Here is a 115343-nt window from a genome sequence, read left to right on the forward strand (position 1 = left end):
CGGAACGCGAAATGTTCAAGACTATGACCCTTGTGAAGATCGTCGGAGGCCTGTGCGGCACCGCTGCTCTTTTTGTGATCGCCTATCTGGCGAGCGATTCGATCTACGCAATGAAGGCCACAAGCCATGACGGAGAAGTCGTTCAGGCCTATGTCGTCTCCACCGGCGAAGACGACGGCGCTGCCGAAGAGGTGGTCGAAGTAAGCTTTGACGAGCTTCTTGCCTCCGCCGATCCGGCCAAGGGCGAAAAAGTCTTCGCCAAGTGCAAGGCCTGCCACAAGGTGGACGGGTCCAACAGCACCGGGCCGCATCTTGACGGCGTGTTCGGCCGGGCGGTCGGTACCGTGGGCGATTTCTCCTATTCCGACGCGATGGGCGCGCATGGCGGCGAATGGACCGCGGAAGCGCTCAACGTCTATCTGACCAGCCCGAAAGACGCGATTCCGGGCAACAAGATGTCCTTTGCCGGTCTGAAGAAAGACACCGACCGCGCCAATATCATCGCCTATCTTCAGTCGATCTCCGGCTGATTTTTCCAAGATCGGTTCGCGCGTCGTCCGCACGCGACGCATTGAGACCCCCATCGGCCGCACCGGTGGGGGTTTTGTTCTGCGCCGCTGGACGGGAGAGAGCGGGGCGATCACGCATTTTCGAGCGCATGTAACTTGCATGTCATGATGCCTGCACATTACCGTCAGGGGAAGTACAGCCATCCCTTCGGAGGACGACCATGACCGCACGCCCCCTGTTCCTGAGATCCCTTTCCGTTCTGGCCGCATTGGCTTTGGGAAGTGGCGGGGCCTCTGCCGAGGAAATCATCACCTCGACCTGGTATTCGGAATGGGACGAGGCGAAATATGCCGAGCCCTTCGAACATCTCGATTACGTCAACCCGGACGCGCCGAAAGGTGGCGAGATCATTCTGGGCACCGTGGGCACGTTTGACAGTCTGAATCCCTTTGCCACGCTGTCGGGGACGCCCGCCTCTTTGTCGTCTTCGATGTATGAGCGTCTGATGACCTCGACGGCGGATGAGTATAAATCGGTGAGCTATTGTGTGCTCTGCGAGACCATCGAGTATCCCGAGAGCAAGGAGTGGGTGATTTTCCACCTGCGCGACGATGTGACCTTTTCCGACGGCACACCGATGACCGCCGAGGATGTGGTGTTTACCCATAACAAGATGATCGCGGAAGCGACGCCGTCGTGGCGCGCGGGTGTGTCTGCGATGATCAAGACCGTCGAGGCGCTCGATGCGCATACGGTGAAGTTCACTTTCCAGCCGGACATTCCGCGCAATGGCTTAATTGATCAGGCGGCGGCGTCGATCGTCATGAAGAAAGCGTGGTTCGAGGAAACCGGCGCGCGGCTCGACGAGAAACGCTATGAGACCTCGCCGGGGACCGGGGCCTATATGCTGGCGGGATACGATGCCGGTCAATGGGTCGAGTACAAGCGCAACCCGGACTATTGGGGGGCGGAACACCCGCTGAACGTGGGGCGCAACAACCTCGACACCATTCGGGTGACCTATTTCGGCGACACCATCGCCGCTTTCGAGGCCTTCAAAGCGGGCGACATCACCTTCCGTCAGGAAAACTCCTCGCTGGTCTGGGCTACGGGATACGATTTTCCGGCGCTTGAAAAAGGCTGGGTGAAGAAAGAGACCCTGCACGACGGCAGCATTCCGGGCGCGACCGGGTTCCTGTTCAACCTGCGCCGCGAGAAGTTTCAGGACCGCAATGTGCGCTTGGCCCTGGGGTTGATGTATAACTTCACCTGGACCAACGAGACGCTGCAATACGGGTTGTTTTCCCAGCGCGAGAGCTTTTGGCAGACGCCGGAACTGATGGCGACCGGCCTGCCGGAGGGCAAGGAACTTGCTGTGCTCGAAGAGGTCAGGGGCGATCTGCCCGAGGCGATCTTTAGCGAAGACCCGCTTTTGCCGCACACGTCCGGCGACCGCTCTCTGGACCGCCGGAACATGCGTCGGGCGACGGCTCTGCTCGCCGAAGCCGGCTACACCCCCGGCGATGATGGCAAGATGCGCAATGCGGACGGAGAGGTTCTGTCCGTCGAATTCTTGCACTACAGCCCGGCCTGGGACCGGATCATCAAGCCCTATGTCGAGAACCTGACCGCGCTGGGCGTCGACGCCACCTACAACCGGATCGACCCGAACCAATATCAGGCCCGTCGCCAGAGCTTTGATTATGACATGATCTTCGATGGCTATTCGAACGGTTTCGAAGAGGGCTCGTCCTTCCTCCAGAAATACGGTTGCGAGGAGCGCGACGATGTTTTCAACCCGGCGGGCTATTGCAACCCGGCGATTGATCATATCGGCAAGGAGCTTTTGAAGGCGGAGACTTATGAGGACATGGTGGCGATGGTCAAAGCCGCCGACCGCATCATGCGCTACGACTATTTCATCGTACCCGCGCATATGAACGACAGCTATTGGGTCGCCTATTACGACATGTATGAGCATCCCGATGAGGATACGATGCCGCCGCTCGATCTGGGCTATCTGGATTTCTGGTGGGTGAATGCCGACCGCGAAGCGGAATTGCGTGCGGCTGGCGCATTGAAGTAAAAGGCCCCGAACGGGCAAGAGCAGATATAACAATCCGGTAAGGACGCTTCATGGGAGCCTATATTCTACGGCGCTTGCTGTTGATCATTCCGACGTTGATCGGGGTCATGGTGGTCAATTTCGCGCTGACGCAATTCGTGCCGGGCGGTCCGGTCGAACAGGTGCTCGCCAATTTGCAGGGCGAGGGCGATGTGTTCGAGACGATCACCGGCACGCAGGCCGATGCGGGCAGTTCCAATCTGGCCGAAAACACCGCCTATCAAAGCGAATACGCCGGCGCGCGGGGTCTTCCGCCCGAGTTCATCGCCGATCTGGAACGTCAGTTCGGTCTCGACAAGCCGCCGCTCGAGCGCTTCCTCTCGATGATGTGGAACTACATGCGCTTCGATTTCGGCGAGAGCTATTTCAAATCCGAGGGCGTGCTCGATCTTGTCTGGGACAAGTTGCCGGTGTCGATCTCTCTGGGGCTGTGGGCGACCTTGATTTCCTATATGGTCTCGATCCCTCTGGGCATCCGCAAGGCTGTGCGTGATGGATCGAGCTTTGACACATGGACCTCGGGCATCATCATCGCCGCTTATGCGATCCCCGGCTTTCTCTTCGCGATCCTGCTTTTGGTGCTTTTGGCGGGGGGCTCGTATTGGCAGATTTTCCCGCTGCGTGGCCTGACCTCGCCCGATTGGGACCAGATGTCCTGGCTGGGCAAGATCGGCGATTATTTCTGGCACATCACCCTGCCGGTTCTGGCCTCCGTGATCTCGTCCTTCGCGACGCTCACGCTTTTGACCAAGAACTCTTTCCTCGATGAGATCCGCAAACAATATGTGGTCACCGCCAAGGCCAAGGGCCTGCCCGAGAGCCGTGTCCTCTATGGTCACGTCTTCCGCAACGCCATGCTGATCGTGATCGCGGGGTTTCCGGGGCTGTTCCTCAGCGTGTTCTTTGGCGGCTCCGTCATTATCGAAACGCTGTTCTCCCTCGATGGGCTTGGCCGTCTGGGTTATGAGGCCGCTCTCGCACGCGACTATCCGGTGATTTTCGGCACGTTGTTCTTCTTTGGTCTCATCGGTCTGCTGATCGGCATCCTGTCGGATCTGATGTATGTCTTCGTCGACCCGCGCATTGATTTCGAGCGGAGGGACACATGATGAAGATGTCCGAGCTGAACCGCCGTCGCTGGCGGAATTTCAAATCGAACCGCCGCGCATACTGGTCGCTGATCATTTTCTCTATCCTCTTCGGCCTGTCGCTCTTTGCCGAGTTTCTGGCCAATGATAAACCGATCCTCGTGCAATATCGCGGCGGCTATTACATGCCGATCTTCAAATTCTACCCGGAAACCGAGTTCGGCGGCGATTTCAGGACCGAAGCGGTCTATCGCTATCCCGAGGTGCAATGTCTGATCGAGACCGGCGGCATGGTCGACTGCTTCGACGATCCGGAGGCCTATCTCGAAGACGCTCAGGACGGGGAAATCAATGGCGAAGAGATCGAGAAGGGCTGGATGATCTGGCCGCCCATTCGCTATTCCTACAACACGCAGGTCGAGGGGCCGGGCGCCGCGCCTTCGCCGCCGACGCGCCAAAACTGGCTGGGCACGGATGACACCAAACGCGATGTGGTCGCGCGGGTGATCTACGGTTTCCGCCTGTCGATTTTCTTCACTCTCGTGGTGTCGCTGGCCTCCTCGCTCATTGGCATTGTCGCGGGCGCCATTCAGGGTTTCTTCGGCGGACGCACCGATCTTATCTTCCAGCGTGTCTTGGAAATATGGGGCGCGATGCCCGCGCTCTATGTGATCATCATCTTGTTTGCCATTCTGGGACGAAGTTTCTGGCTCTTGGTCTTTGTCACCATCCTTTTCGGCTGGACCGCGCTTGTGGGCGTCGTGCGAGCCGAATTCCTGCGGGCGCGGAATTTCGAATATATCCGGGCGGCGCGGGCCTTGGGCGTCGGCAACTGGACGATCATGTTCCGCCATATGTTGCCCAATGCGATGGTGGCGACCTTGACCATGCTGCCCTTCATCGTGACCGGCAACATCGGGATGCTGGCCTCTCTCGACTTTCTGGGCTTTGGCCTGCCGTCCTCGGCGCCCTCTCTCGGCGAGTTGACGCTTCAGGCAAAACAGAACCTTCAGGCGCCCTGGCTCGCTTTCACCGCCTTTTTCACCTACGCCATCATGCTCTCGCTTCTGGTCTTCATTTTCGAAGGCGTGCGGGATGCGTTTGACCCGAGGAAGACCTTTCGATGAGCCTTTTGCACTATAAAGACCTGCGGGTCGGCTTTCGTCAGGATGGTCAGGTGGTCGAGGCCGTCAAAGGCGTGTCTTTCTCGGTGGAGAAGGGGGAAACCGTGGCGCTGGTCGGGGAATCCGGCTCCGGTAAATCGGTGACGGCACTGTCGTGCGTGAACCTTTTGCCGGACACGGCGGTGACCAGCGGCTCGATCACCTATCAGGGTCAGGAACTTGTCGGCGCCTCTGAGAAGGAGCTGCGAAAACTCCGCGGCAATGACATCAGCTTTATCTTCCAGGAGCCGATGACCTCTCTCAACCCGCTGCACACGTTGGAAAAACAGCTCGCCGAAGTGCTGCTCATTCACCATGGTATGACGGGTGTGGCGGCGCGGGAGCGGGTGATCGAGCTTTTGAATCAGGTAGGCATCCACGAACCGGAAAGCCGTCTCAAGGATTATCCGCACCAGCTTTCGGGCGGGCAGCGGCAGCGGATCATGATCGCCATGGCGCTCGCGAACCGCCCCGAATTGCTGATCGCGGATGAGCCGACAACCGCGCTCGATGTGACCATTCAGGCGCAGATCCTCGAACTTCTGGCCGAGCTGAAACAGAGCCTCGGTATGTCGATGCTTTTCATCACCCATGACCTGAACATCGTGCGCAAATTCGCCGATCGGGTCTGTGTCATGAAAAATGGCGAGATCGTCGAGACCGGCGTGACGACAGAGATTTTTGACAATCCGCAGCACCCCTACACGCAGATGCTTCTGGCCGCCGAGGCAACCGGCCATCCCGATCCGGTGCCCGCAGAGGCGGAGGTGGTGGCCGAGACCAAAGACCTGCGCATCTGGTTCCCGATCCAGCGCGGGTTCCTGCGCAAGACGGTGGGCTATGTGAAGGCGGTGAATGCCGCAACGTTTTCGGTCCGGGCCGGTGAAACCGTGGGCATCGTGGGCGAATCCGGGTCGGGAAAAACGACGCTGGCGCTGGCCATCATGCGGCTGATTTCCTCGCAAGGGCCGGTGGTGGTTCTGGGGCAGGACATCCAGGGCTGGTCCAACCGCAAACTCCGTCCGCTGCGCGCCGATATGCAGATCGTGTTCCAAGACCCCTACGGCTCGCTGTCACCCCGCATGACGGTGGAACAGATCATCGCGGAGGGGCTGGGCGTGCATCGGGTCGAGGGCTATGCCTCCGTCGAGGAAGCGGTGATCGACATCATGCGTGAGGTCGGCCTCGATCCCGAGACCCGGCACCGCTATCCGCATGAATTCTCCGGCGGTCAGCGTCAGCGCATCGCCATCGCCCGCGCCATGATCCTGCGCCCGCGTCTGGTGGTGCTGGACGAGCCGACCTCCGCACTCGATATGACGGTGCAGGTGCAGATCGTGGAGCTTCTGCGTCGTCTTCAGGTGAAACACAAGCTGGCTTACCTGTTTATCTCGCACGACCTGCGCGTGGTGCGTGCGCTGTCGCATCAGGTTCTGGTGATGAAGCGTGGCGATGTGGTCGAGATGGGCACGGCGGAGGAGATTTTCGAGACGCCGAAAGAGGCCTACACCAAGGCGCTGGTCAGTGCTGCGCTCGATCTCAAGGTGGAAGAGGGCGCGGGCGTCTGAATGACGACTGTTCCGCAGACATGAAAAAGGCGACCTGTGAAGGTCGCCTTTTGCGTTTGGACAAGGGGCCGTTCAGGACGGCCCGATCGTGTTGCAATCGGTGCCGCGCGCTTCGAGGCGACGGCAGGTGAGCGCCGCCATGTCCTCGGTCATGCCGAGGAAATTGGCGTCGAAGCCACGCTTGGTGCGAACCACCTTGCGCAGCGCGCCGTCGAGCATTTCCACCTCGGTCAGTGCGGTCCGGAGCAAATTCTTGCGCGCCTCGTACTCGCTGCCATAAGTGCCGATGTTGATGCCCCAGTAGCGGTTGCCGGAGGTCGAGAGCCGGGTGACGACTTCGGGCGTGCTGACGGCGGGTTCGGCGGCAATGGCGGAGGCCGGTTCGATGGAAGCGAGCTGTAGCGTGGCGGGGCGCGGCAGCGGGGCGACCGTCGGGACGACCGCCTGGGCGACGACGGGAGCGGTTGCCGGTGCAAGTGTCGGCGTCACCTCGGGCATCTCGCTGGCCTGAGCGCGCGCGGTTTCAGCCAGCAGCGTAGCGGCCTCTGCGGCAGCGTCATTGGCCGCGGCGAGAAGCGCTGCGTCCTGTTCGGCCTTCGCGAGCGCAGACATCACGTCATCAGACGCGGCCAGCAGGAGCTCTTCGGTCTCCGGCGCAAGAGCTTGCGTCGGGCGCATTTTGGGCCAGGGGCTCGTACTCATCCTTGTGCTCACGCGGATGATTTTCGAGGCGGTCGCAGGCGCATCCTGATTGCCGGCCACCATGACCGTATCGCCGCCGACCTTGCCGAGATAGGGCGGTTTTCCGGGTTTCACTACGGCAACGCGGCTCGGTGCGCGTTTGAAGCCCAGGTCCATCAGTTCCGCAACCTTGGCGTTGCGCGCCGCGCCGGAGCGACCGCCGAAGACGGTGGTGATGATCCGCTCGCTGCCGCGATGCGCCGAGGCCGTGAGGTTGTAACCCGAGGCGGAGGTGTAGCCGGTCTTGATCCCGTCCGCGCCCTCGTAGGAGGTCAGGAAGCGGGTGTTGGTATGGGAGACCATGCGCACGCCGGCATCGGCCGTGGTGCGCGAGAACAGGTTGTAATAGTCGGGATAGTCGTAAAACAGATGGCGCCCGAGGACGCTCATGTCCCGGGCGGTCGACAGGTGACCCTCTTCGGTCAGGCCGTTGGCGTTCTTGAAGGTGGTGCGCGACATGCCGAGAGCCTTGGCGGTGCGGTTCATCCGGCGGGCAAAGGCGGCCTCCGAGCCTTCGATGGCCTCGCCGATGGCGGTGGCGGCATCGTTGGCGGATTTCACCGCGGCGGCACGGATCAGGTAGCGCAGCTTGATCTTCTGACCGGGCTTGAGACCGAGCTTCGAAGGCGGCTCCGCTGCGGCATTTCGGGAGATCGTCACCTCATCGTCGAGCGAAATCTCGCCGTGTTCGATCGCCTCGAAGGCGATGTAGAGCGTCATCATCTTGGTGAGAGAGGCCGGGTGCAATCGCGTGTCGGCATTGGTGGCGTGAAGCACCTTGCCGTTGCGTGCATCCATCACCAGGGCGGCGTATTCCGCAGCCACGGCGCGGGCCGACATCGCGATCATCATCGCGAAGGCGATCAGAAAGAGTGGAAAAATACGGCCGGAAACTGCACGCGGGATACCCCGTGCCTGCACGTTGCTCTTCATGATAACTCTGCCTCGTCTTGTCGGATCATGTCGCCCGACTTGTGTTTGGGGGTGAGGCTAGCACAGGCTTTGCCGTGAGAAAACCACCAATTTTCAAGGGTTTTCAAGACGTGCATTGATGCAACGCCATATTTGGTGGTGGCGTGGCGCCGCTCCACCAGATCGGGGGGCGCCCCCTGTGCGATTTTCTCAGAGGGAGCCGATCAGCTCCGGCAGATCGCGCAGCGACGCGAGGCTGCGGTAGCGCGGATGCCCCTCCGGTGCCTCGGCATGTTCGATGGCCCAGGTGATGTTATGCGGCACATGAACGCCCCAGGCCCCGACCTCAATCGGCGGCAGGACATCGGATTTCACCGAATTGCCGACCATCATCGCGCGTTCGGGCGCGACACCATGGCGGGCGAAGAGGGTGCGGTAAACCTCGGGCGTCTTGGCCGAGACCACCTCGACCCCGTCGAACAGTTCGCCCAGACCGGACTGGGCGAGTTTGCGTTCCTGATCGAGCAAATCCCCCTTGGTCACCAAGAGGATCTTATGGGTTTCGGCCAGGGCGCCCACGGTTTCCTCGACCCCGTCGAGCAGATGGATCGGATGGTGCAACATCTCCTGACCGGCGGCGATCAATTCACTGATGACGGCGGCGGGGACGCGCTCCTCGGTCACTTCGATGGCGGTTTCGATCATCGAGAGGACGAAGCCCTTGATGCCGAACCCGTAATGCCCGAGATTGCGTCGCTCGGCGGCCAGCAGGCGCTCGGCGAGATGATCGGCTTCTGTGAAATCGGCCAGCAGCTCGGCGAATCTGTCCTGAGTGATGCGGAAGAACTCTTCGTTTTCCCACAGGGTGTCGTCGGCATCGAAGGCGATTGTAGCGAGTTTATCGGGCATGTGATCGGCGCTCCTTTACCGGTTTCGGCATAACCCTCTTTATTGATGTGAAAAAGGGGCTATATATCGGCAAATGATCCCGCCAAGATGCTGCAACATGGAACCGGAGACGACAGAGTGATCCTCGCGCCTCAGATGATGTCAGACAATGACGACCGTTCGAATGACGACGGCGATGTCGGTCTTGCGCTCAAAACTCGGCCGAAGACCAAACGCCCGCCGCTCTACAAGGTGATGTTGCTGAATGACGATTACACGCCGATGGAATTCGTCGTTCTGGTGCTGGAGCGCTTCTTCGGCATTGGCCATGCGCATGCCACTGAAATCATGCTGACCGTGCATAAAAAGGGGCTTGCCGTTGTCGGTGTGTTTCCTTTCGAGATTGCGGAGACCAAGGTGCAGCAGGTGATGGAATTCGCCCGCCGGCACCAGCACCCGCTGCAATGCACGATGGAAAAGGAATAGGCGTTTCCCCGCCATGCTGTCCGCACGTCTCCCCCTGATCCTTGAGGGCTCTGCGCCCGTGACGACCGCCGTGGTCTATCGTCCGCATGGCGACACGGATCTGTCCGCGCTGGACGGTGCGACGGTGCAAATCGTGCAGGGGTTCAAACCCGATGTCGATGCTTTGGTGGCACGTGGGTATGACGTCAGAACCGAGGCTGAAGGCCGGTTCGACCTTGCCGTGGTCTTGCTGCCCCGCTCCAAGGCGGAAGCGCATGCGCTGATCGCCGATGCCGCGTCGCGGGCGGATCGGGTGATCGTCGACGGCCAGAAGACCGACGGCATCGACAGTATCCTGAAAGAGCTGAAGAAACGTGCGGTGGTGGGGCAGGTGGTCTCCAAGGCGCATGGCAAGGCGGTGGGGATCACCGGCGGCGGGTTTGCCGATTGGACCGATCCGGGGCCGCTGCACCTGATCGAGGGGTTCACCACCCGTCTCGGCGTATTTTCCGTCGACCGAATTGACAGGGCCTCCGAGGCGCTGGTTGCCGCTTTGCCCGCGAAACTCCCGGCGAAAATTGCCGATCTCGGCGCGGGCTGGGGTTATCTCTCCCGCGCGATCCTGGACCGCGAAGGGGTGAAGGAATTGCATGTGGTCGAGGCGGAAGCGGCGGCGCTTGCCTGCGCACGCGACAATCTCGACGATCCGCGTGTGAGCTTTCACTGGGAAGACGCCACGCGTTTTACCCCGCCCAGACCGCTCGATGCGGTGATCATGAACCCGCCGTTTCACACCAGCCGCGCCGCCGATCCGGCGCTTGGGCAGGCCTTTATAGAGGCGGCCAGCCGGATGCTTGCCCCCCATGGCGAGCTCTGGCTCGTGGCGAACCGGCAATTGCCCTATGAGGCGACGCTGGCCGCCTGTTTCGGTACATATGCCGAGATCGGCGCCACGGGGGGCTTCAAACTGCTGCATGCGGCGAAACCTCTTCGCAAAGCGGCCAAGACGACCTAGGGTCTGAGCAAACACACAGGAGCCAGCATGAGCTTTTCCATCGAAGGCAAGACCGCGATCGTGACGGGGGCTGCCAATGGCGTCGGTCTCGCCATCGCCCGGCATTTTCTGGCCCAGGGGGCACGCGTGATGTGTGCGGATATGGACGAAGCCAGCCTGACGGCGGAATATGGCGATCTTGTTGGCGGTGAAAACCCGCAGGTGGCCTATTTTGCCGGAGATCTGCGGGAGAAACTGACCATTGCGAATCTGCTCTCGGCGACGATCGACGCGTTTGACGGGGTCGATATCCTGGTCAACGCCTCGCGTCAGGTGGCAATGAGCGATCCGCTTTCGGTCGAGGACGACAATGTCTCCCAGCTCATCGAGCAGAACCTCATGACCTCGCTGCGGCTGATTCAGCAGGTGGCGAAATGGATGATCCGGAATGCGGAGAAATCCGAGGAGAGCGATGCCAGTGTCGGGGCCATCGTCAACCTGTCCTCGATTGCCGCGCGACGCTGTCAGCCGGAGCTGCTGGCCTTCTCGATTTCCTCCGGTGCGGTGGACCAGATGACGCGCGCCATGGCGGTGGCCCTCGCGCCGCATCGCATCCGGGTCAATGCGGTGGCGTTCGGCTCCGTGATGAGTTCGAGCCTGCAGGGCATGCTGTCGGACAATCCCGATTACCGGGGCGAGATCATCGCCAAGACCCCGATGGGGCGGGTGGCGCCGGCCACCGATGTGGCGGAAACGGTGCAATATCTCGTTTCCGAAGGCTCGGGCTTCATGACCGGACAGATCCTGACCGTGGATGGCGGGCGCACGCTGGTCGATCCGGTGCTTGCGCCCACGCATTGACGATCACTCGGGGTACTGCACCTTGCAGGCCTCGACCGCTGCATTCGCCTCGATCTGAAGCTGGGCCTCTTTCTTCTTGAGAGCGGCGAGCTTCGCGGCTTCGGCATCCAGGTCGATGGATTTCGGCACCATGCGGGTGTGGACATCCGGCACACGACAGAAGATCGGCTTGCCTTCGTCATTGGTGCCGCAGCGCTCGATGTCGTAGTCGATATATTCTTTCTCGACGAGCGCGTAACCGCGGCCGAGATTGCCTTCGGCCTCTTTGATAAAGCTCTGAACCTGACGCAAATCCTTGGTCGCACGGGAAATGCACATCTGTTGTTCGGAACAGGCGACGAGCAGCGGCAGCACCGCCAGTGGAATGAGCCAACGCATCGGAAATCTCCTTTCCTCATATACACGCGATCATAGCGCGTTTCCGTCGCAGGGGAAGGGTGCTTGCCCCCGATGCCATCTTGTTGTTACCTCTCGCGGACGGCAAAGAGGAGGCCCCATGACGCATGAGATGACCCATGAGAAGGCGCGCGCAAGTGCATGGTTCCGCCAGTTGCGCGATCAGATCGTGTCGGCTTTCGAAGCCTTGGAGGACACCCAGCTCAGCGGTCCCTTAGCGGGGCATTCGGCCGGACGTTTCGAAGTGAAGGAAACCACGCGCGACGCCGAGGACGGATCGGACGCGGGCGGTGGTCTCATGTCGGTGATGCGCGGCGGGCGGGTGTTCGAGAAGGTCGGGGTCAATGTCTCCACCGTTTACGGCACGTTGGGCGAGCGGGCCCAGATGGCCATGGCGGCACGCAAGGGTCTTCCGGGGATGAAGGACGATCCGCGTTTCTGGGCGGCGGGAATCTCCCTTGTCGCGCATATGCAGAACCCCCATACGCCTGCGGTCCACATGAACACCCGGATGTTCTGGACCCCGCATGGCTGGTGGTTCGGGGGCGGCTCGGATCTCAATCCCTGCATCGAATATGCCGAAGACACGGCGGCGTTCCACGCGATTCAGAAAGAGCACTGCGATCGCCACGATCCCGAGTATTACCCACGCTTTAAAGCCTGGGCGGACGAGTATTTCTATATCCCGCACCGGGGGCGGGCGCGTGGCGTGGGCGGCATTTTCTATGACGATCTCAACACCGGCGACTGGGAAAAGGACTTTGCCTTCACTCAGGACGTGGGCCGCGCCTTCCTTCCGGCTTTCCTCGGCGTGACGGAAAAACGCCGTGATACGCCGTGGAACGAGGCCGACAAGGATCGCCAACTCGTCCATCGCGGGCTCTATGCCGAATACAACCTCGTCTATGACCGGGGCACGAAATTCGGGTTGGAGACGGGGCACAACCCTGACGCCGTACTGATGTCCCTGCCGCCGATGGCGAAATGGGTATGAGGAATTTTTAAATTATTTAAGGACTTAAATTGTTTATGAAAAAATATAGGTTTGCGTTTCTGGTATTGGCGTTTGTCGTCATCTTGTTTGTCATCAATGTCTGGAGCGTTCTGTCTTTGGAACGTCCGACAAATCTGGCTTGGAACGAGCTTGGCGATTCCATGGGGGTGCTGAACGCGCTGTTCAGCGGGTTGGCCTTTGCGGGATTTCTCGTTTCATTGACCTGGCAGCGTCAGGAATTGTCCCTGACGCGGCAAAGTGTTGAGGAACAGACACGGGAATTGTCCCGCGCGGCGGATGCGCATAATCAGCAGGTGGCTCAGTTTCAGGCTCAGCAATCCTTGCAAATGCAAAGTCAATTCCATGCGCAATTCATGTTTTGGCATGATCTTTGGCTGCACGAGCATAACGGAGTGAATGCCGATGAAAGTGCGCGGGACCAATGCGTGACCTTGTGTGGGGAGGTGCACGAAAGAGACGGCCAGAGCCTTGGCAAGGACGCACGCGATGTTTTCCCGGGCGGGTACTACAATTTCCTTAGGTATTGCCTCGAAGAGCTTGAGGCCCTGCCTGTTGCGGATGCAAAGCGGGCCGCTGAGCTTCGACAAAGATATGCGCGCATCTTGCGGGCGGGATTGTCGGATATGGAAAAGAAAATCCTCTTGCTGGGGCAGTTCCAATGGGCGCCGACCGAAGGATCTTTGGCGTATCTTATTGGGAAATACGAAATCCTGCATGGGTGCGGTGATTGGGCGCGCGATCATTGCAAAAAGATTTGGCTGAATTATCGTGGCGTGTTCAACGGCGCTTCACATGAGGATGAGTAAGGAAAAGCCCCGCTTTGGCGGGGCTTTTCCTTAGGCGTTTTCGCGCAGCGTCTCGATCATCAGGCTGACATTGTCCGGGTCCGCGTCCGGCGTGATGCCGTGGCCGAGGTTGAAAATATGCGGGCCGTGCGAGAAGGCCTCGCGCACATGGCGGACCTCGTCGATCAGCGCCTGACCGCCCGTGACCATATGCGAGGACGCCAGATTACCCTGCACACAGCCGTCTTTCTGGACATTGGCCGCGCCCCATTCCGGGGTGACGGAATTGTCGAGCGCGACGCAATCGACGCCGGTCTTGGCGTGAAAGCCGATATAACCCTCGCCCGCCTCGCGGGGGAAGCCGATCACCGGGATGCCGGGGTGGCGGGCTTTCAGTTCCGCCGTGATCTTGCGGGTCGGTTCGACAGCGTATTTTTCGAAGGCTTCGCCCTTGAGGCTTCCGGCCCAGCTATCGAAGATCTTCACCACTTCGGCGCCGGCCTGAATTTGCATGTCGAGATATTCGATGGTGCCTTCTGTGAGAAGGTCGATGACCTTTTCGAACAGCTCCGTGTTGCCTTCGCGCAGCGCATGCGCGGGCCCCTGATCGGGGGTGCCGCGCCCGGCGATCATATAGGTTGCCACTGTCCACGGAGCCCCGGCGAAACCGATCAGCGTCGTTTCCTTCGGCAATTCGCGGGACAGAATGCGGACGGTCTCATAGACCGGGGCAAGCGTGTCGTGAATGTCGTCCTTGCCCTTGAGAGCCGAGAAATCGGCATCCGACTGAATGGTCGACAGCCGCGGGCCTTCGCCGGTGACGAACCAGAGATCGGCCCCAAGCGCCTGCGGCAACAACAGAATGTCGGCGAACAGGATCGCCGCATCGAATCCATAACGCCGGATCGGTTGCAGCGTCACCTCGGCGGCCAGATCCGAGTTGTAGCACAGCGACAGGAAATCCCCGGCTTCGGCGCGCGTTGCGCGATATTCCGGCAGGTAGCGCCCGGCTTGCCGCATCATCCAGATCGGCGGCACCTTTTGTACCTCGCCTTTGAGCGCTTTCAGGATCGTCTTGTCGGTCATTTCGGGCCTCCCGTCATCATCCCCGCACTGGTCCCCGGCTTGCGCGCTTTTGTCAAGCGCAGAGGGCGCTTTCCCTGCTTGTCAGGCCGATCCGCCGCAGGTAAGCCTTGGCCATGACAGTGACACTTCCCACCCCCGCCGCCCCCCTGAAAATCGGCACCCGTGGCTCGCCGCTCGCTCTGGCGCAGGCCTATGAGACGCGGTCGCGCCTGATGGAGGCGTTCGGCCTGCCGGAGGACGCCTTCGAGATCGTGACGATTTCCACGCGCGGCGACCGGGTTCAGGACCGCTCCTTGCGCGAGCTGGGCGGCAAGGGATTGTTCTCCAAGGAGATCGAGGAATTTCTTCTGACCGGCGAAATCGACATTGCGGTGCATTCCACCAAAGACATGTCGGTGATGCAGCCGGAGGGGTTGATCCTCGACACCTATCTGCCGCGCGAGAACCCGTTTGACGCCTTCATCACACTCGATGGCAAGGCGCTGGCCGATCTGCCGCTGGGCGCGGTGGTCGGGTCCTCCTCGCTCCGTCGCAAGGCGCAGTTGTTGAACAAGCGCCCGGACCTTGAGGTCGTGGAATTCCGCGGTTCGGTGCAGACCCGGTTGCAAAAGCTCGAAGAGGGCGTGGCGGAGGCAACCTTTCTTGCCATGGCCGGGCTGAACCGGCTGGGCTATGATCATGTGCCGCGCCGTGCTGTGACGGCTGAGGAAATGCTGCCTGCCGTGGCGCAGGGGGCGATTTCCATCGAGCGGCGCGAAGGTGACGCGACGGTCGCGAAGATGCTTTCCGCACTGCATGACGTCAAGACCGGGCAGGCGATGGCCTGTGAACGGGCGTTTTTGGCCAAGCTTGATGGCTCCTGTCAGACCCCGATTGCCGGGCTGGCCGAGGTCGAGGGTGGGACCATTCGTCTGCGCGGAGAGATTCTGCGCACGGACGGGTCGGAAAGCCTCACCGACGATATGTCCGGCGCGGTCGAAGATGCCGCCGCGATGGGCGTCGAGATGGCAACGAAACTTCTGGAACGCGCGGGCACCGGGTTCTTCGACTGGAAATAACGCTTAAGGCAGCGTTTTTCCGGGGTTGAGAATGCCTTTCGGGTCGAAGGCCGCTTTTACCGCACGCATCATCTCCAGAGCGACCGGGTTCTTGCGGCGTTCCATCGAGGGCAGTTTCGACAGGCCGATGCCGTGTTCAGCGGAGAAACTGCCGCCCATTTCGCGCACGATTTCCTCGACCTTTTCCATCAGCGGATCAACCAGTTCGGGCGTGCTCGGGTAAACGGTATAGTGAATATTGCCGTCGCCCAGATGCGCGACGGGGCAGGTTTTGAACCCCGGATCGAGCGCACGCAGACGTATTTCCGCCTGATCCATGAAAGCCTCAAGCCGGTCGAGCGGGAGGCAGAGATCGTTGATCACCACGGGCTTCTCGGCGGTGGAAATCTCCGCCGCCGCCTCGCGGATTTCCCACATCAGACTGCGCTGTGCCTCCGATTGCGCGAGCGCTGCGTCGAGCACCAGACCCTCTTCGAACAACACGCCCAGCGTCTCTTCGAGATGGGTGACGAGCGGGATCTGCCCGGTCTCGTCGGGGGTGCAATCGCGCAGCATGGTGGAGCCGATCTCTAGGAAAATCGTGTGATCCTGATCGTGGCCCAGAGGCGGGGTCAGATCGGCGCGGAAGCGGGCGAGGTTGTCCATATAGCCGCGCGGCATGTACTCGAAGGCCTCGACCATGCCGCCGGTGCGGGTCTGGAGCGCGTTCAACAGGTTGAGCGCAGCGGACAGCCCGGTGGTGGTGACCATGGCCGTGGCATGGGCTTTGGGCGCCGGGTAGAGTTTCAACACGGCGGCGGTGATGACGCCCAGCGTGCCCTCCGAGCCGATCATCAGATCGCGCAAGTCGTAGCCCGAATTGTCCTTGTGCAGCTCGCTCATCAGATCGAGCACCCGCCCGTCGGCCAGAACCACTTCGACGCCGAGACACAGATCGCGGGTGTTGCCATAGCGCAGCACGTTCGAACCGCCGGCGTTGGTCGCAAGCGTGCCGCCGATCCGGGCGGAGCCGCGCGCGCCGAAGGTCATCGGATAGGTCAGGCCATGAGCCTCGGCGGCGTCGTGCAGGTCCTGTAGGATCACGCCGGCCTCGACCACGGCGATGCGGGCCTCGGGGCGAATCTCGCGGATTGTCTGCATCCGGTCGAGCGAGAGGATCAGCGCGCCGTCGGCGGCGGTGGCGCCGGTCAGGCCTGTGTTGCCGCCCATCGGCACCACGGGGGTTTCGGTCTCATGGCAGAGCGCAAGAATGGCGGAGACTTCAGCGGTTGTGCCGGGGCGCACCACGGCCAAGGGAGAGGTTTCATATTTCCCGACCCAGTCGCGGCCATAGGGCAGGGCGTCGTCACCCGTGAGCACATGGGGCGTGATGGCTTTGAGGCGGGAAAGAATGTCCATGATCGGTCTCCGGTTTGTCCGCCGGGTGTCCTGCAAATCCCCGGCAATGGCAAGTGCCAGACAGCGAAAGACCCGCGCAATCGGCGGGTCTTTTTCGGCGTTTGGGAGGTGATGCGCTCAGACGGCGGAGGAGTGTTGCGCCTGTGTCATGTCATAGGCATCGAAGTGGCGCGCGATCATGCGGGTGAGCGGGCGGGCCTCTTCACGGATCACGATGCGTTCGGACGAGATGTCGAGCATCTCGGGGAAGGCTTCGGCGGCGCTGGTCGCGAAGTCGTTGAATTCCGCCTGTGTGAGACCGTAGACCTCAGACAGTTCCGCCGCCTCGACGCGGAAATCGCACATCAGCGCTTCGATGATCCGACCGCGCAGGTGGTCCTCTTCGGTGAAGCGGTGGCCCTTGGCGATGGGCAGGAGACCCGCGCGCACATCGGCCTGATATTTCGAGGTCGAGGGCTGGTTCTGGGCATAACCGCCCGGATATTTCGCAATCGAAGAGGCACCGATGCCGACCATGGTCGGGCATTTGTCATCGGTGTAGCCTTGGAAATTGCGGCGCAGCTTGCCGGTGCGCAGGGCGACTTCGAGCCCGTCGCCCTTTTTCGCAAAATGGTCGATGCCGATCTCGGCGTAATTGTCCCAGACGAAAAGGTCGCGGGCGGTGTTGAACAGGTCGAGCCGCTCTTCGGGCGTCGGAAGTTCGTCGGTGGGGATCATGTTCTGCCGCCGGGCCATCCAGGGCACATGAGCATAGCCGAACAACGCCACCCGGTCGGGCGAGAGCGACAGGAGTTTCTGTACGCTCTCGGAGATTTTCTCCCGGGTCTGGCCCGGAAGCCCATAGAGAATGTCGGCATTCAGAGAGCGAATGCCACGGGCGCGGAGGCCCTCGACGGCGGCTTTCGTGGTCTCATAGGACTGGATGCGGCCGATGGTTTCCTGAATCTGCGGATCGAAATCCTGCACCCCGATGGAGGCGCGGTTCATCCCGGCAGCCGCCAGCGCATCGAGACGCGCATCGTCGATCTCGTTGGGGTCGACCTCGACGGAGAACTCGTAGTCCTGTACAAAAGGCGCGAGGTCATGGATCGCGCCCGAGAGATCGGCGATCATCCGGGCTTCCAGAAGCGTCGGCGTGCCGCCGCCCCAGTGCAGATGGCCGATCTCGATGCCCGCAGGCAGATGCGCCTTCACGAGGGCAAGCTCCGCTTTCAGCGTTTCGACATAGGCCGCGACCGGTCCGGCTGTCGTAGTGCCCTGTGTCCGGCAGGCGCAGAACCAGCAGAGACGGCGGCAAAACGGAACATGGACATAGAGCGAGATCGGCTCGGCCGGGTTGAGCGCCGACAGCCAATCGGTCACGTCATCGCCGCCGACCGTGTCGGAGAAATGCGGTGCCGTCGGGTAACTCGTGTACCGGGGGACACGAGCATCAAAAAGGCCAAGCTTGCGGAGTTGCGTGTGTTTGTTCATAGAGATACGCTGTAGCCCATCAAAGATCGGGTGCCTTGACCCAGATCAAGAATTGCGAGCGCACGAATGAACGAAATTGTGTTTGACCATAAAGAGTGCGGGTCCTGCCCGATCCGGCATCGCTCCGTCTGTGCGCGCTGCGAGGCGGATGAGCTCGAAGAACTGGATGCGATCAAATACTATCGTTCCTACGAAGCCGGTCAGCCGATTGTCTGGTCCGGCGACCGGATGGATTTCGTGGCCTCGGTGGTGACCGGCGTTGCGTCCCTGAGCCAGGCGATGGAGGACGGGCGGACCCAGATGGTCGGGCTGTTGCTGCCGTCGGATTTTCTCGGTCGTCCCGGGCGCGATGCGGCGCCTTACGATGTGGTGGCGGTGTCGAACCTGACGCTGTGCTGTTTCCGTCGCAAGCCGTTCGAGCAGATGATGATCCGCACGCCGCATGTGGCGCAGCGCCTGCTTGAAATGACGCTCGACGAATTGGATGCGGCGCGGGAATGGATGTTGATTCTCGGGCGTAAGACCGCGCGGGAAAAGATCGCCTCGCTTCTGGCCATCATCGCCCGGCGCGAGGCGTCGCTGGCGCTGACAACGGCGGGCGATGGGATGGATTTCGAACTGCCGCTGACGCGCGAGGCGATGGCCGATTACCTCGGACTGACGCTTGAGACCGTATCGCGGCAAATCTCTGCGCTCAAACGCGACGGGGTGATCACGCTCGAAGGCAAGCGCAAGGTGATCATTCCCGATTTCGACCGGTTGCAGATCGAGACTGGCGATGACAATGACGGTGGGCTGATGGTCTGATCCATCGCTTTGATTATAAAAAGAAACCCCGCAGAGCGATCCGCGGGGTTTCTTTTTGGGCCTGATATTCCCGATCGGCACATGAGGGAGGACTGTGCCGGTCGGAGTTGCGCCCGAAAACGTCTTAGTGCGACATCAGAACCGGAATGTCGGCCAGTTCGAGCATGTGGCGCGTTGCGCCGCCGAGGATGGATTCGCGGAAGCGGGAATGGCCATAGGCACCCATCACCAGAATGTCGGCATCCTTGTCTTTCAACTGACGCACAAGCACGTCGGAGATGCGCGGCATGGTTTTGGCGAGCACGGAGACCTCGGCGCGCACGCCGTGACGCACGAGCATCTGGCAAAGCGAGCCGCCCGGGTCGGAACGGTCGGGGCCGTGTTGCGGCGGGTCGATGATGGTGATGTCCACCAGATCGGCCTTTTGCAGGATCGGCAGGGCGGCACGCACCGCACCGAGCGCTTCGGCGCTTTCGTTCCAAGCGACGACCACACGGTCGATGTTGTCCGGGACACTGACGCCATCGGGCACGACGAGCACCGGAACGTGACCGGAGAACAGCGCGGCTTCGAGGATTTCTTCATGTTCATGACCGCGACCCTGACCGTAGGGACGAGGCAGGACGACGACATCCGAGAAGCGCAGGAAATGCGCGAGCTGCGGAGTCAGACCGGCCATTTGCGCCGTGACCGGGTTGGTGAACCACGGAATTTCTTCGGCTTTGAGGTAGTCGTTGACCTCTTCCTCGATTTTCTTGCTGTCGGCCTGTGCCTGTTGCAGGTTGTCCTGAAGCGCCATGGCGTTGGTGCCGGCGTAATAGAAGCCCGGCTGTGTCCGGTCGAGGCCGAGGCAGATCACATCGAGATGCCCCTCTTCCTTCCGGGCGAGGGCCACCGCCGCATCCAGAGCGTGGCGGTCGGCCTCCATGTTGCACATGATGGTTGTAATGGTTTTGAAGGGCATGTCCGCCTCCTTCGGGTGGTGTGTCTCATTGCCGAAATCATGATCCCGCAAAGGAAATCTCGCCTTGACGGAGATCAACAAAAAACGCGGTTTTGGCGCTCGAGTAAAGGTCTATTGGAAATATAAGTTTTCGGAATAGCTTTTTTGCGGCAAATTTGTCCATGCGAACAGGGTGCGACCGATTGGCGCGGGCATACAGATGCCTGCTGTCATTCTGGTGCACAAAAATCGTAAATGATGGTGCTTTGACTCAGATCAATGATCTTCACAAAGATGTGAGACAAATCGCAAGATGTCGAACCCCGTGGGTCGAATGCGGGACGGCTATGCCCTATGGACGAGGGCGAAAGAACGAAGGGACGCAATATGTGGAACTATATCAAGCTGGCAGTGCTGGGGATCGCCGTGATCCTTTTCGGCCTTGCCGCGAACTACGGGCGCGATTTTGCCTATCAGGTGCACGCGCTCATTTTCATGGCCGCGGCGGCCATGACCTTTATCTACACCCTGCGGGTGGCAGGCGACGTCAAACCGGCTCCGACCGGCTATCTCGACGGCGTCGTGCGCGCGGGTGTCATCGCGACGGCCATCTGGGGCGTCGTCGGCTTTCTCGCCGGGACGTTCATCGCGTTTCAGCTCGCCTTCCCGCAGTTGAACTTTGAATTCCTGCAAGGCCACGGCAACTTCGGGCGTCTGCGTCCGCTGCACACCTCTGCGGTGATCTTCGCCTTCGGCGGCAACGCCCTGATCGCATCCTCCTTCTACGTGGTTCAGCGGACCTCCGCATCGCGTCTCTGGGGCGGCAACCTCGGCTGGTTCGTGTTCTGGGGCTACAACCTGTTCATCGTGCTGGCCGCAAGCGGCTATGTGCTGGGTGTGACCCAATCCAAGGAATACGCCGAGCCGGAATGGTATATCGACCTGTGGCTGACCATCGTCTGGGTGGCCTATCTGATGGCCTTCATGGGGACGATCTTCACCCGTAAGGAAAAGCACATCTACGTTGCGAACTGGTTCTACCTGTCCTTCATCGTGACCATCGCGATGCTGCACATCGTCAACAACCTGGCGATTCCGGTCTCCATTCTGGGCTCCCGCTCCGTGATGGTGATGTCCGGCGTGCAGGACGCCATGACGCAGTGGTGGTACGGCCACAACGCCGTGGGCTTCTTCCTGACCGCAGGCTTCCTGGGCATGATGTACTACTTCGTGCCGAAACAGGCCGAACGTCCGGTGTTCTCCTACAAGCTGTCGATCATCCACTTCTGGGCGCTGATCTTCATCTACATCTGGGCCGGTCCGCACCACCTGCACTACACCGCGCTGCCCGACTGGGCCTCGACGCTGGGCATGGTGTTCTCCGTGATCCTGTGGATGCCCTCCTGGGGTGGCATGATCAACGGTCTGATGACGCTTTCGGGCGCCTGGGACAAACTCCGCACCGACCCGGTCATCCGGATGATGGTGATCTCCGTTGGCTTCTACGGCATGTCGACCTTTGAAGGTCCGATGATGTCGATCCGCGCGGTCAACTCGCTGTCTCACTACACCGACTGGACCATCGGTCACGTGCACTCCGGTGCTCTGGGCTGGAACGGCATGATCACCTTCGGCGCGCTCTATTACCTCGTGCCGGCGCTGTGGAACCGTCAACGTCTCTACTCGCTCGGTCTCGTGTCCTGGCACTTCTGGCTCGCCACCATCGGCATCGTGCTCTACGCCGCGTCGATGTGGGTTACGGGCATCATGGAAGGCCTGATGTGGCGCGAAGTCGACAGCCAGGGTTTCCTCGTGAACGCCTTTGCCGACACCGTGGCCGCGAAACACCCGATGTATGTGGTGCGTGCGACGGGCGGGGTGCTCTACCTCACCGGTGCGCTGATCATGTGCTACAACCTCTATATGACCGTGCGTCGTGCTCCCGTGAAAGCGGATGAGTCGGCTCTGGCTCCGGCTGAATAAGGGAGGGTTTCAAACATGGCTCTTATCGACAAACATAAGATCATCGAAACCAACGGCACCCTGCTTCTGGTCGGTGCGCTTCTTGTGGTGACCGTCGGCGGAATCGTCGAGATCGCCCCGCTGTTCTATCTCGAAAACACCATCGAGGACGTGGAGGGCGTGCGCCCCTACTCCCCGCTGGAGTTGACGGGTCGGGAAATCTATGTGCGGGAGGGCTGCTATGTCTGCCACTCGCAGATGATCCGCCCGATGCGCGACGAGGTGGAACGTTACGGTCACTACTCGCTGGCAGCGGAATCGAAATACGATCACCCGTTCCAGTGGGGGTCCAAGCGGACGGGGCCCGACCTCGCCCGTGTGGGCGGTCGCTACTCCGACGAGTGGCATGTCGACCACCTGACCAATCCTCAGTCCGTTGTGCCTGAATCGGTGATGCCGAAATACGGCTTCCTGGCGGACCGTTACATCGAGCCCGAGTATATCGAGGACCTGATGAAAACCCACCGCATTGTCGGCGTGCCCTACACCGACGAGATGATCGAAGTCGCGAAAGAAGACTTCGTGAACCAAGCGGATCCGTGGAGCGACAGCGAGGGTCTCCTCGAGCGCTACCCGAATGCGCAGGTGCGGAACTTCGACGGTCAGGACGGAATCACGGAGATGGATGCGCTCATCGCTTACATGCAGATGCTGGGCACCTTGGTCGATTTCTCGACCTTCACTCCGGATGCGTCCCGCTAAGGAACAGAAGAGATGGATTATCACATCCTTCGCGAATTTGCCGACAGCTGGGTGTTGCTGGCCATGTTCGTGTTCTTCGTTGCCGCGGTGGTCTGGGCGTTTCGCCCGGGCTCCCGCAAGCAACATCGCGACACGGCCGACGTCATCTTCCGGCATGAAGACAAACCCGCCGAAGAGGAGGCGAGGACATGAGTAAGAAAGAAGTCGAAACCACAGGACATTCCTGGGACGGGATCGAAGAGTACAACAACCCGCTCCCGCGCTGGTGGTTGATCATCTGGTATATCTGCATCATCTGGGGCATCGGCTATTCCATTGCCATGCCCGCTTGGCCGATGATCAAAGGGGCGACTGCCGGCGTGCTCGGCTGGTCCACCCGTGCGCAGGTCGCCGAGAAGATCGCCTCCTTCGAGGAGATGAACGCCGGTGTCGAGGCCGAACTGGCCGCAGCCGACGTGACCGAGGTGATGCCGGGCTCCGATGTCTACAACTACGCCGTCAACATGGGCGCGTCCGTGTTCCGTGCCAACTGTTCGCAGTGCCACGGCTCTGGTGCTCAGGGCAACGTCGGCTATCCGACGCTTCTCGACAATGACTGGCTCTGGGGCGGCACGATCGACGAGATCGCCTACACCGTGCAGCACGGCGTTCGCAACGAAACCGACGATGCCCGCTATTCCGAGATGCCGAAATTCGGCGTCGACGAGCTGCTCGAACCCGAGCAGATCAACCAGGTGGTCGAATTCGTGATGTCGCTGTCCGATCCGGACGGGGACGGCACCAACATCTCCGGTCATAGCTACGATGCCGCTCTGGCGTCCGAAGGTGCTGTGGTTTTCGAAGAGAACTGTGCCTCCTGCCATGGTGAAGACGGCACGGGCGACATCTATCAGGGGGCGCCGAACCTGACCGATGCGATCTGGCTCTATGGCGGCAACCGCGACACCATCCACGAAACGGTCACCTATGCCCGTTTCGGCGTGATGCCGGCCTGGGGGCTGCGCCTGTCGCAGGCCGAGGTCAACGCGGCCGCTCTCTACGTCCACCAGTTGGGCGGCGGTCAATGAGCACATGAAATCCGGGCGGAAACGCCCGGGTTGCGGCACCGGCCCTCGATCCTGTTCGCGCGTTTCTTCAGGGTCGGTGCCCACAAACACAAACCGCAGCGTCTCATGCTGCGGTTTTCTCTTAAGTTTCACGGACGAGATGTGGCAGGATGCCACAAGTCCAAGGCGTGTTTTTGATGCACCTTTTAACCGGCCGTCACAAAAGTTTGATGCACATCAAGGCTGTGAAAAAGTGTCGCTCCCATTAAGGGACAAAACCGCGAACAGTCGAAAAGGCACCGCTCCATGAGCTCTACCGACAACTCTCCCGAACATAAGCTGTATTCCTCCCGAGAGCCGATCTTTCCCCGTCGCGTGAAGGGGAAATTCCGGTCGCTCAAGTGGGTCCTGATGATCGTGATGCTGGGGATTTACTACCTTTCGCCCTGGATCCGCTGGGACCGTGGGCCGGAGTTGCCGGATCAGGCGATCCTGATCGACCTCGCGAACCGTCGTTTCTTCTTCTTCTGGATCGAGATCTGGCCGCATGAGTTCTATTTCATCGCGGGCCTTCTGATCATGGCCGGTCTCGGCCTCTTCCTGTTCACCTCCGCCGCCGGGCGGATCTGGTGCGGCTATGCCTGTCCGCAAACCGTCTGGACCGACCTTTTCATCCTCACGGAGCGCTGGATCGAGGGCGACCGCAACGCCCGCCTGCGTCTGCACCGTCAAAAGAAAATGGACCTCCGCAAGTTCCGCCTGCGGGTTGAAAAATATCTGTCCTGGATTCTGATCGGTCTGGCGACAGGCGGGGCCTGGGTGTTCTATTTCACCGATGCGCCGACGCTGCTGGTCGATCTGGTGACCGGACAGGCCCATCCGGTGGCCTATATGACCATGGCGATCCTGACCGCGACCACCGTGTTCTTCGGCGGCATCGCCCGTGAGCAGGTCTGTATCTACGCCTGTCCCTGGCCGCGGATTCAGGCCGCGATGATGGACGAGGACACGCTGACCGTCGGCTATCGTCATTGGCGCGGCGAGCCGCGCGGCAAACACCGTAAGGGCGAAGGCGCCGCCGAGCTTGGCGATTGCATCGACTGCATGGCCTGCGTGAACGTCTGCCCGATGGGGATCGACATTCGTGACGGGCAACAGCTCGAATGCATCACCTGCGCGCTCTGCATCGACGCCTGTAACGAGATGATGGACAAGATCGGCAAGCCGCGTGGCCTGATCGACTACATGGCGCTGACCGACGAACCGCGCGAGATCGCGGGCGAGACGCCGAAACCGGTGTGGAAACACATCTTCCGTCCGCGCACGATCCTTTACACCGTGCTCTGGGGCGGTGTCGGTGTCGCGCTGATCTGGGCGCTGTTTGCCCGCGCGGACATCGACATGACGGTCGCGCCGGTGCGCAACCCGACCTATGTGATGCAGTCCGACGGAGCGATCCGCAACATTTACGACCTGCGTCTGCGCAACAAGCATGGCGAAGAGCGTGAGTTCCGTGTGAGCGTCACGGGCGACGACACCCTGACGGTGACCTTGCAGGATTCCGACACGACCGCAGGCGATACGATTGCGGTGAAGGCCGACGAGATGCGTATCGTGCGCGCCTATGTCGAGGCGCCTGCCGGGTCCAAAGCCGCCACTTCCGACCGCACGGAATTCACCTTCTGGGTCGAGGATGGTATTGCCAATGAGCGGGTCTCTGTCGACTCGGTGTTCAACGGTAAGGGACAATAGAACATGGCACGCGAAATCACGGGCAAACATGTCCTCATCGGAACGGTGTCGGCCTTTGCCGTGATCATCGGGGTCAACATCTTCATGGCCGTTCAGGCCGTGAAGACCTTCCCGGGGCTCGAGACCGCCAACTCCTATGGCGTCTCTCAGACCTTCAACCGCGACAAACAGGCTCAGGAAGCCCTGGGCTGGACGGTCGAGGCGGTGGACGATCAGGAGCACCTGTTCGTCTTTATCCGTGACGCCGAAGGCCGGCCCGTCGAGGTCGCCGAGATCGGCGGCACTCTGGGTCGCGCCACCACCGTCGTGGACGATCAACAACCGGAGTTCAGCTTCAACGGTGAGGCCTATGTGGCGAAAACCGGAATGCTGGCGGCAGGCAACTGGAACTATCGGATGACGGCCACCGCGCTGGATGGAACGCATTTCACCCAGCGGATCGTCATCCACGTCAAACGCTAAGGCACACCCATGTCCGAGGTTCAGATCTCGGCCTGTCCGGCCTGTGTGGCCGCTCCGGCCGCCGAGGAAACGGCACACGCGCGGGACGTTCGCGACGCGCGTTTCGTGCTGTCCCTGCCCGCGATCTATTGCGCGGCCTGTATTTCGGGCGTCGAGCGCGAGCTGACCAAACAGCCGGGCGTGCGGGCTGCGCGGGTGAACCTGACGCTCAAGCGCGCGCAGGTCGAAGCGGATGAAGACGTCTCCGTCGATGCTCTGATCGGTGCGCTGACCAAGGCGGGTTACGAGGCTTATGAGCTCGACGCCAGCGCCATTTCCGCCACCGAGACCGACAAAAAAGGCCGAGCGATCCTGACTCGCATCGCGGTGTCGGGCTTTGCGGTGATGAACGTGATGCTTTTGTCCATCGCGGTCTGGTCCGGGGCGTCTGACGTGACGCGCGATATGTTTCACTGGGTCTCCGCCGCCATCGCGCTTCCGGCCATCGCCTATGCAGCGCAGCCGTTTTTCGGTTCGGCCTGGACGGCGCTCAAGGCGAAACGGCTCAACATGGATGTGCCGATCTCGCTCGCGATTCTCCTCGCGGGCGGGATGTCTCTGTTCGAAACCATTGAATCCGGGCAGCATGCCTATTTCGATGCTGCGCTTTCGCTGACCTTCTTCCTTCTGGCCGGGCGGTATCTCGATTATCGCACCCGCTCCGTGGCGCGCTCCGCCGCCGAAGAACTCGCCGCGCTCGAAGTGCCGCGTGTGACGCTCGTGGACGGCACGGTGATTTCGATCAAGGATCTGGCCAAAGGCGCGCTTGTCCGCGTCGTTCCGGGGGCGCGTGTGCCGGTTGACGGGATCGTAGTTGAGGGGGCCTCCGAGCTGGATCGCTCGCTTCTGACCGGGGAAAGTCTTCCGGTTGAGACGGGTGTCGACAGCATTGTTTCCGCGGGTGAGGTCAACCTGACCGGGCCGTTGATCGTGAAGGTCACCGCCGCAGGTGAAGACAGTTCTCTGCACCGCATGGCCGATCTTGTGGCCATGGCCGAAACCTCGCGCAATAAATATACCTCGCTCGCCGACCGCGCCGCGCGGATTTATGCGCCGACGGTGCATCTTCTGTCGCTGGCGGCTTTCATCGGCTGGATGGTGGCGACCGGCGATCTGCGTCATTCGATCAATGTTGCGGTGGCGGTGCTGATCATCACCTGCCCCTGTGCGTTGGGGCTTGCCGTGCCGGCCGTGACCACCGCCGCCTCCGGGCGTCTGTTCCGGGCGGGGATGCTGATCAAATCCGCGACGGCCATCGAACGTCTGGCCGAGGTCGATACGGTGGTGTTCGACAAAACCGGCACGCTGACCGAGGGCAAGCCGGAGCTTGCGAACCTGCGCGACATTCCTCCGCATGCCCGCTCTGTCGCCATGGCTCTAGCCGCCGGGTCCGCCCATCCGCTCTCGGGCGCGCTGTTCGAGGCGACGAAAGCGGCGGACATCGCGCCCGCGCCTGTTATCGAGATTCGCGAAGTGCCGGGGCAGGGCGTCGAGGGCCGTTTGGGCGATCAGACCGTGCGCTTGGGGCGTGCCACCTGGCTTAATGCCATGGCCCTGTCGCAAACCGCGACTTATCTCAAGATCGGGGAGGAGGCGCCCATCGCTTTCACCTTCATCGATCATCTGCGCGAAGGCGCGGCCGATGCGGTTGCGGCGCTCAAACGTCAGGGCATGGATGTTGTTCTGCTCTCCGGCGATGCGCCCGCCGCCGTCGCGGACATCGCGCATCGCATCGGGATCGAGGCCTGGGATGCCGAATGCCTGCCCGAAGCCAAGGCGCTGCGCGTGGCCGAACTGACCCGCTCGGGCCGCAAGGTTTTGATGGTCGGTGACGGTCTCAACGACACCGCAGCGCTTGCCGCCGCTCATGTGTCGATCTCGCCCGCCTCCGCTCTGGAGGCGACGCGCGTGGTGTCCGACATGGTGCTTTTGGGCAAATCGCTTGCCCCCATCGGCGAGGCGACGCGGGTGTCGGTGTCTGCCACCCGCCGGATCAAGGAAAACTTCAACATCGCGACGCTTTATAACCTCGTCGCCATTCCGGTCGCGCTTGCAGGTTATGCAACGCCCTTGGCTGCGGCCTTGGCGATGTCGGCCAGTTCGATTACCGTGTCGCTCAACGCGCTCCGTCTCAGAGGAAAATCATGAACGTTCTCGTCTATCTCATCCCGATCTCGATCTTCCTCGGCGGGCTTGGGCTAGCCGGGTTTTTCTGGTCGATCCGGTCGCGGCAATATGACGACCCGGACGGAGACGCGCAGCGTATCCTTACCGGTGAATATGACGACCACCCGAAGCCCTAATTGCCGGCACGCTCTGCCAGTTCGGCCACCTTCGGGCCCATGGCCTCGACGATGAGCGCAACCCCCGCGGCGTTGGGGTGAATGCCGTCGGGTTGCATATACTGCGTCAGAACCTGCCCCCAAGGGGCGAGATCGGTCAGCGGCTTCAGAAAGCCCTCGAAATACAACGTGTCATAGTCTGCGGCCAAATCCGAGTAGATCCCATCGAAAGCGGCCTTGTAGTCCGCGCCGTAATTGCCCGGGGCCTGCATGCCGACGAGCAACACGGGAATGTCTTTCGCCTTGGCGGCATCGAGAATGCCCGCAAGATTGGCACGGGTCAGATCCGGAGACAATCCGCGCAAAAGATCGTTACCGCCAAGCGTCACGATCATCGCGCCAATGTCGGGCGTCAGTGTCCAGTCCACCCGCGAAATGCCCCCTGCCGAGGTGTCGCCGGACACTCCTGCGTTGACGATGGTTGCTTCGATCTCATGGGTGTCGAGCCAGTTTTGCAATTGTGCCGTGAAGCCGTTCTGTGCCACCAACCCGTAGCCCTGTGTGAGGCTGTCTCCCAAAGCGGCGATGCGGACAGGATCGGCGGTGGCGGCGGTGGCCCAGAGCATCACCCAAATCTTGACCAAAAGACCGAGCCGGTGCTTGCCGTTGCGCCCTGCGGCCCCATATTTTTGCAAGAGATTTGAAAGGAAGCCCATGGACCCGATCATTGCCACAGAGGACGCGCATTTGACACTGGATGGCAACGCGGGGCGGGTCGAGATTTTGCGTGGCATTTCATTGCAGGTCGCGCGCGGCGAAACGCTGGCACTCATCGGGCCTTCCGGATCGGGCAAATCCTCTCTCCTCATGTTGTTGGGCGGGCTCGAAATGGCCAGCGCCGGGACGATTTCCGTGCTTGGGCGCGATCTCACCGTGATGAACGAGGACGAGCTGGCGCGCTTCCGCAGGGATCATATGGGGGTGGTGTTCCAATCCTTCCACCTCATTCCCACCATGACCGCTTTGGAAAATGTCGCAATCCCCCTCGAACTGGCGGGCGTGCCCGATGCGTTCGCGCGTGCGCAGGCCGAGCTTGAGAGCGTTGGTCTTGGGGCGCGTCTCGATCATTACCCCGCGCAAATGTCCGGCGGCGAGCAACAGCGCGTGGCCCTGGCCCGCGCCTCCGCCCCACGCCCGGAGATTCTATTGGCGGACGAGCCGACCGGCAATCTCGATGGTACGACCGGCGAAGCGATCATGGAGCTGCTGATGGGGCTGCGCGACCGTCATGGTGCGACGCTTGTCATGGTGACACATTCGCCTGAACTCGCCGCGCGCTGCGACCGGGTGATCCGGTTGCGGGACGGGCAGTTGGAAACGGAGGTTCCGGCGTGAGCCTGCGCTCGGACGTCAGCATGGCCTGGACCATCGCCCTGCGCGAGTTACGCGCCGGGCTTGGCGGGTTCCGCATCCTGATCCTGTGCCTTCTGCTCGGGGTGGCCGCCATTGCGGCCGTGACTTCCGTGCGCGACAGCATTTCCAAAGGGCTTGCCCGCGAAGGGGCGGCGCTTCTGGGGGGCGATGCGGAGATGGAATTCACCTACCGGTTTGCCACGGATGATGAGCGTGCATGGATGGAAGGGCGCTCTGAGCGTCTGTCCGAGATTGCCGATTTCCGTTCCATGCTGAGCGTTGGCGAGGAACGTGCCCTGACGCAGGTGAAGGCTGTGGATGCCGCTTATCCGTTGATCGGTACAGTTGGGCTCGCGCCCGAGATGCCCTTGGCTCAGGCGCTGGCAGGAGAGGGCGATTTGCCGGGGATCGTGCTCGACCCGGTTCTGATGGAGCGGTTGGGATTGGTCCTTGGCGACGAGGTGCGAATTGGCGATCTGCCCTTTGTTGTCATGGCCGAACTGACGCGCGAACCGGATGGGGCGGGGGCCGGGTTCACCCTCGGGCCGCGCAGTATCGTGGCGCTTTTTGCCCTCCGAAACAGCACATTGCTCGCCCCCGGCACCCTGTTCGAGAGCGCCTATCGTCTTGATCTGCCAGAGGGCACTGATCTTGATGCGATGAAGGCTCGTGCCGAGGCGGAGGTGGCCGGTGGAGGGTTCCGTTGGCGCGATGCGCGCAATGGCGCACCAGGCGTGAACCGGTTTGTCGAACAACTCGGCTCCTTTCTGGTCCTTGTCGGTCTCGCGGGGCTGGCGGTGGGCGGCGTTGGCGTCTCGGCGGCGGTTCGGGCCTATCTCGACCGAAAGATCGCCGTTATCGCCACGCTCAAGACCCTCGGCGCCACCCGGCGCACGATCTTTCTCACCTACTTGTTGCAAATCGGTGTGCTGACCGGCGGCGCGATTGTTGCGGGTGTGATCTTGGGTGGGCTGGTGCCGCTCTTTGCCATGCCGTTCATCCAGACGCTTCTGCCGGTGCCGGTTGCGCGCGGTGTGCAGATCGCCCCCCTGCTGGAGGCGGCGCTCTATGGCGTTCTTGCCAGCGCGATTTTCGTGCTCTGGCCGCTGTCGCGGGCCGAACGGATCCGCCCCGCCGCGCTCTATCGCGATGCGTTGTTCGGGCTGAAGGGCCTGCCGCGTTGGCCCTATCTGGTGACCATACTTTTGCTGCTTGCCGCCCTCATTGCGTCCGCTGCGGTGCTGTCCGACAATCGGCGGCTGGTGCTCTGGACCTTCCTGGGACTGGCGATTGCCTTTGTGGCGCTTGTGTCGGCGGGGCGTGGGCTTGCGCGGCTGTCACGGCGGTTAACTCGTCTCAAGGCACTGCGCCGCCATCTGCCCCTGCGTCTGGCGTTTGGCTCCGTCGGTGGGCCGGGGGGAGAGGCGGTGTCCGTGGTGCTCTCGCTTGGGCTTGGTCTTACGGTGCTTTCCGCCATCGGCCAGATCGACGCCAATATGCGTGGTGCGATTGCCCGCGATCTGCCGGAACGCGCGCCGTCCTATTACGTGGTCGATATTCAGCCGGATCAGATCGACGGTTTGACGGAACGGGTCACGACCGACCCCGGCGTGACGCGGTTCCAAAGCGCGCCGATGCTGCGTGGCCTGATCACCAAGATCAACGGTCAGGATGCCGAGACCGTGGCCGGGCCGCACTGGGTTCTGCGCGGAGATCGTGGCGTGACCTATGCCGGGGCAAAACCGGATAATGTCAAAGTCCTGTCGGGGGCGTGGTGGTCGCCCGACGACACGGAGCCGCAGATCAGTTTCGCCGCCAAGGAAGGCGAGGAGATGGGGTTGAGCCTTGGGGATACGATCACGATCAATATTCTCGGACGTGACATCACCGGGACGATCACCTCGTTTCAGGACGTCAATTTCTCCAGCGCCGGGATGGGATTTATCCTGACCATGAACGAGGCGGCACTTGCCGGTGCACCGCACACATGGATCGCCACGATCTATGCCGATCCGGCGACGGAGGCCCCGCTGATCCGTGATCTGGCCAAGGCCTATCCGAACATCACGACCATTCGTGTGCGCGATGCCATCGATCGGGTGGTGGCGATCCTTGAAAGCATTGCGGCGGCCACGACCCTTGGGGCGGCGGCGACCCTGATCACCGGGGCGATTGTGTTGATCGGGGCCGCGGCGGCGGGCGAGGACCGGCGGCGGTACGAGGCGGCTGTGCTCAAGACGCTTGGCGCGTCGCGCAGGAAAATCCTGACGAGTTTTGCGCTTCGTGCTCTGATCCTCGGTGCCGGGGCGGGGATCGTGGCGCTGATCACCGGGGCGCTTGGCGCCTGGGCAGTGATCCATTTCGTGATGGAGGCGGAGTTCAACCTCTCACTTGGCGCCGCGCTCTGGATCGTTCTGGGCGGTGTGGCGATGACCTCGCTCACCTCGCTTTGGTTCTCCTGGCGCGCGATGCAAGTCCGCCCGGCGCGGGTGCTTCGGGCGTCCGAGGGATAAGATCCGTTAAAGCGGTCCGCCAAAACCTGAGACACAGTTTTTGGCGGAGCGCAGTGCAAGATATAAGCGTTGCACGCACCTCGCCTTTGTCTGATGTCTCAGGTAAAAGGCGTAACGCTTTAATGCGCCGGTGCGAGGGCTTTGGCGACGGCGTCGGCAATCACCTGTTCCTCATCGGTCGGCAGGACGAACACGGGCGTCGGTCCTTTGGCGATTTCCCTCGCGTTCTGCGCATTGGCCTCTGCATCGGGAAGGATGCCGAGAAAGCCGAGACGCTCGATGATCTGTTGGCGGATGTTGGGAGAATTTTCCCCGATGCCGCCACAGAACACAAGCGCGTCGATGCCCGACAGCGTTGCCGCCATGGCACCGATCTCGCGACGCACCCGGTAGACGAAATACTCGACTGCGTCTTTCGCGCCCTGCGCGTCGGAAGCCTCCAACACCTGCATGTCATGGCTGATACCCGACAGGCCCAGAAGCCCGGATTCGTAATAGAGCATATGGGTCAGCTCCTGTGGCGTCATGCCTTCGGTTTCCAGCAGATAGAGCAGGATGCCGGGGTCGAGATGACCGGAGCGGGTCGACATCGGGATGCCGTCGAGCGGTGAGAAGCCCATGGAGGAGGAAATCGAATGGCCGCCGTTGACCGCGCAGATCGAGGCGCCGCTGCCGAGATGGCAGATGATGATGCGCTTGCCATGCAGATCGGGGCGTTCGCGGATCAGTTGGTGCGATACGTAATCGTAGCTCAGCCCGTGAAAGCCGTAGCGTTTGATGCCCTGTTGGTAGAATTTGCGCGGAATGGCGTAAATGTCGTTTTCCCACGGGTGGTTGCGGTGAAACGCCGTGTCGAAACAGCCGATCTGCAACGCATAGGGAAAGGCGCGCTGTGCCGCCGCAACCGCAGACAGGTTGTGCGGTTGATGCAGGGGGGCGAGCGGGTTGAAGGTGGCGAGATCGGCCATCACCTCGTCGGTCAGCTCCGTGGGCGTCGCGCGCAGCGGGCCGCCATGGACGATCCGGTGCCCGACACCGGCCACCTCCTGACCGTCGAGAAGAGGAGTGATCTTGTCGAGAATGACCTCGAGCGCGCGTCCCTGATCCGTGGCGTCAATCGGTTCCGATCCCTTCGGTCCGCCGGATTTGAACTGAAAACTCGGGGTCGACCCGATCCCTTGAACCTGTCCGCGCGCGATACATTCCGGTGTCTCTGCCGTTTTGTAGAGTGCGAATTTGACCGAGGATGAGCCGGCATTGACCGTCAGAATACGTTGTCCCATCAGTGCTGCACCCCCACTCGTTGTGCATGGAGGGCCGCCACGGCACAGGAGGCAAGACGGGATTTGTCGCTGTCTGACCGCGAGTTCAGCACGATCGGACAACGCGCGCCGATGACGACACCCGCAGCTTCAGAATGGGCGATGAAGGACAACTCCTTGGCCAGCATATTGCCGCTCTCCAGATTCGGAGCGACGAGGATTTCCGCCTGTCCGGCAACCGAGCTTTTGAGTCCTTTGGTCCGGGCCGCCGCGAGGCTGACGGCATTGTCCATCGCGAGCGGGCCATCGACCATGCCGCCGGTGATCTGGCCTCGGTCGGCCATTTTCGACAAGGCGGCGGCATCGAGGGTCGAGGGGATTTTCGGGTTCACGGTTTCCACCGCCGAGAGCACCCCGACCTTGGGCGTTTCGATCCTGAGACTTTGCGCAAGGTCGATGGCGTTCTGCACGATGTCGACCTTGGTCGGCAAATCGGGCGCGATGTTGATCGCCGCATCGGTCACCAGCAGGAGGTGGCTGAGGCCGGGGACGTCCATCACGAAGATATGGCTGATCCGGCGACCGGTTTTCAGCCCGCCGCTCGAGCGCAGGATCGGGCGCAAGAGGTCGTCGGTGTGCAGATGCCCCTTCATGATGGCACCGGCGCGGCCCTCATGCACCATGGTGACGGCGATTTGCGCGGCCTCCGGATGGCTGGGGCAATCCACGATCTCGACACCATCGAGCGACAAGCCGTTTTGTCCGGCCACGGATCGGATTTTCGTTTCACTGCCGATCAGAACGGGGATGATCAAACGGTGTTGTGCGGCCATCAGGGCGCCACGCAGGGAATTTTCCTCTTCCGGCGCGACGACAGCCATGCGCACGGCAGGCAGGGCTTCGGCCATTTCGAGCAACTTGTCGAAATGGCGATGGCTTTCCACGGTCAGGCCGGGGACATCATGGATGTCGAAGCTGTGCTTTTCGGTCGGGGCGAACACCTCTGCCTCGCCCTCGACAAGCACGGTGCCGTCCGAGAGCGTGACAGAGGTTTCGAAAACCGCGCTGCCTGCCTCGGTTTTGCGGATCAGCTTGACGCGGGCGACGAGTTCGTCGCCGGCATGCGCGCGGGCGTGAAACCGGAGGTTCTGGGACTTGTAGAGCGTGCCCGGCCCGGGAAGCTTGTTGCCCAGCACGGAAGAAATCTGTGAGGCCACCCAGAAGGAGGGCGCAACGGCTTCCGGTTTGCCATCCTTGTCCCCGTCTTCATGCGGCAGATGCAGAGGGTTGAGATTGCCGGAGGCATGGGCAAAGACATAGAGGTCGTCTGCCACACAGAGGCGGCGGTTCTCGGCTTCCATCCCGACTTCGAGTTTATCGAAGGGGACATTCTCAAATATCGTCACGTGCAATCCTTGCTGTGTCTGGGGTTTTCGATTGGCAAAACCATTTCGAAACCTCGTCTATTTCTTTCGGCTCTATCAAGCCTTTCTCTAAATTTCATGAAGTTCTTTGAATAGGTCGCCGAATTTGCGACAGGCTGTGCACAAAGGCCCGGCATGACGCCCCTGATCGCCTCAGGACGCCTTGCTCAGAGTGTGGCGGTCGCCTTCGGTTTCAGACTGGGCAACGCTGTCGTTCAGCACGAATTTCGAGACGATCTGGGTGAGCATCGTGGCTTCTTGTGTCAGCGAAAGACTGGCAGCCGTGGTTTGTTCGAACATCGCGACGTTTTGTTGGGTGGTTTGGTCCAGATTACTCACTGCGGCGTTGATCTCGGAGATGCCTGCGGATTGTTCTTCTGCGGATGTGGCGATTTCCGACATATGCTGGGAGATGGCGCTGACATCTTCGACGATGGAGCGCAACGCGTCGCCGGTCTGATCGACCAGTGAGACGCCGCGACCGACCTGTTGCCCGGAGACGGAGATCAGGGTGTTGATTTCGCGGGCGGCTTCGGAGGAGCGTTGCGCAAGTGCACGGACTTCGGAGGCGACGACGGCAAAGCCGCGCCCGGCCTCGCCTGCACGGGCCGCTTCGACGCCGGCGTTCAGGGCAAGAAGGTTGGTCTGGAACGCGATGTCGTCGATGACGGAGATGATCCTGGAGATTTTATCCGAGGATTCGGAGATGGCGTCCATGGCGGAGATCGCTTCCTGTACGACCTTGCTCGCCGATTGCGCGTTGGATTTCGACCCTGTCACGGTCCGGTTGGCCAGAGCCGCGCCATCGGCAGCGGATTTGACGGACGCAGTCAGTTGGGTCAGCGCGGCGGCGGTCTCTCCCAACATCGAGGCGGCACGCTCGGTGCGGTGCGAGAGATCCTTGGCGGCATTGGAAATTTCGCCTGAATTGTCGTGGATCGTACGGGCGGTGCCGGACAGGCGCCCAATCACGGAGCGCAAGGACAGGACGGCGGCATTGTAGTCCTGTCGCAATTGTTCGTAGCTTTCGGGGAAGGCTTCGTCGAGGGTGAGGCGGACGTCGCCCTGTGACAGCCTGCGCAGGCCTTCGGCCAGTGCGCCGACGACATGGGGCTGTTCGGCATGACGAGCCTGACGCTCGGCGGCGGTTTTGGCCTCGATCGCCTGACGTTCCGCCTCGTTGCGCGCATCGCGTGCGTGGTCACGTTCGGCCTGTTCCTGTTGACGCGCGCGTTCGGCGGCCTCGCGGTCGTGGGTTTCTTTCTCCGCCTGTGCTTTGGCCTGATCTTCGCGCAGTTGACGTGCGTGGGCTTCCGTTTCCATGCGCTCCTTCCCGACGAGGTTGTTACGGAAGACGGAGAGCGCAGCAAACAGACGGGCGATTTCACCGTAGCGACCGCCAACACGGCGTATGTCCGACATATCGCCGATGGCAAGACGCACGGTGCGGGCGGTGACGGCGGTGAGCGGGCGCATGATGAACATGTAGGTCAGGATCGGCGCGATCAGTACGATCACAACGGCAATGACAGCGATCCCGTTCATGGTCTTCTGTGCATGTTCCGCCGTGGTCGTCAGGGTCTGGCTGGCGGTTGCGATGCCGAAGAGCGAGGCGTCCGAAATCGTGATCACCGCGTCGGAAATGCGCAGCAAACCCGAAGCAACATCCGCACTCGCGGTCAATCCGGCTCTGCGCGCTTCAAGCACCTCTGTGCGGGCGTGCAGCAGGCGGGTTTGCGGATCTGTTTCCCGTAAAACGGAGGCGACCAGCCCCTTGAAGTCCTCGGGCAGGGTTACGCTGCGGGCGCGCAATTCGGGGGTGAGCTTGTCGATTTCCGCCTGAAGGCCGAGCACGGCGCCGGTCTCGATGGAGGCCGCCCCCTGCATCGCCTTGATCAGGACGGTCTTTGCCGTGCTGTCGAGACGCGCCAGATCGGTGATGTTGCGCACATCCTTGTCGAGCAGGGTGCGGAGAACGACCTCATTCTTGCTGAGCGCGTCGGCGCTTTCCATGTCCAGGGTGAAGAGCACGTGATCCACAAGCTTGCTCGACAGGGTGTTCAACTCATTCTGTGCCTGATGCAGGAGGCGCGCGCGGATTTTCATGTCTGTAGGCGAGAGGTCGAGAAACCCGGATGGAAAAGTCAGCGCCTCGCGCAGTTCCGGCACCTTTCCCTGCACTGTATCATTGGCTGTCATATCCTTGAGCAAGGCCTCGATGCGCTCATGGGCGGCACGGGTTTGGTCCAGAACCTCGGTGCGGATACCGAAATCATTGGTTTCCAGGAGTGTCTGGATCAGCCCGACGGAGAGGTTCAGCTCGGCCTTGAACATCAGGGCCAGTTTCAGGGCCTCGACATCGCGTTGCAGCAATTGGCTCAGGTTGCGGTTCGTGGCGGAGGAGGCGTCGTTCCCGGCCAGTAGCAGGGCGAAGGACGCCTGGCTGATCTGTTTCTGCAACATTTCACCGAGTGCGCGCGAATCTGCGTTGAGCTGGCTCTGGGCCTTCAGGTTCCGCGCCTGGGCTTCGAGTTCGCGACGACGGGCGTCGTTGAGCGTGGCGATGTCGGCGTGCAGCGCCTGCATGTCCTCGTCGAGGCCCGGATAGGCGGTGTGATCGACCTGCCGGAGCCTCTGATTGAGCGTCGTGGCGGCGTTTTCGAGATCGGCGATGGCCCCCTCGATCTCATTCTGGGCGGTTGTGCCGGACAGCGTGCCGATGCCGGTCTTGAGGTCGGACACGGCGTTGGAGATGCCGGCGGCGATCTGAAGCGGTGGGAGCGAGTCGCTGACCAGGCGATCCGTCTCGTCCCGGATCGTGGAAATCAGGGAGCCGGAGACCAGAATGGCGGCCAGTGTCGTGCCGACAAGCGCGAAGAGTATGCCGAGGATCTTGGCCGCGACCGATCCCAGAAGATTGCCGATCCAGTTTTTCATACGAAGCCCTGCCTGAGCCATTTTGGAAGATGTGAGGAAGGTGGCAGCAAGCTCCTAATATTCGGTTTAGATGTGCGTGAAAGGCGGAGGGGACCGCCTCCTGGACGGCTCCTGCCGGAAAGTATGGAATCATTCTGCCCTGTCCGGGCGATCACGCTTTTGAAATCTGCGCAGCAAAGCGACAAGAATGGCGGTATCTGTGCAAAAAGCAGGCATATTGAAGTGCCCTCCCTTATTGTCGCCTGTGCGGTTGTATACAGTCTTGTGTGCGTGTTTTGCCCGGACACACTCTGGAACGCGTCCCATGCCCACGATCATAAAAACCGTTTCTACGGGGATACGGGGGCAGGGCGTGCGCAGAAGGCCGACTTGCCGGCTGGTCCTTTGCGCGAAGAGGAAACCATCCGACGCTGCACAGGAGGTCGTTGGCGTTTTTCATTTAAGTCCAAGCATATGGATATGAGCGCTGTGCGCGATGCCTTGGGTCTTGCAGCATCCAACAAGGGGAACATGGACGTGAAAATTCAATTCAAGAGCACTCTGGCTTCGGCACTTTTCGCCAGCACAGCGCTGGCCACCAGCGCCTTTGCCGCCGACTGTCCGATCAAGGTCGGTGTGCTGCACTCGCTCTCGGGGACGATGGCGATTTCGGAGACGACTCTTAAGGACACCATGCTGATGCTGGTAGACGAACAGAACAAAAAAGGAGGCCTTCTGGGCTGTGATCTGGAGGCGGTTGTCGTCGATCCGGCGTCTGACTGGCCGCTCTTTGCCGAGAAGGCGCGCGAGCTTCTGACCGTGCACAATGTCGACGTGATTTTCGGCAACTGGACCTCGGTGTCGCGCAAATCCGTGCTGCCGGTGATCGAGGAACTCAACGGTCTGCTGTTCTACCCGGTGCAGTATGAGGGCGAGGAAAGCTCGAAAAACGTGTTCTACACGGGGGCGGCGCCGAACCAGCAGGCGATTCCGGCCACGGATTATTTCCTTGATGAGCTGGGCGTAGAAAAGTTCGCTCTGCTTGGCACCGACTACGTCTACCCGCGCACCACGAACAACATTCTCGAGTCCTACCTGAAAGCCAAGGGCATCGCGGAAGAGGATATCTTCGTCAACTACACGCCCTTCGGTCATTCCGACTGGTCCAAGATCGTCGCGGATGTCGTGGCGCTTGGCGCGGATGGCAAGAAGGTCGGTGTGATCTCGACGATCAACGGCGACGCCAACATCGGGTTCTACAAGGAGCTTGCCGCCGCGGGTATTTCCGCCGATGACATTCCTGTCGTGGCCTTCTCCGTGGGTGAAGAAGAACTGTCCGGTCTCGACACCACCAACCTCGTCGGGCACCTCGCGGCATGGAACTATTTCATGTCCGCCGATACGCCGGAAAACGCCGCCTTCATCGACCAGTGGCATGCCTTCATCGGTGACGATGCGCGCGTGACCAACGACCCGATGGAAGCGCATTACATCGGCTTCAACATGTGGGTGAACGCGGTGACCGAAGCGGGCACCACCGATGTCGACTCCGTGCGTGAGCACATGTGGGGTCAGGAATTCCCGAACCTCACGGGCGGCACCGCCGTGATGGGGGTGAACCATCACCTCTCCAAACCGGTGCTGATCGGCGAAATTCTGGCCGACGGTCAGTTCGACATCATCTCGGAAACCGATCCGGTTCCGGGCGATGCATGGACCGATTACCTGCCGGAATCCGCCGTGCTGAAATCCGATTGGAAGGACCTCGGTTGCGGCATGTACAACACCGAGACCGAGACCTGTGTGCAGATCAAATCCAACTATTGATCCGAGCTGACAAGGGAGGGGCGGTGTGCCGCCCTTCCATCTCCTCCCAGTTGGAAAGTTTTTCATGATCCGCCGCCTTATCGCTGCGTGTCTGATCTTGCTCACCTGTGCGCTCGCGGCACAGGCACAGGAGAGGACCATTCAGGACGTGCTTCAGGAGCACCGCGCCGAGATTGAAAAATCTTCGCGCAAGACCATCGGCCCCGCTATCGACGCCATCGCCAATTCCGGCCTGTCTGCCGCGCAGACCGTGCTTGAGACTTGGCAGAACAAGGGTATGTGGCAGCGCAAGGCTGACGGGCTGTTTTTCTACGCGGCGCCAGGCGCGGGCGGAACCTACACGCTGTTCGATTTCGACAGCGGTGCCGAGGTGGGGGCGGTCGACAAGGGCGATCTCGATCAGCTCAAACCGAACTCCGGCATTCGCGCCATGATCGGTGCTGCTTTGGTACAGTTTCAGCTCAACGATCCCAATCCGGCGCGTCGTCGCGATGCGCTTTTGGCGATTCAGCGCGATGGGGAAGAGAGCCATCTTGCCCCGCTCCGCGCCTCCATCGAAGGCGAGACCGATCCGGCGATCAAAGCGCTGAAAGAGACCACCGAACGGCTTTTGACCATTCGTTTCGACCCGGATGAAGCGAGCCGCGTTGCGGCGATTGAAGGCTTTCGTGGTGCGCTGTCGCTGGATGCCCGAGCGGCGCTCAATCCGCTTGTCACCACAAAGATCGTTTATGCAGAGGGTCTGCCGGACGGGGCCAATATCAAACGGGCTCTGAAACCCGGCAAAGACATTCCGGTCTCTGATGCATTTGCGCTGATGGTCGCAGCCGGGGCCGCGACGCCGCCGCCGAGTGTGGCCGAGCGCAAAGCGGCGCTTGAGGCCCATATCGTCGATGGCAAGGTCGGTGGCAGGCCTGTGGCGGACCTCAACACTCAAGAGTCTCGCGACAGCGCCTATGCGGCACTGGCCGAGGCGGGGCAGGCTCCGGCCTATGATGTGAATTTTTCCGAGGAAACTGTCGTCAAGGGCGCGCCGTTTGCGGAGGTCTATGACGAACCGTCCAAAGCCGTGACCGATGCGGCGGAGGCGACGCTCGGGTCGATCAACCGGGCCGTCGGGTTCAATCAATTCCTCGATCTCTCGCTCGATGGCTTGTCTCTGGCCTCGATCTATTTCCTTGCGGCCATCGGTTTGGCGATCACATTCGGGGTCATGGGCGTGATCAACATGGCCCATGGCGAGTTCATCATGATGGGCGCCTATACCGGCTATGTCGTGCAACAGATCGTGCCGGATTATACCGTGTCGATCATTCTCGCGATCCCGCTGGCCTTCGCCGTCACCTTTGCCGCCGGTGTGGCGATGGAGCGGCTGATCATCCGCTGGCTGTATAACCGGCCTCTTGAGACCCTTCTCGCGACCTTCGGCGTGTCCATCGCGCTTCAGCAGCTCGCCAAGAACATCTTTGGCACGCAGGCGCGTCCGCTGACCTCGCCCGGCTGGCTCGATGGGGCGCTGACCTTCAACGATGTGGTGTCGATCTCTTATATCCGCATCGCGATTTTCGTTCTGGCGCTGATCTTCCTTGGCGTGTTCCTCTTCATCATGAAGAAAACGCGTCTGGGTCTCGAAACCCGCGCCGTGACGCAGAACCCGCGCATGGCGGCCTCCATGGGGATCAACCCGGACAAGGTGAACATGCTGACCTTCGGTCTCGGCTCCGGCATCGCCGGGATCGCGGGGGTGGCCATCGGGCTCTATGCGAAAGTCACCTCCGAGCTTGGCTCCGATTATATCGTCCAAAGCTTCATGACCGTGGTCGTCGGCGGTGTCGGCAACATTTGGGGCACGCTCTTGGGTGCCGGTCTGATCGGTTTCCTGCAAAAGGGGATCGAATGGTTCAACCCGTCCAATACGCTGGCGGCGCAGACCTACATGATCATCTTCATCATCATTTTCATCCAGTTCCGGCCCAAGGGCATCATCGCCCTCAAGGGGCGTGCGGCTGGGGATTAAGGGAGGGATTGAGCCATGGATATGTTTAAGAAAAACCCCTCCCTGCCGGTCTTTGTCGCCGTTCTGGTGATTTTTACACTCGCCGTGACTTTCATGTCGGAAGCTTACGGTGCGGGGGGGATTTCCACGTCGTTCGTCAAGACCTTGGGCAAGACCTTGTGCCTTGCTCTGGTGGCCATCGCGATGGATTTGGTCTGGGGCTACACCGGCATTCTGTCTCTCGGCCACTTCGCCTTTTTCGGGCTGGGCGGCTATATGATCGGCATGTGGCTGATGTATGCGCGGACCAAGCTGATCGTGCTCGACAGTTTCGCCAATGCGCCCCTGCCGCCGACTGCGTCTGAGATTTCGGACGCCATCGGGACGCAGATTTTTGGCGTGGTCGGCTCAAGCGATTTCCCTCTGGTCTGGTATTTCGCCCATAGTTTCTGGGCGCAGATCGCCTTGGTCGTTCTTGTGCCCGGCATCCTCGCCCTGGTCTTCGGCTGGCTCGCCTTCCGCTCGCGGGTGACCGGCGTCTACCTGTCGATCCTGACCCAGGCAATGACCCTCGCGCTCTCGCTTTACCTCTTTCAAAATGACAGCGGCTTGCGCGGCAACAACGGGCTTTCGGGCCTGCAAAACCTCCCCGGCGCGGACGGGGTATCGCAGGACTATATCTCGATCTGGTTCTTCTGGGCCTCAGCCCTCGCACTTTTGCTCACTTATCTGGTCGCGGCCTTCATCGTCTCCGGCAAATTCGGCTCCGTCATTCGCGGCATCCGCGACGACGAGGCGCGGGTGCGGTTCCTTGGCTATTCTGTCGAAGGGTTCAAACTCTTCGTCTTTACCCTCACCGCCGTGATCGCCGCCATCGGGGGCGCGCTCTATTACCCACAGGCCGGGATCATCAACCCGGCAGAAATCGCCCCCATCGCCTCCATCTACCTCGCCGTTTGGGTCGCCATCGGCGGGCGCGGGCGCATCTATGGCGCGGTCATCGGCGCGGCCTTTGTCTCGCTCGTCTCCACCTATTTCACCGGCGGTCAGGCCCCCGATGTGAACCTCGGATTCTACACGATCAAATGGGTCGATTGGTGGCTGGTGCTTCTGGGCTTGTCTTTTGTCCTCGTGACGCTCTTTGCCCCCAAGGGCATCGGTGGCTTGTTCGATCTGATCTCCGGCCGCATGTCGCCCAACCGTCATGGCGTCCCCCTCGGGCCCGACAAAGGCAGTTTGCGTGAAGAGGAGGCGGAGAAATGAGCGGCGCTGGCACACTTCTTGAGGTCTCCGGGATTTCGGTCACCTTCGACGGCTTCCGGGCGATCAACAACCTGTCGTTCAACATCGGCCATGCCGAGCTGCGCGCCATCATCGGGCCGAACGGGGCGGGCAAGACGACCTTCATGGACATCGTGACCGGCAAGACCAAGCCCGATGAGGGCAAGGTGTTGTGGGGAGACATGTCGCGCAACCTGATCGGCATGAACGAGGCGAAAATCGCGCGGGCGGGCATCGGGCGAAAGTTTCAACGCCCGACGGTGTTCGAGGATCAGAGCGTGTTCGAAAACCTGCTGATGGCGGTCAAAAACGACCGCAATCCGCTCAAGGTTCTGTTCTTTCGTCCGAAGTTCAAGGATTTCGCGAAGGTCGAGGAACTTGCCGCCGAGATCGGTCTCTCCGATCAGTTGGAACGCAGATCCGGCGAGCTGTCGCATGGGCAGAAGCAATGGCTGGAGATCGGCATGCTTCTGGCGCAGGATCCGAAGCTTTTGCTGGTCGATGAACCGGCGGCGGGGATGACGCTTGGTGAGCGGGAACACACCACCGATATTTTGAAAGAGGCGGCAAAAACCCGTGCTGTGGTGGTCGTAGAGCACGACATGGACTTCGTCCGGCGGCTCGATTGTAAGGTGACCGTGCTGCATGAGGGATCGGTTTTGGCCGAAGGCTCGCTCGATCACGTGACGAAAAATCAGGACGTGATTGACGTCTATTTGGGGCGCTGAGGAGGGAATAGCATGCTCGAAGTCAAAAACCTCTCGCTCCATTACGGCGGTTCGCAAATTCTCTATGACGTCGATCTGTCGGCGCAGGCGGGCAAGGTCACTTGTGTGATGGGCACCAACGGGGTGGGCAAAACCTCCCTCATGAAAGCGATTTCCGGCACGCATCCGCGCTCCGGCGGTTCTATGAGGCTCGACGGCGAAGACGTCGGCAAATCCCCGGCGCATGAGCTGGCGCATAAGGGCGTTGCGAGCGTTCCGCAGGGGCGAATGATCTTTCCGCTTCTGACGGTGAAGGAAAATCTGGAGAGCGGATTTACCTGTCTGCCGAAATCCGAACATTTCATCCCGGATGAGATTTTCGAACTGTTCCCGATCCTCAAGGAGTTCATGCATCGTCGTGGCGGCGACCTTTCGGGTGGGCAGCAACAGCAACTCGCCATCGCCCGTGCCCTGATCATCAAGCCAAAGCTGCTGCTCCTGGATGAGCCGACCGAGGGCATTCAGCCCAATATCATTCAACAAATCGGTCGGGTGATTGCGCTTCTGCGCGAGCGTGGCGATATGGCGATCGTGTTGGTCGAGCAGTATTTCGAATTCGCCTACGACCTCGCCGATCAGCTCGTTTTCATGGAGCGCGGGCGGGTCACATCCACCCACGAGAAATCCGAAATTTCCAAGGAGGACGCGGCCAAGGTTTTCCGTATCGCCTGATTGTCTACCCTCTCAGATCGTTCCGAAATGCTGCGCAGCATGTTGATCATCTGCGCAATCGGACTATTTGATAAAAAGCATTGCCGAAACCGGTTTCGGAGACGCAATGTTGCCGGGAGGAGGCGAATCAAGTGCGGTCAAACGGAACCATGGACCGTCGTGCGCGCGACACAGCGCGGGTGACGATATCGGATTTGTCCCGGGCCCTGAGCCTGACCAAAGGCACTGTTTCGCGCGCGCTCAATGGTTATCCCGACATTTCGGAGGCCACCCGCAACCGGGTCATTCGCGCAGCGCAAGCTATGGGCTATCGTCCGCTCAGCCAGGCCCAGGCGATCAAGACCGGGCGGAGTTGTTCGCTTGGCTTGGTGGTCGAACTGTCGCAATACGATGCCCACCGCCCCTTCCTCGCCGAATTTCTGGCCGGTCTGACACAGGCCGCCTCTGCCGAAGGCTGGACCCTCACCATCGCCACCTCTGAAAGCGAAACGGACACGATCCGCATCATGCGCGATCTGGTGCGCGACCGCAAAGCCGACGGGTTCATCCTTCAGAGGGTGCTTTGGGAGGACCCTCGCATCGCCTATCTCGAACGCGAAAACGTGCCCTTTATATGCTATGGGCGGCCCAAAAATCGTGAAAAAGTGTCTTATTTCGATGTTGTGAGCGAGGCCGCCATGGCCGATGCGATCACTTGGCTGGCCCGTCTCGGGCATGTGCGTATCGGCTATATCGGGTCCGCGCCGGACTATGCCTATTCTCACGCCCGCCGGGATGGCTACCGCGCCGGGCTCGCCGCCGAGGGGCTGACCTATGACGCCAGGCTGGTGGTCGAGGGCGCGCTGTCTCCCGATCATGCGGCCCAAGCGACGCGGCAGCTTTTGGCGCTTGAGACTCCGCCGACGGCGATCCTCTGTGCAACGGATACACTCGCGCGTGGGGTCTATGAGGTGGCGAACACGCTTGGCCTCAAAATCGGGTCGGAACTTTCCGTCGTCGGCTATGACGGCGCCCCCGAAGGGCAGGCCATGTGGCCGCGTCTCGCGACCTTTGCCGTCGACAACCGGCAAGCGGGCGCGCGGCTTGGCGCAATGTTCATTGCCCGGATGCAGGACCCGGAGGCTCCCGCAACCCAAGGCGTGATCCGGGCCACATTTACACCGGGCGGTTCCACGGGACGGCCCACGCTGACGTCAGATCAACTGGCGCGGCATCTGGCCAATCTGGCCGCTGTGACTGCGTAATTTCCATCAACTCAGGGAGAGAGAGATGATTTTCAAAAAACTGACCCTTCTGACGAGTGCCGCCACGGTGCTTGCGCTGTCGAGCATGGCGGCAGGGGCCGAGAACCTGCGCTTCTGGACCACGGAAGAACAACCGGATCGTCTGGCCAAGCAGGAGGCGATGGCAGAGGCATTCGAAGCCAAGACCGGCAATACGGTCGAAGTGATCCCGGTCACGGAATCCGAGCTTGGCACGCGGGCGACCGCCGCATTTGCCGCCGGTGATCTGCCGGATGTGATCTATCACTCGCTGCAATATGCGCTGCCCTGGGCCGAAGCCGGCATCCTCGATATGGACGCCGCGACCGATGTGATCGAAGCGCTCGGCGCCGACACGTTCGCCCCCGGCGCGCTCGCCATGGCCGCGATGGATGACGGTTACGCCTCCGTTCCCGCCAATGGCTGGACCCAGATGATCGTCTATCGCAAAGACCTCTTCGATGCTGCGGGTCTTGCGGCGCCGACCTCCTATGCCGCCGTCGAAGCCGCCATCGAAAAGCTGCACAACCCGCCGGAAATGTACGGCTTTGTGGCCGCCACGAAAGTGGACGAGGCCTTCATGTCGCAGGTGCTCGAACATGTGTTCCTCGCCAATGGTGTGAGCCCGGTTGATGCCGATGGCTTTGCCCCGCTCGATGAAGCGAAGACCATCGAAGTTCTTGAGTTCTACAAGAAAATCGCCAATGCCTCGCCTCCGGGCGATCTCTATTGGGATCAGGCGCGGACGCTCTATTTCTCCGGCAATACCGCGATGGTCTTCTGGTCGCCCTTCATCCTCGATGAGCTTGCGGGCCTCCGCGACAGCGCCCCGCCCACGATCAACGACGATCCGACCTCGACGGAACTCGCGTCGAAAACCGGCATCGTGACGAACTTCTCCGGTCCGTCGAACCCGGATGGCGCGGCCTATGCCAATATCAACTATTTCGGCATCACCACAGATGCCTCGACCGATGCGGCCGAGGAATTCGTCGAGTTCTCGATGGATGAGGGCTATCTCGAAACCCTGTCCATCGCACCCGAAGGCATGTTCCCGACCCGTCGCGGCACCGAGGAAGCCCCGACCTATTTCATCACCGAATGGGCGAAATTGCCGGTGGGTGTCGATCGCAAAGCGCCGCTCGGCGATCTCTATGCGCAGGATATGATCGACGAAATCGTCGGCGGTCTCGATGTGGCGCAGCGTTGGGGTGTTAAGGAAGGTCAGCTCGGTCTGGCGTCCAAGATGAACAACTCGCAGGTGATCAACCGGATCGTGCGTCAGTTCATCGACGGCGATATCGACGCGAAAACCGCCGTTGCGGATCTGAATGCCGAGTTGAGCGCGATCGAGTAACGCCGCTCTCTTGCGGGGCGGCCCGATCCGCCCCGCCATTTTGCTTTCAAAGACAGGGAGTTCCCCATGTCGGACATCGGACCGCCGCGCGGCACCGGGCCCTTGGCCCGTACCGAAGCGCGGCTTGCCTGGGGGCTTTTGACCCCGACCATTCTCGCGGTTTCTCTTGTGGTGATCCTGCCGCTTCTGGCGGTGTTCTGGATTTCCGTCAAACCGGTCTCGCTTGCCGATCTGCGCGCGCCGGAGACGGTTGTGCGCGAGGATTTGCGCGGACGCCCCGCGGCGGCGGGCGACGAAGCGACGCTGCGCTACCGGCTTCGAAATTCCTCACCGACCTCGGAAATCACCGGCGTGACGCTCACTGACACCTGGCCGGAGGGGCTGAGGCTCGCGGGCGATCTCGATCCGCGCTGTGAAATTGCCGAGGGTGAACTGTTGTGTGATCTGGGCGACTGGGAAGGCGGGTATCGCGAGACGCTCAACATTCCCGTCGTGACCGAACAGGCGTGGTTCGATGCGGGTGCTGATGTCGAGGACACACCGGCCGAGGTCGATGGTAAAGCCTCATTCGTGCTCACCAATGGCGAGTTCACGCTGGAGAATTTCGTGTCGGTCTTTGATGGGGGCGAGTTCTGGTCCGTGCTTGGAGTGACCTTGTTTTACACCATCTTTGGCACCCTGGGCGCGATGATCATGGGACTTTTCGCCTCCATGTTGCTCAATCATTCCTTCAAAGGGCAGGGCATCTTGCGCGGGCTCTACCTGTTCCCCTATGTGGCCCCGGTGATCGCCGTGGCCTTTGCGTGGATTTTGCTGTTCGATCCGTTCTCCGGTTCCGCCAATGCGCTTTTGGTGCAGATGGGGGTGACGGATCAGGCGATCAACTTCTTTGGCGAGCGGCCCCTAGCGCTGATCATGGTGACGCTCTTTGAGATCTGGCGCTATTTCCCGCTGTCGTTCCTCTTCATCCTTGCGCGGATGCAGTCGATTCCGACGGATATGTACGAGGCCGCCGATATGGACGGGGCTTCGCCGTTCCAGCAATTCTGGTATCTCAGCCTGCCGCAGCTTCTGGGCATCCTCTCGGTGCTGTTCCTGTTGCGCTTCATCTGGACCTTCAACAAGTTCGACGACATTTTCCTTTTGACCGGCGGCAACGCGGGCACGCGGGTGTTGACGGTGAACGTCTATGAACAGGCCTTTGCGGTGTCGAATATCGGCGCGGGGGCGGCGGTGGCCGTGGTGATCTTTGCCTGTCTGCTGTTGTTCTCCGTGTTCTTCTTCAAATTCATGTCGAAGGAGGAGGGGCTATGATTGGTGTGCAGCTTTTGGGGGCTTTGCCCCCCGCGCCTTTGGCGCTCCCCCCAGGATATTTTCAGACAAAAGAAGGGAGGCCATCATGAAATACCTTCGTTTCGGATATGTGACCGGCCCGCTTCTTGGCGTGCTCTGGACTTTTGTCGTGGCAGTAACGGTCGCGGTGGCGATGAGTTTTGCCACGGGTGAGGCCTTTCGTCCGTCGATCATCGGCGCGCTGATGTTCGGCATTCCCACCGGATTAGCGCTTGTCTGGCGCGGCAAGGTTGTGATCGCTTCCGCAGTCCTGACCGTGGTGTATTTCGTCGCCCTTTCGCTGGGCGTTGGGCCTGTCCTGACCGGTAATGTGTCGCTGATCGCGCGCGTCGTGGCGGCGCTTTTCCTTGGGATCGGGATCGGCTGGCCGCTCGTGGTCTATCTCAGGGACCTGACCATGGGCACGCTGACGCGGCATGAGTTCGAAGATGCGGTAATCAAGGCGCTCAAGGGCTTCGGCTATGTGTTCTTCACGGCCATCGTGGTCATTCCCTTCTACGTCATGGTAATGACCAGTCTGAAAAATCAGGCCGAGCTGATGCAGAACCCGCTCGATTTCTCGATTGATCTGTCGAAAGGCTGGGGGCTGTTCCGGTCCTATGTCGAGCTGATGACGGAGTTCAATTTCGGCACTTACATGTGGACCTCGTTCTACATCTCCGTGCTGACCGTGCTGATCACGCTCCTCTTCGCGATCCCTGGCGCCTATGCCGTGGCGCGGCTCAGATTCCGGGGGCAGGCGACGTTTTCGCGTTCGATCCTGCTGATCTATATGGTGCCGATGATCGTTTTGGCGCTGCCGATCTACATCGCGTTTTCGATGATGGGGCTGCGCAATTCCGTAGCGGGGATCGTGATGATCTATCCGGTGACGACCATCCCCGTGGCGCTCTATATGCTGCAAGGCTATTTCCGTGGTCTGCCCGCAGAGATCGAGGAAGCTGGGTTGATGGATGGGCTCTCCCGGCTTCAGGTGATCTGGAAAATCACCCTGCCTTTGTCGCTTCCGGCGCTGGCGTCCGTGTCGCTTTACGTCTTCATGATCGCGTGGAACGAGTTCCTTTTGGCCTTCATGCTCTTGGACGATCCGTCGAAATTTACCCTGACGCGGGGGATTGCCTCGCTCAACTCGTCGGAAATTCCGCGACAACACCTCATGGCCGGATCGGTGATTGCCACCGTGCCGATCATGGCGCTGTTCCTTGGGCTGGAGAAATTCATGACCAAGGGGCTGACGGCAGGGAGTGTGAAGGGATGACAGTTCTAAACCCACTCGACCAGGCCGCCCGAGACGTGCTCTTGGGCAATGATCGCGGCGGCTATACCATCCCGACGGTGCGGCTTTATCCGTTCCAGTGGAACTGGGACAGCATGTTCTCCGCCTGGGGCTATTCCACCTTTGACATCGCGCGGGCGTGGGCCGAGGTGGAGCTTTTGTTCGCGAGCCAATGGGCAACCGGCATGGTGCCCCATATGGTGTTCCACGAGGTCGATCCGGAGTACTTCCCCGGTCCCGAGGTTTGGGGGGCGGATCAGTCCCCGCCCACTTCCGGTATCTCGCAGCCGCCCGTGGCTGCGACGCTCATTCGCAAGATCTACGAGGCCGATCCCGAAACGGGCCTGCCGCATCTCCAATCGCTCTATCCCAAGCTCGTTGCATGGCATGACTGGTGGATGAGGGAACGGTGCCAGGACGGGCCGGTGGCCATTGTGCATCCGTGGGAATCCGGGCGCGACAATTGCCCGGACTGGGACATCGGCATGGCGCATGTGCCGGTCGATGACAGCGATCCGTTCATCCGAAAAGCGCGGGAGAACAAGCGGCGCGATCTTGGTCTCTTGAATGCCGATCAGCGCCCCGTCGCCTCGGACTATGACCGCTATCTTGCGATCCTCGCGTTTGGGCGGTCGGTGAACTGGGACGACGCGCAGATGATCGAGAATGGGCCGTTCCTGATGGCCGATCCGGGGATTACATTCGTGCTTCTGCGTGCCTTCGCCGATCTGATCGAGCTGGGACGCGTTCTGGGCGAAGACACCTCCGGTCTTGTGGCGCAGGAGGCCAGGCTGCGTGACGGGGCGGATAAGCTCTGGAACCCGGAGACGGGCTGGTTCGATGCTTATGATCTGCGGAGCGGGGCTTTCGCGGGTGTGCTCGGATCGGGTGCGTTTCTTGCCTATCTCGCGGGCGTCTCCCGCCCGGCGCTCGATGCGCATTTTGCGCGAAGTTGGGACAAGGTCGCCTACGGTATCCCCTCGGCGGACCCGGAGAGCGAGAGGTTCGAACGCCGCCGCTATTGGCGCGGGCCGGTCTGGCCGGTGGTCAATTCGCTGATCGCCATGGGGCTCAAGGATATGGGCCGCAAAGAGGCCGAAGCGCGTCTGCGCGACGAGACCGCCCGGTTGATCGAGGGCGGTGGGTTCTGGGAATATTACGATCCGATGGATGGCGCGCCCTGTGGCGGGCCGTCCTTTGGCTGGACGGCTGCCGTCTGGCTGACTTGGTGCGGTGTGAACCGTACCCCGCTTGCGGCAGGGAAGGAGTAAAACATGTCTAGCATTGAGTTACAGGCCGTCGAAAAATGGTTCGGCGATGTGCAGGTGATCAAGGGCGTCGATCTCAAGATCGACGAGGGCGAATTCATCATTTTCGTCGGCCCCTCGGGCTGTGGGAAATCGACTCTCCTCAGGATGATTGCCGGGCTCGAAGAGACCTCGCGCGGCAAGATTTTCGTCGGAGAGCGTGACGCCACCGCCGAGCCGCCGTCGAAACGCGGTCTCGCCATGGTGTTCCAGTCCTATGCGCTCTATCCGCATATGTCGGTGCGTGACAACGTAGGCTTTGCGCTTAAGGCCGCAGGCGAGCCGAAGGATGTCATCGCCAAGAAAGTCGATGAGGCGGCGCATGTGCTGAAGCTCACCGATTATCTTGATCGGCGCCCCAAAGACCTTTCCGGCGGGCAGCGTCAGCGGGTGGCCATCGGGCGTTCCATCGTGCGCGATCCGACGGCGTTCCTGTTCGATGAGCCGCTGTCGAACCTTGATGCGGCGCTTCGGGTCGAGATGCGCTATGAGTTGGCGAAGCTGCACCGTTCGCTTCAGAGCACGATGATCTACGTGACCCACGATCAGGTGGAGGCAATGACGCTTGCCGACCGGATTGTTGTTCTGGAAGCGGGTAAGATCGCTCAGGTCGGCTCTCCCAAGGAGCTTTATGAACGTCCCGGCAACCTCTTCGTGGCACAGTTCATCGGCTCGCCCAAGATGAACGTCATTCCCGCCGCCGCAATGGGGCTTGGCGAGAAGGGCAAGGATCTTGGCATTCGCCCTGAACACATCACCATCGTGCCCGCCGGGCAGGGCGATCTCGACGGTGTGGTCGATGTGGTCGAATACCTTGGGGCCGACACCTACATCATCGTCGATGCCGAAAACGGGGCCGGGCAGATGACCGTTCGCGATCTTGGAGACGCGCCGCATCAGCCGGGCGAAAAGGTCGGGCTGAAATTCGGCGAAGGGCGCACGCATCTGTTCGACGAGAAAGGTTTGGCGATCCGCTGAGCTGTCATCCTTTCGTGACGGTCGGTTCCTAAAAAGGGGCTGACCTGAACGAAGGAGAAACACATGACCCTGCCTGTGATCGGTGCTGCCCTGAATGTCGAGCACTTGCCGGGTTTCCGGGATTGGCTGTTCGAGAAAGACCGCGATCTGGAGATCCAGAGTTTTATCTGGCCGGAGATGCTGATCAAGGGCGACTGGCACGATCTCGTGGCGGAGGCCAGGAGACATCTCGATGGCTACAAGGGGCGGCTGGGTATCCACGGCCCGTTCTGGGGGCTGTCGTTCACCAATCCCGATCCGGACATTCGGGCGGTGGTCAGGACGCGTATGATGCAGGGGCTTGAGATCGCCGAAGCGCTTGGTGCGCGGTTCATGGTGATCCATTCGCCCTATACGACCTGGGACTGGCACAATCTCGACATGCATCCTGGCGCGCGTCAGCGGGGCATTGCGATGGCGCAGGAGCTGCTTGTCGACGTGGTGAAACGCGCCGAGAATATTGGCCTGACCCTGATGCTGGAGAATATCGAAGACATCGAACCGGAGGATCGCAAGCTCCTTGCACAGAGTTTCGATTCAGAGGCGATCCGGCTGTCCGTCGATACCGGTCATGCCCATTATGCGCATGGCGCCACCGGCGCGCGTCCGGTCGATCACTTCATCCGTTCGGCGGGCGATATGCTGGGCCATGTCCATCTTCAGGACGCCGACGGGTTCGCGGACCGGCACTGGCCGATCGGCGAGGGGACGATCCGGTGGCACGAGGTGTTTCGCGCGCTGGCGGAGCAGGCGACGGAGCCGCGTCTGATCCTCGAGCTGCGCGATCCGGTTGGGATCGAGCGGTCGATGGACTGGCTGAGCCGAGAAGGTCTCGGCCAGTGACAATCCTGTGACGATCCAGCGATCATATCGTCATTCGGCGGGCATGGTCCTGGCGGTGAAGGCGGCGGGGTGTGTCGTGGCGCTCTGTTGTTTCGCGCTTTTCTGAATGTCGCCGAGCCAGGCCACCACGATCAGGATCAGCGCGCCCAGAGGCATGAGCACCCAACCGAGCCACTGCGAGTCTGCATAATAGCCCATGATCACATGGTTGAAGAGCGCAAGGATCGTGCCGGTCGCAAAGACAAGAAGGCCCTGACGGCCCAGAAGCCGCAGAAAAGACAGGGCTTTCGCCCCGGTCAGCCGCGTCACCCAGGGCAGGCAGGACAGCACATAGGCCAATGCCAGCGCATGGGTCATGCGCGGCAGGGCGAGGAAGGTCTTGTCATGCGACACCATGTTGAACGGCAGGCCGGCCTTGCCCAGAACTGCCATCTGATGGTTCATGAACGGCCCGAACCCCGGCACATAACGCCATGCCAGCACGACGGCGAGCCACCCGGTCGCGAGCCAGAACAGCCAGGGTGTCTTGGCCACGAAACGCTGGCCTCGGCGCAGGAAGATGCCGGTCAGAAGGCCTACGACAAAGATGAATTGCCACGCCACAGGGTTGAAGAACCAGCCGCCCGGATTGGGGTAATTCGGCAGATTGAGCCGCCAGATGCCGGCGGCCAGCCAGAGCGCGGCAGAGAGGCCCAAAAGCAACATCGGTCGCCAAAGCCCCAGAAGGATCATCAGGGGGCCGCAAAAGAGCAGCACCGAATAGGCGGGCAGGATGTTCACATAGCCGAGCTGATGGCCGAGCAGGGGGATGCCGATCATCGCCTCGGCGGTGTTGCCAAACACCTGCCGCAGGTTGATCTTGGTCAGCAATTCGTCGACGCCGAACCATGTGGCGCCCGCGGCAAAGATCGCGATGGCCAGCGAGGTCAGCAGGATCTGCACCAGATAGAGCGTCCAGGAGCGTTTCCACATGGGCGCGACGGCCTGCCACAGGCCTTTCTCATGGCGCGCCTGAAACCGGCCGGTGTAGGCAAGTCCGGCGGCAACGCCGGACATGATGAAGAAGGCCTCCGCCGCATCGGAGAAACCGATGTTGCGCACGGTGAGATATTCGTAGGGGTTTTCCGGTGAGTGATCGACGAAGATCATCAGGAGCGCCAGGCCGCGAAAGGCGTCGATCCGGGGATCGCGTGGGCGTTTGGCGGGTTGCGCGAGTTCGTCGGGCACCGCGATGTCATGCCGGGACATGTGTCACCTCCGGGGTCACGGTTTCAGCGTGCGGGTCGGCCTGCCAGCGACCAACAATCTCGCGATAGCTGCGGATCACCGGGGCGGGGCGGCGTTCCTCGGGCACGAGAAACAGTCTGTGGGTGAGTGGGCGCGAGGTCCACGCGATCAGGAACGGCGCAGCCAGCATCGGCAGGCATACGGGCTGGAGCCACAGTGTCAGATCGGGCGCCACACGGGCGACGAGGGCCAGAGCCGCGCCGCCGGTGAGCATGATCCAGAGACCCGCGCGGAAGCCTTCGGCCAGCGTCAGGGCGCCTTCACCGCGCTGGTTGGCGGGCCAACCGCCATCGCGACCAGAGAGCACCTGCATTACCGCCTTGGTCTGGTACATCAGCATCAGAGGGGCGATCAGCGACGAGAGGAGGATTTCGGCAATGACGGAAAATCCGGCGCGCACGGAACCACCGAACCGCGCGGTGCGGCGTGTGCCGGAGGCCTCGTAGAGGATCGCGAATTTCGGCAGGATCAGAAGACCCATGATGCCGACGATCAGCGCGGTGATTTCCTTGGTCCGGTCATCGGGGAAGACCGGGAAGAGCATATGCGGTTCCGGGAAATAGTTCGGCACCGGGGCAAGGATCGTCGCGACCACGGAGGTGATCAGGAAGGCGGCCCAGAGCACGGAGACGAGATAGGCGAAGATGCCCTGCAGGAACACGAAGCGCGACCATGCCGCCAGACCCGGAGCGAGCAGAAGGCGGGAATGCTGCAGGTTGCCCTGACACCAGCGGCGGTCGCGCTTGGCATAGGACAGGATGTTCTCCGGCCCCTCCTCGAAGGAGCCGCCGATGCTGTGATCGACCTGAACGCGCCATCCGGCACGGGCCAGAAGTGCGGCTTCGACATAGTCGTGACTCAGGATATGCCCGCCAAAGGGCGGCGGCCCGGCCAGTTCCGGCAGGGCACAGCTCTCGGCAAAGGCTTTGAGGCGCACCATGGCGTTGTGGCCCCAGAACGGGCCGGTGTTGCCCTGAAGACGTTCGAGACCCCGGGTGAAGATCGGGCTGTGAAAGCTTGCCGCGAATTGCATGGCGCGGCCAAAGAACGACCGCGCGCCAATGATCTTCGGCAGGGTCTGGAGAAGCCCGAGCTGCGGATCGGCCTGCATCCTGGCGGCCATCTCGCGCACGGCGCGGCCCTCCATCAGGCTGTCGGCATCGAGGATCAGCGCAAAATCATAGGCGCCGCCGGAGCGACGGATGAAATCTTCGATATTGCCCGCCTTGCGGCCCCGGTTGTCGCTGCGACGACGATAGAAAATCCGGCCCTCGCCTTGGGTCTCCGCGATCAGGCGCAGGTAGGTCTGGCGTTCCAGAAGCGCGGCCTCTTCATTGCGGGTATCGGATAGAATCGCGATGTCGGCGGCGAGACCCTCGGCGCGGATCGAATGATCCATCGCGGCGATGCGGGCAAAGGTCGTCACCGGGTCTTCGTTGCAGATCGGCACCAAAACCACGAGGCGCGGAGCGGGGGATTGCAGCTCCGGTGTCGGGCGGCGTTTGAGCACGCGCGGCGCGAGACCGACGAAGGACAGGGTCGCGCCCCAGGCCAGCCAGGCGGTGGTGACGAAAATCAGAAGACCGCGTACCACGTCCCAGACATCGACGCCGTCCTGAATCGCGGCGTCGGCCAGAAGCGTGGAGGCGGTGAGCGCGGCCAGAAGTGCGAAACTCAGGGCCAGAAAGCGCAAAAGCCTGGTCCGCGGGTCGGCGGCCAGTGCCTTGCGAGGGGAAGACGACATTGTTGTGACCCCCTCAGACGGGCTTTCCGGGCAGGATCAGGCGCAACAGGCGTGGCCATTCTGCGCGCACGCGGTCGTGTTCGAGCACCTGCTGCGGCATGTCGAGCGGCGCTTCGGGGGGCATCCAGTCTTGGGACGCGTCCAGAAGAGCGTTGGTGTCCGTCGCGAATTCGGTGTTGTTCGGAGTGTGAGTCACAATCATTCCCTCACCCATTGGTAAAGCCATGTTTCCGTCAGTGTCTGGTCATAACCCGTCAGGGTGGCTTTGAGTTCCGCCACATTTCCGGGATCGGCCTTGGCCTCGATCACCAGACGCCAGATATCGGTGTCGCTGACCTTGCTGACAATCGCCTGTTTGATTTCGCCGCGCCCGATGCTGACCTGCGGGACAAGCTCGGCATCGGCGGGCAGCGATGACAGGATGCCGCCTTCGAAGTCGATCACGAATTTGCGGGTATCACTCTTTTGCTCGACACCCGCCACACCGCCTTCGCCGACGCGGGTGCGCAGGATACGGGCGCGGTCCACGCTGCGGTCGCCCTCGGGCGCCATGCCCCAGTGCAAACGGTAAGCATATTCGAGCGCGGCCCCCTTTTCCATCTTGCCCTCGGGTACCCAGAAGGCGACGATATTGTCATTGCCTTCGAGTTTCGAGGGGATCTCCACCAGACGCACGGTGCCCTTGCCCCAGTCACCGATCGGCTCGACCATCAAGGACGGTCGGCGTTCGTAATGCGCCTGCGCGTCGAGGTAATCGTCGAAATCGCGGCTGCGCTGCACGAGGCCGAAGGACAGCGGGTTTTCCGCACCGAGATAGGAACTCGCCAGACGCGGCGGGTTGTTCAGGGCTCGCAGGAAAGTCTCGCCGCCCCGCGTGTTGAGCACGAGATATTCGCTGTCATGCACCGAGGCGCGGAAATCGTCGAAGCCGCGCGGGTCGGCACCGCCGAAAAGATACATCGAGGTCAGCGGCGCGATGCCGATCTGGTCGGTTTTCTCGCGCAGGAACAGCCGGGCAGTGACCTCCATCTCGGTGGTCGTGCCCGGCGTGATGACAAAGCGGTAAGCGCCGGTCACGGATTTGCTGTCGAGCGCGGCATAGACCGTGATCGTATTGGCCCCCGGCACCGGGCGTTCGAGCCAGAAATCGGTGAAACGCGGAAATTCCTCGCCGCCCTGCATCGCGGTGTTGACCGCCAGACCGCGCGCCGAAAGACCATAAACATTGCCGCGGCCCAGAGCGCGGAAATAGCTCGCGCCAAGGAAGGCGATCAGCTCGTCGAAAATATCGGCACGGTTGAGCGGGTTGTGCAGACGGAACCCGGCCACTCCCGGCATCGGCGTATCTTCGGGGATCTGTTCGCTGACATTGCCGCCATATTCGAAATCGTGCGTGTTGAAGGCCATCGGCTGGGCGCGACCGTCGACGATCTCGTAGATATGCACCGGTTCCTTGAACAGCCAGCCGAGGTGGAAGGCGTGCAGGCGGAATTCCTGCCCTTCGTCCTGCCAGCGGGCATGATCGGGGCGGAAGCGGATGCGTTGGTAGGCGTCGTAATCGAGACCGGCCAGAGCGCCTTCGATCTTCTCAGCGTCATGCCAGTTTTCGCCAGCGGCTTTGCGCATCTCTTCGGTCAGCACGTCGAAGCTGAAGGGCGGCAATTCGGGCGTTTCGGCGACCGGAGCGGGGGGCGTGTCGACCGGCTGGACCTCGGGCTGAACCTCGGGCGTTGCGTCTTGAGCGCGCAGCGCATGAGGCATCACCGCAGACAGGGCAACAGAGCCCGCAAGCGTCGCGAGGAAGCGGCGGCGGCGCATTTCGTCAGGGGTCTTCTCGGTTGCGGCGGTGGAACCGGCAGGGATCGTCAAACTGGCACTCCGTAAAATCATGGTCAGGGCAGTAGATAGGGCGTGGATTTTGCTCTGCAGCAGAAAATGCCAATCTGCGGGTGTCTCTGGCGGAAAGCTGCTCAAAGCGGGCGGAATTCCTCCTATTCTCAACGCCTTTTGACCTTTTTTATCCATCGCGCAAGTGGGATTCTTCGCGCGGGGGCGGATTCCCCATAGAGTCAGCGGGAAGTGATTTCGCACTTGCAGCATAACTGTTCGCAAAAGTGTTACACTTTTGGTGCAGGGAGATTCCAGTGTGAAAAATGCACACAACTCCCCGTTGCCGGTCCCGTCCGTGTCGCGACTCACCCCGCGGTGGGGGGCGGGCATGACAAAGGGGGCCGCGATGCAGCCCCCTTGCCGTTCATATGGATGTCCTCAGCGGCCCTGCATGATCATCCGATACCGCATCTGGTCGAAGATCACCGCGAGGATCAACAGTCCGCCCAGAAGCACCATCTGCATGTATGAACTGATCTTGGCGAGGTTCATGCCGTTTTGCACCATAACGATGAAGAAGGCGCCCAGAACCACGTTCTGCACCCGCCCGATGCCGCCCCGAAGCGACACGCCGGCGATGACGCAGGCGGAGATTGATTCGAGCGCCATGGTGCCGCCGAGGTTCGCCTCGCCGCTTTCGACCCGCGCGGTCAAAAGCACGCCCGCAAGCGCTGCGATCAGCGAACAGATCACATAGGCCAGCACGAGGGTTTTCCGGGTGTCGATCGCCGAAAGATGTGCCGCCTTGATATTGCCGCCGACCGCATAGAGCCGCGTGCCCAAGGGGGTGCGCGCCATCACCAGCCACATGACCGCGATGCAGATCAGTGCAATGAACACGGGGACCGGGACGCCGAACCATTTGCCAAAGCCGAACGTGTCGCCAAAGGCGAAAGGCAGGCCGGAGATCGGGATGCCGCCGGTCATGAACAGCGCAAGCCCCGCGCCGACGGAGGAGACGCCCAGCGTCATGATGAAGGGGGAGACCTCGAAATAGGCAACGCCCACGCCGTTGATCAGCCCGACGATCAGCGCCACGATGCCGCCCGCCGCGATGCCGATGGCGATGATCAAGAAGACGGAGTCGAACACGCCCGCCGCCCATGTCATCGAGAGCGCAGAGACGACGGAGGTCAGCGCAATCGCCGTCCCGACGGAGAGATCGAATCCGCCCGAGACCAGCACCAGCATCTGCCCCAGAGAGACCAGCACCAGATAGACGGACTGGCGTGCGACGTTGACGAGATTTTGCCCGGTCAGGAATTTGTCGGACAGGAAGGAGAACACCACAAGCGCGATGCCCAGAAAGAACGGCAAAACGCCCACGCGGATGAACAGGGTTTTGATCGGATTGGCGCGCGGTGTGACCTGCGCCGGTGCGGTTGCATCGCTCATTGGACGGGCTCGCTTTCGGTGAAGAAATATTTCAGGACGGTGTCTTCGCTGGCCTCTGCGCGCGGCAGCTCTGCCGAGACCTGGCCATTGGCGAAGACAAGAATGCGGTGGGACAGGTTGATCGCTTCGGGCAGGTCGGAGGAGATCACGACCACGGCTTTTCCGGCTTCGGCCAGGGCCTTGATTTTCAGGTAAAGGGCGGCGCGGGTGCCCATATCGACGCCCACGGTGGGTTCGTCGAAAATATAGACATCGGCCTCCTGACCAAAGGCTTTGCCGAACAGAACCTTTTGCTGATTGCCGCCCGAGAGTTGCGACACGCGGCGAGCGCGATAGGCGTCGGGCAGCTCGACCCGCGTGGCGATCCCGGCTACCGTGTCGCGAACTTTGCGCCAGTCGATCCAACCGCGTTTGACGGGCGCGCCGGAGGTCACGACATTGAGCGCAAGGTTTTCGTCGGAGGTCTTGGCGAGGTCCAAGCCTTCGTGTTTGCGGTCGGGAGAAAGGTAATAAAGGCCAGAGCGAATGATCTCGCGGGTTGGTCGCCCGGTGATGTCTTGGCTTTTGAGCGCAACCGTGCCGGAGCGCCGGGGACCAAGCCCCATCATCGCGCGGAAAAATCGGGATTTGCCACAGCCCACAAGCCCCGCAACGCCCAGAACTTCGCCCCGCCGTAGCGTTAGCGAGGAGGGTGCGACACCGGAAGTTGCGAGGTTTTGCACTTCAAGCACCACCTCGCCCGGCTCGGTCGCAATCGTTGGGTAAATCTCGGCAATCGCGCGTCCGGTCATCATCTCGACCAGCGCCGCCTCATCGGTGCCCGCCATCTCGACCGTGCCGATCTTGGCCCCGTCGCGCAGCACGGTGATGCGGTCGGCGATGCGTTTGAATTCCTGCATCCGGTGCGAGATGTAGATGATGCCGACACCCTTGGCCTTTTGCCTCTCGATGAAATGGAACAGGTGATCCACTTCGCGATCCGTGAGCGAGGCGGTCGGCTCATCGAGGATCAGAACCTTTGGCTCGCCGTGAAACGCTTTGGAGATTTCCAACATTTGTTGTTGTGCACGCGACAGCGATGAGACCTGTGCGGTGGGGGAGATTGGAAAACCGAGCGTGTCGAAAATTTCCTGCGCGCGGCGGCGCATCTCGGCGTGGTCGATGAGCAACCCGGTGCGGGGTTCTTGTCCGAGAAACATGTTCTCGGCGACCGTCAGCGTCGGGATCAGAGAGAATTCCTGGAACACGGTGAAAACACCATGCGCCTTGGCGCGGGCCACAGAGTCGAAAGCGACCTCGCGGTTCTCAAGGTAAATCTTGCCCTCGGAGGGCGTGTTGGCGCCCGCGAGCATAGAGATCAGCGTGGACTTGCCCGCGCCGTTCTCGCCAAAGAGGACGTGGACCTCGCCCGCCATCAGGTCGAAATCGACACCGTCCAAAGCGCGCACGCCGGGGTAAGTCTTGGTCAGGTTGTGCGTGGTTAAAAGCGGAAGAGTCATGGGGCCTCCTGACGGGTGAGGCAGCAGGGGATCTGCCTCACCCGAAGTGGTCTTCACATTAAGTCGAGGATCGGTCTGTGATCACTCGACGGAGAAGACGGGACGGAAGCCTTCCGGCGGCAGGATCGCATCGCGGGACAGATCGCCGATGTTGTCGCTGTCGACGACAAAGATCTTCGGCCCGACGTGTTGGACGTAGTCCTTGCCTTCGATGATCCGCACGGCTTGGTCCATGGCGATCCGGCCCTGAATGACCATGGAATCCGCCGGTGCTGCCGCGATCATGCCGCGCTGGATGCCGGTGTAGACGCCAGGCGTCATGTAGAAGGCGAGAAGGCCGATCTCATCCGTCAGACCGCGCTCGCGCAACAGGCCCTGTGCGGCCTCGGCGGTCACCGCAGTGCCCGCGAGGTAGCTCACATCCGGGTCGGATTGCAGCACGTCTTCGACGAGTTTAAGCTGGGCTTCCTTGCCGGTGTCGCCGTAACGCGGCTCCAAAACCTCGACAGCGGAGCCTTTGACGGCCTCCATAAAGCCGGAGTTCGCCGCCTCGACCCAACCGGCGCCTGCCGGACCGGGGAACCAGCCGACTTTCGCCGGGTCGCTGCCTGCCGGGTGTTTTTCGGCCAGATATTTGCCGGTCTCAAAGCCCATCGTGTAGAAGGACACGAGAGATTTGGCGGAGATGTCGGGCGAGGAGACGCCGTTGATCACATCGATCACCGGGATGCCTTTGGCGGCGGTCTCTTTGATCACGTTGTTCAAGCCATCGTAAGAAATCGCGCCGATGATCACCGCGTCGGCGCCGGCAGCCACACAATCCTCGATCTGGCTCACCTGTTTGGCGAGCTCTGTGTAGCCGCCCGCCTCGACGAGGTTCATCTTGACACCGAGGCGCTTGGCTTCCTCAGTGACGCCATAGTCCACACCCAGCCAATAGGCGTCTTTCATATGCGGGAAGGACACGCAGATGTCATAGGCTTCATCGGCTTTTTCGAGCGGCGTGTAAGTCACGGCGCTGGCGGTCCCGTCGGTCGAGAAGGCGGGGGTCACCTCTTCGGCCTCATAGGGATACCAGTCTTCGGCAAAGCTGGGAGCGGTGGCCAGCGCGGCAAGCGCCGCACCTGTCATCAGGGCGAGTTTCATGGTTCTGACTCCTTGTTGGTTCATCAGGGAAGGCGGCTTTGTGCCGCTTGTTGTTGTGGTCTGGCTTTCGAGGCGGGGCCGAAGCCCCATGGGTGGTTTGGGGGCCTATGCCCCCGGGGTGACGTCGGCCCCTCAGGAGAGGGACTGACGAATTTCTGAAATCATGGTTTTGCGCTCGGCACGGGCGGCAAGTGCTTCGTCCATTTCGACGCGTTTGAATTTCACCGGCGTGTTGGGCTGCAACTGACCGATCAGGTCCATATCGGCAGAGATCACAGCACCGAGGGTAAAATACCCGCCGCCCGACACCGCATCGCGGTGCAACACGATGGGCTCAAGCCCGCCCGGCACTTGAATGGAGCCGTAGGAATAACAGCCATCGACGATGTTCGACGGATCGGAGCCTGCGCCGAAGGGCTGCGGACGGTCGACGAATTCCATCGGCTGGCCGCCACGGAAGCGGTAGCCCATGCGGTCGGCCTCGGGCGCGACCACCCAATCGTCTTCAAAGAACGCCTTTTGGCTCTTTTCGGTCAGGCGGTGCCAATAAAGGCCCGTCAGAACCCGCAATTCGGCCGGAGAGCCGGGGCGGCGGCGGAGCGCGTCGGGGACCACGCGCCCCTCCGCCACCACCGACCCGTCGCCGACAGGGATCACATCGCCTGCGGCGATGGCGCGGCCTTCAAAGCCACCCAGCGCGCCAATCGGATAGGTCGACCGCGAGCCAAGTGCCGGGGGTGTGTCGATGCCACCGGAGATCGCGATATAGATGCGCGCGCCGGTTTTCAGAAAGCCGAAGGACAGCACCTGACCGGGTTTCACCGTAAAGGAGGTCCATGTTTCGCGCGGCTCACCGTCAAGGAACATGGGCATCTCTGCGCCAGTCACGGCCACGCTCATCTCGGCGCCGAATTTGATCTCCGGCCCCATGAAGACGGCTTCCAATCCCGCGGCCCCTTCGTCATTGCCAACGAGCAGGTTTGCGGCCCGAAACGCGAGGCGATCCATCGCGCCGCCTTCGGGAATACCGAGGTGGAAATAGCCGGGGCGGCCAAGGTCCTGAATGGTCGTTGCAAGCCCGGGTTTGATGATCTCAAGCGTCATTGAGGGCCTCCATCAGCTTGGCGTTAAAGCCGGTCATGTCGTCGTTGAACGCGTCGAGATCAAAAGCGACCTCGGCGATGCGCGGCGTGTAGGTGCCATCCTCGACCGCCTGCGTGATGCGGTCGTATTCGGCGCGGTCGATGGGTTTCCATTTCACGATGTCGCCGGGTTTAAAGAAGGCCATGAAGTCTTTGAGATAGCTGATCTTTTGTTCAGGGTCGTAGATCGGCATCGGGGTGATGCCGAACATCTGATAGCCGCCCGCGCCGCGCACGGAATAGATGCAGGAGAAACAGCCACCATAGCCCACCGTCAGCTTCGGCGTGTCGGTGCGGGGACGCAGGTATTTCGGCACTTCGAGCTGTTTGTCGCGCTCGACGAGTTGGTAGAGAAACGGCAGGCCGGAGACAAAGCCCACCATGGAAACGAACCACGGCTGGCTGTGATGCGCCTCGATGAAATCGGCGACCGTCTCATAGCCGTTGATCCGCGCGGCGTAATCGAGATCGCTGCCGGTCGGGTCTTGGTGGCGTTCGCGGAACCGCATCAGGGTCTCGTGGGTCCAGGGGTCTTCGTAATAGACCGGGATTTCGATGATCCGGGTGTCGAGGCGCTTTTCCTGTGCTTCGGCCTGATGCTCAAAGGCTTTGATCTTCTCCATCATCGCATCCGGCGCGATCACGTCGGGGTCGAAACGCACTTCGAAAGAGGCATTGGCGGGCAGGATCTCGGTCACGCCGGGGATATTCGCCTCGCGCACCATATTCGACAAAGAGAGCGCGATGAAGAAGGCGTCGAGCGACATTTCATCGTCGATCTCGACATAGATATGTTCGTCCCCGCCATATGTGTAACGCGTTTTCATGCGGCGTCTCCTTTGGTTGCGGACAGGTTGCCAGCCTCAAGCCAGGGCTCGAGCCATTGGGTGTGGAAGGCGCCTTTGCGCACCTCCGGGTCGGCGGCCAGGGCCATATGCAGCGGCGCGGTGGTTTTCGTGCCGCCGATCTCCATGCTTTCGAGCGCCTCCACCAGCTTGTCGATGGCGGCCTCGCGGGTCTCGGCGTGAACGATGACTTTGCCCAAAAGCGAGTCATAGAAGGGCGGGATTTGATAGCCCTCGGAGAGGAAGTGATCAAAGCGCACGCCATCGCCGGTGGGTTCCTTGAGCGTGGAGACGACACCGGGCCAGGGCATGAAGTTCAGGAACGGGTCCTCGGCGCAGAGGCGCACTTCGATGGCATGGCCGGTCTTTTTGATCTCATCTTGCGTCATCGACAGCTTTGCACCGCCGCAAACCTTGATCATCTCGGCCACGAGATCGACGCCGGTGACCATTTCGGTCACGGGATGTTCGACCTGAATGCGGGTGTTCATCTCGATGAAATAGAACTCATTCGCTGCTTCGTCGTAGAGATACTCAAGCGTGCCCGCGCCGCGATAGTTCACGGCTTTGGCCAGCGCCACTGCAGAGGCGCAGAGGCTCTCGCGAGTCTCGTCGTCGAGGCACATGGCCCCGGCTTCTTCCCAGACCTTTTGGCGGCGGCGTTGCAGCGAGCATTCGCGCTCATAGCAATGCACGGCCGTCTCGCCATCACCCAGGATTTGCACCTCGATATGGCGGGGCGAGAGGATTGCGCGTTCGATATAGAGGCCGCCGTCACCAAAGGCGGCTTCGGCTTCGGCCTTGGCTTGCGGGGCAAGTGTTTTCAGCTCGGCTTCGTCTTTCGCGATGCGGATGCCGCGGCCACCGCCCCCGGCGGCGGCCTTGATCATCACCGGATAGCCGATCTTTTCGGCCACGCTCACCGCCTCAGAGACATCAATGCGCCCGTCGGAGCCGGGGACGACCGGCACGCCTGCGGCCTCGGCGGCCTGACGGGCAGCAACTTTGTCGCCCATGCGCTCGATCGTGTCGGCGGAGGGTCCGACGAAAATCAGACCGGCCTCTTCCACGGCGCGGGCGAAGGCGGGGCTTTCGGACAAAAAGCCGTAGCCCGGATGGATCGCGTCCGCTTTGGTGGCTTTCGCGGCCTCCAGAATGGCGGGGATGTTAAGATAGCTGTCTTTCGAGGGCGCGGGGCCAACACAGACGGCCTCATCGGCAAGCTTGACGGCCAACATCTCTGTGTCCGCTTCGGAATGCGCCTGAATCGTGTGGATGCCGAGGGCTTTCGCGGCTTTCACCACGCGCACGGCGATCTCCCCACGGTTGGCGATGAACAGTCTTTCAATCGCCATGTCAGTCAAGCTCCGCCAAAACGGCGCCTGCGGTGACGGGGGTGGCGTCGTCGACGCTGTAGCCTTTGAAGGTGCCCGCGATGTCGGCGGTCACTGCGATGAAGGTTTTCATCACTTCGATCAGGCCGATCTGATCGCCGATGGCCACCGCATCCCCCGGTGCCTTAAAGGGCGGCTCCTCGGGGGAGGGCTTGTGATAAAAGGTGCCGGGGAGGGGGGACTGGATGTCGCTCATGATGTGGTTTCCCTGTTGTTTGGACCGGTTCAGGCGGTCTCGAGCACGGCGGAGGCCGGTGCGATGTTGATCCCGTTTCCGGTGAGAGCGGTGCGAATGGCGCGCCCGATCTCAACCGCGCCGGGGGTGTCGGAATGGAAACAGATGGACTCGAACGCGATGTCGATATCTTTGCCGGTGACGGTGGTCACCTTGCCTTCGACGCAGGCACGCAGACATTTCCGGGCGATCTCTTCGGGATCGGGCCGACCGACGCGGCGGGTGAAGACGATGGACCCGTCGTCGCCATAGTCGCGGTCGGCGTAGAATTCCCGGATCACCGGCTGGCCCAGACGTTTGGCGACCTCGTAGGTTTTCGAGGTCCCCATGCAAAAGATCAAGAGATCGCCGCTGATCGCCGCCAGACTTTCGATCATGTGGCGCGACAGGTCTTCGTTGACGGCGGCCTCCATGTAGAGCGCGCCGTGAGGTTTGACGTGCTGGAGGCGAATGCCGTGACGGCGCCCGAATTCGCGCACCGCGCCGACCTGATAGATGATGTCATTGACCAGCTCTTCGGGGGTGGTCTTGATGTAGCGGCGGCCAAAGCCCTGAAGATCGCGGTAGCCGGGATGCGCGCCAAGGCCCACGCCGTAGGTCTGCGCCAGTTTGATCACCCGATCCATGGAGTTCGGATCGCCGGCATGAAACCCGGCCGCGATATTGGCCGAGGAGATCAGAGCCATCAGCTCTTCATCGGGGGCGTCGCTCAGAACCCAATGTCCGAAGCCCTCTCCCATGTCGCAATTCAAATCGATGATCTTTCGCATGTTCGGTCCTTAATTTCTTTGGACCCATCCTCTGAAAAAAATCTTCCTGTTGTAAAATTCAAAATATTGTTTGTGCGTTATCGAAAAATCAAAATAAACTTTTTGGAAATGGATGATCTGAATATCGTCTATAACAGGTGTTTGTCGCATTTATGGGCGGTTTCTGAACGAAATCGCCTTTGGGTAGTTTGATTTTCCAGATAATGCCTATCTTAAAAATCGAATTTTACGTTTCATCTGTGATGCGGCAGGATGTTTCGAAATAGCTCTCCGGAAGGCTTCGGAGAATCCGAACGGGACAGCGTGAACAGGACGGGCCTCATGAACTTGCGTCAGCTCAAATACTTCATCGCCACAGCCGAGCTTGGTCAGGTCAGTCGTGCGGCCAGCGAACTCAGGATTTCGCAAAGCTCGATCACCACCGCCGTGCGCGAATTGGAGCAGGATCTCGATGTGATTCTCTTCGTGCGCACAGCCCATGGCATGGAGCTGACCCCGCCGGGGCGGGAGCTTTTGGGCGCGGCGCGCGAGATCATGGAAAAGGTCGAGATGGCGCGCAATGTGGTGCAGAGCCATTCGGAGATCGAGGGCACGATCAACATCGCCGCCACTTATACGGTGATCGGGTATTTCCTGCCCTACCATCTTGACCGGCTGAACCACCGCTTTCCAAAGCTCGACATCCGGCTCAGCGAGTTGAACCGGGAGAGCATTGAGGAGGGGCTGATCACCAACCGGTTCGACATGGCGGTGCTGCTGACCTCGAACACCGCCAATCCCGAGCTTGAAACCCAGACGCTTCTCCGGTCGCAACGGCGTCTCTGGGTGCCGCAGAACCATCCGTTGCAGCTCAAGGGGCTGGCGACATTCGCGGAGATCGCGGAAGAGGATTACATCATGCTGACCGTCGACGAGGCCGCGCATACCTCGATGAAATACTGGGGGCCGACGGGGCTGTCGCCCAAGATCAAGCTGCGGACCTCCTCCACCGAGGCTGTGCGCTCCATGGTTGCCAACGGGCAGGGGGTGACGATCCTCTCGGACATGGTGCACCGGCCCTGGTCGCTCGAGGGGCGGCGGATCGGCACGGTGACGACCGATCTGGAGATCCCGTCGATGGATGTCGGCCTCGCCTGGCACAAGGGGCAGGCGTGGAGCGAGGCGACGCGGGTGTTCTACGAGTATTTCACCGAAGTGTTCCTGGAACCGCAGATGGGTCATCAGGCACAGCGGGTCTGATGCGCGGGCCTGCCCCCTTCAGAGGTAGCTCGTCGGAATTGCCGTGGTGAATTTCAACTCTTCCATCGAGATCATCGAATTGACCTGGCTGAATTCGAGCTTCTGGATCATCTGTTTGTAAACCGCATCGTAGGAGGCCATGTCCGGCACCACGACCTTGAGGATGTAATCCACTGTGCCAGTGAGGCGATAGGCCTCCATCACCTCGGGGATCTCGTCGATCAGTTCACGAAACCTGTTGAGCCAGTCGATCTCATGGTGCGAAGTGCTGACCCCGATGAACACTGTGAGGGGTACATTGGCGCGGGTCTGATCCACGAGGGCGACACGTTTCTTGATCACCCCCGCCTCTTCCATCCGCTTGATCCGCCGCCAGCACGGGTTGGTCGACAGGCCCACCGCCTCGGAAATCGCCTGAATCGGCGTGTCGCTGTCCTCTTGCAAAAGTGTGAGGATTTGCTGGTCGATCTCATCGAAGGTCATGCTTTCGATCGGCTTCGATCCGGTTTTGCGGGGGCGGGTCTCTGTCATGCGGGAACAAACTCCAAAATTACACCTGCTGAAAATTCGGGACCAACGGCGAGGCCGTCGGTGGTCTCACACATGGCCACATTCGCATCCGTAAGGCAATGCTTTGCGGCGTCCATGTCGCGGACCTTTAGGCGCAGCGCCGTGAAGGCGCCTTTCGCGGTGCCGGTCAGGTCGAGGCCGGGATAGAGCGCGGCCATGCGCGCCGCCGTGGCGAGGATCAGGGGGGCAGAGTTCGGGCCGGTTTCAATCACCGTCAGCCCGTCTTCGGTATGTACAGTGCCCTTGGCCCATAGGCGCGCAAAGCCTAGGGCGTCTTCTTCGGGTGTCTCGGAGATCGCAAGGATCGCGTCAATACCGCAAACGGTATTGGGGTGCTCCAGAAGCTCGGGAATCCAAACCGTTTCGCGGGTTTTGTGCTGGCACATGAAGACCATGCCAAATGGGGTCTCCTCGGGGGTAAAGTTGACGGTGGAAAAGGCGGCGATGCCTTCGCAACCATCGGGCAGCGGCACCGGGCGCGAGAAACTTCCGAGCCCCTGCGTGGTGATGCCCAGATCGCCAAGCGCTTTTGCGGCGGCTTCGGCGTCGTCGATCCGGCAGGCGATGGCATGAAGCCCCTGTCCCATGGTGGCCAAAGTCTCCCGGCGCGAGGCGTTCAGCTCGGTCGGCGTCAGAATGCCCAAGAGTTCGAAATAGTCGTCCGGGAACATGATCGTGTAATTCGCCGTGCCCTTGGCGGCGGAATGGGTGCCGCGCGGCGACAGGGTGAAGCCAAGCGCCTGATACTGCGCGGCGGCGCTGTCGAGATCGTCAACGAGGGCAAAGCAATGGTCGATGCCTTTGATGGGATGGGTCATGTGCGTGTCCCTTTATATATGCGTTTAGGTGCGAACGGGGCTCAGAACGATTTCCGGCAGGCAGATGCCGGGCTGCATTTCGGCGACGAAGAGCGCGGTTTTCGCCATATCCTCCGGTTGGATCATCGCGGCCATTTGTGCGGCATCGAAGCCGGGGCGTTTCGCCAAAAGCGGCGTCGCCACCTCGGCGGGGCAAAGGGCGGTGGAGCGGATGCCGTTCTTGCCCTCCTCGTCATTGAGGCTGAGCGAGAGATCGGATAGCGCATGTTTCGAGGCGCCATAGACCACGCCGCTGACCGGTGAATGAAACCGCCCGGCCCAGCTCGACGTATGGATCATCACGCCGTCTTTCTGGGCGCGCATGATCGGCAGGCAGGCGGCGATCACATTGAGCGCACCGGTGATGTTCACGTCGATCACCCGATCCCAGCTCTCCCAATCGAGATCGGCCCAACTGCGTTTCGGGATGTTCAGCCCGGCATTGTTGCACAGCACATGCAGCCCGCCCGACCAGTCCGCGATCTTTTGTGCGGCCTCGACCATGCCTGCGCGGTCGGTGATGTCACCGGGCAGGACCAGAGCAGCCTCGGGATCGGGCAGGGCGGCGGCTACGGCCTCAAGGCTGTCACGCCCTCGTGCAGTCAGCGCCACGCGATACCCGGCCTCCGCAAACCCCCGTACCATGGCGGCGCCGATGCCGGACCCCGCGCCGGTGATCCATGCGGTTTTCAACATATGTTCTTTCCCAGTGTTTCTAGATTTCCAGGAATTTTAGCACCAATATTTAATCATTGTGTAGAATTATTTTCCAATCTTATATCAAAAATTGGTTTTTGATGTTGACGTATGCGGCAAGCTTCCGTCAGGTGAGGGGGCAAGACGACCGCAGAGGCCCGTAAACGGGCGATCAACCGACCGGGAGAACCAGACAAGATGACTTTCACGATGAAACAGGCGGGCACGATGAAGCAGGCGGGGCTGGCGCTCGCCATGACCGGGGCCCTGAGTTCCGTGGCCTTTGCGGCCCATGCGGAGGAAGAGGTCCAGAAGGGCGGCACCGCCGTCATCCACATGATTTCCGAACAGCGCATCCTCAATCCGGGTCTGCGCGCCTCCACCGGGGTCTATAATATCACCGGCAAGATCATGGAGCCGCTGATCGACAAGAGCTATGAGGGCTATGAGCCGGTGCTGGCAACCGAATGGTCCGGCTCCGACGACGGCCTGACGATCACGCTCAAATTGCGGGAAGGGGTGAGATGGCACGATGGCGTGGATTTCACCTGTGACGACGTGGCGTTTTCGGCGATGGAGCTTTGGAAAAAGCTGCTGAACTACTCCTCCGCGCTTCAGGCCAACCTTGAAAGCGTCGATTGCCCGGACCCGCACACGGCGGTGTTCAACTATTCGAAACCGATGCCGCTCGAACTCTTCGTCGCCGCCATGCCCGATCTGGGTCACCCGGTGCCGAAACATCTGTTTGAGGGCACGGATATTCTCAAGAACGAGTATAACACCGCGCCTGTCGGCACCGGCCCGTTCAAATTTGTCGAATACGAGCGCGGTCAATATGTGATGGCCGAAAAGAACGAGGACTATTGGCGCGAGGGCTATCCCTATCTCGACCGCATCGTCTGGCGTTTCATCAAGGACAAGTCCGCCGCAGCCGCCGCCTTGGAGGCGGGTGAGGTGCAGGAATCCGGTTTCATCGGCGTCTCCATGGCCGATGTCGAACGGTTCAGCCAGGATGACCGGTTCGAGGTCGGCACTATGGGCTATGAAAACAACGTCGCCCACTCGACCGTCGAGTTCAACCATCGCAACCCGATCCTCGCTGACCGGAAAGTGCGTCAGGCGATGTATCACGGGCTCGACATCGACTATGCGATCAAGACCATCATGCATGGCTATGCGAAACCGGGGCGCGGCCCGATCCCCAGCGCCGGTGGCATCAACTACACCGACGATGTGCCGATCTATGACTATGACCCGGAACTGGCCAAGCAGATGCTCGACGAGGCGGGGTATCCGGTTCTGGAAGACGGCTATCGCTTCCACCTGCGCCACCGTCCGGCGCCCTGGGGTGAGTATACCCAGCTCTGGGCCGAATATTATGCGCAGGCGATGAAAGAGATCGGCATCGACGTCGAGATTCTGACCAACGACGCGCCGGGCTTCTTGAACGGTGTCTATCGCGACCACGATTTCGACACGGCGAACGGCTGGCACCAGTTCCGCTCCGACCCGGCCGTCTCCACCATGGTGTGGCTGCGCTCCGGTCAGCCGGAAGGCACGCCCTGGACCAACCAGTTCGGCTGGAAGGATGAGGAGATGGACGCGATGATCGACGCCGCCGCCTCCGAGCTTGATGTCGAGAAACGCGCCGCGATGTATCACGAGATTCAGGCCAGAGAAATGGAAGAACTGCCGGTGATCTTCGCAATCGAACACCCGTTCATCTCGGTCACCTCCAAAAAGCTCCACAACCACCACAATACGCCGCGGTGGAACTCGTCGAGCTGGTACGATCTCTGGCTCGAACAGTGATCTGACGCCGGCGGGCGCGTCGTCCCTGCGCGCCCGCTCTTTTGACATTTGCCCATGATCCCGAAGGATCCAAAGACAATGACACTGCACATGCCCCCGATCCTGACCTACGCGCTGAGGCGTCTGGTTCAGGCCATTCCCGTGGTCATCCTGATCATGATCGGCACATTTCTTTTGCTCAAACTGGCCCCCGGCGACACGGTCGATGCGCTTGTCGGCGACATGGGCGGCGCGGATGCCGCCTTCATCGCGCGGCTTCGGGCCGAATACGGTCTCGACCAACCCATTTGGGTGCAGCTCTGGCGCTATATGGTCAAACTGGCGAGCTTCGATTTCGGCTGGTCCTTTGTCTATGAGCAACCCGTCGCGACCGTTTTGATGGACCGGGTCGGCACCACGCTGATGCTGATGGCCGCCTCTTTGAGTATCGCCTTTACCGCGGGGATCGTTTTGGGCGCCATTGCCGCACGCCGCGCCTATTCCGCGACCGACAACCTGATTTCCATCCTCGGCCTCGTGTTCTACGCCACACCGTCGTTCTTCCTGTCGCTGATGCTGATGCTGGTCTTCTCCGTGAAACTCGGCTGGCTGCCCGTCGGCGGGATCAAGACCATCGCCGCCTTCTACACCGGCTGGGATCACGTCTGGGATGTGGTGCGCCACCTGATCATGCCGACCACCGCTTTGTCTCTGATCTATCTGGCGTTTTATCTGCGCCTGATGCGGGCCTCCGTGATGGAAGTTGCCGATCTCGATTACGTCCGCACCGCCCGCGCCAAGGGCGCCCGCGAAGGCCGTCTCATGACCCACCACATCATGCGCAACGCACTCCTGCCGGTGGTCACGCTTTTGGGGCTGCAATTCTCCACCGTTCTGGGCGGTTCCATCGTGGTTGAAACCATCTTCACCCTGCCGGGACTTGGGCAGCTCGCCTACCAGTCCGTCGTCCAGCGCGACATGAACACTTTGATGGGCATCATTTTTCTCTGTGCCATCATCGTGGTCGTCGTCAATTTCCTCACCGACCTGCTCTACGCACGTCTCGACAGCCGGATCGAACTCGCATGACCCTCGCCGATACTGAAATCGCCCCGCCCGAGCCGCCGCGCTATGTCATGTTCTGGCGCCGCTACAAACGCAACCGCGCCGCTCTGCTTGGCCTCTTCCTGTTTGCCCTTGTCGTGCTGATGGCATTGACCGCTGGCATCATTGATCCCGGCGATCCGCTCCGCCGCGCGGGCGAGCCGCTGACCCCGCCCTTCATGAACTGGGACACGCCCCTCGGTACCGATCAGCTTGGCCGTGATGTGCTCTCCGGTGTCTTCTACGGTGCCCGTATCTCGCTTTTGATTGGCGTCGTTGCCACGCTTGTCGCCATCGTGATTGGCGTCGTCATCGGCGCGCTGGCGGGTTACTTTGGCGGCTGGGTCGATGACGTGCTGATGCGCATCACCGAGGCCTTTCAAACCATCCCGAACTTTGTCCTTTTGCTGACGCTCGTCGCCATCATGGGATCGAAAATCGAATGGATCACCATCGCCATCGGCATCGTCAGTTGGACCGCGCCTGCCCGTATGGTGCGTGCCGAATTTATGTCGCTGCGGCATCGAGAATTCGTCGATGCCGCCCGCAATCTCGGCGTGTCGAACACCTCGATCATCTTTCGCGAAATCCTGCCCAACGCCATGCCGCCGATCGTGGTTTACGCCTCCGTCATCATGGCGTTGTCGATCCTGATGGAAAGCGCTCTGGCCTTTCTCGCACTGGGCGATCCGAACTACGCGAGTTGGGGCAATATGATCGGCCAGGGCCGCGCCGTGCTGCGCTCCGCGCCTTACTGCGCCGTGATCCCCGGCATCGCGATCATTCTGACTGTGCTGTCCTTCTCGCTTCTGGGCGAGGGGCTCAACGATGCGCTCAATCCGAGGCAGAAGAAATGACCAAGACACCTCCTCCCGTCCTCGATCTGTGTAAACTGGAAATTTCCTTGCCCAAGGGCGCGGATCGCCGCTATGCCCTCGAAGGTCTCGATCTGACCATTAACGCGGGCGAGATCGTTTGTCTCGTTGGCGAAAGTGGCTCCGGCAAATCGCTTTGTGCAGGCGCCATCATGGGCCTTCTGCCGGAACCGCATGTGCGCGTCACCGGTGGTGCGATCCGGTTTATGGGCGAAGAGCTTCGCGGCAAATCGGACGCCGAGATGCGCAAACTGCGCGGCGCAGATATTTCGATGATCTTCCAGGAACCTATGACCGCGCTCAACCCGCAGAAAACCGTGGGCTGGCAGATCGACGAAGTGCTGCGTCTTCACACCAAAATGACCAAGGCGGAGCGCAAGGCCCGCGCGCTTGAGATGTTGGAGCGTGTCCACATTCCTGAGCCCGCGTCGGCCTATAACGCCTACCCGCATCAAATCTCCGGCGGCCAGCGTCAGCGGGTTATGATCGCCATGTCTTTGGTGCTTTCGCCGAAACTGATCATCGCGGATGAACCGACCACGGCGCTCGACGTGACGACCCAGTTGCAAATCCTCAAACTCATTCGTGAGTTGCAGGAAGAAGAGGGCGCGGGGGTTCTCTTCATCACGCATGACTTTGGCGTGGTGGCGGAGATCGCCGACAAGGTGGCCGTGCTCTGTCGCGGCGAGTTGGTCGAGAGCGGCACGACGGACGCCGTGCTCAACCGCCCGCAACACCCCTATACCCGCGCGCTGATCGGGGCCGTTCCTGCGTTGACGCCGCCGCCGGTCACAGCCGCCTCTGATGCGCCTGTCGTGCTCAAGGGCACGGGGCTTAAAAAGACCTTTGCCGCGCGCGGCGGATTGCTGTCAGGCAAGCGCAAGGCGGTGACGGCGGTCAAGGATTTGACCTTTGAACTGCGTCAGGGTGAAACCCTTGGTGTGGTCGGCGAAAGTGGTTCTGGCAAGACCACCGTGTCGCGCATCGTCACACGTCTTTTGGAATGCGATCACGGCTCCGTCGAGTTGGACGGCACCGATCTTTTGGCCGCAACGCCGAAAGAATTGCGTGCCCTGCGTCAGCATATTCAGATGGTGTTTCAGGACCCGATGGCCTCGCTTAATCCGCGCAAACGCGTGGTCGATCTCATCGCGCAGGGGCCTATCGTGCATGGGGCCGATCCGAAAAAGGCCCGCGAGGATGCGAAGCGGCTTTTGGAGTTGGTCGAACTGTCCCCCGCCGCCGCGAACCGTTTCCCGCATGAGTTCTCCGGCGGTCAGCGCCAGCGCATCGGCATCGCCCGCGCGCTGGCGATGGAACCCAAGGTGATCGTTGCCGATGAACCCGTTTCCGCCCTCGATGTGTCGGTGCAGGCGCAGGTGCTCAAACTGCTCGCAGACCTGCGCGACCGGCTCAAGCTGTCCTTGCTCTTCGTCACCCATGACCTGCGCGTCGCGGCTCAGCTTTGTGACCGGATCATCGTCATGCAAAAGGGCGAAATCGTCGAACATGGGCTCACCGCCGAGGTCTTCGCCAACCCGCAGCACCCCTATACGCAAAACCTGCTCTCTTCCATTCCGGGCCGCGACTGGACACCCCCGTCGCTGCGCACGGATGCCGCCTGAGGATTTATGATGTCACTGGAATTTAAAGATATCCGCAGCGCTCTGATCGGCGAGGGGGCGGCGATGTCCGGCCCCTTTGGGCCACGTGCCCTGATCTATGCGGATTATGTTGCCTCCGGCCGTGCGCTTGGCTTTATCGAAGACGCGATCCGCACCCATGTTCTGCCTTACTATGGCAACACCCACACCGAGACCTCCTTTGTCGGGCGCCGCACCACGCAACTGCGCGAAATGGCGCGCGAGGCGGTGCGCACGGCGGTCGATGCGGACGAGAACCACGCGGTGATCTTCACCGGCTCTGGTGCGACCGGCGCGGTCGACAAGCTGGTGCGGGCCTTCGCGATGAAAGGTCTCTCTGAGGGGGTCGTTTTTGTCGGTCCCTATGAGCATCACTCCAACGATCTGCCCTGGCGTGAAAGCGGCGCGGAATTGGTGCGCATTCCTTTGAACGCGGCGGGCACGATCTGTCTTGAAGCGCTGGAGCAGGCCCTGAAAGCCCATGCCGACGCGCCGCTCAAGATCGGCGCGTTTTCCGCCGCCTCGAACGTCACCGGCGTGCGCACCGATCTGCGTTCTATTGCCAAGCTGCTCCATGCGCATGAGGCTTTCTGTATCGCCGATTTCGCCGCCGCCGCACCCTATATGCCGGTGGAACTTTCGGCAACCTCTGAGGGCGCAGGTGACCGGATCGACGCGGCTGTGATCTCGCCGCATAAATTCCCGGGCGGTCCGGGGGCTTCCGGTGTGCTGATCGCGGACCGCAGCCTGTTCGACACCGCGCGTCCGACGCTGACGGGCGGTGGCACGGTGAGCTATGTCACCTCCGAAGGCCACAGCTACATAACCGATCCCGAGCACCGCGAAGAGGGTGGTACGCCCGCCATCGTCGACAACATCCGCGCCGGCATGGTGATGCAGCTCAAACGCGATATGGATGAGGCCCGCGTCGAAGCGCGCGAAACCGTCCTGACCCGTCGGATGGAAGACGCGCTGCGCGCCATTCCGGGGATGGAGCTTTTGGGGCCATCGAATGTGCCGCGTCTGGGGATTTTCTCCTTCAACCTGCGGGTCAAAGGCAAGCTCTTGCATCACAACTATGTGGTGGCGCTGCTCAACGATCTCTTCGGCATTCAGGCCCGTGGCGGTTGTTCTTGTGCCGGGCCTTACGGGCACGCTCTGCTCGACATTGACCTGACCACAAGCGCCCGTCACGAGGCCGCCGTGCAGCACGGTCATTCGATCTTCCGTCCCGGCTGGGCACGGTTTGGGGTGAACTGGTTCTTTGAGGACGAGGATGTGGACAAGATCGCCGCGGCGATCCGCTTTGTCGCCGATCACGGTCTCGATATGCTGGCCTATTACCGATTGGACGCCGTCGAGGGCATTTGGCGCGCGACGCCCGCGTTCGAAGACACTTGCCCCTCTGTGCTCTCCGCATTGTGGGAGGGACAGGCCGCCAGCACCGATACCGTACCTGATTTCACCACCTGTCTCGCGCAGGCTGAGGCGCTGGCCGAAACCGCCAAAACCCTGACGTGTTGCAAAGGGCCGGATCTCTCCGCCGAAGAAGAGGCGCTGCGCTGGTTCTGGCTGCCGCAGGAAGTCACCGGTTTGATCCCGGAAGGAGACGCATGATGTCTGTCGAGTTTCCCAAATCCCTCTGGGCCGCCACAGCGCCAGACCGTCCGCTGTCCGCGCCACTTGCAGGCGTCGAGGAAACCGATGTCGCCGTGATCGGCGCGGGGTTCACAGGCCTGTCTGCCGCCATCGAGGCCCGCAAACGCGGCCATGCGGTCACCGTCGTCGAAGGCAAAGCCGCAGGTTGGGGCGCGTCGGGCCGCAACAACGGGCAAGTCATTCCGATCCTGACCACCGCTGAACCCGATGTCTGGGTCTCGCGCTATGGCGAGGCGGGCAAACGCATGGTGCGGCTGATCGGCAACTCGGGCGATGTGCTGTTCGATCTGGTGCGCGAATTCGACATGCAGGCGGAGGCGGAACAGAACGGCTGGTTCCAACCTGCGCATAGCCCCGGACGTGTGAAATTGTCACAAAAACGGGTCGAGGCGTGGCAGCGCTATGGCTTTCCGGCGGAGTTGAAAGACGCGCAACAATGCGCCGACATTCTCGGCACGGACTTCTGGTACGGCGGCATGTTCAACCCGACGGGCGGCCATATCAACCCGCTGGCCCTCGCGCGCGAAATGGCACGGGTGGCGGAACATCTGGGCGCGGTGATCCATGAGGACAGCCCCGTGGTGTCTTATGAGCGGATCGGCTCAGAATGGGTGATCAAGACCGCGCAGGGCACGCTCAAGGCTCGGGCACTGATCCTTGCCACCAACGCCTATACCGGCGAGCTGGCCCCGCGTCTGGCGCCCCGGATTGCGCGCTCTGTCGTGCCGGTTCTGAGTTGGCAAATGGCGACAGAGCCGGTGGGCGACAATCTGCGTCAGAAAATCCTGCCGGGCCGACAGGCGGTTTCCGATACCCGAGGGGATTTGCGGTTTTTCCGTTATGACGCGCGCAATCGGTTGATCACCGGGGGCGCCGTGATGGGGTCCTTTGACGTTGCCAACCGTGTGCGCAAGAAAGCCGCGAAAAGTCTCGCCGAGGCTTTCCCCGAGTTGGGCGTGCCAGAAATGACCCATGTCTGGTCGGGCTATATCGGCATGAACTGGGACCGCTTCCCGCGTGTTCACAAACTCGGCCCCGATGGCTGGGCCTGGGTCGGATGTAACGGGCGCGGCGTCGCGCTTGGCACCTCTTTGGGCCGGGAACTGGCCCGCGCGGCCACAGGTCAGCCCGAAGACGAACTGGCCCTGCCGGTGACCGAGCCGCATCCTTTTCCGGTGCATGGCTTTGTGCGCCGCTTTGCCCCCACCTATCTGGCTTGGCTCAAGCGTCAGGACCACAAGGAAGTGAACCTATGACTGAAGAAAAAAAGATGGACCTGAACGATGTTCCGATCCTGCTGCGCCGCCGGATTGAGGCGATGATCCTCAAACATGTGCTCGACGTGATCACCGAGCGGTCTGGCCGCGAAGAGGCCGAGGCCGTGATCGGGGCTGCCTGTTCCAAATCCGCAATCGAACAAGGCCAGATGCTGGCCGAAGAGCTGGGCCATGCGCCAGACCTGACGGATTTCGCCGCGATCCAGCCGAACTGGACCCGCGAGGATGCACTCAGGATCGAGACCATCGAGATGTCCGAGGACAAGATGGATTTTAACGTGGTGAAATGCCGATACGCGGAGATGTATCAGGAGATGGGGCTGGGCGACATCGGCCATCTGTTGTCCTGCAACCGCGATGGAGATTTCTGCATCGGCTACAACCCGGAGATCGAAATGACCCGGTCTCAGACGATCATGAAAGGCGCAAGCCACTGCGATTTCCGCTACAGAATGAAGAAGGAGGCCTGAGATGGCTGTCGAAAATTGGGTCGCCAAACAGGTCGCCGATCTGACGGAGTTCCGCCGCGATTTGCATATGAACCCCGAGCTTTTGTATGACGTGGAGCGCACGGCGCAGAAGGTGGCCGAGGCGCTCCGTGCCGCGGGCGTTGATGAGGTCCATGAGGGCATCGGCAAGACCGGCGTGGTCGGGGTGATCCGGGGACAAAGCAATGTGTCCGGGCGCAGCATCGGTCTGCGCGCCGATATGGATGCTCTTCCTATCATTGAGGAAACCGGCAAGCCCTACGCCTCGCAAATTCCTGGCAAGATGCACGCCTGTGGGCATGACGGTCACACGACGATGCTTTTGGGCGCGGCGCGGCATCTGGCGGAAAGCCGGGCCTTTGACGGGACTGTGGTGGTGATCTTCCAACCTGCCGAAGAGGGCGGCGCGGGCGCGCGGGCGATGATCGAAGACGGGCTGTTCACCCGCTGGCCCTGTAACGAGGTCTACGGCATGCACAACCGCCCGAACCTGCCTGTTGGGCAGTTCACCATCAATTCGGGTCCGATCATGGGCTCTGTCGATGAGGTGAAAATTACCATCACCGGACGTGGCGGTCATGCGGCCCGGCCCGAACAGACCATCGACCCGCTGCCCATCGCGGGCGCGCTGTTGCAGGCGGTTCAGACGCTGACGTCGCGCAATATGGACCCGATCGACAGCGCGGTGATTTCGCTCTGCACCATTCAGGCCGGAAATGCCTTCAACGTCATCCCGCAGGACGTGACCATGACCGGCACGGTGCGCACATTGCGCGAAGAGGTGCGTGACATGATCGAGGAACGCTTGACCGTCATGGTCGAGCACATCGCGGTGGCTTACGGCGCGGTGGGCAAGACCGAGTACACGCGCCACTATCCGGTGACCGTGAACCACGCGCGCGAAACCGAGTTGGCGGCGAAAGTGGCGCAGGAGGTGGCGGGCGTCGAGAATGTCCATCTCGATATGCCGCAGACGCTGGGCGGGGAGGATTTCTCCTTCATGCTCAACGAGGTGCCCGGTGCGATGATCAATGTCGGCAACGGCCCGTCGGCGGCGCTGCATCACCCGAAATACGATTTTAACGACGATGTGATCGCCTGGGGGAGTTCCTATTGGACGACCTTGGTGCGCCAACGTCTTCCGCTCGGTTGAGAGCATATCCACAAGAGCCAAGACGCGCCGGGCCAGACAGGGCGGCGCGTTTTCTATTGGATAAACACAATTCGATCTGGTTTCGCCACGTAGCGATAGACTGCGTTTTAGAGATGTTAGGGGATATGGTAGCGGAGGAGGGACTTGAACCCCCGACACGCGGATTATGATTCCGCCGTAGGGCTTTTGACTTGTAAGCAGTCCTGCGCCGGGATTGAGCTGATTGAGACAAATTGAGACGTTCAAGGTGCTGATAAAAAATGTAATTTTTGCGCTTTGGCGTGCTTTCGTGGCAACAGAAGTTGTCTCAAAGAGTGTCAGGCGTTCTTAGGAAATCTAACGACATTTGCAGTCCCGCGCAGTCCCATTCTGGATTCTGCCAAGTCGCCAAAATCGTTCTTGCACCAACCAAAATGCAAGGAACGAACATGAAGAAAGAGATCACTGATCGCACTGCACGAAACGCCGAAATTCGAGCAAAGCGATATCACATCAAAGATACGAAGGTTGAGGGCTTTACACTCCGAGTAATGCCCAGTGGAACAAAAACCATGGCTGCGATGGTTCGGAATCATCAAGGCAAGATGATAACGAAGACCATCGGTCGATACCCAGAGATGAGTATTAAAGAAGGTCGGGAGCGGTGTCGGAAAATTGCATATGGCCTGAAATACGGCGGTGATGATTTCAAAATGCCGGTGGGTGTCGAGAAAGGTGATATTACCGAGCTCAAACAGCTCTTGGACGAAGTTCAGCCAATCTTCGCGGTAAGCAAAAAGGGTTGGCGGCCGCGTGGCGGACCGAATTCAAAGCCGAATATGCGCAGCACAATTGAGCGCGTGTTTGCAAGTCTGCTGGACAAACCCGTTTCAGAAATTTCCGAAACTGATCTCGCAGCATGTGCAAACACCTATAAAGCGATGCGTCCGCTGACCGGAAAGACCAGTGCTAATGGTCAGGTGTCGCGGGCGATCGCCTATCTCAACCCAGTGTTTGATTGGGCCGCTGGGCGAGGACAATTTGCGGCCATTGGTGCTGGTCGGCTCCAAAAAATCGACGCTCCTAATGTTCATCTTGTGCATGATCCATCTCATGACGACCCGAGCATCAAAGGTATTCGTGAGCGTGTTCTGTCAGAGATGGAGCTGTCTAAGGTCCTTCCTTTGCTAACATATCCCGCACATACGCGATTGCGTCGAAGGAATCTCCTGCCGGAAAAGGATTTCGGTCCGATTGCAATGAAGTTCATCTTCCTGACTCTTGCGCGTGTCAGCGAAGTGTCGAACGCGCGGTGGTGCGATGTTGATTTTAGGAGCGGTGTTTGGACACGAATGGTCAAGGCAAAGGGTGGTGCTTCGAGGCGGGATGATTTGCCGTTGTCGCGGGCGGCATTGGAGCTGTTGAAGTCATTGCCGGGCTACACATGTTCGGACCGGGAAAGCTACATTTTCCCAAACCGCAACGGCGGGAAATTGTCAAACTGGGCAAGAACGAGTGAGGCAATTTTCCAAGCCAGCGGGACCAGAAGCTGGACGCGCCACGATGTGCGTCGGACCGGATCTACCCTGCTTTTAGAGCTGGAAACTCCGATTGAGACCATTGATGCAATCTTAGCGCATTCGGACCCTCTGGCAAAAACTAAGGCAAGTGGCTCAGCGAAACATTATTTGTCGGCAGTTCGGGTTTTGAAAAGCTCTGAGGACAAACGGGTCGTGGCGTTAACCTTATTGGCCGAAGCATACGACTACATCGTATCGGGCACTGAACAAAGAAAGTTTGCATAGGAAAGCCGGACGGACGGACGCCCCCCTTCTTAGGGGGGCGTCCGTCCGTCCGGTTCCTCCTTATGAAAAAATCGCAAGAATGATTTTTGCATTTCAGCATGCGGCACAAAGTTATTCGTGGGCGCCAATTGCTCCCGGCGAACAACCAAAATTTTAACCAATCAAATGAGGAAAATTAGTGAAAACCTCCAATAAAAACAAAACTCAAGATCCGATTGAATTGCCGATCTACAAAGGTAGCGTTGCCATCCCTGCCAACAGTTTCACGCCGAACTCATACCGACCGTATATTGTAAAAGATCTGCTTCTGGCCCGACAAGTCAGCATGGTGGCGGGAGAGTCGAACCTTGGCAAGTCTGCGATTGTAGCCGGGCTTGCCGCTCATGTTGCGATGGGGCGCGACTTCGGCGGGATGAAAGTTGTTCGGACTGCGGTTCTCTATGTCGCTGCCGAGGACCCAGAAGGCGTTCTGGAACGCGCTTACCCGTACATGAGCGATGCACCTGACGGTGCCGCGATCTTCTCAGTGCTTGGTGAGGTGCCGGATATGACGGACCCGCGCGAATTTAGCGCTTTTAAAGACTATGTTGAACAGTTTGTGGCGCATCATGACGTTGAACGCCTCCTCATCGTATTCGATACATTCAGCCTCAGTATCGGCGATGCCGAAGAGAACCACACGCCTTCCATGACGAAGGTTATCCGTCATGCTCATCAGCTCGCAAGGTCCACAGGAGCGCATGTTCTGTTTGTCCACCATGTTGGTATAGGCGACAAAAGCCGCGGTCGAGGAAGTTCCGCCATCACGGCGTCGGTAGATACACTACTCATGCTCGAAAAAGCACAAGATGAAACTGGTGAAGTCGTGATGCTGCATCAACGCAAGCAGCGACGAGTCCGCAAAGGAAAACCGCTCGCTTTCCGAGTAAAAGCTTTTCAGGCGGGTATAGATCAAGACGGCGATGTGTTCACTGTGCCTATGGCCGTGCCTCTCAGTGAAGATGCGACATTGGCGGTTCGCAAAACTCAGTCGACTAAGAGAAGCGAGAAGCCAAGTGCTTCGAGCGCACGCGCCGCCGAGGTCTTGGGGCTTCTAAAAAAGATGGCAGAGAAGGATCCTCAGAAATGGCATAGTCGGCAGCGGCTCGGTGAGCTTGTGGGCGGGCCTTTTAATGAAGTGCGCAGCAACAATGACACGCTCCGCAAAGCGGTCTCCCGTGCAGTCGAAACCTTGTTGAAATCGGGAGGGATTGAGCAAGGCATATGCGGAGGATACCGCTACGTGGACCCCTTCGCTGTGATCGAAGAGAATGGGGAAGGTGAAATCCCAACGCTACATTAGCTGCGGGTTTGCCCGCGAGTTCTTGGAACCCCTGTATTCCGATGCGCCTCCTGATCAGGGGGCGTTTTCCGTTTGTGCTCTTGGATGCGCTCGACAAACAGATCGACGATCTCGTTTCCTACACGGTCCAAGACATCCGGCGCGATATTTCTTAGGTTGATGTCCAACATCCGATGCTTTCGGCAGTAGATTGCAAGCATCGTCAGCACTTGGCCGTTTTGCTTTCGCTTGTCTGCCAATATGTCCAGTTTTTTCGATTCCATGGTCAGTTTCCTATTTCCTTGCCGAAGGGAGATAGGGAAGGCGCACAACGGATAAAAACATGGTTTTTATCCACGCCACCCTCGCGGAATAGATGGCACTGTTTTCTTTTCGGCATTCGGTAAAGACATTCTCGGAGAAGCGTACGGTTGAATCCCGTGCAGCAAAGCCGGGCCAGACAGCGGCCCATCTTCGCTACATCACCCGGCCCAAGGCCGCGCGTGTGGTGATGCAGGAACGACTTTCTGGCGACACCCGCCCCATGACTGCCTTCCTTGCCGAAGAAGAGGCTCAGAGGCGTAAGGGACGCGTCTGTGAGCGCTTTGTCATCGCTTTGCCGGTCGAGGCCAGCACGACGCAGAGAGAGGCGCTGGTGCGTGCATTTGCCGAGCGACTGACCAAGGGTGTTGCTGGGTTTGTCGCGGCAATCCATGACCAGCACGGCAATGACACAAGGAACCCCCACGCGCATTTCGTGTTCTTCGATGTGCAGCAGAAAACGGGCGGGCGGGGCAGGCCGAAAAGCACGCTTGGCCTTGCCCGCAAAAACGCTATCGAAGGCGCTGCGAAAATGTGGGCCGAACTTCATAACGAGATGATGCGAGGCTGGGGCTTTGGCCCGACATCAGAGATCAGCCACCTGTCTTACGCAGAGCGAGGTATCGACCGAATTCCAACTATTCACGAAGGGGCAAGCGCCCGCGTAAAGCCCGAGGCCATGAGGAAAAGCAAAGAAAATTGGAAGCATGTCGATCAGGGCCACACTCGTGCCGAGGCAAATGCGATCATCCGGGAAATCAACAAACTGAAACAGGAGCAGGAAAATGCAGGAACCATTCGACTGGGAAAAAGCAATGGAGACAACCCGGCGCAGCGCAGCGGCTGCGTCTCAGAACAGCGAGAACTCGGTAGCGGGGATGGCCAAATTGCTGCGAGAAATCGACCGCCATTCGATCAGTCAAGGCAAACTAACAAAAGCAGTTCAAGAGTTGGAAGCGAGGCAATCAAAACAGCTCGCGGCAATCCAAGCGCGTCTCAACAGTGCCCAGGGCGACAGCCGCCCTTTTTGGCGACTGCCTCTCTTGGGTTTGCTCGCAGTCTTCGTCGTGGGCGTCGTGTTCGGCGGATTTATCGTGAGCTGATTATGTTGCGCGATACATTGAAGGCGCGACTTTTGCTAAATGAGAAGCAACGCCGCTTGCTCTCAACCGCCAACGACAGGGAAAATCGCCGCACACCCAAAACGACAAAGCCCCGCGAGAGCGGGGCAGAGCGTGGGAGGAGAGGGCGTTAATTCGATTACCTGTTTCTATTGCCCCAGATCTCTTGGAGCCTTGGGGTTTTATGAGTGAGCTATCATAAAAAGGCTATCGAAGTATAAGTCTCGCACATGACCCTTTTCGGCTTTCGCGCCTTCAATTGTCGCTTCGAGCATAGAGACTGCTCCTTTTAGATCGCGTTCGTCGATGAGTTGGGCGAGTGCCAGTTTGATGCCTGCGGCTTCGGCGGAGGTAATGTTGGAGAAGTGGTTCATATTCATCCTTGGTTTTAATGTCTTCTTTGAATGGTGCGTCTGGTCACGCAGCCATCGGCATATCGGGATCAATGATCTTGTTGATGTCTGAGATGCGCCAGCGAGATGAGCCGCCCAGTTTAATTGGCTCCGGGAAGTCGCCGCGTTGAATGTCTCGGTAAATGCTTGCCCGGGAGCGGCACAAAGCCGTACAAACGGTTTTGATATCAACAAGTTGGTTGGGAAATGGGTTCGATTTCATAGAGCTTCCTTTCTTGGCTATATCAATGGGTATAGACACGCAGATCGCTGCGCCAAGGGCTGGGCGAAAAAAAATGAAAAGTCTGCTTGCGCGGGAGCGGCAAAGGGTTGCGCAGACTGTCTTGATGTCGACAAGTTGATCTACAGTTTGGATGGGCATGATTTTCATAGCTTTCCTGTTATTTTCGTGGGTTGGGAAAGCGATATTGGCACTTTACGCAAAAGCTGAAGGGCCAGTTTTTGAAAAATTCTCTGTTGTTAGGCTAACGCTCTATACTTGCTTGGAAAATACTTCGTAATGTAAAGCATTTGTAATCTCATTTAGAGAAAGAAATTCGAGTTTTTGGAGGCAAATGTGGTAGATAAACCGACAGTTTCGATATCCGAAATTACCTTCTCTGGGGGGCAGACTTACCAGATGAAAGCGAACGAGAAGATCATTCTCGTAGGCCCAAACAACAGCGGCAAATCACAGACACTCCGTGAAATTATCGAAATTGTAGGCTCCTCTACAAAGAAACAGCATTTTGTTGTTAAAGACCTAAAACTTGAAAAGGTTGGTTCGTCGAGAGATCTGCAAGAATTTCTCGATGAAGAGGCTTCTCTTGTCGGTGAAACGTATCGCTTTCAGGACTGGAATTTTCATGCGAATTTCGTGCGTCTGTGGGATCAGAAGATGCTTACGAATGGGCTTGCGCCGGGATTTTTCAAGAAGATTGATGCAAATGACCGCCTGAAAATAAGTGAGCAACAAAAAAGTATCGGAGACAAGGACCCAAAATCAAAACCTCAGCATGTGCTTTACGATAGTGAAGAACTCATGAAGCGCATCAGTGAACTTTTCCGTAAAGCATTTGGGAAAGAACTCATGATTAATTTCAGAGGCGGTAGTATGATTCCTATACATGTTGGCAACAAGCCGCCTGCTAATCTGACTAATCAAGTGAGTGATGCATACGTCCAAGCTGTGAAGGCTAACCCTCTTCTGGATGAGCAGGGAGATGGGATGAAAAGCTATGCTGGGATTCTTTTCGAGGCCGTAGTGGCCAACCTCGATGTGACGCTTCTTGATGAGCCAGAAGCCTTCCTTCATCCGCCTCAAATGCGTCGGCTTGGGGAAACCCTTGCCGCCGAAGTTGCAGGGCAGTTGATCGTGGCAACCCATAGCAGCGATATTATGAGAGGGTTCCTCGAAGGAACGAAGGGGAATGTCCGTATTTTGCGGATTCGCCGAGACGGTGAGAAGAACTTCGTTTCTGAGGCCTCATCTGATGCGATTCAAGAGCTTTGGGCGAGGCCTGTCCTTAGATATTCGAATGCGTTAGATGGTATCTTCCACGAACAAACGATCCTGTGTGAGGATGACAGTGATTGTCGGCTAATTAACGCCATGGCAGATCACTTGGCCGCTGGCAAAGAAGCCCAGTGGTTGGATACTGCATATGTTCCATCGGGCGGGAAACATGGGATTCCAAAAATTGCAAACGTTTTGAGGAAAATCGGTGTTCCAATCAAAGCCGTTTTCGATATGGACTTACTTTCAGAAGGTAATCTCATGGAAGAGGCGGTGAGAGCCTTTGGAGGGGATTGGGATGAACTGTCTGCAATTTGGGAAAGATTGGATAGCGCTGTCCGTCAGGGGCAGAAGCCCAAAACAAACGCAGCAATAAAGGCGGATATTGACGCACTATTTGAAGGTGTAGGTGATGATGGGGCGTTGCCTCGCGGTGATATTCAAGAAGCTTTGAAGCAGAACAAACCTTGGAATGCTGTCAAAAGATATGGTTGCGATGGTTTTCCTAATGGGGATGCGCAAAAAAATTATTTGAAGTTGAAAAAGAGCCTTGAAGAAATCGGAATCTATTTGGTCCCCGTTGGCGAAACCGAGAATTTCTGCCGCGAACTGGGATCTCATGGGCCGAAGTTCGTAAATAGATTGCTTTCAGATATTCCGCTTGATGACCCAAGATTAAGTAAGCTGAGAGATTTTGTGAAAGAAGTTCACCAAGGTGCACACAGTCCAATTTAGACAGGAACAGCAGCTTTTCATTATTGTGAGCGTGAATTAGGCTTAAAGGGCGGGGTGCAGTCCCATTGCAGTCCCGTCCACCAGAACGCAAGAGCGATTATGGTCACGGCGCACAAGTGCCTAATTTGAAAGGGGTATATGGTAGCGGAGGAGGGACTTGAACCCCCGACACGCGGATTATGATTCCGCTGCTCTAACCAACTGAGCTACTCCGCCGAAGTGCCGCGTAGATAGATGGAGCGACTGCGGGGGTCAAGAGGGATTTCGACGAAATCCGGCAGAAAATTCGGCTCAGAGCCACGCCCGCGATCCTCACCCCGTCTTGTTGCCCGTGCCACGATCTCCTAACCTCTCGCGACAGGCGAAAAGTGGGGCGGATATGGGCAGCACGGGACAATGGGATTTCTGGATCGACCGGGGCGGCACCTTCACCGATGTGGTGGGGCGCGATCCGGTGGGGCGGCTTCATTCCCACAAGCTCCTGTCGAACAATCCCGAACGCTATCGCGATGCCGCCGAACAGGGGATTCGCGATCTTCTGGGGCTTGCACCCGGCGTGCCGATCCCTGAGCGCGCCATCGGGGCGGTCAAGATGGGCACGACGGTGGCCACCAACGCGCTTCTGGAGCGCAAGGGCGAGCAGGTGCTTTTGCTGATCACCGAGGGCTTTCGCGACCTGCTGCGCATCGGTTACCAGACACGCCCGGATCTCTTCGCGCTCGAGATCAAGCGCCCGGAATTGCTCTATGAGACTGTTGCGGAGGTGCCGGAGCGGCTGGCTGCCGATGGTTCCGTGGTCACGCCACTCGATGAGCGCGCGGCGCGGGCTGCCCTGCAAGCGGCGTTCGATCGGGGCATCCGCGCCGTCGCCATTGCCTTTCTGCACGCCTATCTCGAACCCGCGCATGAAATCCGCGTTGCGGAGATCGCGCGCCAGATCGGCTATACACAAGTCTCCACCTCGCATGAGACCTCACGATTGGCGAAGCTCGTGTCGCGCGGCGACACCACGGTGGTCGATGCCTACCTGTCCCCGATCCTGCGCCGCTATGTCGATCAGGTGGCGGATGCGCTGTCGCTGGGCCATGCCTGCGACCGCCTCCTGTTCATGCAATCCAATGGCGGGCTGACCGATGCGGCGCTGTTTCAGGGCCGCGATGCGATCCTCTCCGGGCCTGCGGGCGGCATCGTCGGCATGGTGCGCACCGGCGAGGCGGCGGGGTTCGACCGGCTTATCGGTTTCGACATGGGAGGCACCTCCACCGACGTGTCGCATTATGCAGGACTTTATGAACGCACCTTCGAGACCGAGGTGGCGGGCGTGCGCTTGCGTGCGCCGATGATGGATATTCACACGGTGGCGGCGGGTGGCGGTTCGATCTGTAGCTTTCGTGACGGGCGGTTTCAGGTCGGCCCCGAAAGCGCGGGGGCCGACCCCGGTCCCGCCGCCTATCGTCGGGGCGGGCCTCTGACGGTCACCGATTGCAATGTCTTTCTGGGCAAGCTCTCTCCCGATCATTTTCCGCATGTTTTTGGACCGGAGGGCAATGAGCCGCTCGACGTTGCGGCGACCCGGCGCGGGTTCGAGGCGCTCACGGCGGAGATCAACGCCGCGACGGGGCAAGAGCTGACGCCCGAAGAGGTGGCCGAAGGTTTCCTGAGGATCGCGGTCGACAATATGGCCAATGCGATCAAGAAAATCTCTGTCGAGCGCGGACACGACGTGTCGCAATATACGCTGCAATGTTTCGGCGGCGCGGGCGGACAACATGCCTGTCTCGTGGCCGATGCGCTCGGCATGACGCAGGTGCTGGTTCATCCCTTTGCCGGGGTGCTTTCGGCCTATGGCATGGGGCTGGCGGACATCCGGGCGCTGCGGGAGGTGCAACTGGATTTGCCGCTCTCCGAGCTGACAGCCGCAGAGGCGGCGCGCGTGTCCCTGGGGGCGGAGGCAGAGGCCGAGGTGGCCGCGCAGGGTGTGGCGCAAATCCGGACGCTGACCCGCGCGCATCTGCGCTACACCGGCTCGCATCAGACGCTCGATGTGCCGTTTGGAACGGTGCCGGAGATGACGGCGGCCTTTGAGGCCGCGCACAAGGCGCGGTTCGGCTTTGCCCCGCCGGGACGGGCCCTGATCCTCGATATGCTGGCCGTGGAGGCGGTGGGGGAAACCGGTGAAACGCCGATGGTGCCGCCGATACATGCGGGAGAGGTCGTGGCCAAAGCGATGATTTCCGTCACTGCGTCGGGCTGGGGCGAGGTGCCGCTTTATGATCGTCTGAGCCTGCCGCGGGGGGCGGAGGTTCATGGCCCGGCGGTCATTTCCGAACCGACCGGAACGAATATGGTTGAACCTGGCTGGGCTGCACGGCTCGACGAGAAAGGCAACCTGATCCTGACTCGTGCCACACCCGCCGCCCGTGCCCGTGCCGCAGGGACGGAAGCCGATCCGATTCTGCTTGAAGTCATGTCGAACCTGTTCATGTCGGTGGCCGATCAGATGGGCGCGACGCTCGCAAACACGTCCTGGTCGGTCAACATCAAGGAGCGTTTCGATTTTTCCTGTGCGGTCTTCGACGCTCAGGGGAGGCTCGTTGCCAATGCGCCGCATGTGCCGGTGCATCTCGGGTCGATGTCCGATTCTGTGCAGACGGTGATTGGGCAGTTTCCCGACGTCGCCGAGGGCGATGCTTTCGTGCTCAATTCGCCCTATCGTGGGGGTACGCATTTGCCGGACATCACTGTGGTGACGCCGGTATTTGTGGACGGAAAACCGGCCTATTGGCTGGGTGCGCGCGGGCATCACGCGGATGTCGGGGGGCGGACACCGGGGTCGTTGCCGCCCGACAGCACGACGCTCAAGGAAGAGGGTGTCGTGATCGAGACCACGCGCATTGTGAGCGCCGGAACATTCGAGGAAGAGAAAATGCGCGCGCTGCTCGCCTCGGGGCGCTATCCGGCGCGCAATATCGACCAGAACATCGCCGATCTTCAGGCGCAGGTGGCCTCGAATGAGACGGGAAAGCAAGCGCTTATGGGCGTTGTCGCCCGCTATGGTGCGGAGGTGGTCACGGCCTATATGCAGCATGTGCAGGACAATGCCGAGGCCTCCGTGCGCGCGGTGATCGACCGGCTCTCAGATGGGGAATTCACCTATCCGATGGACGATGGTGCAGAGATCAAGGTGCGTCTTACGGTCGATGCGACCACCCGCTCGGCGACTGTGGATTTCACAGGCACTTCGCCGCAGCACAAGGGCAATTTCAACGCACCTCTGTCGATCTCGCGCGCTGTGGTTCTCTATGTTTTCCGCACGCTGGTGGGAAAAAACATCCCGCTGAACGAGGGGTGTCTCAAGCCGCTCAACATCATCGTGCCGGAGGGTTCGATGCTCAATCCCGGCGAGGGGGCCGCGGTGATTGCGGGCAACACGGAGGTGTCGCAGGCGGCGTGCAATGCGCTGTTCGGGGCCTTGGGGGTGATCGCCGGTTCGCAGGGGACGATGAATAATTTTGTCTGGGGGAACAATGACTTCCAGAATTATGAAACCATCGCGGGCGGCACGGGGGCGGGACCGGATTTCGATGGCTGTGACGCGGTGCAGTCGCATATGACCAACACCCGTATGACCGATCCCGAAATTCTCGAAGCGCGGTTTCCGGTGCGGCTTCTGGAATTTTCCATCCGTCCGAATTCGGGCGGTCAAGGCGCGCATCATGGCGGTAACGGATTGATCCGAAAGATGGAATTCCTGACGCCGGTGACCGTGACCACGCTCTGTTCGCACCGGCTCATACCGCCTTTCGGCGTCGATGGCGGTGCGCCGGGGAGGGTGGGGCGGAACTCTGCAATCCTGCCGGACGGAACTGAAATTCCGCTTCAGGGCAATGACGAGATCGACCTTCCGGCAGGCGGGATTTTCGTGATGGAAACGCCCGGCGGAGGGGGCTTTGGGGCGGCCTGATCGGCGCCCGAAATCGCTCCGAAATGACTGTCGGCAAAGCGTCGGATTTGTGTCGGACTTTTGTCGGGCACGAAACGCGCAGGGCGCGGCGAGCCTAAGCGCCCGCCAAATCCTCCGCGATCTGCCGGAACATCGCGAGGGTCTCAAGGTTGATCGCGCCATCGCCCACCCGGAAATCCGTGTCGGCGGCGTTCTGGGCGATCACCACGCCCGCGCTCCGGTGGATGTACATGTACTGCCCGTAGATGCCGATGCCGAAGAACTCGCCCGCGCGCGCCTCGGGCGGCAGCCACCATTGCAGGCCATAGCGCAATTGCCCGTCGGGGATTTTTGCGGTCTCGGGATCGGGCAGGGGCGCGGTCTGCTGTGTCATGCGGTCGATCCAGGCCTCGGACACGATCCGCGTGCCGTTCCATGCGCCTTTTTGCAGCATCATCTGGGCAAGGCGGGCATAATCGCGGGTGCTCATGTTGAAACCGCCCGCGACGAAAGGCTCTTGTTCCTCATCGGTGATGACGAAACCACTGTGCTCGAACCCCATGGGGCGGATCACATGGGCGTTCAGCAGGTCGATCATCTTTTGACCGGTCAGCGCCCGGATCATCATGCCGATGACATGGGTGTCGACGGTCACGTAATGCATATAGGTGCCGGGCGGCCATTGCCGGGTGAGCGTGGCGGCGAAATCGTCCATCGAGCCGCCGACACCGATGATCCGACCCATGCGGTTGATGTCGGAATGATAATCGACATAGTCCTCGTTGAAACGCACGCCGCTTGACATGGTGAGCACATCGAGGAGGCGAACACCGTCATAACCGCTGCCCTTGAGCGCGGGCAGATGGTCCTGCACCTCGGCTTCGAGAATGTCGGCGGGGATCAGCCCTTTGTCGATCAGGATGCCGAGGAGTAGTGCTGTGACGCTTTTCGACATGGACCATGAGATATTGCGGTCTTCGGGCCGGGTGCCGTGAAAATACTGCTCGTGACGGATCGCGCCGTCTTTCAGGACGAGAAAGCTTTTGACGTTCCGGTCGATGAAATAGCGGTCGAGATCAACCTGTGTCGTGATCGGCGCTTTCGCCTCGGGCAAGGGGCACGGCGCGGCGGCGGGCATATCGAAGGGCAGGGCGTGAAAGAGCTGGTCGAGATGGGAAAAATTCCAGACGATTTTGCCGGGCGCAAACAGGCTGTTGACCCGCGCGAGCCGTTTGATGCCGGTCATATCTAGCCGGAGGAGGCGGCCACCGATGATTTTCGCGGTGTCGATCAGTGCCGAAGCTTGCATGGCTGTCCCCTGCTGTCGTTTCCATGAAACTGTGCAGGGGAAGCAAGGCTGTGTCGAGGTTTTCCCGTAGGTTGCAGTCCGGTTACGATGCGTCAGAGGTAACGATCCAAGGCGTGTCGAACCAATGTTCTTCGAGGTTCGGGGTGTCCCCGATCCGGTCGATGACGGCGAAAAGACCGTTGCCGGAAAGCGGCGTCAGGACGCCGTGCCATGTGCCACGGTGAAAGTTGATCGCCTGTGCGCCATCGGTGACGAAGGCACGGGGCGGGACGTCAGGACCGTCGGAGACGATCACGAGGAACGGATCGGCGGACATCGGCACGAAGGTTTGGGAGCCTTCCGGGTGGCGTTCGATCAGGTCGAGCGTGTAGGGGAAATCCCGCAGCTCGGCATGGAAGATCGAAATGCCGACGCGACCACCGGTCTCGGGCGTCACATTGACCAAGGCGCGGTCGTGGTAGCGACCGCATTTGCCCTGATTGATGATCTTGTCCGGGGCACCGACCGCGTCGAGCACATCGCCGTAAGGGGCGAAGGCCTCGGGGGTCAGTGGTTCGGTTGTGATGACGCGACTCATCCCAGTTCCAGCTTGGCGTGACGGTTGACGTCTTTGTACAGAAGATAGCGGAACGGGCGGCGACCGGCGGCGTAGCAGGCCTGCGGGCAGAAGGCGCGCAGCCAGAGGAAATCGCCTTCGGAGACCTCGACCCAGTCTTGGTTCAGTAGGTAAACGCCGCGACCCTGAAGCACATAGAGCCCGTGTTCCATGACATGGGTTTCGGCAAAGGGGATGGTGCCGCCCGGCAGGAAGGTCACGATATTGACGTGGAAATCGTAGCGCAAATCGTGCGGATCGACGAAGCGCGACGTGGACCAATAGCCGGAGGTGTTCGGCATCTCCACCGGCGGTTTTTCCATATCGGCGGTGACAAAGCTTTCCGGCGCATCAATACCCGGCGCGGGTTCGTAGCGTTTGCGAATCCACACGAAGGTCGCGGGCGTGTCGTTGTCATTGGCGATGGTGTATGTGTCGCCGGGAGCGACGAAAACATAGCTGCCGGGGTCGAGCTGATAGGCGCGGGCACCGAGAGTGAGGCGCATGTGACCGGCCAGCACGAAGATCACGCATTCCGCCATCGGATCGGGTTCGGGATCGGTGGAGCCGCCACCGGGAGAGACCTCGACGATCAGTTGCGCGAAGGTTTCGGCAAAGCCGGTCAGCGGGCGGGCCAGAACCCATGCACGGGTCTTGTTCCAGCCGGGCAGGTAGCTCACGACGATGTCGGACATCACCCCATGCGGGATGACCGCATAGGAATTGGTGAAGACGGCACGCTCGCGGGCGTGGTTGTTTTGATCGGGCAGCCCGCCTGTGGGGGCGCAGTAGGTGTATTCGGTGCTCATTCGCGTTTCTCAGAGATCCATGTCCTTCAGACGATGCCAAGCGATCCGTTCGACCTGTTTGCAGGCCGTCTTGAATTCGGCGTCCCGGTCGTTGCCGAGCCGGGCGTGGAATGCGTCGAGGATTGTCGCCTTGGTATTGTCTTTCACGGCGATGATAAAGGGGAAGCCGAATTTTTCGGTATAGGCGGTGTTAAGGGTCTCGAAGGTCGTGCGTTCCGCGTCGGTGAGTGTGTCGAGACCGGCGGAGGCCTGTTCGGTGGTGCTCTCAGCCGTGAGGCGTTTGGCCTGCGCGAGTTTTCCGGCGAGATCGGGGTGGGCGATCAGCACGCCGTCTTTCTCGGCCTCCGAGGCGGCACGGAAGGCGCGGCAGAGGACGGAATGGACGCCGACGGCGCTGTCATGCGCCGGGCCGAGTTCGAGGGTCCAGGCGCGTTCGGCCACCCAGGGGGAATGCTCGAACACGCCGCCGAATTTCGCGACGAAGTCCTCTTGCGACATCTGCGAGGGGCGGGTTTTGCGCGTGTGTGGATGGGTTTTGGCCCAATGGCGCGCCATGTCGATGCGGCGGGGCGTCCAGACGCCGTCGAAGGTTTGGATATAGTCGATGAAGCGTTTGAGGCCCGCCATTTTGCCGGGGCGCCCGATCAGGCGACAATGCAGACCGATGTTCATCATCTTCGGCGTGCTGGTCGTACCCTCCGCGTAAAGCGTGTCGAAGGCGTCCTTGAGATAGGTGAAAAACTGCTCGCCGGTGATCCAGCCGGGGCTGGTGGCAAAGCGCATGTCGTTGGCCTCAAGCGTGTAGGGAATGATCAGCTGATCGCGATCACCGACTTCGAGCCAATAGGGCAGGTCGTCGTCGTAGGTGTCGGACACGTAATCGAACCCGCCTTCCTCAGATACGAGACGCACGGTGTTGGCCGAACACCGTCCGGTGTACCAGCCGTAGGGGCGCTCGCCGGTGACTTCTTCGTGCAGCTTGATCGCCGCCTGAATGGAGGCGCGTTCTTCCTCCTCCGGCATGTCCTTGTGTTCGACCCATTTGTAGCCGTGGGACGCGATCTCCCATCCGGCATCCTGCATCGCCGCGACCTGTTCGGGGGAACGGGCGAGGGCCGTGGCGACACCGTAGATGGTCACGGGGATGTCAGCTTCGGTGAACAGCCGGTGCAAACGCCAGAAGCCCGCGCGCGCGCCGTATTCATAGATCGATTCCATGTTCCAGTGGCGCTGGCCCTTCCACATGGCCGCGCCCGCGATGTCCGAGAGGAAGGCCTCGGAGGCCTCATCGCCATGCAGCACGCAGTTTTCGCCGCCTTCCTCATAGTTCAGCACGAATTGCACCGCGACCTTCGCGCCTCCGGGCCATTGCGGATCGGGCGCATTGGCCCCGTAGCCCAACATGTTTCGAACATAGCGCGGTGGATTTTTCGGCATTTCCTTTGGCCTTCGTGTTTTTTGACTAATTGGTAGGCTTGTTAGATATCGAATACTCTTTTGTATCCAATCTGACGAGATTGATTGTTGCTGCGACGACGGCTTTCCGACAGTCTCCAAACGAAACGCTAACTATTTGGGCAGCTTCGCCATGACTTCCGGTTTTTTGACCACCCATGTTCTCGATACGGCCAAGGGGTTGCCGGCCGAGGGGATCGAGATTGCGCTTTTCCGTGTGGACGGGGACAGTCGCGAGAAGATCGCCACGGCCGTGACGAATGACGATGGCCGGACGGACACGCCGATTCTGCCCGCCGGAGACTTTGCGACGGGCACTTATGAACTGATTTTTTATGCAGGCGACTACCTGCGGCGCACGGGGCAAGTCACCGAGGAGCCATTGTTCCTCGATCAAATCCCGATCCGTTTCGGGATCAATGACGCGGAGAGCCATTATCACGTGCCGCTGTTGCTGTCGCCTTACAGCTATTCGACCTATCGGGGGAGCTAACATGACGTTGATGCCGATTTTCTGGGAATGGGCGGAGTTTGCCCTGCGCTGGCTGCATGTGATCACCGCGATTGCGTGGATCGGGTCGTCGTTTTATTTCATCGCGCTCGATCTCGGGCTGCGGCCCTCGTCGGACCGGCGCCAGGGCGTGTCGGGCGAGGAATGGCAGGTCCATGGCGGCGGCTTTTATTTCATCCAGAAATACATGGTCGCGCCTGCGCGGATGCCTTCGGACCTGATCTGGTTCAAATGGGAAAGCTATTCGACCTGGCTCACGGGTTTCGCACTTATGGCGGTGGTCTATTACATGGGGGCGGAGCTTTTTCTCATTGATCCCAACGTGATGGAAATGGGGCGCTGGACCGCAATCGCGATTTCCGTGGCTTCGCTGGCGTTTGGCTGGATCGTCTATAACACGATCTGCAAGCTGATGTTGGGCAAGGACGACACCTGGCTGATGGTCATTCTCTATGTGATCCTTGTGGCGATGGCCTGGGGCTATACGCAGGTGTTTTCGGGGCGGGCGGCCTTCCTGCATCTCGGGGCGTTTACCGCGACGGTGATGAGCGCCAATGTGTTCTTCATCATCATTCCGAACCAGAAGGTGGTGGTCGAGGATCTCAAGGCCGGGCGCACGCCCGATCCGAAATACGGCAAGATCGCCAAGCAACGCTCGACCCATAACAACTACCTGACCCTGCCGGTCATCTTCATGATGCTGTCGAACCACTACCCGCTGGCCTTCGCCGCCAAGTACAACTGGATCATCGCGGCGCTGGTGTTCCTGATGGGGGTCACGATCCGGCATTTTTTCAACACGATGCACAAACGCGGGGGCATGCTGTGGTGGACCTGGGGGCTGACCGTGGGGCTTTTCCTCGCCGTCATGTGGCTGTCGACCGCAGGCATCTACATGCAGGACGAGGGCGAAGACGAAGCCGCCCTTGGCCCGATGGCGCAGCGCTTTGCCTCGGCGGCCGGGTTCGAGGAGGTGCATGATATCGTCACCACCAACTGCTCCATGTGCCATTCCAGAGAGCCCTATTGGGAGGGCATGGCCTCACCGCCGAAAGGCGTGCGGCTTGAGACCACGCAGGAGGTGGCGACCATGGCGAAAGAGATCTGGCTTCAGGCCGGGGTGACCCACGCCATGCCGCCTGCGGGCAGTTACATGGCGCTCGATGACGAGAGCCGCGCGGCCATACGCAAATGGTACGAAGCGGGGCTTGAGGGATAAAAAGGGCGGGGTCTTCCCCGCCTTATTTCTTTGAGAAGGACCAGCGGGTTTCCTGCCGGTAGGTGTCTTCGGGATCGAGACGGACCGAAGGAAAATCGGAGCGGTTCGGCGCGTCCGGCCAGCGCTGGGCCTCAAGTGCGACGCCGCAAAACCCGACCTCCGGCACGCCGCGATGGCCGTTCATCGCGCCGCTGCCGATGGGGGCGGCGTCGAAGACCTGAAGCCCCGGTTCGGTCGTGTTCATGCGCAGCGTTACGCCGCTGGTGCCGCGCAGGATCGCAGCGGGTTTCATCTTGCCCGGCCCGTCCGCAAGGCAGAAATTGTGATCATAGCGCTGGGCGTCTGAAGGGCGCAGCACATGGCCGTCGCTCAGATCGAAACCCGTGCCGCTGACGTCCAGCACGCCGGTGGGGATCATCCGACCGTCGACCGGGGTGTAGCGGTCGGCGAAGACCTGAAGCCAATGGCCGTCGGTGGTCGCCGTGCCGTCGAGGTTCCAATAGGAATGGTTGGCGAGGTTCAAAAGCGTCGGCGCATCGGTGGTGGCGGTGAGTTCAAGACGAAGCGTCGCGGGGGCCTCGACCGTATAGCGCGCGGTGATCAGGCGGTTGCCGGGAAAGCCGCCCTTGCCGTCGGGCAATGTCAGGGTCAGCGTCACGGAGGTGGCGCTCAGGGCCGCGATCTTCCACAGTTCGGTATGCAGCCCTTGGGGGCCGCCATGCAGGAGCGTCTCGCCCTCGTTGGCTTCGAACCCCAGTTCCCGCCCGTCAAGCTCCGCCCGCGCGCCGGAAATCCGGTTGGCAACCGGGCCGACGATGGCACCGAAATACTCCATTGGTCCGTGTTCATAGGCGGCAATCTCGGTTCCGCCGAGTGTAAGCCCATAGGGTACGCCGCGCAGGCGCACGTCGTTGAGGATTGCGCCATAGGACAGGACGGTGACGCTGAGATCGCCAGCGGTCAGTGTGATCGCGTCGACGCGGCGCCCGTCTTTCAGATGACCGAAAAGTTCCTTCATCGGGTCAACCTTTCACGTGCAAGGCGTAGTCCGGCGAGGGTCATGGCGTGGCCATCTGCCTGTGAGACTGGGACGAACTGGCTTTCAAGGGCTGTGCGATAGGGGGCGCGGAGAGGGGCGGGGGCGATGACGGCCACGGGTTGGCCGAGCCAATAGGCGCGTGTGGCGGCGAGTTCGGCACCGATCAGCGCGGCTGTGGCACGGGAGGCGGCCTCAGGAGGGGTGATCTCGTCCAGATCGACCTCGGCTTTTAGCGCGGCCAGTCGCAGGGGGGCGTGTTCCGGGCGGGACATGGTGTCGGAAAGCGCCTCGGTAAAGGCCTCTGGATCGCCGAGTGTCAGCCCGTCGAAGGCGGTGCTCACCATGGTGCCGGTCAGAAACCGCCGCATGGAGACGATTTCCTCGGCGCTGACATGGGCCCAGAGGGTCGACGTGGCGGAGGGCAGGCAGAGGATGCCGTCGAATTTCGGATTTTGCGCGATGAACCCGGCCAGCGTCACCTCTTCGCCCTGTGTGACGGTGCGGGGATGATCCTGCGACAGCGGCGGGATGTCGGGAGAGGGCAGAGCGTCGGGCAGGGCGGTGCAGGGCAGATTGCGGGCGGGTGCAGAGGTGCCTGCGATGACAGAAAGGCCGCTGCGCTCCGTGGCTTCGGAGAGGAGCGGGGCAGAGGAGGCGCTGTCGAGATCCCAGAGCCATAGCTCCGTCCCGTCGAAGATCCCCGCCTGTGCGCTCATCCGTGCCTCCCTCGTGTCATAGTGTTTATGGCGCGGGGGGCACGGGGTTGCAATGGGGCGCTGGCGTCGATCAGCTTTTGAGTTCGGCCGGGTAGCCCGCCTTTTTCAGCGCGTCGAGAATGGCTTCGTCGCCGGCTTCGGAGAAGACGTCGATTTCGTGCGCGTTCATATCGGCCTCGATCTCGACCGTGTCGTCGATGGCTTCGAGCGCTTCGGTGATGGCGGCCTTGCAATGGCCGCAGGTCATGTTGGGAACGGAAAAGACGGACATGGTTCGACACCCTTTCATGAAAATCTGCACGGAGCGCTCGAAGGCGCTATGGCTCTGCGCTATATATCTAACTCCGATCCGTCAGAAGACCAGAGTGGAAAAGATGCACAGCACCCGTTTCTCCGTCGAAGGTATGACCTGCGCCTCCTGTGTGGGGCGTGTCGAGCGCGCTTTGAAGGGGACGGAGGGCGTTGAGGCGGCCAATGTGAACCTTGCGACCGAAACGGCGGATGTGCGCTTCGGCGACGGTGTCGATGTGGCGCGTCTGGTCGAGGTGCTCGACAAGGCGGGCTATCCGGCGCGGGTGGAGGAACTGACGTTCGATGTGCAGGGCATGACCTGCGCCTCCTGTGTCGGGCGGGTCGAACGGGCCTTGCAGGCGGTCGAGGGGGTGACGGCAGCCTCCGTCAATCTCGCGACCGAGACGGCGACGGTGACGTATCTGAGGGGCGTGCAGGATGCCGAAAGCCTGACCAAGGCCATCGCCGGGGCGGGCTATGAGGCAAAGCCGCGGGTCGATACGACGGCCGAACCGGTGAACCGCAAGGAAAGCGAAGCGCGGGAGATCCGCGGCAAGCTGATCCTCGCCGCTGTGCTGACCCTGCCGATTTTTCTGATCGAGATGGGCGGGCATCTGATCCCGGCTCTGCATCATTGGTGGATGATGTCCGTGCCGGAATGGCTCTGGCGGATGGTGCAATTTGCCTTGGCGACCGTAATCCTTGCGGTGCCGGGGCGGGTGTTCTTTGCCAAGGGCATCCCGGCGTTGCTGAAAGGCGGGCCGGATATGAACGCTCTGGTCGCGCTGGGCGCAGGCGCGGCCTATCTGTTTTCGACCTTCGTGACCTTCTTGCCCCGTGCCGTGCCGATGGGCGCGCAGAACGTCTATTTCGAAGCTGCCGCCGTGATCGTGACCCTGATCCTGCTGGGTCGCTGGCTTGAGGCGCGGGCCAAGGGGCGCACGGGCGAGGCGATCCGCAAACTCGCCGGAATGCGCGCGAAAACCGCACGAGCTGAGCGCACGGGCGAGGTGGTCGAGGTTCCGATCGAAGAGATCAAGGTGGGCGATGTGCTGCACCTGCGTCCGGGCGAGAAGATCGCGGTGGACGGCAAGGTTTTGTCGGGCGACAGCCATGTCGATGAGGCGATGATTTCGGGCGAACCGCTTCCGGTGGCGAAAGCCGAAGGATCGCCGGTGATCGCGGGCACGGTCAATGGCGAAGGCACGATGACTTATCTGGCCGAAAAGGTCGGCGCCGACACCATGCTGGCGCAGATCATTCGCATGGTCGAGGACGCGCAGGGTGCGAAACTGCCGATCCAGTCGATGGTCGACAAGGTGACGATGTATTTCGTCCCGGTCGTGATGGGGCTGGCGGCGCTGACCGTGCTGGTCTGGCTGATCTTCGGGCCGGAGCCTGCGCTGGCGCATGCTTTGGTCGCGGGCGTTGCGGTGCTGATCATTGCCTGCCCCTGTGCCATGGGGTTGGCAACGCCGACCTCGATCATGGTGGGCACGGGGCGCGCCGCCGAGCTTGGCGTGTTGTTTCGCAAGGGCGATGCGTTGCAGGGCTTGCAAGAGGTCAAGGTGATTGCCTTCGACAAGACCGGCACGCTGACCGAAGGACGTCCGGATGTCACCGAGGTGACGGTTCTGGCGGGCGAGGAAGACGCGCTTCTGGCGGAGGTCGCCGCAGTCGAGGCCAAGTCGGAACATCCCATCGCGCGGGCCATCGAGCGTGCCGCCGAGGCGCGGAGGCTGGTTTTGCCGCAGGTCGACAAGGCACGGGCGATTGCCGGGCACGGGATCAAGGCGGAGATCGGCGACGTGACGCTGCATGTCGGGAACATGCGGCTGATGACCCGCGAAAAGATCGACACCGCGCCGTTCGAAGCGCCGCTTACGGCGTTGGCAGAGCGGGGGCGCACCCCGGTTCTTGTGGCCCGTAACGGGGTGGCGGTGATGGTGATCGGGATTTCTGATCCGGTGCGGCCCGCTTCGCGCAAGGCGGTCGAGGCGCTTCATGCGCGCGGCATCAAGGTGGCGATGGTGTCGGGGGATACCCGCCGCGCCGCAGAAGTGATCGCGCGGGATCTCGGGATTGATCATGTCGAGGCAGAGGTGCTGCCCAAGGGCAAGGCCAAGATCGTCGCGGCGCTCAAGGAGACCCATGGCGCGGTCGGTTTCGTCGGTGACGGGATCAACGACGCGCCGGCGCTGGCCTCGGCGGATGTCGGCATCGCGGTCGGCACCGGCACGGATGTCGCGATCGAGGCGGCGGATGTAGTGTTGATGGGCGGTGACCCGTCGGCGGTGGTGACCGCCTATGACGTCAGCCACAAGACCATGGTGAACATCCGGCAGAACCTGTTCTGGGCCTTTGCCTATAACGCGGTGCTGATCCCGGTGGCGGCAGGCGTGCTCTATCCTGGGTTCGGGCTTCAGCTTTCACCGATGCTGGGGGCGGGTGCGATGGCGATGTCTTCGGTGTTCGTGGTGTCGAATGCGCTCAGGCTGCGACGGATGGCTGCGGCATTTTGAAACGGCTGGAAGGGCGGTAGTTGCGGCCTGGCTGCAATATCTTGGCCATTTCGCAACATCTGGAGGGGGAAGCCACAACCTTGCGTTGATTTTGTGGCGAAAAGGTCAAAATGGTTAACGGCTGTGCATTTCTCCCCTAGCCTGAGAATCGCCTTTCCCGTAATTTCTGCGCGACAGAAACGAAAAGCCGCGGCGGATTTTCCCGGACGCGGATGTTCCTCGAGCAGAAGTGAATTGGTAAAATGTTGGGATTGCAATATTCCGTCCGCGATCATGCGGGCAGCGTTAGCACAGGCACGCTTTCCTTGTCCGGCAACAGCGAAGTGATCGCGGTTCAGGACGTCGAAGATATCTCCCTGAATATGTCGAGCGCCGCGGTCAGCGGCTATACCCGACAGGGCGGCGATCTGGTGATCGGGCTTGTCGGTGGCAAGACGATTGTGCTTGAGGGCTATTTCGAGGGCGAGCATGAGTTGCTGCTCTCCGAGCACGGGGCGATGACCCGGGTCGATTTCGTGGACGAGGGCGAAGGACCGCTTGTCGCGGGGTATCAGGACATCGACCTGAGCGGCAAATGGAGCGAATATGATCAGCTTGCCTTCCTCGATCTCGAACGGGTCGAGCCGGTGGTCGCACCGATTGCGGCGGCAGGGCTCGGCTGGCTCGGCGGTGCAGGGGTGGCGGCGGCCGGTGTGGCCGGGATTGCGGTCGTGGACGACCTGCTGGATGGCGATGGCGGCGGCAAGGGCGGCAATGGCAATGCCGACACGACGGCGCCGGATGTGTCGATCCTGTCGGGCGTGGAAAGCTCCGGCGACTATGTGAACGGCGCGATTTACGACAGCGGCAGCTATGTGATTTCCGGTGAGGGCGAGGTTGGGGCCACGGTCACGGTCGAGATCAACGGGACGACGCAAACGGTCGTGGTCGGCACGGACGGCACCTGGAGCACGACCTTCGAGAGCGGCTCCATCGACACGGGCGAATACACCACCGGCGTCACCGTCACGGCGACGGACGCGGCGGGGAACTCGACCACGGTGACAGACACGCTGGTCGTGGACACCGAGGCGGAGGATCTGAGTTTCGACACGGTCGAGGGCGACGATGTGGTCAATATCGCGGAAGCCTCCGACGATGTGATCGTCTCCGGCCAGTCCGAAGCGGGCGCGACCGTGGTGGTCGAGCTCGAAGGTCAGACGGTCGAGACCACCGTGGCGGAAGATGGCACCTGGTCGGTGACCTTCGATGGCAGCAGCCTGCCCGCGGGCACTTATGACAGCACGGTCACCGCGACGGTCACCGATGCCTATGGCAATGCCGCGACCTACACGCATGAGATTTCCATCGACCTTGAGACCTCGCTGACCGTGGACGACGACAGCGCGGGCGGCGACGGCACGGTGAATGCCTCCGAAATGGCTGGCGGTGTGACGCTCACGGGCACGGGCGAGGCGGGGGCGTCGGTCACGGTGACGGTCGAGGGTGTGTCGCGCACGACGACCGTGACGGAGGACGGATCGTGGTCGGTGACCTATGAGAGCGGCACGTTGCCGGAAGGCACCTACAGCACGGAGGTCACCGCGACTTCGACCGACCTGGCCGGGAACAGCACATCCGCGACCGGCACGTTCCACATCGACACCACCACGGGCGTTGCGATTGATGCGGGCCATTCCGGCGGCGATGAGACCGTCAACCTTTCCGAGAGCCAGCAGACGATGAGCTTTACCGGCACGGCGGAAGCGGGTGCGACGGTCGTTGTGACGCTGGCAGGCGTGTCGGTCACCACCATGGCCGATGACACTGGCACCTGGACCGCGAGCTATGCGGCGGGGACGCTGACAGGCGGTGAATATGATACCACCCTGACCGCCGTTGCCACCGATGCGGCGGGCAATACGGCGACCAGCACCAGCGTGGTGCATGTCGACACGGTTGCGGGCAATATCACGCTGACGACGCCGATCGAGGGGGACAATGTGATCAACGCCACCGAGGCCTCCGACGGGGTCTGGATCACCGGCACGGCGACGGCGGACGAAACCGTGACCGTGACGCTGGCGGGGGTCTCGCACACGGTGACCTCGACGACGGGCGGCACCTATTCGGCCTTCTTCGCCGCCTCCGAGATCACGGCGGGCGAGTATGACAGCACGGTCACCGCAACGCTGACCGACGCGGCGGGCAACACCGCCTCCGTGCAGGCGGCGGTGGAGATCGACACCTATGTGTCGAATTTCGCGGAAACCGGAGTGCAGGGCGGCGCGGATGGCGTGATCAACGCGGCGGAAGCAAGCTCCGGCGTCGTGCTCTCGGGCACGGTCGAGGTGGGGTCCACAGTGGTGTTGTCCTTCAATGGCCAGAGCTACACCGCCACGGTCGATGCCTCAGGCAACTGGAGCGCCGCGATCCCGGCCTCGGCACTGCCGTCGGGCGAAGGATCGGCGGATGTGTCGGTCACCGCGACCGATCCGGCGGGCAACACATCGACCCTGACCGAGACGCTGAGCTACGACACCTATGTGAACGCGCTGAAGCTTTCGGCGGATGCGGGCGGCGATCTCTATCTCAACCTCGAGGAAATCAATGACGGCGCGACCCTGACCGGGATCGTGGAGGTCGGCTCCACCGTTTATGTGACGCTGGAGGGGGTGACCCGCCAGGCCAGTGTCGATGCGGATGGCAACTGGAGCGTGACCTTTGCCTCGGGTGAGATTGCCGAAGGCACTTACGAGACCGATGTCGTGGTGACGGCGACCGATGCGGCGGGCAACACCCTGTCGGAGACCACGACGATCACCGTCGACACGGAGATCGACAGCACCGGTATCGAAGGTGTCATGCGCTATGTCGACGGGGTCGGGTCCGTCATGGTCACCGACACGGGCGACGAGATGTCGGTTTATGCCCTGGACGAGAGCGGAACGGTCAGCGCGATCACGCATACGGATACCGATCTCGGCGACACGCTGTTCATGAGCTTTGACACCCATGTTTCGAACGGCGATCAGATCGTCATCACCGCCGAAGATGCGGCGGGGAACAGCTCCGACACGCTTCTGGTGCTCGATACGACGAACGAACGGCCCGATGGCGCCTATTTCGAAGTGGATCTCGACAATTCCGGCCTCGATCAGTTCGACCTCGGCGCGATTGATCTTCAGTTCGTCAACGGTGGCGAAGTGAGCCTGTCTTCCGCCGATCTCGACCGGCTTCTGGGCGAAGAGGGCACGCTGACCATTCACGGTGGCGAAGACGATCGTGTGGTGTTCGAGGAGAGCGCAACACTCTCCGGCAGCGTGACCGAGGATGGCAACACCTATGACATCTATACGCTGGGCGACGATCAGGTGTTGGTCGATCACGACATCGAAGTCGTTCTGCCCTGAGGCAGGCCGACTACGGGCGGGGGCATCCCGCCCGTATGGCAACGGAGGTGAGGAGCAACAAGGGCATGAGCGTGCGACCACAGTTCGGCATCGCGATCGGTGCGCTTTTGGTCTCCGCCATGGGGCTGGGTGGCTGTGTCGGCGGCACAGGGGCCGGCCTGTCTCCGGTTGCAATGTTCAAGACCGACCGGTTCGACAGCGGATCGGGACAAGCCCCGGTCTCCGACCACGCCCTGTCCGACGCCAATGAAGGCGAGGGCTCCCCGCTGATTTCCGATCTCTTGGCGCGACCGTCGGTCCTGCCCGCAGGTTCCGCTTACGGGCAGGTCGCCTCCGCCGTACTCGCCACCTCTTCGGGGCTGGCGCAGGCGGAGCTTCGGGCCTCGAAAATGCGCGCGGTGGCGCGGGAGAAGAACTGGCTGCCGACCATCGGACCGGACATTTCGCTCAGTTCTCTGGGCAAGCTGGCGGGCGGGTTGCTGGTCGAGGCGACGCTTTATGACAATGGCAAGCGCAAGGCGGAACGCGCCTTTGCCGCCGCCGATGTCGAGGTCTCCGCCGTCGCCCTGTCGCAGGATATGAACGACCGGGTGTATGAAGGGCTGACGCTTTACATCACGATTTCCGAGGCGCGCGAAAAGGCGGATATGGCCGAGCGCGGTCTGGGCCGGATGCGCGAGTTCAACCGGGTGGTGACCGAACGCGTCAAGGGCGGGGCGTCGAGCCTGTCGGACCAGCGCGTGGTCGGGTCTATCATCTCGGAAATGGAACATGAGGCACGCACCCATCGCGAGGCCGAAACCAGCGCGCGCGAGGAGCTTGCGACACTGACCGGCGGTGCGGCGCTTCCGGTGCTGGAGCAGGCCACGGGGATTGCGGCCCCGTCGGGCGCGCTGATCCCTCTCGATGTGTTGCGCGCCGAGGCGGAGGCGAAACGTACCGTTGCCGAGGCACAGGCGGAACGGGCCGCGATGTTGCCGACGCTGAGTGCTTCGACCTTGTTCGGACAATCGGACAGTTCGGGGCTTGGCTATGAAGGCGGCGGGCTTGGGCTGGGCACCGCCGCCGAGATGGAAGCGAGCCGGGCGCGCGAGGCGGCGGCTCAGGCCACGGTCGCGCAGGCGCGGGAAAGTGCCGCCCGCCGTGCCGCACGGGCCGAGAGCCGGTTGACGGCGTTGCGCCGTCAGGAGCGGGACGCCGCCGATCTGGTGCAGCAGACCCGCGCCAATTACCGGATTTTTCAGGATCAGTTCGAAGCCGGTCAGAAATCCGTCATGGATGTGCTGAACGTCTATGAGCAGATGATCCGCGAGGAGCTGAAACATATTGATATCAAATATGAAATTGCTCTGACCGAGTTGGAGATTGCGCGCGACAAGGGCGCCTTGGCCGAGGGGAGGGCGATTTGAGCCGGTCCCCGAAACTTGCCTTTACCCTGAGCACGGCGCGCCCCAAGGTGCCTGAGGATGTGTCGAACCATCCGAAAGCGCCCGCGCCTCTGACGGTGCATCTCGGCGCGCCGAAGGTGGAGGCGCGGCCCGCGCAACCTAAGCTTTCCAGCGATCCGGTCGAGGCGAAGAAACAGGCCGCCAAAGAGGCGCTCCGGCGCAAGGCGGCCGAGGCGACGCGCGCGGCGCAGGAGCGTGAAACGGCACGTGTGCGGGAGATCGAGGCCGAGCGTGAGGGACGTGAGACGGCGAAGGCACAGAGGCTGGAGCGCGCACGCCAGGCTGCGGATGCGACCGCCGGGATCACGGCTGCTGCAAAGCTGCGGGAGCCGGTTCATGAGGCTGCGCCCATGCCTGCGCCGGGCGCGACCCCGGAGATGGCAGTCGTGCCCTCAGCCGTTGCGGAACCGATGCCGGAGCCTGCCATGCTGCCCTTGGCCCAGCCGGTGTTTTCGCGGCGGATCATCCAGCGCGCCGAACTGGTCGTGGCGCTGGCCAGTCATCTCGGGCAACGGGCGATGGTCTCCGACATCATCGAGAGCCTTGCCGATCAGACCGGCGCGGAGATCCCTCCCGAGGCGATGTTGCGCGCCGTGCGGGGCACGGGGCTGACCGCCGAACTGGCGCGTCCGGGCGCTCTGACGGCGAAGCTCTGGCCGGCGCTGGTCTATATGTCTTCGGGGCATGTCGTTCTTGTGCTCAAGCAAAAGGGCGATGTGCTGACCATCCATGACACCACCGCGCCGGATCAGCGCGCGGATGTGTCGCTTGCGGAATTCGCGCCGTTTTTCACCGGGGTGCTGGTCCGGGCCGGGAAAACATTGGAGACGATTTCGGCGCAATATGTGCCGGATTTGTCAAAAAAACACTGGTTCTGGGGTCAGTTTGGTGCGTTCAGACGCCAGATCGGCGAGATCGCTCTGGGCTCCTTGGTGGCCAATATGCTGGCCGTCGCGGTCGCGATGTTTTCGCTACAGGTCTATGACCGGGTGATCCCGCATCAGTCGCAGGCGACGCTTTGGGTGCTGGCTCTGGGTGCGGTCATGGCGATTGCGCTCGAAGCCGTTCTCAAGCTCGCGCGGTCGCGGTTGATGGACGGCGCCGGGCGACAGATCGAGATGCGGGTGCAGTCGATGCTGATGGGGCGGCTGTTGGGCATGCGGTCCGATGCGCGTCCGACGACGCCTTCGGGCCTGTTCTCCGCGATGCGGGAATTCAGTTCGGTGCGGGAATTTTTCACCGCCTCGACCATCGGCTCGGTGGCGGATATTCCGTTCATCTTTCTGTTCTTCGCGCTGGTGGCTTCCATCGCCGGGCCGGTGGTGTTCATCCTGCTTTTGGGCGCGGTGATCATGGTGGTGCCGGGATATGTCATGCAGAAACGCATGATGCGGCTGACGCAGGAGACGCAGGGCGCCTCGGCCAGAGCATCGCGCCTATTGCATGAGGCGGTGTTCGAACTCGATACGATCAAGACCCAGCGCGGCGAAGAGCGGGTGCGGCGGATCTGGGACGAGCTGAACCTGTTGTCGGCGGCGAAATCCTCGGAACAGCGCAAGCTCTCGGGCATGCTGACCTTCTGGTCGCAAGGAGTGCAACAGCTCACTTATGTGTCCGCCGTGGTGGCTGGGACCTACCTTGTGTTTGCGGGCGAATTCACCGTGGGGACGATCATCGCGACGGGGATTTTGACCTCGCGCACTTTGGCGCCTCTGACGCAATTGTCGGGCACGATGGCGCGCTGGACGAATGTTAAAACCGCGCTCGACGGGCTCGACGCGATTGCCACCGCGCCACAGGATGCGGGCGAGGATCGCAATTTCCTGCGCCGTCCGGAGATCCGGGGGGATTATGCGCTGCGCGAGGTGCAATTTCGCTACGATGCGGAAGGCGCGCCAACGCTGGACCTGCCCGCTGTCGATGTGAAACAAGGCCAGAGAATTGCGGTCCTTGGCGCAAATGGGTCCGGGAAAAGTACATTTCTGAAACTTCTGGCCGGGCTTTATGCGCCGTCGCAGGGCCGCATCCTGCTCGATGCCGCCGAGATGAGCCAGATCGACCCGCGCGACATTCGCCGCAATGTTGGCTATCTCGGGCAGGACGTGCGGTTGTTTGCCGGGACGCTGCGCGACAACCTCAATCTTGGGGGGCTGGAGCGCGACGACGACCGGCTCTTGGCGGCGCTGGATTTCGCAGGCCTTGGGGCTTTTGTGAGGTCGCATCACCGGGGGCTCGACCTTGAGATCCGTGATGGCGGCGAGGGGCTTTCGGTCGGGCAGCGCCAGTCCATCGGCTGGGCGCGGTTGTGGTTGCAGAACCCCTCCGTGTGCCTGTTGGACGAGCCGACCGCCGCGCTGGATCAGGGGCTTGAGAGCGCGCTGGTTGCGCGGTTACAGGGCTGGCTGGCCGGGCGCACGGCGATCATCGCGACGCATCGCATGCCCATCGTAGGGCTCACGGATCGCTGCATGGTGTTCCATCAGGGGCGTCTCAAGGTCGATGGACCGCGTGAGCAGGTCATGGCGCATCTGAGCCGGAAGGACGGGTGAGAATGGCGTTCGACGATGTTCTGGCCCGCGACATGGATCGGCCCGGCTGGGTGATCAGGATTTCGGCGCTCGTGGTGCTTTTGTTCCTGATCTGGGCGGCGATTGCGCGGGTGGACGAGATCGTGCGCGCCGACGGGCAGATGATTTCCTCGTCCCGGCCGCAGATCGTGCAAAACCTCGAAGGTGGAATCCTGTCGGAGCTTCTGGTCCATGAGGGGCAGGAGGTCGAACAGGGGCAGGTGCTGGCGCGGTTGCAGGGGACGGAGTTTCGCACCTCCGCCGACGATCTTCAGGAAAAACTGGATGCTTTGGAGGTTCGGCAACTCAGGCTTGAGGCAGAGATGGCGGGGGAGGATGCTTTTGAGGTGTCCGAGGACCTCGCCGCCCGCGCGCCCAATGTTCTGGCCTCCGAGAAGGCGCTTTTGTCGGCGCGGGTGGACGATTATCTGGCGCGCAAGGACGGGGCTATGGCGGTTTTGAAACAGGCCGAGGCGGAGCGTTCGATGATGGAGGACATGCTCAAGAAAAACGTCGTGGCGCTCATCGAGGTGACGCGGGCGCGCAAGGCGCATTCGGACGCGCAGCTCAAATACAACGAGATCGTGACGCAGGCGGAGCTTGAGCGGGCGGAGGATTATTCCGATACGCTCAAGGAACTGGCCTCGGTAAAACAGGCGCTGACTCTGGCGCAGGATCAGTTGGGGCGCACAGTGATCACCGCGCCGATGCGCGGCATCGTCAACAACCTGACGGTGACCACCATCGGTGGCGTGATCCGCCCCGGTGAGGAACTGGTCCAGATCATTCCGGTCGACGAGGAGCTGTTCATAGAAGCGCATGTGCGGCCCGAGGACATCGCCCATGTCGAGCCGGGGCAGGAGGCGACGATCAAGCTATCTGCCTATGATTACACGATTTACGGCTCTCTCAAGGGGACGGTGCAGGTGGTCTCCGCCGACACGTTCAAGGACGAGCGCGACCCGAATGCCCAGCCCTATTACCGGGTGACGGCGACGGTCGATCTCGGCAGTCTCACGGAGCGGCAGCAAAAGATCGAGATCCGGCCCGGCATGCGGGCGCAGGTGGAACTGCACACCGGCTCGAAGACCTTTCTGCAATATCTTCTGAAACCGCTCTACAAATCGCGTGAGGCCTTTCGCGAACCGTGAGAGCCGGGTAGGGTTGCTGGCATGAGCAGTGAACTTCCGATCCGCGATGCCGCCACGGTCATCCTTTTGCGCGAGGGCGCGGAAGGGCCGCGTGTCCTGATGGGGCAACGCGGGCGCAGTGCGGTGTTCATGCCCGGCAAGTTCGTGTTTCCCGGCGGGGCCGTGGACGCGGCGGATTTTGAGGCGCCTCTGCCCGGGGCGCTCGATCCGGTGACGCAGAGACGGCTGTCGGCGGAGAGCACGCCGGGGCTGGACGCGGCGCTGGCCAATGCCGCGCTGCGGGAGTTGCGGGAGGAAACCGGGTTGGTGCTGCCCTCCGTGGCGGAGTTGCAATTCGTCTTTCGCGCCATCACGCCGCCGGGGCGACCGCGGCGGTTCGATGCGCGGTTCTTCCTGGTGAATGCGGCGCATCTCGCGTGTGATGCGGATGATTTTTCCGCCGCAGAGGACGAACTTTCGCATCTGCAATGGGTGACGCTGCACGGTGCGCGGGGCTTTGATTTGCCGTTTGTGACCCGTGTGGTTCTGGCGGAGATCGAAGCGGCCTTCGGGCGGGCGATGCCGCCCGATCATGTGCCGTTCTACGATCACCGGGGCACGATTGGGCAGATCAGGGCGCTGTTTTAGGCGCCGGTCGCCTCGTTCGCGTCCTGCAACAACCGCTTGTGCTTGCGCATCTCGGTGAGCGCGTCGCCAAAGGTGCGAATGCCTTTTTCCTCTGCCATGCGCAGCAGTTTGATGAACACTTCTGCCGTCGCGATCGTGTCGCCCATGGCGGTATGTCGGGCCTCTGGCGGGATTTTCACGCCGAGCCGCGTGGAGATCGCATCGAGCGTGTGCTCTTCCGACTGGCCGAAGACGATGGCGGACAAAAGCACGGTGTCGAGTACCGGGTTGGTGAATTTCGCACCGATCCCGGCCTCGTGACGGCGCAGGAATTCGAGATCGAAGGGCGCATTATGGGCGACCAGAACCGCCCCGCGCGCGAAACTGTGCAATTGCCGCCCGACCACGTCGATCTTTGGCGCATCCTTCACCATCTCGTTGGTGATGTGATGCACGGCGGTGGCCGAGGGCGGGATGGCGCGTCCGGGGTTCACCAGTTGATCGAGGCTTTCGGTCTCGACCACCTTGCCGTTGACCACGCGCAGCGCTGCGATCTGACAAATCTCGTCGCCTTGCGACGGCAGAAGCCCGGTGGTTTCCGTGTCGAAGACGACATAGGCGAGGTCGGACAGTGGGCTGTCCATCAGTTCCTTGGGCGGGGTGCGGCTCAGCAGATCGAAATCGTAGGTGGCGGTGCGGCGACCGTCGCCGAAACTGCGGCGCAGCCGACGCGCTTCGCGGATCGGCAGTTTGAGAACCGCGCGTGAGCCGCGCCCGAATTCGGGCCAGGCTTCGGTGCCGTGAACGCGCAGGATCGCGCGACCGCTCATGTCCGCGAGACCGACGTCGAGCGGTTCCCTGAGCCAGCTTTCCAGCATGTCGACCGAAAGCGCATCGCCGCTCCAGCCCAATGCCAGCATTGCGCCTGCGTCTTCGTCGCGGCTGATCAGAAAGGAAAAGGCGCGCGCCCCTTCGGCGGACAGGCGGCGAACGATGTGTGCGAGCAAAGCGACGATCTGCACGGCATCGAGCGTCAGGGCCATGGGGTCGGTCGTGTCGGCGGCAAGCGCGATGTCCTCTTCGGCGAGTTGGGCGGTGAGCGCATCGCAAAGCTCGCTGGCGCGGACCTGTGCCATCGGCCACCAGTCGGATTTATGCGCTTCGTATTCGGCATCGAGCGCCGCGACCTCATCGGTGAGGCGCTCGATCTCGGAGGTGAGGGCGGTGTCGAGCCGTGGATCGTCCTGCCCGTTCTCTTCCATGCGGGCGGCAAGTGCGGTACGCAGCGCGGTGAGCGAGGGACGAAGCCGGTCGAAGAGACGGGAGAGAAGGCGCTCCCGCTCGGCATGTAGTGCCAGATCGGCGGTGACGTCATCGAGCGTGAGCACATAGGGCGGGGAAATATCGCCTTCGTCGGGGGCATGCATGAGACGCATCCGGGCGGAGAGCACCTCGGCGCCATGCACGGTCGCCACGGTGAGCGGCAGGACATGGCCGTCGCCGCCTTCTCCGGCGCAAAGCCGTGCATAGGCGGAGAGGATCGGACGGGCGCGCAACAGATCGAAGATCGAATGATCGAGACCGGGAGGATGATCGGCGGACAGAAGTTCCGCCGCCGCGCCATTGTAAAAGGCGATCTTGTGCAGCCCGGACAACAGCACGACGCCGTGCGGCATCTCGGCGGACAGGGCGGTGAGTTTTTGCTTCTCCTCGACCAGACGCGTGGTTTCCTGCGCGACGGTTTCGGCGAGTTTGTTGCGGGTGGCGGCGAGATTCGCGGTCACTGCCTGCGCCGCAGGGGCGAGATCGCCGAGGTAGCGCGCGGTTTTGGCGTCGAGCGCCTCCTCGACATCGGCATGCGCGCGGGCCAGAAGCGCGCCTGCGAGGCGCTGGATCGGACGGGCGACATGTTCGTCGAACAGGAACCAGACCCAGGCGACGACGGCCAATGTAGCGAAGCCCGCGATGACACCGGCAAAGACGAAGCCCCCGAGGGCTGCGGGATCGTCCATCCGGGTGAAGCCGAGATAGAGCCCGACCGCCTCGCCGGAGATCGCGACCACGGCGAGGAAGGCGAAGAACAGGAAGACCCGAAGGCGCAGGGACCAGTGCTCAAGTTTCATGGCGGCCTCCTTCGATCAGTCGTGTGACCGTGCCGCGCAAGTCCTCGGTGGCGAAGGGCTTGCTCAGGAAAGCGTCGGCCCCCATGGCGAAGCCCTTGCGTTTCTCCGGCTCGGAACAGCGGGCGGACATCATCAGCACGGGGATCGGGGTGAGGGCAGGGTCGCGGCGCATCTGTTGACAGATCTCGTAGCCCGACCGGCCGGGCAGGGTCACGTCGAGGATCACCAGAGCGGGCGTTTGTGCGCGGATGTTCGGCAGGGCCTGATCGCCATCGGCGACGCGCAGGATGTCATGACCGAGACGCGACAAAAGGACCTCGACCGCGATGGCGATGTTGTCCTCGTCTTCGACAAGCAGGATGCGGGACGGTTCGGCCATGATGAGTTCCTTTACCTCAGCCGGTCGCAGGCGGTGCGCAGGATCGGATCGTTTTGATCCATGCTGATCCAATCCGCGCCGGTCAGTTCGCCATGCGCATCGGTGCGGCGCGACATCAGGCAGTCGAAGGTGACGGGCACGATGGCGCTGTCGCCGCGCCGGGACAGGAGGTACATGTCGGTGCCGACCATGGCGCCGTCGACCGTGGTCTTGGCTTTGTCGAGCGCGATGAACTGCGTGGTCACGGGCGCGGCATAGGTCCAGGGTCGCCAGATCTGTTGCTTTTCGACCGAGGTGGCGACGATCTTGTCGGGGCCCAGAGTGGCCTGTGCGCGGGCGAACCACGAGTAATCCGACCAGATGGTGAAGGCGAGCATGGCGAGACCGGCGGCGGCGGGGACCAGCCATTTCGGCAGGCCGCCACGGGTGAATTTGCGCAGGGCGACCATGAGACCGGCGGCGCCGACACCGGCGGAAATCGTGGCGATGAATTCGAGGAGCATGGGGATTGGTCCCTTCTGTTATGAGCGCGCGGACGCGGAGCCGAGCGAGGATTGCATGGTGCGCACGATGACAAAGGCATCGCGCAGGTGAGAGCGTTCGAAGGCCGGAAGCGCAGAGGGGCTCAGGAAATTGTCGGGCTTTTGACCGTCGCGCACCTGCGCCGCCTGATGTTCGAGACGGGCGGTGGCGATGGTGTCATAGGCGGCCAAAAGGTCTTTGCCGCCGGTTTCCGAAATGATCCCGGCTTCGATGGCGCCGACGATGCGGGCGCGGGTGTTGACGGCGGGGAGCTTGCCCTGAAGCGCATAGACCCGACCGAGATCGACGATGGGCACGACGCCGTTGGCCTTCATGTCGAGCGCATTGCGGTGCTCGCCGGATTTGATCGTGGCGAAACCGCGCAAAAGGCCCAGAGGCGGGGTGTGTTTGAGCGAGTTGGAGATCATATGGGCGACGAAGATGGAGTTCTTCGACGCCGCCTCCAAAGCGGTCTTTTGCAATGGCGCAAACAGGCGCTCGTCGCCACCGATGGGGCGCAGGTCGTACATGACGGAGGCGAGCATCTGGGCTTCGTTGTCCGGGGCGGCGATCCATTTGTTGAAATAACCCTCCCAGACGGAGAGACGTTGGCACCAGCGCTCGGTCATCGCCATCATTTCGCCGGGGCAATAGACATAGCCGCAGGCGTCCAGCCCATCGCAGACGAAGCGCGCGAAGCGGCGGAAATAGTTCATGTCGGCGTCTGTGGCCGCGTTGTCGACGATCAGGCAATTGTCCTGATCGGACACGCCGGTTTGTTCGCGCCGTCCTTGAGACCCGCAGGCGGCCCAGAGATAGGGCACGGGCGGCGGGCCGAATTCCTCTTCGGCCATTTTCAAAAGCCGCCGGGTGACGATGTCGGCGATGTCGGTGACCTTGCGGGTGACGATGTCATGAGCGAGATGCGATCCGACGAGCTGCATCAGGAAGTCGGGCAGGCGGGCGGTGACGGCAGCCATCTCGGCGATGGTTTTGGCGTTGCTCAAGTCGAAGACCATTTGCGTCTGCGACGAGCCGAAGAACCGGGTGATGTCGGTCTGGGTCACCATGCCGACGAATTTGCCGCCCTCGACGATGGGCAGATGGCCGATGTGGTTTTCCAGCATGACGTGGATCACATCGGTGCCAAGCGCGCCGGGATCGAGGGTGATCGGATCGCGGGCCATGATGGTGGAAACGGGAAGGGCGGTGTCGCGGCCCTCGGCCAGAACCTTGTTCGTCATGTCGCGCACGGTGACGAGGCCCAGAAGGCGCTCGCCCTCGGTGACGGCCACGGAGGACACTTTCTCGTCGCGCATCAGCCGGGCGCAATCCGCGATGGGCGTGGTCTCCGAGCAGGTCACGGGCGCATGGGCCATGAGATCGGACACATGTTGCGTCATCAGGCCGGAGGCGGCTTTGGGGCGGGCCTGACCGCGATTGAAATAGCGGGCGAAGGCGGCGTTGGCCGCGACTTCGGTTTTAAACGCCTCGGGCGTCAGAAGCAGGAGCGTGCAGTCGGTGGCGGCGGTGGCCGTTGTGGCGGCCAGCCCGTCGCGCAGCAATCCGCGTTCGCCGAAATGGTTGGATTTTTGCAGGAGCGAAACCTGCCCGCCGTTGATGTCGGTGATCTCGACCGAGCCGTCCTTGATCAGATAGAGCCCTTCGAGCAGATCGCCATGGGCATAGATCGTCTCGCCTTCGAGAAAGCGCTTGCGCGAGAACGACGTGGACAGCTCTTCGAGCTCGGCCTGCGGCAGCACGTCATAGGGGTGGGTGGTCTGGAGAAA

At 61.1% G+C, this 115343-nt stretch carries 96 protein-coding genes and 1 tRNA gene (1 of these 97 only partly in view); 56 read left to right on the plus strand and 41 right to left on the minus strand.

The genetic code is table 11. The features are described 5' to 3' along the window. The first annotated feature begins 11 nt into the window (after positions 1 to 11). The 5 genes from NH195_RS02705 to NH195_RS02725 all read left to right on the plus strand — a co-directional run bounded on the left by NH195_RS02705 (position 12) and on the right by NH195_RS02725 (position 6454). Entirely contained in the window at positions 12 to 530 is a 519-nt protein-coding gene (locus NH195_RS02705) for a c-type cytochrome (RefSeq protein ID WP_066702669.1), read from the plus strand. Positions 531 to 730: 200 nt separating this feature from the next. Further along, a complete protein-coding gene (locus tag NH195_RS02710) occupies positions 731 to 2596 on the plus strand; it encodes an extracellular solute-binding protein (RefSeq protein ID WP_066702671.1) in 1866 nt (621 codons plus the stop codon). Positions 2597 to 2646: 50 nt separating this feature from the next. Continuing rightward, complete coding sequence (locus tag NH195_RS02715) at positions 2647 to 3744, plus strand: microcin C ABC transporter permease YejB (RefSeq protein ID WP_066702673.1); 1098 nt, start codon at positions 2647 to 2649, stop codon at positions 3742 to 3744. Next, complete coding sequence (locus NH195_RS02720; protein WP_066702981.1) at positions 3744 to 4850, plus strand: ABC transporter permease; 1107 nt, start codon at positions 3744 to 3746, stop codon at positions 4848 to 4850. Before NH195_RS02715 ends, NH195_RS02720 begins: the two co-directional genes overlap by 1 nt. Beyond that, the gene (locus tag NH195_RS02725) at positions 4847 to 6454 is read left to right on the plus strand and encodes an ABC transporter ATP-binding protein (RefSeq protein WP_066702676.1); all 1608 of its coding nucleotides are present in this window, start codon (positions 4847 to 4849) and stop codon (positions 6452 to 6454) included. The genes NH195_RS02720 and NH195_RS02725 overlap by 4 nt, the downstream gene beginning before the upstream one ends. Positions 6455 to 6526: 72 nt before the next feature. Here NH195_RS02725 and NH195_RS02730 read toward each other — a convergent pair whose 3' ends face one another. Next, on the minus strand, positions 6527 to 8128 hold the full coding sequence (locus NH195_RS02730; RefSeq protein ID WP_066702685.1) for a D-alanyl-D-alanine carboxypeptidase family protein: 1602 nt from the start codon (positions 8126 to 8128) through the stop codon (positions 6527 to 6529). 189 nt (positions 8129 to 8317) lie between these two features. Further along, the gene (locus NH195_RS02735) at positions 8318 to 9016 is read right to left on the minus strand and encodes an HAD family hydrolase (protein ID WP_066702688.1); all 699 of its coding nucleotides are present in this window, start codon (positions 9014 to 9016) and stop codon (positions 8318 to 8320) included. Between the two features lie 138 nt (positions 9017 to 9154). On the opposite strand from NH195_RS02735, the gene clpS reads away from it, so the two are divergent. The 3 genes from clpS to NH195_RS02750 are packed head-to-tail and all read left to right on the plus strand — an operon-like array spanning position 9155 to position 11315. Beyond that, entirely contained in the window at positions 9155 to 9481 is a 327-nt protein-coding gene (clpS, locus tag NH195_RS02740; RefSeq protein WP_198403554.1) for an ATP-dependent Clp protease adapter ClpS, read from the plus strand. 13 nt (positions 9482 to 9494) lie between these two features. Beyond that, entirely contained in the window at positions 9495 to 10475 is a 981-nt protein-coding gene (locus NH195_RS02745; RefSeq protein WP_066702691.1) for a class I SAM-dependent methyltransferase, read from the plus strand. 27 nt (positions 10476 to 10502) lie between these two features. Next, complete coding sequence (locus tag NH195_RS02750; protein WP_066702694.1) at positions 10503 to 11315, plus strand: SDR family NAD(P)-dependent oxidoreductase; 813 nt, start codon at positions 10503 to 10505, stop codon at positions 11313 to 11315. Positions 11316 to 11318: 3 nt separating this feature from the next. Here the strand turns inward: NH195_RS02750 and NH195_RS02755 are convergent, their stop codons facing one another. Further along, positions 11319 to 11693, minus strand: a complete 375-nt coding sequence (locus NH195_RS02755) for a hypothetical protein (protein ID WP_066702696.1) — start codon at positions 11691 to 11693, stop codon at positions 11319 to 11321. A gap of 118 nt (positions 11694 to 11811) precedes the next feature. Between NH195_RS02755 and hemF the strand changes: the two genes are divergently transcribed. Together hemF and NH195_RS02765 are read left to right on the plus strand one after the other, a co-directional pair. Beyond that, positions 11812 to 12705, plus strand: coding sequence for an oxygen-dependent coproporphyrinogen oxidase (hemF, locus tag NH195_RS02760; RefSeq protein WP_066702698.1), 894 nt, complete (start codon positions 11812 to 11814; stop codon positions 12703 to 12705). A gap of 35 nt (positions 12706 to 12740) precedes the next feature. After that, positions 12741 to 13532 carry a hypothetical protein gene (locus NH195_RS02765; protein ID WP_066702700.1) on the plus strand — a complete coding sequence of 264 codons (792 nt, stop codon included), beginning with the start codon at positions 12741 to 12743 and terminating at the stop codon, positions 13530 to 13532. Between the two features lie 30 nt (positions 13533 to 13562). Here the strand turns inward: NH195_RS02765 and hemE are convergent, their stop codons facing one another. After that, complete coding sequence (hemE, locus tag NH195_RS02770; RefSeq protein WP_066702706.1) at positions 13563 to 14597, minus strand: uroporphyrinogen decarboxylase; 1035 nt, start codon at positions 14595 to 14597, stop codon at positions 13563 to 13565. Between the two features lie 113 nt (positions 14598 to 14710). On the opposite strand from hemE, the gene hemC reads away from it, so the two are divergent. Next, complete coding sequence (hemC, locus tag NH195_RS02775; RefSeq protein ID WP_066702709.1) at positions 14711 to 15655, plus strand: hydroxymethylbilane synthase; 945 nt, start codon at positions 14711 to 14713, stop codon at positions 15653 to 15655. 3 nt (positions 15656 to 15658) lie between these two features. On the opposite strand, the gene NH195_RS02780 is transcribed toward hemC, so the two are convergent. Then, on the minus strand, positions 15659 to 17053 hold the full coding sequence (locus tag NH195_RS02780; RefSeq protein ID WP_066702712.1) for an FAD-binding oxidoreductase: 1395 nt from the start codon (positions 17051 to 17053) through the stop codon (positions 15659 to 15661). 117 nt (positions 17054 to 17170) lie between these two features. After that, a complete protein-coding gene (gene hemN, locus NH195_RS02785) occupies positions 17171 to 18526 on the minus strand; it encodes an oxygen-independent coproporphyrinogen III oxidase (protein ID WP_066702715.1) in 1356 nt (451 codons plus the stop codon). A 66-nt stretch (positions 18527 to 18592) separates the two neighbouring features. On the opposite strand from hemN, the gene fnrL reads away from it, so the two are divergent. Then, entirely contained in the window at positions 18593 to 19333 is a 741-nt protein-coding gene (gene fnrL, locus NH195_RS02790) for a transcriptional regulator FnrL (RefSeq protein WP_066702717.1), read from the plus strand. 124 nt (positions 19334 to 19457) lie between these two features. Here the strand turns inward: fnrL and NH195_RS02795 are convergent, their stop codons facing one another. Beyond that, positions 19458 to 20297: a universal stress protein gene (locus NH195_RS02795; protein ID WP_066702719.1), complete on the minus strand. Its 840-nt coding sequence runs from the start codon at positions 20295 to 20297 to the stop codon at positions 19458 to 19460. 366 nt (positions 20298 to 20663) lie between these two features. Between NH195_RS02795 and ccoN the strand changes: the two genes are divergently transcribed. The 8 genes from ccoN to ccoS all read left to right on the plus strand — a co-directional run bounded on the left by ccoN (position 20664) and on the right by ccoS (position 28602). Next, positions 20664 to 22259 (plus strand): cytochrome-c oxidase, cbb3-type subunit I, encoded by a 1596-nt coding sequence (ccoN, locus tag NH195_RS02800; RefSeq protein WP_066702725.1) that lies wholly within the window; start codon positions 20664 to 20666, stop codon positions 22257 to 22259. Between the two features lie 15 nt (positions 22260 to 22274). After that, complete coding sequence (gene ccoO, locus NH195_RS02805) at positions 22275 to 23000, plus strand: cytochrome-c oxidase, cbb3-type subunit II (RefSeq protein ID WP_066702728.1); 726 nt, start codon at positions 22275 to 22277, stop codon at positions 22998 to 23000. A 12-nt stretch (positions 23001 to 23012) separates the two neighbouring features. Beyond that, the gene (locus NH195_RS02810; RefSeq protein WP_066702731.1) at positions 23013 to 23192 is read left to right on the plus strand and encodes a cbb3-type cytochrome oxidase subunit 3; all 180 of its coding nucleotides are present in this window, start codon (positions 23013 to 23015) and stop codon (positions 23190 to 23192) included. Further along, a complete protein-coding gene (ccoP, locus tag NH195_RS02815; RefSeq protein WP_066702746.1) occupies positions 23189 to 24067 on the plus strand; it encodes a cytochrome-c oxidase, cbb3-type subunit III in 879 nt (292 codons plus the stop codon). The genes NH195_RS02810 and ccoP overlap by 4 nt, the downstream gene beginning before the upstream one ends. A gap of 285 nt (positions 24068 to 24352) precedes the next feature. Further along, positions 24353 to 25798, plus strand: coding sequence for a cytochrome c oxidase accessory protein CcoG (gene ccoG / locus NH195_RS02820; protein WP_066702748.1), 1446 nt, complete (start codon positions 24353 to 24355; stop codon positions 25796 to 25798). Positions 25799 to 25801: 3 nt separating this feature from the next. Continuing rightward, a complete protein-coding gene (locus NH195_RS02825; protein WP_066702751.1) occupies positions 25802 to 26260 on the plus strand; it encodes a FixH family protein in 459 nt (152 codons plus the stop codon). Positions 26261 to 26269: 9 nt separating this feature from the next. Beyond that, the gene (locus tag NH195_RS02830) at positions 26270 to 28447 is read left to right on the plus strand and encodes a heavy metal translocating P-type ATPase (protein ID WP_066702754.1); all 2178 of its coding nucleotides are present in this window, start codon (positions 26270 to 26272) and stop codon (positions 28445 to 28447) included. After that, positions 28444 to 28602 (plus strand): cbb3-type cytochrome oxidase assembly protein CcoS, encoded by a 159-nt coding sequence (gene ccoS / locus NH195_RS02835; RefSeq protein ID WP_066702757.1) that lies wholly within the window; start codon positions 28444 to 28446, stop codon positions 28600 to 28602. Before NH195_RS02830 ends, ccoS begins: the two co-directional genes overlap by 4 nt. Here the strand turns inward: ccoS and NH195_RS02840 are convergent. After that, entirely contained in the window at positions 28599 to 29297 is a 699-nt protein-coding gene (locus NH195_RS02840) for an arylesterase (protein ID WP_081423755.1), read from the minus strand. The genes ccoS and NH195_RS02840 overlap by 4 nt on opposite strands. Between NH195_RS02840 and NH195_RS02845 the strand changes: the two genes are divergently transcribed. Further along, entirely contained in the window at positions 29296 to 29976 is a 681-nt protein-coding gene (locus NH195_RS02845; RefSeq protein WP_066702766.1) for an ABC transporter ATP-binding protein, read from the plus strand. The genes NH195_RS02840 and NH195_RS02845 overlap by 2 nt on opposite strands. A gap of 20 nt (positions 29977 to 29996) precedes the next feature. Beyond that, positions 29997 to 32507 carry an ABC transporter permease gene (locus tag NH195_RS02850; RefSeq protein ID WP_066702993.1) on the plus strand — a complete coding sequence of 837 codons (2511 nt, stop codon included), beginning with the start codon at positions 29997 to 29999 and terminating at the stop codon, positions 32505 to 32507. A gap of 119 nt (positions 32508 to 32626) precedes the next feature. On the opposite strand, the gene NH195_RS02855 is transcribed toward NH195_RS02850, so the two are convergent. The 3 genes from NH195_RS02855 to NH195_RS02865 all read right to left on the minus strand — a co-directional run bounded on the left by NH195_RS02855 (position 32627) and on the right by NH195_RS02865 (position 38130). After that, positions 32627 to 33790, minus strand: coding sequence for an acetate/propionate family kinase (locus tag NH195_RS02855; protein ID WP_066702768.1), 1164 nt, complete (start codon positions 33788 to 33790; stop codon positions 32627 to 32629). Beyond that, positions 33790 to 35181 carry a bifunctional enoyl-CoA hydratase/phosphate acetyltransferase gene (locus NH195_RS02860; protein WP_081423756.1) on the minus strand — a complete coding sequence of 464 codons (1392 nt, stop codon included), beginning with the start codon at positions 35179 to 35181 and terminating at the stop codon, positions 33790 to 33792. The genes NH195_RS02855 and NH195_RS02860 overlap by 1 nt, the downstream gene beginning before the upstream one ends. Positions 35182 to 35346: 165 nt before the next feature. After that, entirely contained in the window at positions 35347 to 38130 is a 2784-nt protein-coding gene (locus tag NH195_RS02865; protein WP_066702771.1) for a methyl-accepting chemotaxis protein, read from the minus strand. Between the two features lie 510 nt (positions 38131 to 38640). On the opposite strand from NH195_RS02865, the gene urtA reads away from it, so the two are divergent. The 12 genes from urtA to NH195_RS02925 all read left to right on the plus strand — a co-directional run bounded on the left by urtA (position 38641) and on the right by NH195_RS02925 (position 53067). Then, a complete protein-coding gene (urtA, locus tag NH195_RS02870) occupies positions 38641 to 39936 on the plus strand; it encodes an urea ABC transporter substrate-binding protein (protein ID WP_066702998.1) in 1296 nt (431 codons plus the stop codon). 64 nt (positions 39937 to 40000) lie between these two features. Then, entirely contained in the window at positions 40001 to 41953 is a 1953-nt protein-coding gene (gene urtB, locus NH195_RS02875; RefSeq protein ID WP_066702774.1) for an urea ABC transporter permease subunit UrtB, read from the plus strand. A gap of 15 nt (positions 41954 to 41968) precedes the next feature. Continuing rightward, complete coding sequence (gene urtC / locus NH195_RS02880; RefSeq protein ID WP_066702777.1) at positions 41969 to 43195, plus strand: urea ABC transporter permease subunit UrtC; 1227 nt, start codon at positions 41969 to 41971, stop codon at positions 43193 to 43195. Next, positions 43192 to 43941 (plus strand): urea ABC transporter ATP-binding protein UrtD, encoded by a 750-nt coding sequence (gene urtD / locus NH195_RS02885; protein ID WP_066702779.1) that lies wholly within the window; start codon positions 43192 to 43194, stop codon positions 43939 to 43941. Before urtC ends, urtD begins: the two co-directional genes overlap by 4 nt. 12 nt (positions 43942 to 43953) lie before the next feature. Next, positions 43954 to 44652: an urea ABC transporter ATP-binding subunit UrtE gene (urtE, locus tag NH195_RS02890; protein ID WP_066702782.1), complete on the plus strand. Its 699-nt coding sequence runs from the start codon at positions 43954 to 43956 to the stop codon at positions 44650 to 44652. 149 nt (positions 44653 to 44801) lie between these two features. Then, a complete protein-coding gene (locus NH195_RS02895; protein ID WP_066702792.1) occupies positions 44802 to 45896 on the plus strand; it encodes a LacI family DNA-binding transcriptional regulator in 1095 nt (364 codons plus the stop codon). Positions 45897 to 45921: 25 nt separating this feature from the next. Beyond that, positions 45922 to 47271, plus strand: a complete 1350-nt coding sequence (locus NH195_RS02900; RefSeq protein WP_066702794.1) for an ABC transporter substrate-binding protein — start codon at positions 45922 to 45924, stop codon at positions 47269 to 47271. A gap of 66 nt (positions 47272 to 47337) precedes the next feature. Then, positions 47338 to 48585 (plus strand): carbohydrate ABC transporter permease, encoded by a 1248-nt coding sequence (locus NH195_RS02905; protein WP_066702796.1) that lies wholly within the window; start codon positions 47338 to 47340, stop codon positions 48583 to 48585. Positions 48586 to 48670: 85 nt separating this feature from the next. Then, positions 48671 to 49882, plus strand: a complete 1212-nt coding sequence (locus tag NH195_RS02910; RefSeq protein WP_066702798.1) for a carbohydrate ABC transporter permease — start codon at positions 48671 to 48673, stop codon at positions 49880 to 49882. Continuing rightward, entirely contained in the window at positions 49879 to 51171 is a 1293-nt protein-coding gene (locus NH195_RS02915) for an MGH1-like glycoside hydrolase domain-containing protein (RefSeq protein WP_066702800.1), read from the plus strand. The genes NH195_RS02910 and NH195_RS02915 overlap by 4 nt, the downstream gene beginning before the upstream one ends. A gap of 3 nt (positions 51172 to 51174) precedes the next feature. Then, positions 51175 to 52185: an ABC transporter ATP-binding protein gene (locus tag NH195_RS02920; RefSeq protein WP_066702802.1), complete on the plus strand. Its 1011-nt coding sequence runs from the start codon at positions 51175 to 51177 to the stop codon at positions 52183 to 52185. Positions 52186 to 52248: 63 nt separating this feature from the next. Beyond that, positions 52249 to 53067, plus strand: a complete 819-nt coding sequence (locus NH195_RS02925; RefSeq protein ID WP_066702803.1) for a sugar phosphate isomerase/epimerase family protein — start codon at positions 52249 to 52251, stop codon at positions 53065 to 53067. A 30-nt stretch (positions 53068 to 53097) separates the two neighbouring features. Here NH195_RS02925 and NH195_RS02930 read toward each other — a convergent pair whose 3' ends face one another. The 12 genes from NH195_RS02930 to NH195_RS02985 all read right to left on the minus strand — a co-directional run bounded on the left by NH195_RS02930 (position 53098) and on the right by NH195_RS02985 (position 66414). Further along, positions 53098 to 54315, minus strand: a complete 1218-nt coding sequence (locus NH195_RS02930; protein ID WP_066702804.1) for an OpgC family protein — start codon at positions 54313 to 54315, stop codon at positions 53098 to 53100. Next, positions 54302 to 56098: a glucans biosynthesis glucosyltransferase MdoH gene (gene mdoH / locus NH195_RS02935; protein ID WP_066702806.1), complete on the minus strand. Its 1797-nt coding sequence runs from the start codon at positions 56096 to 56098 to the stop codon at positions 54302 to 54304. The genes NH195_RS02930 and mdoH overlap by 14 nt, the downstream gene beginning before the upstream one ends. A 13-nt stretch (positions 56099 to 56111) precedes the next feature. Next, positions 56112 to 56294 (minus strand): hypothetical protein, encoded by a 183-nt coding sequence (locus NH195_RS02940; RefSeq protein ID WP_155846059.1) that lies wholly within the window; start codon positions 56292 to 56294, stop codon positions 56112 to 56114. 2 nt (positions 56295 to 56296) lie between these two features. Continuing rightward, positions 56297 to 57916 (minus strand): OpgD/OpgG family glucan biosynthesis protein, encoded by a 1620-nt coding sequence (locus NH195_RS02945; RefSeq protein WP_066702810.1) that lies wholly within the window; start codon positions 57914 to 57916, stop codon positions 56297 to 56299. Positions 57917 to 58366: 450 nt separating this feature from the next. After that, positions 58367 to 59383, minus strand: a complete 1017-nt coding sequence (locus NH195_RS02950) for an ABC transporter permease (RefSeq protein ID WP_066702812.1) — start codon at positions 59381 to 59383, stop codon at positions 58367 to 58369. Further along, complete coding sequence (locus NH195_RS02955; protein ID WP_066702814.1) at positions 59380 to 60882, minus strand: sugar ABC transporter ATP-binding protein; 1503 nt, start codon at positions 60880 to 60882, stop codon at positions 59380 to 59382. The genes NH195_RS02950 and NH195_RS02955 overlap by 4 nt, the downstream gene beginning before the upstream one ends. Positions 60883 to 60963: 81 nt before the next feature. Then, on the minus strand, positions 60964 to 62028 hold the full coding sequence (torT, locus tag NH195_RS02960; RefSeq protein ID WP_066702819.1) for a TMAO reductase system periplasmic protein TorT: 1065 nt from the start codon (positions 62026 to 62028) through the stop codon (positions 60964 to 60966). A 132-nt stretch (positions 62029 to 62160) separates the two neighbouring features. After that, complete coding sequence (locus NH195_RS02965) at positions 62161 to 63132, minus strand: 5-oxoprolinase subunit C family protein (protein ID WP_066702823.1); 972 nt, start codon at positions 63130 to 63132, stop codon at positions 62161 to 62163. After that, a complete protein-coding gene (locus NH195_RS02970) occupies positions 63122 to 63997 on the minus strand; it encodes a 5-oxoprolinase subunit B family protein (RefSeq protein WP_066702831.1) in 876 nt (291 codons plus the stop codon). The genes NH195_RS02965 and NH195_RS02970 overlap by 11 nt, the downstream gene beginning before the upstream one ends. Further along, a complete protein-coding gene (locus tag NH195_RS02975) occupies positions 63994 to 65370 on the minus strand; it encodes an acetyl-CoA carboxylase biotin carboxylase subunit (protein ID WP_066702833.1) in 1377 nt (458 codons plus the stop codon). Before NH195_RS02975 ends, NH195_RS02970 begins: the two co-directional genes overlap by 4 nt. Position 65371: 1 nt before the next feature. Then, positions 65372 to 65605: an acetyl-CoA carboxylase gene (locus NH195_RS02980; RefSeq protein WP_066702835.1), complete on the minus strand. Its 234-nt coding sequence runs from the start codon at positions 65603 to 65605 to the stop codon at positions 65372 to 65374. A gap of 29 nt (positions 65606 to 65634) precedes the next feature. Beyond that, positions 65635 to 66414, minus strand: coding sequence for a 5-oxoprolinase subunit PxpA (locus tag NH195_RS02985; RefSeq protein WP_066702837.1), 780 nt, complete (start codon positions 66412 to 66414; stop codon positions 65635 to 65637). 321 nt (positions 66415 to 66735) lie between these two features. Here NH195_RS02985 and NH195_RS02990 point away from each other — a divergent pair, with 321 nt between their 5' ends. Next, complete coding sequence (locus tag NH195_RS02990; protein WP_066702840.1) at positions 66736 to 67653, plus strand: LysR family transcriptional regulator; 918 nt, start codon at positions 66736 to 66738, stop codon at positions 67651 to 67653. An 18-nt stretch (positions 67654 to 67671) separates the two neighbouring features. On the opposite strand, the gene NH195_RS02995 is transcribed toward NH195_RS02990, so the two are convergent. Genes NH195_RS02995 through NH195_RS03005 form a run of 3 tightly spaced genes read right to left on the minus strand, consistent with a single transcriptional unit; the run spans position 67672 to position 69776 of the window. After that, positions 67672 to 68184: an Lrp/AsnC family transcriptional regulator gene (locus tag NH195_RS02995; RefSeq protein WP_081423757.1), complete on the minus strand. Its 513-nt coding sequence runs from the start codon at positions 68182 to 68184 to the stop codon at positions 67672 to 67674. Then, entirely contained in the window at positions 68181 to 69041 is an 861-nt protein-coding gene (locus NH195_RS03000; protein WP_066702843.1) for a VOC family protein, read from the minus strand. Before NH195_RS03000 ends, NH195_RS02995 begins: the two co-directional genes overlap by 4 nt. 24 nt (positions 69042 to 69065) lie before the next feature. After that, positions 69066 to 69776, minus strand: coding sequence for an SDR family oxidoreductase (locus tag NH195_RS03005; protein ID WP_066702845.1), 711 nt, complete (start codon positions 69774 to 69776; stop codon positions 69066 to 69068). Between the two features lie 198 nt (positions 69777 to 69974). Here NH195_RS03005 and NH195_RS03010 point away from each other — a divergent pair, with 198 nt between their 5' ends. The 10 genes from NH195_RS03010 (at position 69975) to NH195_RS03055 (ending at position 82892) form a co-directional block, all read left to right on the plus strand. After that, the gene (locus tag NH195_RS03010) at positions 69975 to 71588 is read left to right on the plus strand and encodes an ABC transporter substrate-binding protein (protein WP_202906480.1); all 1614 of its coding nucleotides are present in this window, start codon (positions 69975 to 69977) and stop codon (positions 71586 to 71588) included. A 78-nt stretch (positions 71589 to 71666) separates the two neighbouring features. Further along, positions 71667 to 72656, plus strand: coding sequence for an ABC transporter permease (locus NH195_RS03015; protein ID WP_066702846.1), 990 nt, complete (start codon positions 71667 to 71669; stop codon positions 72654 to 72656). Next, the gene (locus tag NH195_RS03020; RefSeq protein ID WP_066702849.1) at positions 72653 to 73528 is read left to right on the plus strand and encodes an ABC transporter permease; all 876 of its coding nucleotides are present in this window, start codon (positions 72653 to 72655) and stop codon (positions 73526 to 73528) included. The genes NH195_RS03015 and NH195_RS03020 overlap by 4 nt, the downstream gene beginning before the upstream one ends. Next, the gene (locus NH195_RS03025) at positions 73525 to 75171 is read left to right on the plus strand and encodes an ABC transporter ATP-binding protein (protein ID WP_066702858.1); all 1647 of its coding nucleotides are present in this window, start codon (positions 73525 to 73527) and stop codon (positions 75169 to 75171) included. Before NH195_RS03020 ends, NH195_RS03025 begins: the two co-directional genes overlap by 4 nt. A 9-nt stretch (positions 75172 to 75180) precedes the next feature. Next, the gene (locus tag NH195_RS03030) at positions 75181 to 76806 is read left to right on the plus strand and encodes an aminotransferase class V-fold PLP-dependent enzyme (RefSeq protein ID WP_066702861.1); all 1626 of its coding nucleotides are present in this window, start codon (positions 75181 to 75183) and stop codon (positions 76804 to 76806) included. Continuing rightward, the gene (locus NH195_RS03035; protein ID WP_081423758.1) at positions 76803 to 78104 is read left to right on the plus strand and encodes an NAD(P)/FAD-dependent oxidoreductase; all 1302 of its coding nucleotides are present in this window, start codon (positions 76803 to 76805) and stop codon (positions 78102 to 78104) included. The genes NH195_RS03030 and NH195_RS03035 overlap by 4 nt, the downstream gene beginning before the upstream one ends. Next, positions 78101 to 78595, plus strand: a complete 495-nt coding sequence (locus tag NH195_RS03040) for an L-2-amino-thiazoline-4-carboxylic acid hydrolase (RefSeq protein WP_238379679.1) — start codon at positions 78101 to 78103, stop codon at positions 78593 to 78595. The genes NH195_RS03035 and NH195_RS03040 overlap by 4 nt, the downstream gene beginning before the upstream one ends. A gap of 1 nt (position 78596) precedes the next feature. Next, positions 78597 to 79766, plus strand: a complete 1170-nt coding sequence (locus tag NH195_RS03045; RefSeq protein WP_066702867.1) for a M20 aminoacylase family protein — start codon at positions 78597 to 78599, stop codon at positions 79764 to 79766. Between the two features lie 428 nt (positions 79767 to 80194). Continuing rightward, positions 80195 to 81550: a tyrosine-type recombinase/integrase gene (locus NH195_RS03050; protein WP_066702870.1), complete on the plus strand. Its 1356-nt coding sequence runs from the start codon at positions 80195 to 80197 to the stop codon at positions 81548 to 81550. A gap of 178 nt (positions 81551 to 81728) precedes the next feature. Further along, a complete protein-coding gene (locus tag NH195_RS03055) occupies positions 81729 to 82892 on the plus strand; it encodes an AAA family ATPase (protein ID WP_081423760.1) in 1164 nt (387 codons plus the stop codon). On the opposite strand, the gene NH195_RS03060 is transcribed toward NH195_RS03055, so the two are convergent. After that, a complete protein-coding gene (locus tag NH195_RS03060) occupies positions 82889 to 83155 on the minus strand; it encodes a hypothetical protein (protein WP_066702880.1) in 267 nt (88 codons plus the stop codon). The two genes, NH195_RS03055 and NH195_RS03060, sit on opposite strands and share 4 nt — an antisense overlap. Positions 83156 to 83247: 92 nt before the next feature. On the opposite strand from NH195_RS03060, the gene NH195_RS21065 reads away from it, so the two are divergent. Beyond that, positions 83248 to 84447 (plus strand): MobA/MobL family protein, encoded by a 1200-nt coding sequence (locus NH195_RS21065; protein ID WP_155846060.1) that lies wholly within the window; start codon positions 83248 to 83250, stop codon positions 84445 to 84447. 48 nt (positions 84448 to 84495) lie between these two features. Here NH195_RS21065 and NH195_RS03075 read toward each other — a convergent pair whose 3' ends face one another. After that, a complete protein-coding gene (locus tag NH195_RS03075) occupies positions 84496 to 84687 on the minus strand; it encodes a hypothetical protein (RefSeq protein ID WP_066702886.1) in 192 nt (63 codons plus the stop codon). Positions 84688 to 84730: 43 nt separating this feature from the next. Further along, positions 84731 to 85096, minus strand: coding sequence for a helix-turn-helix transcriptional regulator (locus NH195_RS21635; protein ID WP_238379680.1), 366 nt, complete (start codon positions 85094 to 85096; stop codon positions 84731 to 84733). Between the two features lie 186 nt (positions 85097 to 85282). On the opposite strand from NH195_RS21635, the gene NH195_RS03085 reads away from it, so the two are divergent. Then, on the plus strand, positions 85283 to 86956 hold the full coding sequence (locus NH195_RS03085; RefSeq protein ID WP_155846061.1) for an ATP-dependent nuclease: 1674 nt from the start codon (positions 85283 to 85285) through the stop codon (positions 86954 to 86956). A 139-nt stretch (positions 86957 to 87095) separates the two neighbouring features. On the opposite strand, the gene NH195_RS03090 is transcribed toward NH195_RS03085, so the two are convergent. After that, a tRNA-Met gene (locus NH195_RS03090) sits at positions 87096 to 87172 on the minus strand. Positions 87173 to 87335: 163 nt separating this feature from the next. Between NH195_RS03090 and NH195_RS03095 the strand changes: the two genes are divergently transcribed. After that, the gene (locus NH195_RS03095) at positions 87336 to 90920 is read left to right on the plus strand and encodes a hydantoinase B/oxoprolinase family protein (RefSeq protein ID WP_066702889.1); all 3585 of its coding nucleotides are present in this window, start codon (positions 87336 to 87338) and stop codon (positions 90918 to 90920) included. Positions 90921 to 91014: 94 nt separating this feature from the next. Here NH195_RS03095 and NH195_RS03100 read toward each other — a convergent pair whose 3' ends face one another. The 4 genes from NH195_RS03100 to puuE all read right to left on the minus strand — a co-directional run bounded on the left by NH195_RS03100 (position 91015) and on the right by puuE (position 95049). Next, entirely contained in the window at positions 91015 to 92208 is a 1194-nt protein-coding gene (locus tag NH195_RS03100) for a serine hydrolase domain-containing protein (RefSeq protein ID WP_066702894.1), read from the minus strand. An 82-nt stretch (positions 92209 to 92290) separates the two neighbouring features. Continuing rightward, positions 92291 to 92785, minus strand: coding sequence for an ureidoglycolate lyase (locus NH195_RS03105; RefSeq protein ID WP_066702896.1), 495 nt, complete (start codon positions 92783 to 92785; stop codon positions 92291 to 92293). Then, positions 92782 to 93612 carry a bifunctional allantoicase/(S)-ureidoglycine aminohydrolase gene (locus NH195_RS03110; protein WP_066702898.1) on the minus strand — a complete coding sequence of 277 codons (831 nt, stop codon included), beginning with the start codon at positions 93610 to 93612 and terminating at the stop codon, positions 92782 to 92784. The genes NH195_RS03105 and NH195_RS03110 overlap by 4 nt, the downstream gene beginning before the upstream one ends. A gap of 9 nt (positions 93613 to 93621) precedes the next feature. Then, positions 93622 to 95049: an allantoinase PuuE gene (gene puuE, locus NH195_RS03115; RefSeq protein WP_066702902.1), complete on the minus strand. Its 1428-nt coding sequence runs from the start codon at positions 95047 to 95049 to the stop codon at positions 93622 to 93624. A gap of 151 nt (positions 95050 to 95200) precedes the next feature. Between puuE and uraH the strand changes: the two genes are divergently transcribed. Continuing rightward, complete coding sequence (uraH, locus tag NH195_RS03120; protein WP_066702903.1) at positions 95201 to 95560, plus strand: hydroxyisourate hydrolase; 360 nt, start codon at positions 95201 to 95203, stop codon at positions 95558 to 95560. 1 nt (position 95561) lies between these two features. Continuing rightward, positions 95562 to 96797, plus strand: coding sequence for a urate hydroxylase PuuD (locus tag NH195_RS03125; protein WP_066702905.1), 1236 nt, complete (start codon positions 95562 to 95564; stop codon positions 96795 to 96797). Between the two features lie 22 nt (positions 96798 to 96819). Here the strand turns inward: NH195_RS03125 and NH195_RS03130 are convergent, their stop codons facing one another. The 3 genes from NH195_RS03130 to NH195_RS03140 all read right to left on the minus strand — a co-directional run bounded on the left by NH195_RS03130 (position 96820) and on the right by NH195_RS03140 (position 98823). Continuing rightward, a complete protein-coding gene (locus NH195_RS03130; protein WP_066702907.1) occupies positions 96820 to 97815 on the minus strand; it encodes an aldose epimerase family protein in 996 nt (331 codons plus the stop codon). After that, entirely contained in the window at positions 97812 to 98552 is a 741-nt protein-coding gene (locus NH195_RS03135; protein WP_066702913.1) for a 2-dehydro-3-deoxygalactonokinase, read from the minus strand. The genes NH195_RS03130 and NH195_RS03135 overlap by 4 nt, the downstream gene beginning before the upstream one ends. A gap of 70 nt (positions 98553 to 98622) precedes the next feature. After that, on the minus strand, positions 98623 to 98823 hold the full coding sequence (locus NH195_RS03140) for a heavy-metal-associated domain-containing protein (protein ID WP_066702916.1): 201 nt from the start codon (positions 98821 to 98823) through the stop codon (positions 98623 to 98625). Positions 98824 to 98926: 103 nt separating this feature from the next. On the opposite strand from NH195_RS03140, the gene NH195_RS03145 reads away from it, so the two are divergent. The 6 genes from NH195_RS03145 (at position 98927) to NH195_RS03170 (ending at position 110550) form a co-directional block, all read left to right on the plus strand. After that, a complete protein-coding gene (locus tag NH195_RS03145) occupies positions 98927 to 101365 on the plus strand; it encodes a heavy metal translocating P-type ATPase (RefSeq protein WP_066703017.1) in 2439 nt (812 codons plus the stop codon). A 242-nt stretch (positions 101366 to 101607) separates the two neighbouring features. Then, entirely contained in the window at positions 101608 to 104757 is a 3150-nt protein-coding gene (locus NH195_RS03150; RefSeq protein ID WP_066702919.1) for an Ig-like domain-containing protein, read from the plus strand. 65 nt (positions 104758 to 104822) lie between these two features. Continuing rightward, on the plus strand, positions 104823 to 106166 hold the full coding sequence (locus NH195_RS03155; RefSeq protein ID WP_066702922.1) for a TolC family protein: 1344 nt from the start codon (positions 104823 to 104825) through the stop codon (positions 106164 to 106166). A gap of 449 nt (positions 106167 to 106615) precedes the next feature. Further along, positions 106616 to 108754 (plus strand): ATP-binding cassette domain-containing protein, encoded by a 2139-nt coding sequence (locus NH195_RS03160; RefSeq protein WP_238379681.1) that lies wholly within the window; start codon positions 106616 to 106618, stop codon positions 108752 to 108754. Positions 108755 to 108756: 2 nt separating this feature from the next. Beyond that, a complete protein-coding gene (locus NH195_RS03165; protein ID WP_066702923.1) occupies positions 108757 to 109923 on the plus strand; it encodes an HlyD family type I secretion periplasmic adaptor subunit in 1167 nt (388 codons plus the stop codon). A gap of 21 nt (positions 109924 to 109944) precedes the next feature. Beyond that, complete coding sequence (locus NH195_RS03170) at positions 109945 to 110550, plus strand: NUDIX hydrolase (RefSeq protein WP_066702924.1); 606 nt, start codon at positions 109945 to 109947, stop codon at positions 110548 to 110550. Here the strand turns inward: NH195_RS03170 and NH195_RS03175 are convergent. The 4 genes in view from NH195_RS03175 to NH195_RS03190 are tightly spaced (at most 18 nt apart) and all read right to left on the minus strand, a layout consistent with a single transcriptional unit that may run on beyond the window. Next, positions 110547 to 112652, minus strand: coding sequence for a 3'-5' exonuclease (locus tag NH195_RS03175; protein ID WP_066702926.1), 2106 nt, complete (start codon positions 112650 to 112652; stop codon positions 110547 to 110549). The two genes, NH195_RS03170 and NH195_RS03175, sit on opposite strands and share 4 nt — an antisense overlap. Further along, entirely contained in the window at positions 112642 to 113031 is a 390-nt protein-coding gene (locus NH195_RS03180) for a response regulator transcription factor (protein ID WP_066702927.1), read from the minus strand. The genes NH195_RS03175 and NH195_RS03180 overlap by 11 nt, the downstream gene beginning before the upstream one ends. Before the next feature lie 11 nt (positions 113032 to 113042). After that, positions 113043 to 113534 carry a hypothetical protein gene (locus tag NH195_RS03185; protein ID WP_066702928.1) on the minus strand — a complete coding sequence of 164 codons (492 nt, stop codon included), beginning with the start codon at positions 113532 to 113534 and terminating at the stop codon, positions 113043 to 113045. Between the two features lie 18 nt (positions 113535 to 113552). Further along, positions 113553 to 115343, minus strand: partial view of a DUF294 nucleotidyltransferase-like domain-containing protein gene (locus NH195_RS03190; RefSeq protein WP_066702929.1) — the 3' portion only. It continues 27 nt past the right edge of the window; 1791 of the gene's 1818 nt are visible here — the last part of the coding sequence; its start codon lies beyond the right edge, outside the window; its stop codon occupies positions 113553 to 113555.

The sequence above is a fragment of the Celeribacter ethanolicus genome (assembly GCF_001550095.1).
Taxonomy (GTDB): Bacteria; Pseudomonadota; Alphaproteobacteria; order Rhodobacterales; family Rhodobacteraceae; genus Celeribacter; species Celeribacter ethanolicus.

Coding starts and splice junctions, on each gene's coding strand:
- NH195_RS02705 (WP_066702669.1), top strand. CDS start 12: ATGTTCAAGACTATGACCCTTGTGAAGATCGTCGGAGGCCTGTGCGGC.
- NH195_RS02710 (WP_066702671.1), top strand. CDS start 731: ATGACCGCACGCCCCCTGTTCCTGAGATCCCTTTCCGTTCTGGCCGCA.
- NH195_RS02715 (WP_066702673.1), top strand. CDS start 2,647: ATGGGAGCCTATATTCTACGGCGCTTGCTGTTGATCATTCCGACGTTG.
- NH195_RS02720 (WP_066702981.1), top strand. CDS start 3,744: ATGAAGATGTCCGAGCTGAACCGCCGTCGCTGGCGGAATTTCAAATCG.
- NH195_RS02725 (WP_066702676.1), top strand. CDS start 4,847: ATGAGCCTTTTGCACTATAAAGACCTGCGGGTCGGCTTTCGTCAGGAT.
- NH195_RS02730 (WP_066702685.1), bottom strand. CDS start 8,128: ATGAAGAGCAACGTGCAGGCACGGGGTATCCCGCGTGCAGTTTCCGGC.
- NH195_RS02735 (WP_066702688.1), bottom strand. CDS start 9,016: ATGCCCGATAAACTCGCTACAATCGCCTTCGATGCCGACGACACCCTG.
- clpS (WP_198403554.1), top strand. CDS start 9,155: ATGTCAGACAATGACGACCGTTCGAATGACGACGGCGATGTCGGTCTT.
- NH195_RS02745 (WP_066702691.1), top strand. CDS start 9,495: ATGCTGTCCGCACGTCTCCCCCTGATCCTTGAGGGCTCTGCGCCCGTG.
- NH195_RS02750 (WP_066702694.1), top strand. CDS start 10,503: ATGAGCTTTTCCATCGAAGGCAAGACCGCGATCGTGACGGGGGCTGCC.
- NH195_RS02755 (WP_066702696.1), bottom strand. CDS start 11,693: ATGCGTTGGCTCATTCCACTGGCGGTGCTGCCGCTGCTCGTCGCCTGT.
- hemF (WP_066702698.1), top strand. CDS start 11,812: ATGACGCATGAGATGACCCATGAGAAGGCGCGCGCAAGTGCATGGTTC.
- NH195_RS02765 (WP_066702700.1), top strand. CDS start 12,741: ATGAAAAAATATAGGTTTGCGTTTCTGGTATTGGCGTTTGTCGTCATC.
- hemE (WP_066702706.1), bottom strand. CDS start 14,597: ATGACCGACAAGACGATCCTGAAAGCGCTCAAAGGCGAGGTACAAAAG.
- hemC (WP_066702709.1), top strand. CDS start 14,711: ATGACAGTGACACTTCCCACCCCCGCCGCCCCCCTGAAAATCGGCACC.
- NH195_RS02780 (WP_066702712.1), bottom strand. CDS start 17,053: ATGGACATTCTTTCCCGCCTCAAAGCCATCACGCCCCATGTGCTCACG.
- hemN (WP_066702715.1), bottom strand. CDS start 18,526: ATGAACAAACACACGCAACTCCGCAAGCTTGGCCTTTTTGATGCTCGT.
- fnrL (WP_066702717.1), top strand. CDS start 18,593: ATGAACGAAATTGTGTTTGACCATAAAGAGTGCGGGTCCTGCCCGATC.
- NH195_RS02795 (WP_066702719.1), bottom strand. CDS start 20,297: ATGCCCTTCAAAACCATTACAACCATCATGTGCAACATGGAGGCCGAC.
- ccoN (WP_066702725.1), top strand. CDS start 20,664: ATGTGGAACTATATCAAGCTGGCAGTGCTGGGGATCGCCGTGATCCTT.
- ccoO (WP_066702728.1), top strand. CDS start 22,275: ATGGCTCTTATCGACAAACATAAGATCATCGAAACCAACGGCACCCTG.
- NH195_RS02810 (WP_066702731.1), top strand. CDS start 23,013: ATGGATTATCACATCCTTCGCGAATTTGCCGACAGCTGGGTGTTGCTG.
- ccoP (WP_066702746.1), top strand. CDS start 23,189: ATGAGTAAGAAAGAAGTCGAAACCACAGGACATTCCTGGGACGGGATC.
- ccoG (WP_066702748.1), top strand. CDS start 24,353: ATGAGCTCTACCGACAACTCTCCCGAACATAAGCTGTATTCCTCCCGA.
- NH195_RS02825 (WP_066702751.1), top strand. CDS start 25,802: ATGGCACGCGAAATCACGGGCAAACATGTCCTCATCGGAACGGTGTCG.
- NH195_RS02830 (WP_066702754.1), top strand. CDS start 26,270: ATGTCCGAGGTTCAGATCTCGGCCTGTCCGGCCTGTGTGGCCGCTCCG.
- ccoS (WP_066702757.1), top strand. CDS start 28,444: ATGAACGTTCTCGTCTATCTCATCCCGATCTCGATCTTCCTCGGCGGG.
- NH195_RS02845 (WP_066702766.1), top strand. CDS start 29,296: ATGGACCCGATCATTGCCACAGAGGACGCGCATTTGACACTGGATGGC.
- NH195_RS02840 (WP_081423755.1), bottom strand. CDS start 29,297: ATGGGCTTCCTTTCAAATCTCTTGCAAAAATATGGGGCCGCAGGGCGC.
- NH195_RS02850 (WP_066702993.1), top strand. CDS start 29,997: ATGGCCTGGACCATCGCCCTGCGCGAGTTACGCGCCGGGCTTGGCGGG.
- NH195_RS02855 (WP_066702768.1), bottom strand. CDS start 33,790: ATGGGACAACGTATTCTGACGGTCAATGCCGGCTCATCCTCGGTCAAA.
- NH195_RS02865 (WP_066702771.1), bottom strand. CDS start 38,130: ATGAAAAACTGGATCGGCAATCTTCTGGGATCGGTCGCGGCCAAGATC.
- urtA (WP_066702998.1), top strand. CDS start 38,641: ATGGACGTGAAAATTCAATTCAAGAGCACTCTGGCTTCGGCACTTTTC.
- urtB (WP_066702774.1), top strand. CDS start 40,001: ATGATCCGCCGCCTTATCGCTGCGTGTCTGATCTTGCTCACCTGTGCG.
- urtC (WP_066702777.1), top strand. CDS start 41,969: ATGGATATGTTTAAGAAAAACCCCTCCCTGCCGGTCTTTGTCGCCGTT.
- urtD (WP_066702779.1), top strand. CDS start 43,192: ATGAGCGGCGCTGGCACACTTCTTGAGGTCTCCGGGATTTCGGTCACC.
- urtE (WP_066702782.1), top strand. CDS start 43,954: ATGCTCGAAGTCAAAAACCTCTCGCTCCATTACGGCGGTTCGCAAATT.
- NH195_RS02895 (WP_066702792.1), top strand. CDS start 44,802: ATGGACCGTCGTGCGCGCGACACAGCGCGGGTGACGATATCGGATTTG.
- NH195_RS02900 (WP_066702794.1), top strand. CDS start 45,922: ATGATTTTCAAAAAACTGACCCTTCTGACGAGTGCCGCCACGGTGCTT.
- NH195_RS02905 (WP_066702796.1), top strand. CDS start 47,338: ATGTCGGACATCGGACCGCCGCGCGGCACCGGGCCCTTGGCCCGTACC.
- NH195_RS02910 (WP_066702798.1), top strand. CDS start 48,671: ATGAAATACCTTCGTTTCGGATATGTGACCGGCCCGCTTCTTGGCGTG.
- NH195_RS02915 (WP_066702800.1), top strand. CDS start 49,879: ATGACAGTTCTAAACCCACTCGACCAGGCCGCCCGAGACGTGCTCTTG.
- NH195_RS02920 (WP_066702802.1), top strand. CDS start 51,175: ATGTCTAGCATTGAGTTACAGGCCGTCGAAAAATGGTTCGGCGATGTG.
- NH195_RS02925 (WP_066702803.1), top strand. CDS start 52,249: ATGACCCTGCCTGTGATCGGTGCTGCCCTGAATGTCGAGCACTTGCCG.
- NH195_RS02930 (WP_066702804.1), bottom strand. CDS start 54,315: ATGTCCCGGCATGACATCGCGGTGCCCGACGAACTCGCGCAACCCGCC.
- mdoH (WP_066702806.1), bottom strand. CDS start 56,098: ATGTCGTCTTCCCCTCGCAAGGCACTGGCCGCCGACCCGCGGACCAGG.
- NH195_RS02945 (WP_066702810.1), bottom strand. CDS start 57,916: ATGCGCCGCCGCCGCTTCCTCGCGACGCTTGCGGGCTCTGTTGCCCTG.
- NH195_RS02950 (WP_066702812.1), bottom strand. CDS start 59,383: ATGAGCGATGCAACCGCACCGGCGCAGGTCACACCGCGCGCCAATCCG.
- NH195_RS02955 (WP_066702814.1), bottom strand. CDS start 60,882: ATGACTCTTCCGCTTTTAACCACGCACAACCTGACCAAGACTTACCCC.
- torT (WP_066702819.1), bottom strand. CDS start 62,028: ATGAAACTCGCCCTGATGACAGGTGCGGCGCTTGCCGCGCTGGCCACC.
- NH195_RS02965 (WP_066702823.1), bottom strand. CDS start 63,132: ATGACGCTTGAGATCATCAAACCCGGGCTTGCAACGACCATTCAGGAC.
- NH195_RS02970 (WP_066702831.1), bottom strand. CDS start 63,997: ATGAAAACGCGTTACACATATGGCGGGGACGAACATATCTATGTCGAG.
- NH195_RS02975 (WP_066702833.1), bottom strand. CDS start 65,370: ATGGCGATTGAAAGACTGTTCATCGCCAACCGTGGGGAGATCGCCGTG.
- NH195_RS02980 (WP_066702835.1), bottom strand. CDS start 65,605: ATGAGCGACATCCAGTCCCCCCTCCCCGGCACCTTTTATCACAAGCCC.
- NH195_RS02985 (WP_066702837.1), bottom strand. CDS start 66,414: ATGCGAAAGATCATCGATTTGAATTGCGACATGGGAGAGGGCTTCGGA.
- NH195_RS02990 (WP_066702840.1), top strand. CDS start 66,736: ATGAACTTGCGTCAGCTCAAATACTTCATCGCCACAGCCGAGCTTGGT.
- NH195_RS02995 (WP_081423757.1), bottom strand. CDS start 68,184: ATGACAGAGACCCGCCCCCGCAAAACCGGATCGAAGCCGATCGAAAGC.
- NH195_RS03000 (WP_066702843.1), bottom strand. CDS start 69,041: ATGACCCATCCCATCAAAGGCATCGACCATTGCTTTGCCCTCGTTGAC.
- NH195_RS03005 (WP_066702845.1), bottom strand. CDS start 69,776: ATGTTGAAAACCGCATGGATCACCGGCGCGGGGTCCGGCATCGGCGCC.
- NH195_RS03010 (WP_202906480.1), top strand. CDS start 69,975: ATGACTTTCACGATGAAACAGGCGGGCACGATGAAGCAGGCGGGGCTG.
- NH195_RS03015 (WP_066702846.1), top strand. CDS start 71,667: ATGACACTGCACATGCCCCCGATCCTGACCTACGCGCTGAGGCGTCTG.
- NH195_RS03020 (WP_066702849.1), top strand. CDS start 72,653: ATGACCCTCGCCGATACTGAAATCGCCCCGCCCGAGCCGCCGCGCTAT.
- NH195_RS03025 (WP_066702858.1), top strand. CDS start 73,525: ATGACCAAGACACCTCCTCCCGTCCTCGATCTGTGTAAACTGGAAATT.
- NH195_RS03030 (WP_066702861.1), top strand. CDS start 75,181: ATGTCACTGGAATTTAAAGATATCCGCAGCGCTCTGATCGGCGAGGGG.
- NH195_RS03035 (WP_081423758.1), top strand. CDS start 76,803: ATGATGTCTGTCGAGTTTCCCAAATCCCTCTGGGCCGCCACAGCGCCA.
- NH195_RS03040 (WP_238379679.1), top strand. CDS start 78,101: ATGACTGAAGAAAAAAAGATGGACCTGAACGATGTTCCGATCCTGCTG.
- NH195_RS03045 (WP_066702867.1), top strand. CDS start 78,597: ATGGCTGTCGAAAATTGGGTCGCCAAACAGGTCGCCGATCTGACGGAG.
- NH195_RS03050 (WP_066702870.1), top strand. CDS start 80,195: ATGAAGAAAGAGATCACTGATCGCACTGCACGAAACGCCGAAATTCGA.
- NH195_RS03060 (WP_066702880.1), bottom strand. CDS start 83,155: ATGGAATCGAAAAAACTGGACATATTGGCAGACAAGCGAAAGCAAAAC.
- NH195_RS21065 (WP_155846060.1), top strand. CDS start 83,248: ATGGCACTGTTTTCTTTTCGGCATTCGGTAAAGACATTCTCGGAGAAG.
- NH195_RS03075 (WP_066702886.1), bottom strand. CDS start 84,687: ATGAACCACTTCTCCAACATTACCTCCGCCGAAGCCGCAGGCATCAAA.
- NH195_RS21635 (WP_238379680.1), bottom strand. CDS start 85,096: ATGAAAATCATGCCCATCCAAACTGTAGATCAACTTGTCGACATCAAG.
- NH195_RS03095 (WP_066702889.1), top strand. CDS start 87,336: ATGGGCAGCACGGGACAATGGGATTTCTGGATCGACCGGGGCGGCACC.
- NH195_RS03100 (WP_066702894.1), bottom strand. CDS start 92,208: ATGCAAGCTTCGGCACTGATCGACACCGCGAAAATCATCGGTGGCCGC.
- NH195_RS03105 (WP_066702896.1), bottom strand. CDS start 92,785: ATGAGTCGCGTCATCACAACCGAACCACTGACCCCCGAGGCCTTCGCC.
- NH195_RS03110 (WP_066702898.1), bottom strand. CDS start 93,612: ATGAGCACCGAATACACCTACTGCGCCCCCACAGGCGGGCTGCCCGAT.
- puuE (WP_066702902.1), bottom strand. CDS start 95,049: ATGCCGAAAAATCCACCGCGCTATGTTCGAAACATGTTGGGCTACGGG.
- uraH (WP_066702903.1), top strand. CDS start 95,201: ATGACTTCCGGTTTTTTGACCACCCATGTTCTCGATACGGCCAAGGGG.
- NH195_RS03125 (WP_066702905.1), top strand. CDS start 95,562: ATGACGTTGATGCCGATTTTCTGGGAATGGGCGGAGTTTGCCCTGCGC.
- NH195_RS03130 (WP_066702907.1), bottom strand. CDS start 97,815: ATGAAGGAACTTTTCGGTCATCTGAAAGACGGGCGCCGCGTCGACGCG.
- NH195_RS03135 (WP_066702913.1), bottom strand. CDS start 98,552: ATGAGCGCACAGGCGGGGATCTTCGACGGGACGGAGCTATGGCTCTGG.
- NH195_RS03140 (WP_066702916.1), bottom strand. CDS start 98,823: ATGTCCGTCTTTTCCGTTCCCAACATGACCTGCGGCCATTGCAAGGCC.
- NH195_RS03145 (WP_066703017.1), top strand. CDS start 98,927: ATGCACAGCACCCGTTTCTCCGTCGAAGGTATGACCTGCGCCTCCTGT.
- NH195_RS03150 (WP_066702919.1), top strand. CDS start 101,608: ATGTTGGGATTGCAATATTCCGTCCGCGATCATGCGGGCAGCGTTAGC.
- NH195_RS03155 (WP_066702922.1), top strand. CDS start 104,823: ATGAGCGTGCGACCACAGTTCGGCATCGCGATCGGTGCGCTTTTGGTC.
- NH195_RS03160 (WP_238379681.1), top strand. CDS start 106,616: ATGCCGGAGCCTGCCATGCTGCCCTTGGCCCAGCCGGTGTTTTCGCGG.
- NH195_RS03165 (WP_066702923.1), top strand. CDS start 108,757: ATGGCGTTCGACGATGTTCTGGCCCGCGACATGGATCGGCCCGGCTGG.
- NH195_RS03170 (WP_066702924.1), top strand. CDS start 109,945: ATGAGCAGTGAACTTCCGATCCGCGATGCCGCCACGGTCATCCTTTTG.
- NH195_RS03175 (WP_066702926.1), bottom strand. CDS start 112,652: ATGAAACTTGAGCACTGGTCCCTGCGCCTTCGGGTCTTCCTGTTCTTC.
- NH195_RS03180 (WP_066702927.1), bottom strand. CDS start 113,031: ATGGCCGAACCGTCCCGCATCCTGCTTGTCGAAGACGAGGACAACATC.
- NH195_RS03185 (WP_066702928.1), bottom strand. CDS start 113,534: ATGCTCCTCGAATTCATCGCCACGATTTCCGCCGGTGTCGGCGCCGCC.